The sequence below is a fragment of the Enterococcus sp. FZMF genome (assembly GCF_030263915.1).
GTDB lineage: Bacteria > Bacillota > Bacilli > Lactobacillales > Enterococcaceae > Enterococcus_D > Enterococcus_D casseliflavus.
This window is the reverse complement of record NZ_CP127160.1, coordinates 1153430-1268772: the sequence shown is the minus strand read 5'-3', so window position 1 is coordinate 1268772 and position 115343 is coordinate 1153430. Positions and strand designations below refer to the sequence as shown.

Genomic DNA, 115343 nt, shown 5'->3' with positions numbered 1-115343 from the left:
CTGCTAGCGTGGTGGCTTTGCCGTTAGCGTAAAAGCCTAACCCTGCATTTAAGACCACCGTTTCTAGATAAACGGAGGGTTGATTTTTCAACACCGCAGTTAAGATCGCTGCATTTTGAGCGGCATCCCCGCCGACGATCGCCTCGATCGGCGCTGGCGTAAAGCCGTACGCTTGTGGATCCAAAGAAAAATTGGCTACCTCTCCTCCTTGATAAAAGCTGATCGCAGTTTCACCTGCCAAATTGGCTTCATCCATTCCATTGCATCCATGGATCACCATTGCTCTTTGCCGACCAAGACTGCCTAACGCCTGAGCGGTGTCGGCCAAGCTCTCGCCTGCGTAAGTCCCAATCAGTTGCGTAGTCAACGGAACAGGATTGATCAAGGGGCCTAATAGATTAAAAATCGTTGGCGTTGCTAATTCTTGCCGTATCTTCATCACTGCTTTCATGCCGGGATGCAACGAGGGAGCGAAGAGAAACGCGATGCCGACAGTCGTTAATAGCTCAGCGATTTTTTCTGGTGATGCTTGGATCGATACCCCCAAGCAGGCTAAGACATCGGCACTGCCTGAACGACTAGAGATACTGTGATTGCCGTGTTTTGCCATCGTGATTCCCCCAGCTGCTAACACGAAAGCAGACGTAGTGGAGACATTAAAACTATTGGAGTGGTCGCCGCCAGTACCGCAATTGTCCATGGCGTCTCCTCCTTCATAAGGAATGGTCACGGCATGCTCTAACATGATTTCCGCTAAAGCGGTCAATTCGGCGGCTGTGATGCCGTTGATCTTCATCGCAACTAACGCTGCCCCCAATTGACTTTCTGAAAACATCCCGCTTAAAATTCCTTGAGCAAAGTGGCGCATCTCCTGATAACTTAAATGACTGCCATTAAAAAGCTGCTGGGTGATTTGCTGCGGCTGCTGTATTTTGACTGCTTCCATAAATGTTCCTCCTTTTTCATTTGCTGCTTTTTGCTGATTTCTCTGAAATGAGTTCAAGAAACCGTTGGATAAAAAACGCCCCTTCGTTTGTCCCCATTGATTCAGGGTGGAATTGAAGGCCTACGATCGGCTTTTGTCGATGCTGGATCGCCATGATGATCCCTTTTGTTTCAGCCAATACCTCAAATTGTGCAGGAAGGGTCGCTGGCTCAATGACCAGCGAGTGATAGCGCATGACAGTCATGTCTCCTAGGTAGGTTTGGAATACGCCTTTTTTCTGATACGTAAGGCTCGATTGCTTGCCGTGCATAATGGCTGGTGCTTGGACCACTTTGGCACCAAACGCTTCTCCAATGGCTTGATGACCTAAGCAGATCCCTAAAAGCGGCTTGCTATCATGGTGTGCTTTGATCAAAGGAATCATGAATCCTGCCTCTGCGGGACGTCCTGGTCCTGGAGAAAAAATGATGGCATCTGCTTCTTCAGCAACAAGGAAAAGGTCTGGATCATCATTTCGCAAGACGACTGTTTCTTCTGGACAGAGCTGGAGAAGATTGTAAGTAAACGAATCATAGTTATCGACGAGTAAGATCATTGGCTGACACCTCCAATAGTGCTTTGGCTTTGTGTAAGGTTTCGTGGTATTCAGATGAGGGATCAGAATCATAAACGACACCCGCCCCTGCCTGGACATAAGCGATCGCGTCTTTCAAAACCATTGTCCGAATCCCGATGGCAAAATCCGCTTGATCGTTTCGAGAAAAATACCCAACGGCTCCCGCATAGACCCCTCTTCGAACAGCTTCCCATTGATAGATGCGAGTCATGGCACGAATCTTTGGTGCCCCGCTGACCGTGCCTGCTGGCAGTGTTGCTTTCAAGGCATCCATTGCCGTCACACCTGCTCTGCGCTTGGCAGCCACCACCGAAACGATATGCATGACATAGCGGTATTTCTCGATCACCATGTATAAAGGAACATGAACCGTGCCATGTTCAGCGATTCGGCCCAAATCATTGCGCCCCAGATCGATCAGCATTTGGTGCTCTGCACGTTCTTTTTCATCTGCTAATAGTTCTGCCGCCAAAGCTTCGTCTTCTGCTTTGGTTGCCCCTCGTTTGCGGGTACCAGCGATTGGATTTGTGGTGATCGTTGTTCCTTGAACCCGAATCAAGCTTTCAGGTGAACTGCCGATCACTTTGAATCCGTGATCGAAATCAAGATAATAGAGGTAGGCAGACGGATTCGTCACTCGCAGTTTTCGGTAATAGTCAAAAGGATCTTGCGTAAATGCTGCTTGCAGACGTTGGGAAGGAACAACTTGAAACATATCCCATGCCGTAATTCGGGCTTTTGCCTCACGAACGATCGTTTCATAGGCATGTTGAGTAACATTACTTATAAAATGCAGCTTTTCATTCGATAACCCACGGGTCTCAGCTGCGACCGGTGTCCTTAATTGCTGCTGCACCGCTTGGAGTACCTGCTCCATCTCGGCGGCCCCCCTTTGGCTGTAGCAATTTTCAAGGATGATCGTCAAGGTTTCCCTTTGATGGTCCAGAACGAGAAAGGTTTCAAAAAGCCAAAAGGCCATATCAGGCACCTGCAATTCATCTGCGGGCAGTTGTCCAATATCTTCATAGCAAGCTGCGATATCATAGCCCGCATACCCGATCGCCCCACTTTGCAACGGCAGATTCGGTAAAGCGGTGGTTTCTTTTTTGACTACATACCGTTCCATTTCTTTTAAAGGGTCCTGACAGGGATACTTGTTGACCGTTTTTTCCAAAAGATCCTCCACTTGAAAAACACCATCCTTAAAGGTCAGTTTCTGAACAGGATCAAAGGTGAGGATCGAATAGCGTCCCGTATCTTCTTCTCTGGGAATACTTTCCAGTAAACATTTATGCGCCCCTTGAATCCGTAAAAACACTGAGACAGGTGTCAAACAATCGCTGTTGATTCGTTCCATTCGATACATAAGCTGCTCCTTTCTTTGTAAACAAAAAGCCCTCAAGCAAACATCATAAAAACGTCTGCTTGAGGGCGAATGACCGCGGTACCACCTCAATTGAAAGTTGCCCCAAAAAAACAACTTCTTCTCTATCAACCGTCTAACAACGGTCTTCCTCTATAACGGGAGTTCCCGCATTTTCCTACTGCCAAAAAAAGGGTTCAAAAAATGATCGGCTAAGGCCATTTCCTTGATTTCTTGGTATCGGACTCTCATCACCGCCGACTTTCTGTAACCAAAAAAGACTCAAGTACTTCTCTTAGTTTGATTTTACGTTTATTTTTTTTATTGGTTGAAGGGCAAGAAAAACAAAAAAGCCCTCATGCAAACAAACTCGTCTGCATGAGGGCGATTACTCACGGTGCCACCTCAATTGGTTCTCTAGATCGTCTATCAACGATCGTTCTCTGTAACGGGAGATCCCGAAAAAAGCCTACTGATTTCAGCCTTTCGACACAAAAGTCCATTTCTGAAGCGTCAATCTGCTGATTTACACCACCATCAGCTCTCTGCAAGACGAACGTCCTCATACTTCTCTTTTGTTTGGTCTTTACTAGTTATTGGTAGCTATATTACGTGGCTTTTGCTGATCTGTCAACAAGAAAATTCTAAATTTTCTTTTATTTCTTAAATATTTGTAAATTGATCTGCGCTCATATATAGAACATTCGAAAAAACAAATGCTCATTTTACAAAATCATATATAAAGTTTTTTAATCACTTTTCCCATTTAATTTCACATATTTCGCCAATATATGAAAAATATGATTTGATTTCAAAAAGGAAACTCTATATCATTTCCTATGAATAAACAAGAAAGGAAGGTTATATGATATTAGATAAAAAAGACTTTTCTGCCTTTGTATATAAAATGAGCTGCTTGGAATATACTTATTCAATAATAAAAAATGGTTCTAAAAACATTACTTTGACAAAGCAAGAACAAGATGAAATCGAGTCTATTATTAATCACTCACTTCATAGGAAACTCTTGGCTTCTACCAAAAAAAAACGCTTTGGCTCTAAAGTAAAACTGACAAAAGAATCTCAAACTCTTTATCGCAAACTTAAAGCATATGAGTACCTGATAGAGATATAACAAATTTAATTGTAAACAATACTTAGAGATTCTCTTTATAATTAGTATGTTTATTCCTTAATTTTTGAAAGAGAGTATCCACAAACGGGCAATCAAAACCATTGTCCGTTTTTATACTATATTCATCTACCTATTCCTCTCGCAATTATTGTTACTATAATTTCTTCCTTCAAAGAATTTTTTAAATACAAGGAATCTTTTTCTTCTGACTTTCCATCCTGGTAATACTTTCATCTTGATATATTTTATTAAACTTCCCAAAAAGATCAATTATTTCACATAGCGAAGTACATAACTTTAAGCTAAAATCAATATGAACAACAGCTCAATATTATGTATCGTATGTTTTCTTAATTAAAGATTTGAAAGGAAGTTTTTGTCATGGATGGGATGATGAAAAAAATCATTACGGAGAAGGATTTATTACGTCAGATCCTTCTCTTGGAACAACTGGCGAATCACAAAATGATCACTGCCAAGCAACTAGCAAAATTGATCGATACGACGGAGCGAACCGTTTTTTCCGATCTAACCTATATTCGCCAACAATTGCCTGATGGTTGGCAGATCGATGCTGCTAGTAGCGGCTTTGCTCTGACCCATGATGGGCCATTGTTGATGAGTCAGCTCTGGGAAACGTTTTTCCCTCAATCGATCGGTGTTTCTTTGATGAAAGCATTGCTTTTTTCCAGCGAACTCCGTACGCAAGATATTCTTAGCCAAACAGGGACATCCTATGAGACCTTGCGACGACATGTGACAAAATTAAACAAAAGTCTCACTGATTTTTCGTTGCGGATTCGGATCACCAATCGCATGATCCGCTTTGAAGGAAGTGAGATCAACATCCGTGTTTTTTTTCATCGCCTGTTACTGCCATACACCCATAACAATTACTTTTTTGAGGAATATACGATTCATGAGTCCCACTATTATCATTTCTTGGATCGCTTAGCAAAAGCCAAGCTGCAGATCGAAGTGGAACAAATCTACGGTACCTGCTGGTTTTTTATCAATACGATTCGCATCAAAGCCAATTGCCGTATCGATTCCTTTGAATTTCAGGGGGACGATCCCCTTTATAGCCTTTTCCAACAGCCATTAAGCCAGCTGTATCAAAAAGAAGGCGTTTATTTAGAACGCAGCGAACACTTCTTTAGCTTCTACTGCTTCTTAGAAAGTTGGAACTACAATAACGACTGGTCTGCAACGATCCAAGCAACCCTTGAATCCTACCAAACCATTTATCAGAAAACGACCCATTTTGTTGGAAAACTAGACCGCTTGTTGCAGTTGTCTTTAGCTAGTGATACACAACTGATTGAGAATCTACTGTTGCTTTTGATCAAATCGCAAGAGTCAGCCAAGCTCTCAGAACTGTTCGGGCTAGAATTTCACGAGATCCAACGGTTAAATCAACCCTATTCGCTACCGATCGAAGCGACGATCCATGACTTTTTAGAAGAGCAAACAGCCAGTCAATCGGAAATGAGTTTTCCATTATGGTCAACCACCACATTACTGATCCAACAAGCGATTTTACAGATCAATCCCATTCGCGCAAAAGGGTATTTTGTTTTCCAAGGTGAGCCTGCCTGGAAAGCTTATCTCCTGCAAGAATTGAATGACTTCCTCGGTGCCCGCATCCTTTTATCGGCGATCGAGCCTGGTCAACTAGAAGCGTTGGCGGAAATCGAGGTTGATTTTATTCTCTCAAATTTCCCTTTAGAGGAAGTATCTGTTCCAGTTTTTTACTTATCGATGGTACCAACGCAAAATGAGCTCAATCAAGTGACTGAGCTCATCCAAACCTATTATTTAAGCTATCGCTAGAATCATCAAGCTGCCGCTACTGCTTCACTGGAGCGGCTTTTTGCCGTCCTTGCAGCTTATTCGTAATAAATTTCTCACCCTCAACGACTGCGAAAAGGAGTGCGCCGTTAGCAACGATACTCAACTGCTGCATCAAGGTCAAAGAACCGATCCCTAAAAGCTGGTGTCCTAGAGGGGTTAGGAAAATCGCTGCCTGTAATACGATCAGCAGTGAAAGAGAAAGGAATAGCGCTCGGTTGGCAAACAGTTGGCGATTCAAGGCTGGCTTGACCAGCTCCCGACAGTTCAACAAGTAGACCGCTTGGGCAAAGACGATACTTTGCAGCAGCATGCTTTGCTGAAGGACCGTTCCCTCAAATTGAACCGCTAAGACGTAAGAAGGAATCATGATCAACAGCGAGACGTAGAAGATGCGGAACAAGCTGTACCAAGACAAGATGCCTTCTTTGATTGGCCGTGGTGGTCGATTCATGACATCCGCACTTGCCTTTTCAAAACCGAGTGCGTAAGAAAGCGTGATCGTTGTCACCATATTTACCCATAAAATTTGGACAGGTGTCAGTGGCAGTGGTCGGTTCAACAAGAGTGCCGCAATAACGATCAATCCTTGAGCAACCGCAGTTGGTAAGAAGAAGTTGATGGTTTTCTTCAAATTATCGTAGATTCGACGACCCACTCGGACGGCATTGGCGATCGTATGAAAATTATCGTCTGCCAAAACCATATCGGCTGCTTGCTTGGTTACTTCACTGCCTTTGATCCCCATAGCGATCCCAATATCGGCTTTTTTCAGCACTGGTGCATCGTTTACGCCATCACCGGTCATTCCGACGATCTCTTCATTCGCCTGCAAAGCACTAACGATCCGTAATTTATGCTCAGGGGTCGTTCGAGCAAAGATGTCTGTCTTTTGGACTGCTTGCTGCAATTCTTCCTCCGACAGCAGATCGATTTCTAACCCTTCCAACACGTGATTCGTGTGCTTCAAGCCAATTTGCTTGCCGATGGCTTGAGCAGTCTTGCCATGGTCTCCTGTGATCATTTTGACTTGGATGCCCGCTTGCAAGCACTCTTTTACCGCTTTGATGGCACTGTCTTTCGGAGGATCAATGATACCAGCGATCCCGACAAAGATTAAATTGGTTAGCCCTTCGTGGGACAAGGACTCCTGTGCCGACAGCGTCAAATGCGCAAAGCCGATCAGCCGCTGCCCTTTCGCTGCTAATTTTGCACTTTCATCTAACCACCATTGCTTTTGATCTGAAGTCAGTTGGCTTTTCTCAAGCGACACTTCGGGCGCACCTTTGACAAAAACTACCGAGGCATTCGGCTCTTCTTGATTTTGATGGCGTGTTGCCATGTACTTGTAAGAGGAATTAAAAGGAATCTTATCGACTGTTTTACGCAATGGTTGCTGCGCTGATTCTGCGTATTGTAACAAGGCTTTTTCGGTTGGGTTCCCAACGAGATCCGCAGCCTTTTGTCCTTCGTCTTGCTTCAAGTCTTGACAATTTGCCATGATATCAAGCACCGTTGCTTTATCCACGTTTGACTCAACTAAAACATCGACGACCGTCATTTCATTTTTGGTCAAGGTTCCTGTTTTGTCTGAACAAATCACCGTCATGGCACCTAGTGTCTCCACTGATGGCATCGTTTTGATGATTGCTTGCTCCTCGGACATTTCCTTGACACCCATCGATAAAATCATGGTCAGCACGGCTGGCAAACCCTCAGGAATCATCGCTACCACTAAGGCGATACCTGATGAGAACAAGAGATCAAGATCAAAGCCGTAGCGGAAGGTAGTAAAGAAGATCAAGAAAATCACTAATCCGATAATGCCTTTAAAGATTTGGTGATTCAATTGCTTCATTTTTTTGATCAACGGGGTTTCTTGCGCTTTCACAGACTGAATTGCTTGATTGATCTGGCCGATTTGTGTTTCGTCGCCTGTTTCAACGACGATCCCGCTGGCAGTTCCGCTTTCTACATGGGTACCAGAAAACGCCATGTTCCGCTGGTCGCCAATTGTACTTTCTTGAGTAATAGGCTCGGTCATTTTTTGAACAGGCTCAGATTCGCCAGTTAAAATCGACTCTTCAATCACAAGATCATGGGTTTCGATCAAGCGCATATCTGCTGGTACAACATCTCCTGGTCCTAAAACGACTAAATCTCCATTTACTAAGGAAGAAACAGCAATTTTCTTCTTGCGGCCGTGAACATAAATCGTTGCTTCTTGCCCCATGAACTGCTTCAATCCATCCAGTGATTCTTGGGCTTTACGCTCTTGCCAGTAGCCGACGAATCCATTGATGACGACGACCGCCATAATAATGCCGCTTTCGATATAATCACCAGAAATCCCTTTTAAGACGGCTGCGACGATCAAGACCAACATCAGTAAGTCGGTAAAGTGCTTGCCGACTTTCTTCCATGTGGGGATCTGCGCTGCCTCAGTAATTTTATTTTCACCTTGCTTTGCTAAACGCTGGTTGCGTTCTTCGGAGGAAAGGCCCTGCCGTGTTGTTTGCAACGTGTGTAATAGTTCTTCTGTTGTGTTTTTGTACCAATTCATATTTTTTTCCTCCTTGTTTATTTATTTGATCTGAACATAGTATAAGACATTGAAACCATAAAATTCTGGCGATAATTTCAGCGGGGCCTGAAAAAAATGAGTGCTTTTCTTAAAGGGGAAGAGCGGCTTGGTCGCGTGGCTTCACACAACCAACTGAAAACGTCCGTTGATAGTTTTTGCAGGTGGAATCAAGTAAACTAGGACACACCCAATCAATTTCTATCTGTCCCATCATCCAAAGGCAAGATAGACGAAAGGAGCCAAAGAAATGGCAATCTATACCGATACAAAAATCGATCAAGGACCTTTTCTTTTCATTTCTGGTCAAACGCCGTCGCAAGACGGAGCCACACCTGAGGCCCCGCAAGAGCAAACAACCATCGTTTTGAAAAAGATCGAACAGCTTCTATCAGCCAATCAACTGTCCTGGTCATCAGTGGTCAAAATGACCGTCTTTTTAACAGATGCTGCCTACTTAGCTGCTGTCCGTACGGCGTTTACAACTATTTTGGCAGAAAACAAACCAGCCATGAGTCTCGTCATCGTTGCCGGCTTGGTTTCCCCTGAATTTAAAGTAGAGATTGATGCACAAGCTACCTTGGCTTAAGCACAGAGAAAAACACCAAAAAAACTTCGTACAAAAGGCAGTAGCCAATACGAAGTTTTTTGGTGTTATCTTCTTATTCAGTCCTATCTGAAGTGTCTGATTCAGTCTTTTTTTGCCACTTTTCCACAAAACCAGCGATGGCTTGAGCAGTCTGTTGAGCATTCACTAAGGTTCGCTTTTTCTCCATCGCTTCTGTCAACGAAATCGGACCTTGCTGGATACAAAAGACGGCAGATAGTAGTTGCGGCAGTTTTCCTAGATCGTCGCTTCGGGAGCCGCAGATGGCAACAACCGGTACCTGATGTTTGTGGGCGAGCAACGCGACGCCATAGGGTACTTTTCCTCCAGCGGTTTGCCCATCGATGCGTCCTTCACCCGTGATCAACAAATCTGCTCCTTTGATTTTTTCCTCAAACCCAATCAATGAAGCGATCGTCGCAAATCCTGGAACCAGTTGACCACCTGCCAAACGAACAGCACCACCAAGCCCACCTGCCGCACCAGCACCAGGGACTTCCAGATCGATCCCCGTGGTCCGCTTGATGTGCTCAGCCAAACGCTTTGCCTGCTGATCCAACTGCTGGATCGTTTCTTGGGATGCCCCTTTTTGCGGACCAAAAACCTGCGCAAATCCCTGATTGCCAAAATAGGGATTCGTTACATCGGCTAATGCAAATAGGTCAATTTGTGCAAGCAGAGGGTTCAACTGGCTGAGCGCCAGAGATTCTGCTTGCAGCAAAGGATTGTTTTCCATCCGCTCGTTTCTTTGAATGGTTGCTCCTAGCGCAAGTAAAAAGCCTACGCCCCCATCAGAAGTGCCGCTACCGCCAAGGGTCAGGTAAATTTTTTTCACTCCTTGCCTGCAAGCTGCTAAGACCATTTGGCCTAAACCAAAAGAAGAGCTATTGCGGGTGGTCTCGTCACTAGGTTCCACGAGTTGCAACCCAATCACTTCTGCAGATTCAATCAGGGCAATTTTTTCTTCCTTGATTTTGGTGACCAACATACGGGCTTGCAACTTACCGCCTAATGGAGCGGTAACTGAAACCGTTTCGTAATTGCCTCCCAGCGCAGCAATGACTGCTGCCATTGACCCTTCTCCCCCATCAGCGATTGGGATACTGCGTGTTTCCCACTGGTCTGAAAACCCGCTTAAGACCGCCTGATTTAGTTCTGCGGAAGTGGTACTTCCTTTGAAGGAATCGATCGCTGCTACAACTTTCAATTTTCTACCTCTCATTTACGATCATCTCTTTCCCAAAGATTGGAATACTTCGCCTTATAATCAACTTGTAGTTAATTAAATCAACCAAAAATTAACTAGCAATCCATTGTAAGTCATCTCTTATCCTCTTATGATAGAAGTATACCAAACAAACCTATCGGAGGTGCACTATGGACTTACCAATTGGCGAGGAAATCGCTCGGAGAAGAAAACAACGAGGTATTACCCAGCAAGAATTAGCAGTGTTTATGAATGTGTCCAAAGCATCCGTTTCGAAATGGGAAACGGGACAGTCTTATCCAGATATCACCTCGCTGCCCTTATTAGCAGCGTATTTTGATTGCAGCGTCGATGAATTATTGATTTTGGACTCGCAGCTATCCACTAAAGAGATCCAACGAATCTACCAATTACTAAAAGACGCCTTTCAAACAAAAACACCAAGCGAAGTCCTCGCGCTGGCACAAAGTTTTATCAAACGGTATTACTCTTGTTACCCGTTCTTGTTACAGATGGGCTCCTTTTACTTAAATCATTGGGATCTTTTGCCAGATGTCCCTGTAGCAGATAGCACAGAAGGGCACCCCTCTGAAGAAGCCTTGATGGAAGCAAAGAAAACTACCTATTTGAAAGAAGCAGAAATCCTTTATCAACGGATCATTGCGCATGGTGACAATGCGTTGGCACAACAAGCGCAACAAATCGAAGCCTATTGTCTGCTGATGAGAAACAAACCCGATGAGGTCTTGGCGATCCTTGGAACGAAAACGCTCTCTTTTTTACCTAGCGAACCGTTGATTGCCGCCGCATTTCAGCAAAAAAATCAGTTGCAGCAAGCTGAGATTGTGACGCAAAGTGCGATTTATCAATACTTGATCCTTTTTATGAGCTTACTGACAAATTATTTGGCAATGCTCACACAAGACGAGGAGCAGCTGGAAAAAACCTTTGCACGTGGGCTGGCACTCAGCGAGAGCTTCCAACTGGCCCAGCTGCATCCCCTTTCTTTACTGAACTTTTTATCTGCTGGAATGGTTTCTTTTGCCGCTTTAGAAAAAGAAAGCTTATTGCTGCAAGCATTAACGCTGTATGTCAAAACATTAGCAGACACGCCTGAGGAAATCGTTTTGAAAGGAGACGATTATTTCAACAGCATCGATGAGTGGATCAGCGAATTAGAATTAGGCAGTCAGATCCCGCGGAACTCAGACAATGTCAAAAAACAATTTCTCGAAATCGCGCAGTTCACACCATTATTTGAACCTTATCTGAAGCAACCACTATTTGAAGAATTATTTCAGCAGCTGCAAAAACTGTCCGAACAAGAAAATGAGCCACAAAGGAGGGCTTCACATGAATAGTGTTTCACTAAATATACCAGAAAATATGTCTGATTATTTGCCCGTACTGATCCCCTTGATTGTTTTGCAATTGGTCTTGATCATCTTGGCGGTTCGCGATATTTTAAAACAAGAACAGTTTAAATTCGGCTCCCGCATTCTTTGGCTTTTCATCGCCTGTTTTGTTAGCCTGATCGGTCCTATCCTTTATTTTGCTTTCGGAAAAGAGGACCAACAATGAAGATGATCGAGATCAACCATTTATCCAAGCGTTTTGGGCGCAAACAAGTGCTGCAAGACCTAACCTTTTCGGTTCCAAAGGGCAGCGTTGTGGGGTTTGTCGGGGAAAACGGCGCTGGCAAAACAACGACCATGAAGGCGATTTTAGGATTGCTCCCCATTGATGAAGGAGAAATCACCGTTTGCGGCGAAGTGGTGCAATTCGGCTCAGCCAAGACCAATCGTTGGATCGGCTATTTACCGGATGTACCGCAGTTTTACTCGTTTATGACAGCTGTAGAATATTTGACTTTTTGCGGAAAGATCCAGCCCAATCAAGAACCTTTTCAGCCTCAGCGGGTGATGGAGGTCTTAGAATTGGTAGGCCTGGAAGCTTCGAAACAAAAAATCGCTGGCTTTTCTCGCGGCATGAAGCAGCGTCTTGGATTAGCTCAAGCATTGATCAACCGACCAGCTATCTTGATTTGTGATGAGCCGACCTCTGCACTCGATCCTTTAGGTCGCAAGGCCTTTCTTGATGTATTGGCTAAAATCAAAGAAGAAACGACAGTTCTTTTTTCATCCCATATTCTCGCAGATGTCGAGCAACTGTCAGATTACATTGCGATTTTGCACAAAGGTCAGATCCAGGCGTTTGAACCGATGGATTCCTTAAAAAAACGTTATCGAAAAACCGCCTTTGGGATTGTCTTTACCAACGAAGGTTACCATTCGAAATTTGCCAATCTGTTAGCATCCCACGGCATTGCGGCAGAAAGAAAGAACAATCAATTACTGATCGACGAAACTGCCGACACGAATGTTGGAAAGCAGTTGCTGCGATTGCTCAATGAACAACAGATAGTACCTGAATCCTTTCAACGGATCGAACCGACTTTAGAGGCGATTTATTTGGAGGTGATCAAATGAAGGTGTTTCTTGTTTTCTTAAAGAAAGAATTTCTCGGTGGTCTTCGCAACAAAAAACTGCTGATTTGTTTGATCCTGTTTGCTCTGATTGGTATGCTTTCTCCCTTTACTGCCAAAATTATGCCAGATCTGATGGCCAGTATGATGCCGGAATCGATTGAAATCACGATTGCTGATCCGACTGCGATCGATGCATGGCTGCAGTTTTACAGCAACATTGGAACGATTGGTCTGTTGGTATTTGTAGTTCTTTTTACGGATACGCTCTCTGCCGAAATAGCCCAAGGGACCTTTATTCAGCTGATTACGAAAGGATTACCGAAAACGACGATCGTCTGTGCCAAAGCTGGCTATTTAACGATTCTGTGGTCTTTGAGCTACCTCCTAAGTGCCAGTGTCAGTGCTTTTTATACCTTGATCTATTTCGATGATTCTAGCGCTGTTCAAGTCCCTAGCGCATTGTTCAGCTATTGGCTTTTTGGTTTACTAGCAATCAGCATCCTGCTGCTAGGTTCTAGCTTTGCTAAAAGTATCTATCAAGGTTTGTTGTTTATTGGCGTCTGTTATCTGATGGGCATGTTAGGCAACCTATGGAGTCAAGTAACAAAATGGAATCCTTATTCACTTTCCAGCCAATTTCCTAACTACTTAACCGACCAAATCAAACTAGGGGAACTGCTGCCAGCGCTGCTGCTGAGTTGCTTATTGATCATCAGCTGCCTAGCGGGGGCTATTGCTGTTTTGAGAAAAAGAAACTATTAAAAAACCATCGGTGCAAATGTTGTACTGACCCCCAAGAGTTAGACGTTTCGTCTAACTCTTGGGGGTCACTACCTGTTGCACCGATGGTTTGCTTCTGCTAGTTTATTCTAGTTCTGCTGTTTCTTGAACGTTCACTGCTTTTTTTGCCTGTGTTTTTTGCTCGATCCGCATAAAGAAGCGCATGAAAAAGGCAATCAAATAGATAGAGAAAGCGGAAATGAGGGCTTCTTGCCAAGAAAAAATCAGGAGATTCAACAAGATGATGATCAGATTGGTTAAGAAGACACCACTAGACTTTCGAATGCCATAGTATTTTTCCAAAATCAGCGGCGGAATCGTGACCCCACCATTGGAAGCACCGATTTTGTAAAGTGAAAAAATACCGAAGCTAAAGAAGAAACTACCTAAAATCAAGGAAACGGAATAAAAACGCAAGAGCATGATCTCTGGTAAAAGCGCCAGAAGAACGGGAAATGCCAGACTGCCGATAACCGTATTGACAAAGACCTCTCGCTTTAAAAGCAAAAATGCCAACGCCAGCATCAATAAATTAATCCCCCAGACAACGATATGACGATTGATCGACCAGCCGGTTTCGATCAGATAGCCGATCGACCCGACACCAGCAGAAGCAATACTGTGAGGCAAAAGGAAAAAGTTTAATGCGATGCAGATCCACAGCACCCCAAGCAATAAAGCAAGATTTTTTTTGATAAGTGATTCCATCAACGTTCTCCTTTCAATATGGCAACTAATTTTATGGATAAAAGCTTCTGTCTATTCTATCAAAAAAAGCTCAAAAGAAAGAACCATTTTTTTCATGAAAACATGAAAAAAATGATTCTGAACTTCAAGAAAGTATGTTGGTTTTCATCACAAATGCACAGGCTTTAGGCTGTATAGCAGTGATACATCGCAAGCATTTCTTCTGCGACTGCTTCTTGCCATCCCCCTGGCTGTAACATGCATTCTTCCATTGATGGCAAATGAACAAAGCGAACAGCCAACTCTGAGCCTACAATCAATTGGTAGGACATCAAGCGATTTTTTTCTGCAAGAGCAGCTGATGCTCTTCAGGGGCAAGAAAAGGCGCTGTTAAGTCTGCCAATTGCTTCAATGCCGCCGATGTACAAAGTCTTTTTTCGGGTGCGACACTGATCAATTGGTTGACCTGTGCTAATTTCATTGCCTCGATCACCCGCAGCGTTGCCCGAGGATCATGGATATCCGTCAAAAAAACCGACTGGCAGCCTTGCAATGCCCGAACGAGTCGTCCTAAATCGAGAAAGTCACCATCAATGATCGTCTCACGCGCAGCATCGATCTCATGCAAACGCTCCGTTGCACGGCGGGCATAGAGTACGAGTGGTCGATTGGTTCTTTCCAAAAGTTTTTGCCGTGATCGCTGACCGATCGTGCCAGCAGCACCTAAAATCGCAAGTCGTTTCATAAGCTCCCTTTCATTTTTGAAAAATTCAAGCCTCGTTCTTTGAGTAGAAAAAATGGCTTGTCATAAAGTCTGGTTGACGAGATTGGCTTTGCGTTGACGCAGTCGTTCTTCAGTCGGCAGAACATGCTCGTCGTAATGTTCCAATTTGTATTCTAAACGTTCAACAGCTTCCGTCATATCTGAGATTTTCTCCCGCAAAACAGCAATTTGTTCGGCTAACAGCTGCTTGCGCTCAGGAACCGTCCCTCGACCTTCTTCAAATAAAGCCAGGTAATGACTCAGCCCATCAATCGATAGTCCAGCGTTGCGCATTTGTCTGGCAAAGATGATCCATTGTAAATCATCTTCATCGAATTCACGAACACCATTTTTGTTGCGTTTGACTGCCGGGATCAGCCCAATTTTTTCATAATAACGGATGGTATCAGCGGAAGCACCGCTCAATTCACTAACTTTTTTGATATTCATGGCTTCACTCCCTTTGTTTCGCGTTTTTTCTTCCTCATTCGTGGTGTATTCCCTCTTTAATCAAGGAGCCGCTTTTGACTGTGTCTGATTATTCCGCTCCTACCACTGCATGAGGCAAGTAAGGTTCTTCCAAATACGCAATCTCTTCGACTGTCAGCTTCAAGTCAAGGGCTGGTAATGCATCCAATAAGTGGCTTTCTTTTGTTGCGCCGATAATTGGTGCGACCACTTGTTCTTTTTGCAATAACCAAGCCAAGGCGATTTGCGCCCGTTTGCTTTGGTGTTTGTCAGCAATCTGAGCGACCCGTGCCACGATCTCCCGGTCTTGTTCCATCGTTTTGTCGTACTTTTGATTGGCGGTTTTATCCGTTAAATACCGTTTGGTCTCTGCGCCCCAATCTCTTGTTAAACGTCCAGCAGCCAATGGACTATACGGCGTAACGGCAATTTTTTGATCGGCACACAAGGGCATCATTTCTCGCTCTTCTTCTCGATAAAGCAAATTCAAGTGATTTTGCATCGAAACAAATTTGGTCCAGCCATTTTTTTCGGCGACTGCTTGTGCTTTGGCAAATTGCCAAGCGTACATCGCAGATGCGCCGATATAGCGTACTTTTCCAGAAACTACCAAATCATGTAAGGCCTTCATGGTTTCTTCTATTGGCGTGTGGTAATCCCAACGATGGATGATATACAAATCAATGTAGTCCATTTGCAGGCGTTTTAAGCTTTGTTCGACTTGATAAAAAATCGCTTTTCGAGACAAGCCTTCACTGTTAGGTCGCTGTTTCATTTTAGAATATAGTTTTGTGGCAACCACGATCTCATCCCGGGGCGCAAAATCATTCAATGCTCGACCGACGATTTCTTCGCTCGCTCCATAAGAATAGACATTTGCCGTATCAAAAAAGTTGATGCCCAGATCCAAGGCTTTTTTGATGACTTCACGACTGTCGTCTTCTTCTAACACCCACTCATGAAACCCGCTGTTGGGATCGCCAAATCCCATTGTTCCTAAACACAAAGGTGACACATCAAGTCCTGTATTGCCAAATTTTACATAGTCCATTTGTACGTCCTCCTGTTTTTTAAGTTACACTAAGCATACAGGTTGAAGTGCACTCTAAGTCAAGCGAATCTATAAACTTTTTTTTATTTTACTGTCAATTGACTCAAAAGGACATGCTTTTTGTCGTGCGTTTCATTTCAAATCAGCTTTTGGTACACTAAAGATAAGTATTGATACGCTATCTAGCCGAGAAAAAGGAGCGAAAGATTTTGACTTGTATTTTTTGTACTGCCTCAAAACATGCGATCATTGAAAACGAACGCTTTTATGCGATCCCTGATAAGTACCCCGTCACCCCTGGCCACTTGCTATTGATCCCCAAAGCGCATCGCAGGGATTATTTTGCTCTCACCCAAGAGGAATTACAAGACTTGCAGGCTTTGTTGCAGGAAGGCAAAGCTTATTTATTGGAAACCTATCGACCAGACGGCTTCAACATCGGCTTCAATTGCGGGGAGGCTGCTGGACAGACGGTCTTTCATTGCCATTGTCATTTGATCCCACGCTATCAAGGCGACGTGGAGCAGCCAAAAGGCGGCGTTCGAGGCGTGATTCCTAACAAGCAAGCCTACTAAACACAAACAAGCCGTTTCTCCAGCAAAGGGAAACGGCTTGTTTATGTTTGTTAAAATGAGGACGCTTAGGAATTGATCGCTGAATGATTCATCAATCGATTGATATGAACGCCTAGATAGACGATTTCATTGACAGGGATCTTCGTTTGGTATTCTTTATCGATATAGGCTTTGACTTTTGTCGCGATCTCCATAGCATTCGGATAAAGAGCCCACATTTGACGGTATAGTCCTTCATCTTCTTCTTGCAGCAGCCCATCCAAAAAGAATCGGTCAACGAAGAAACGCACGTGGGTGATAAAGCGATTGTAATGGATCGAATTGGTGTTGACGTCTTGCTGGATCGAGTAGCGCACCATATTGACGATCAATCCGATCAATTTGGCCTTTTTCAACCCATCTTGATTTTCCTCGGTGTTCGACTGGGCATTGATCAAATGAAACGCGATATTGGAGGCTTCTTCTTCTGGCAGCTCAATTTGATACTTCTCTTTCAACAAGCGTAGTGCCTGTTCGGCGGCTCGAAATTCATCTGTATAGTAATTCTTGATTTCCCAATAGAGCCGATTCGTCACACTCAAGCCTTTTTGCTGACGTTCTACAGCAAAGTGCAAGTGATCCGATAAGGTGAGGTAGATCGTTGAATTTAGCGGATATGGCAGCATTTTTTGCGCCAGCTGGACGATTTCTTTGGTCATTTCAAAATAGTACAACGGAATCTCATCCACCAAATCGGCAAACTGACCCGATTTTTTTTCATCGATTGGCAGAAAAACTTGATCGATCTGGGTATCGGCTATGCTGTCGCCGACTTTCTTTCCATAGCCGATCCCCTTCCCAAGTGCAATCATTTCCTGGCCTTCCTTATCAACAAGTACGACACTTGAATTTAAGACTTTCTTGATGTAAATCATGCACTCTCGCTCCTCACTGTTTATTCTGCCAAACTTGCGCCATTGGTAGCGATCACTTCTTTGTACCAATCGAAGGAATCTTTTTTCAAACGGTCATAACTGCCGTTTCCTTCATCATCGGCATCCACATAAATGAAGCCGTAGCGTTTCGTCACTTGTGACGTCCCCGCACTGACCAGATCGATCGGTGCCCATGAAGTATAACCAATCAAATCGACTCCTTCATCGATGGCTTCCTTCATTTGTTTGAAGTGTGCCTTGAAATAATCGACCCGATACGGATCATGCACTTGACCGTCTTCAAGGACATCCACGGCACCCATACCATTTTCAACGATCATCAATGGCACTTGATACCGATCATACAATGAAAGCAAGGAGATTTTCAAGCCTTTAGGATCGATCTGCCAGCCCCATTCAGTTGACGGCAGCTTGGGATTTTTTACCCCTAAAACCGTATTGCCCGGTGTCCGTTCCGCATGTGGGTCGCCTGATTCAGCCATAGACATATAATAACTGAAAGAAAGAAAATCAACGGTGTGATCTTTTAAGATTTGGCGGTCTTCTGGTGCCATTTCAATCTTGATGCCCCGTTTTTCGAGATCTTTTTCAATCATTCGCGGATAAGCACCTTTGACTTGAACGTCCGCATAAAAATCATTTTCCAAGTTTTTCTTTAAAGTTAATTCAACATCCAATGGGTCACAAGTCAATGGATACGTCATCAACTTCGTGATCATACAGCCGACTTTGTTGTCGGGATTTATTTCATGGGCGATTTTTGTCACTAATGAGCTGGCCACAAATTGGTGATGGAGGGCTTGATATACGTCTTGCTCTTCCTTACCAGCTTCTGATTGCTCAGGAATGAGACCTGCTGTTGTAAAGGGATGACGATGGATACTGTCGATTTCGTTAAAGGTCAGCCAATACTCCACATACTCCCCAAATTCTTCAAAGCAGACGGTCGCAAAACGGACAAAGTCATCGATCACTTTACGTTCCACCCAGCCATTGTACTTCAAGCTCAGCGCTAACGGCATCTCATAGTGAGACAACGTTACGATCGGTTTGATTCCCAAACGCTGCATTTCTTGGAAGACATTGCGGTAAAAAGCGATCCCTTCTGGATTGGGTGTCGTTTCTTCCCCAGTTGGGAACAATCGGGTCCATGCAATCGATAAACGCAATACTTTAAAACCTATCTCCGCAAATAAAGCCAAATCTTCTGGATAGCGATGATAGAAGTCGATCCCTCGGCGTTTTGGATAGATGGTATCCGTTGAATCCGCCATTGCTTCTTTGACGGCTTCAACAGTCACACTCATATGTGCTGCAAAGTTTTTCACGTCGACATGAGGTTTGTAAGTAGCCACATCCGCTACCGACAAGCCTTTGCCGCCAAGATTCCATCCCCCTTCTACTTGATTTGCGGCGATAGCGCCACCCCATAAGAAGTCCTTTGGAAAAGTTGTTTCAGTCATTTTTTCAATCCCCTTTTACATTGTTTTTGTTGCATTGCTCATTGGTTTAGACGATCGGTGCAATCGATAAAACACCTTGTTCGTTGCGCTCATCGGTTGATTCGATCGGTTTGACAGTAAAGTTCTCTTGATTGGTGACCACACAGATCACGATTGGATCAAACCCAGCTGCTTTGATGGCATCTAGATCAAATTGAATCAGCGGTTGCCCTTGTTTCACTTGATCCCCCGCTTTCACGTATGGGGTAAAGTGTTTGCCTTCTAATTGAACGGTATCCAAGCCGATATGAAAGAGCAATTCTGCGCCATTACGAGTTTTTAACCCGATCGCATGGTTGGTTTCAAACAACATCGTGATTTCGCCATCTTCTGGTGCGATCAATTCGCCAGACGTCGGGATGATCCCGAAACCTTCTCCGATCATACCGCTTGAAAAGACTTCATCGTTGACTTCAGATAGGGCTACCACTTGGCCTTCTACTGGTTTACTCAATACTTCGGCTTTCGGATCGGCAACTGTCGTCTTATTTTCCACTGTTTTGTCTTTGAATAAGAAAAGGACAAGGACGAAGGAAACAGCAAAGGATACCCCTAACGTGACTAATGCCCACACAAGATTCATCGGGTTGGCTTCATCGACGAACATAGTGATACTTGCTAGACCGGGGCCAACTAATGCGAAGGCCTTGATGGCAAACAAACCAGCCACCGCACCACCAACTAGGCTGGAAGCCATCACGCCGTAAAGCACTCGTTTATGCAGGATCGTCACCCCATACAAAGCAGGCTCGGTGATGCCAAAAAGGGCGGAGATGCCTGCAGAAACAGCGGTTGAACGAAGTTTTTGGTCTTTGGTCCGAAAACTCACCGCAAAACAAGCACCAGCTTCTGCAATGTTATGTGCCAATGAGGCAGGCAAGTATAACAGCTCTGCCCCCATCTCACTCATGGACGAAACAGCATAGGGAATCATGGCTTTGTGCATACCAGTAACCACCATCAATGGTAAAACAGCGGCTAAGATCCCCGTTGCCACCCAACCTAAATGGGCATGCAGCCAAATGATTGCTGCTGAGAAAATCGTTCCGACTTCAAAGCCTAATGGGCCTAAAATCAATAAAGCAACTGGAACCGTAATAACTAAGCTCATCATCGGAACAAAGAAGATACGGATCGGTTTTGGTGAGATTCGGGTAAACAGCTTTTCAATTTGAGCGTAAAATAAAACCGTTAAAATGGCTGGAAATACTTGTGACGCATAGGCGATATTTTGTAAACCGAAGCCCATGAACGCTGCGCCTTCTGTCAATAGTGTCGTTAGTTCAGGCAAAATCAAGGCACCGACAGCGGAAACCGCCACCAATTGGTTGACCTTTAATTTATTTGCCGTGGTGATCGCCACTAAAATCGGTAAGAAATACAATGGTGCGCCACCGATCAGATTCAAAATTTGATACGTTTGGCTGGTATTGTCCATCAATCCCGTGACAGAAGCAAGTAACAGTAAGGATTTCAAGACGCCCCCACCGGCGACCGCTGGAATCAACGGTTGAAAAATCGAGATAATAAAATCAAGCAGAACCGCACCCCACGATTGTTTTTGTTTGCCTTCACTTCCTCCATCCGCTGTTAGCTCATGACCTAACACGTTCATCACCTCATCATACACTTCGACGACATCATTGCCGATGATGACTTGGCATTGGACGTTTTGTCGCACCCCAATCACGCCATCGACTTTTTCCAAGGCATCTTTTTGTACGAGGCTATTGTCTTTTAAGGTAAAGCGCAAGCGTGTGGAGCAATGTTCCAAATGTGCGATATTTTCTTTTCCGCCAATCAACTCAACGATGGCAGTTGCCGTTTCTTTTACATTCATAATTTTCTTCTCCTTTAATTAGTTTTCCTTTGTTGGCCAAACAAAGAAAAAAGCAGGCAGGACCTACAAAAACATTGAACGGAATCCAACGATCCCTTCCATGTTTTTTATAGGTCCTGCCTGCATTACCAGTCACATGCCTGTTTTATTACTTGCATAATACCATGCTTTATTTGAAAACGCAACCACCGTTTTAAAAATATTTTGCTAAGCCTTTTGCTGAAACGAGAAGTTTGCTACACTTAGTGGATAATCAGTTGTTTCGTCTTCCTTGGCTTGCACCAGAAGCAAGAAGAACATCGCTGGCTAAACGTATCACAAGAAAGGATGAATCGGATGACTTCATTGAATCACTCATTGCATGTTGCCGTCCCAACAGCATTTGATCATGCAGAAAGACTTGACACGAAAAGAACGATCGCTCATATCTTGCAACTGCAAAAGCAAGGGATCAAATCGGTTTTGGTGTGCGGCTCCACCGGTGAACAGCACTCATTGACCTTGACAGAAAAAAACAGCTTCTACATGCCTTAGCGCAAGAAACCAGCTGGGCAGCCGATTTCGAAGTCCTCTTCGGTTTAGCTGGCATCGTATTTCATGAAACGCTCGCGTTGGCAGAAGCAGTCAGCAAAAATCCCCGAATCGATGGTGTGGTTTTAGGCTTTCCCCCTTATCTTTGCCTGACGCAAAAGGAAGCCGTGCTCTATGCTCAGGGATTGATCCATACTTGCGAAAAACCAGTTATTTTATACAACAATCCCCGCCGCACGGGCTTTGATTTATCTGCAGAAAGCCTCTTGACCTTGATCGCTGACCCTCGGGTGATCGGCTTAAAAGAAGCTGGCAGGAAGGAGCGAGTGCCTCAACTAAAAACAAAGACGGCTGCCGATTTTCGCTTTTATGCTGGTGGTGAAGCGGACTTGGCGGAAAAGGTCGCACTAGGGTTTAACGGGCTGTCATCAATGGCAGGAAACCTTTGTCCCAAGGAGATCCAGGTGATTTGGCAGGGCTTATTGAAAGGTGATGCAACGATTTCTACGTCGAATGAATGGCAGAATATGGAACAAGCAGCTGCTGGCGATCCAACCAATACCATCAGTTACCTTCCGTGGCTCAAGCAGCAAATCACCATTGATGGACAGCCCTTTGGCTTTTGTCGTCAGCCGCTAGGTCTAGCAACAATTGATCGGTTTGGCACTGGCTCAATTCCCCCTCATCTAGCACATGAAAGGCAGGAGAACCAGACAAATGAAGATTGATGCACCGATTGATCCACAACTAAAGCACTATATTGAAAGCTCCATCATCCCGCAATACAACCAATTGGATAGCAGTCACTCCCCAGCGCACGTCCACCAAGTGATCCAAAATAGTTTTGAAATTGCTGAAACATTGCCCGTTGACCTGAATATCGTCTATACGGTAGCTGCCTACCATGATATCGGCTTGCTCTATGGCCGCAAAAACCACGAAAGCAATTCCCGCAAGATCGTTGAACAAGATGCTGTGTTGCCACGCTTTTTCTCTCCTCCAGTCATTTCCATGATCGGCGAAGCTGTAGAAGACCATCGCGCCTCGCTGCCCTATGAGCCTCGCTCGCTTTATGGCAAAATTATTTCCGAAGCCGATCGCGACTTAGATTTTGAGCGAATCCTCAAGCGAACCTTGCTTTTTGCTTATGAGAAAAAGCAGCTCACAGATTTAGAACAATTGCACCAAGAAGCGTATCAGTACATTTCAAAGAAATATGGTCCTCAAAGTGAACTGAAGGTTTGGTTGGATTATCGCAAAAACCAAGACGGTTTAGCGATCATCTATCAAAAATTAGCACAACCTGAAAGCTTCCGTCACTCCTTTGAAAAAATCGTGCCGTTAGTTATCGCTACAAGCAAAGAAACTGACGATTGACACTTTGATCCAGCACCAGACTTCAAATAGGAACCCTCTGATTCAGCGCCGCAGTTGTGTCTGCACTGAATCAGAGGGCTTTTACTGTTATCCTAGTTCTTTCCCCAGCTCCTTCACTGCTCCTATTGAAATCAGGGGGCAGCAACTGGTTTTCTTCAATCAACAGACGCCTCTTCTAAATAACCTTCCTTTTTTCACCGAATTTACTCTTTGTAAGCAAGATAGTTTGCTGAAAATAAAAAAAATGGTATTTTTATTTTATCAAGTGATAAAATAGTAGGAGGAATCGTTATGTTTTTGGCAATCAATGAAATACGCCATTCCAAATTGCGTTACGCCCTAGTCACCGGGGTCATGTTTTTAATCGCCTATTTGGTCTTTTTTTTAACTGGGTTAGCTTATGGGTTGGCTCAAGATAATCGGATGGCGGTCGACAAATGGGAGGCAGATCAAATTTTGTTGACCGAAGAAGCAAATGATAATTTAAACATGTCGATGCTTCCTCGCAGTCTTTATGATGAAGTCGATGCACCAGAAAAAGCAGTTTTGGCGCAAACCGCTGGGGTTGTGACCAAAGAAGACAACGGTGAAAAAGTCGATGTCACCTTTTTCGGCATTGATCCAGATCAATTTTTAGCACCAAATATTACCGATGGCGAGATGTTTACTTCAGATGATGAAGCGGTCGCCGACAGCAGTATTGAGGAAGAATACGGGATTTCCATTGGTGACACCATCAAATTAGCAGGCAGTGACAAAAAATTAAAAATCGTCGGTTTTACAGATAACGCCCGCTTCAGTGTCGCTCCGGTCCTCTACACGTCGATCGGTGCCTATCAAGAAATTCGTTTTGAAAAAGAAGATGATTCTGAAAATGCCCGTATCAACGCGATCGTGACTCGTGGCAAAATCAAAGAAGTGCCAGATGATCTGGTCGCTACGGATATCAGCAAATTTATTAATGAATTGCCTGGTTACAACGCGCAAGTGCTGACCTTTGGCTTTATGATCGGGTTCTTGATCGTGATCGCTGCCATCGTTATCGGAATTTTCATCTATGTGCTAACGATGCAAAAATCAGAAATTTTTGGTGTCATGAAAGCTCAAGGGATCTCTAGCCGCTACATTGCTTTTTCGGTGATCGCCCAAACGTTCTTATTGGCAACCTCGGGTGTTTTGATCGGTGGTTTGGCAACGATCGGTACCGCCCTCGTGTTACCTGCGGCAGTGCCATTCCAAATCAATCTATTATTCTTTGCTAGTATCAGTGTCATGATGATTCTGATCGCGATGCTAGGTGCTTTCTTCTCGGTGCGAACGATTGTAAAAATCGACCCATTGAAAGCAATCGGATAGGAGGAAAAAACATGAGTGCCATTGAATTCAAACAAGTCAAAAAATCATTTAAAGATGGGGATGCGACGATTGAAGCCTTGAAAGAAACCAACTTTTCGGTAGAAAAAGGCGAATTTGTCGCCATCATCGGTCCTTCTGGCTCTGGGAAAAGTACCTTTCTAACGATCGCCGGTGGCCTGCAAGCCCCCTCTGAAGGCGAAGTGTTTATCAATGACGAACCCTTCAGTAAACAAAAAGAAAAGCAACGGGCAAAAACTCGTTTCAAAAAGATCGGCTTTATTTTACAAGCTTCCAACCTTGTCCCTTTTTTGACGGTCAAAAAGCAACTCCAATTAGTGGATAAGGTCAGCAAAGAAACCCAAGAGCAATCAGCAACTGAATTGTTTGAACAACTTGGGATCGAAAAGCTGCAGAACAAATACCCCGATGAACTTTCTGGTGGTGAAAGACAGCGTGTGGCTATTGCCCGAGCGCTCTATCATGATCCCACCATCATATTGGCAGATGAACCAACGGCGAGTCTTGATTCAAAAAAAGCCGTCGAAGTCGTCAAAATCTTAGCAAAAGAAACCAAAGAAAAACAAAAAGCCACCATTATGGTGACCCATGATACCCGTTTAACAGATTATTGTGATCGGGTTCTCGTCATGAAAGATGGCGTTTTAGAAGAAAAAGAACACACGAAAAAAGAAGCCGAATCAGATGATTCGCAGAAGGAGCAAGCATGAAAAAAATTATTGTTGTCGGTGCGGGCGTGTCAGGATTAGCTGCTGCTGTCCGTTTGCAAAAACTTGGCTATGACGTCACCCTCTACGAAAAAGAAGGTCAACCTGGGGGCAAAATGAATCAGATCAAGGAAAACGGCTTTACCTTTGATGTGGGCCCCACCATCGTGATGATGCCTGAAATTTATCGTGAAGTGTTTGAATTTGCTGGCGTTGATCCGAATGACTATATTCCTATGGAGAAAGTCGATCCGATGCTGCAGCTGTATTTTGCCCAAGACGAACCGCTGACCTTCTCAAATGACTTAGTAGAATTGACCAAAACGCTAGAAGCGATCTCAGAAGAAGATGCTCAAGGCTATTTTGCCTTTTTAGCAGATATTTACAAACGCTATGTGATCGCCAAAGAGTCCTTCATCACCAAGTCGTTTCGAACATGGCGAGATTTTTACAATCCCAAATCATTATGGGCAGGGTTAAAGCTGCGAACGTTTAGTGACGCCTACTCTTCCATTTCTAAATTTGTCAAAGATGATCGCCTGCGTAAATCATTGGCGTTTCAAACCTTGTATATCGGTGTCTCCCCTTACCAAGGGCCGTCCCTTTATACGATCATCCCTATGATCGAGTTGATGTATGGGGTCTATTTCATCAAAGGCGGCATGTATACGTTAGCCACTGGTATGGCACGTTTGTTCCAAGAATTAGGCGGTACGATCCATTACAATACGCCGATCGATGAATTATTGATCGAAAACAAGCAAACCAAAGGCGTTCGTGTCAATGGAGAAACGATCACCGCAGATGCCGTGATTTGTGCGGCTGATTTTCCTTATGCCATGGAAAGCTTGATTCCTGATGAATCAAAACGCGGCAAATACACCAATCAAAAAATCGCTTCGATGGATTACTCTTGTTCTTGTTTCTTGCTTTATTTAGGACTGGACAAAAAATATGAAGATAGCGCACTCCACAGTATTTATTTTGCCAATGATTTCAAACGCAATGTAAACGATCTTTTCGAGGCTGGCAAGCTGCCAGAAGATCCTTCCTTCTACTTGTATCGTCCAACCCTGAAAGATGCTTCCTTAGCACCTGATGGTCAAGAAGGTCTTTATGTTTTAGTCCCAGTACCTGAATTATCTAAATTTGATCAATGGACAGATGAAACGATCCAAAGCTACCGCCAGCAGATCATTGGATTATTAAAAGAAAAAACGATCTTTACGGATATCGATGAACACATCGTGTATGAAAAAATGTATACGCCAGATACGTTCAATGATCGGTTCAATGCCTACAACGGTGCGACATTTGGCTTGAAACCGACCTTAGCCCAAAGCAATTACTATCGTCCCCATAATAAATTTGATTATGCAGAAGGCCTATACTTCTGCGGCAGCAGTACGCATCCAGGAGCGGGTGTGCCAATCGTGATGCAAAGTGCCAAGTTAGCTGTGGAGGAGTTGTTAAAAGATGACCGTTAAATCATTAAGCGTCTTTGATGAATACGACAACGATTTTTTATACTGTGAGGCCATCATAAAAAAGCATTCGAAAAATTTTCATACCGCCTTTTCTCAATTGCCAAAAGACAAAGCCCGCGCCGTCTATGCCGTCTACGCCTTTTGCCGACGTGCCGATGATGCCGTCGATGAAAAGCAAGACCCATTGTTGATCGAAGCCATGAAAAAACGCTTGGAAGAAATGCAAAAACAAGTATCAGACGATACGATCGACTTGCCGCAAGCCGTCAAGGAAGAAGATCCTGATGAAGCCATTTGGCGGGCATTGACCCTTTCTTTCCAACAGTTTGATCTGCAATTCCAACCCTTTTTCGACCTATTGGTGGGGCAAAAACAAGACCTTGACTTCCAGCAACCCACCTCTGAAAAAGAGCTTTCTGACTATAGTTACTACGTAGCTGGCAGTGTAGGTCTGATGCTCTTGCCGATTCTCTCGCAAGCAGCCGCTGCGATTCAAGAGCCTGCCATCAAATTGGGTGAAGCGATGCAGCGCACCAATATTTTACGTGATATTGGCGAGGATCTGCGGATGGGCCGCATCTATTTGCCGCAAACGGTCTTGGCGCAATACAACCTTTCGCGAGAGGCTTTAGCAGCTGGCAATCAAAACCCGCAGTTTATCGAGATGTGGGAACACGAGGCGCAACTGGCAGAGACGCTTTATCAAGAATCTTTTGTCATGATGCCGCAAATCGATGAAGATTGCCGTGAAGCTCTATTAGCAGCTGCTTTGATCTATCGGGAAATCTTGACTGTGATTCGCAAAAACAACTATCAAGTATTTGCTGAAAAAACAGCGGTACCGAAACAACGGAAAATCCAACTTTTGTTTACCGCGAAAAAAATGCTTCGTCAGGAACGTTGGGAGGGCTGACTTTGAACTTGCGAGAAAAAATTTTACGAGTCGCAGAGAACCTGTTTATGCAGCAGGGGTATCAAGCAACTTCTACTAGACAGATCGCAGAAGCCGTCGGCATCACCCAACCCAATCTTTATTATCACTTCAAAGGCAAAGAAGCCATCTATTATGAAGTGATGGTTTCTTTGGCACAAGAGGTTTCTGGAAAGCTAAATCAGACCGTTGAAGATACTTCCTTGACGATCTCTGAAAAAATCTTGAACATGTTTCTTTTTTTAAGAAGTCGGCATCGGATCAATTTTTATATGATGATGCACGACATTCAGCATACCGTTTCTGAGGACACTTCTAAAAAACTGTACTTGCTTTGGCGGAAAAATTATAAAGAACCGTTTCTTGACTTGTTTCGTCGCAGTGATTCCAATCTCCGTTCGGATGTCGACCCAGAATTTGTCACCAGTCAATTGTTAGTACTGATGGCGGCTCATTTGGACTCACCAGAAAAAGAAGACAAGATGCCAGAAGCGATCGATTTGTTTTTATTCGGTGCACTAGGCAATGGGCCAATTGCGAAATAGCTGGAACGTTGGCTTTTGTCCCGAGAATAATCATTCGACGAATTTCTGACAATCGCGTACACTGATCCAGTAAACAGAAACTTAAAAGGATGGATGTACATGTCAAAAAATCGAATCGAAGCCTTTACCGATGCGGTCATTGCGATCGTAATGACCTTATTAGTATTGGAATTGCACCAGCCCGAAGGCGATACCTTTGCTTCTTTTTTAGGAGTGGAACAGCAATTTATTATTTATTTGATCAGCTTTGTGATGTTAGCGATCTACTGGAACAATCACCATCATCTATTTCAAGTAGTGTCTAAAATCGACGGTTGGACCTTGTGGGCGAATCATTTGTTGATTCTGGCACTGACCCTCTTTCCTTTTGTAACGTCATGGGTCAGTCGTTATCCAGTCGCTCTTGCCCCACAGCTACTATACGGGGCTGTCATTTTATTGACGGATTTCAGCTATTTCCTAGTTGGAAAATCCTTGGTTCGTGCCAATCCTGACAATCAAGCCATCGTGGAACTGTTTCGCGGATACAAGAAACTCTACTTTACGTTGTTTATCAACGTGCTGGCATTGCTCCTCGGCTGGGTGATCCACCCCCTATTTATCATCACACTGGATAGTCTCGTGCTATTGTTGTGGGTGATCCCTGAGAAAAAAGTAGAAACCTTTTTAAAACAATAAAAACACTTGCGTCCTTCTCCTAAAAGCGGTGAATGATTGCGCACAAGCAGCCGATTGGTCTACTTTTGCACAGTCATCCATCAAGAGAAGGACGCAAGTGTTTTTTCTAGCGAATCAAGTCTTTCCCAGGTGCCCGTAAGACTTGTTCAACTTGTTCTTTGGTGGTTAAGGGGACATCTCCCAGCATCGTATGAGCCAAAACTGCATTGGTGATAGCAAAATCAGCGGTGCGTTGGAGCGACCATTTTTCGGCATAGCCTAATAATACGCCAGCAGCATAGGCATCCCCTGCCCCGATCCGATCCAACACTTGCAGGAGCTGCGGTGCCGTTTCATAGGTATCTTGTGCCGTAATGATCCTTCCGCTGATAAACTGCTTGTCTTCCACGGCTAGACGCCGTGTCCCGCAGAACCATTCTAATTGATACTGGTCAATAAAGGATTGGATCAATGCAAGCTCGGCGCCTTCTGTTTCCTCTAAGGGATAAGCCAATAGCTCCTCCAAGTCACGGACAGACCCGAAAACTAGGTCACAATAGGGTAGGATCGTTTCATACCGTTGTTTCAGTACCTCCCGATTTAATTCTTCATTCAAGCTTGGACGGAAGTTGAAATCAAAGCAGACGCGAATCTGCTTGGCATGGGCCTGTTTCGCCAAAGCCAAAGCTGTTTGCCAGGTTTTCTCAGTCAAACTAAGAGAGATCCCGCAAATATGAATGAGATCGATCGTTTCTAAAAATCCATCGATAGCATATTCTTCTGGACCTGAAACGCCAAAGGAACTATGATGGCGATTTTGATACGTCACATAGGTTGGACGAGCGCCGTAGCCGATCTCGGCGAAATAACTGCCGATATGACTATATTTTTTGCCAACAAATGCCGTTTGAATCCCATAGGAACGCAAGCTGGCTTTTGCCGTATCTCCTAATCGGTTGGCTGGCACCTGCGTCAGCATCGACGTCGTCAAGCCGAAATGCGCCAAATTGCCTAACAGATTGACCCCTGTTCCCGTAAAATCCATTCGCAAAGAGTGGGTCTGTTCCAACGTTCGATATTCTGGTGGCGTCAACCGCATCATTACCTCACCGTAAGCACCGATCCGCATCATTGATCCCCCCCTATTTGGCTGCTGCCAACACCTTTTTCGTCATTTCTGCTAATGTCTGTACATCTCCAGGGCGTGTGTCCCCTGTTTCTCCATCGATGATCGAGCTGTAAATATGTGGAATGATTTTTTTCACGCTTGCATCAACAGCGATCTGCAAGATTTCTTCAAAGTTTTCTAAATCGATACCGCCGGTCGGTTCCAAATAAAAATCATTCGCGGCACAAGCCTCGGCTACCGCTTGATATTCTGCTTTATGAGCCAACCCTTTCATTGGAAAATACTTGATAGAACTAGCGCCCATGTCTTTTAATAAAGCGATCGCTGTTTCAACTGGGACTTCTGCAGCTGGAGTTTGTGAACTCAATGGACCAGTCGCAATATTGACATAGCCGACTTTTCCCGTTGGTGAAACAAGGGCATTGACGATCGTTTCAGATTGTCCTAGCAAACCTCGTGAGGTCCCCGCTCCCGTGAACACTTGGTTAACATGCTGTGGTTGAAGAACAGCGGAAATTCGGGAGACCATTTCACTTTGATTGGGGTCGCCAGCACCAAGCCCTACAGAAAGGGCATTATTTGTTGCCACTTGATAGTTCTTCATGTCAGCGATAGCCGCCTCGTCACTATCATAGTTTTTTGATAAAACACCTAGGACGATGTTGCCCTCTGCTGCTTCGTAACAAGCTTTCGCATTGTCGATGGAGTTTGCTAACACATTTAGACAGACACGGTCAGCGAAATAATTGGGTGAAGTTTTCATTTTTGGGTTGCTCCTAACATAATTTCTTGTAAGCGATCGGTGATCACTGCCATTTCTTGTTCATTGACTGCTCGGATATCAAATTCAATGATGCCGTTATTGGCTTGGTACTCACGGGTATAAATCGCTGGTTCTCCTGCTTTTAGTGCGTCGATCACTGCTTTGGCACTTGGTTCTTTCACTTTGACACTCGCCCGATAAATGTCTCTGCCAGCGCTGTCTTGAACGATTTTTGCTTCGAAACCAGTGATTTCATTGATTGCCGCAATAAATGGTTGCAGACGCTCTTGCATCGAAGCCCCAGATTCTGTTCCCTCCGCTAGATAATCCGTCATGGCTTGGGTAAATCCGAGAATATTGTCTTTACCGATTTTCATTGCTCGACCTATCCCTTTGGATTGCAGGCGTACCCAAGAGACATAGGGCTGCTTGCCGATCACTAAGCCAGCACTCGGTCCTGACAGTGCTTTCGCACCTGAATAGATCACTAAATCAGCACCGGCTTGGGTATAGGCAAACAAATCTTCCTCAGCAGCCGCATCAACGATCAATGGAAGATCGTGTGCCTTGGCAACTTCGGCCGTTTCTGCTACTGTCAACATACTTTTTTGAACGGTGTGATGACTCTTTATGTAGAGGATCGCCGCCGTTTCGGGCGTGATCATCTGTTCAATGTGCTCGGGAGTACACATATTGGCATAACCTGCTTCCACGACCTTCCCACCACCTTGTGTCACCATCACTTCCACTGGTGTGCCATAATCTACGTTGTGGCCTTTGGGCAAAATGATCTCCCGTTTACTGATTTTCTCACTGTAAGGGTGGTACAAATGATAGCTGTCGCCTTGACCGATGAGCGCCGCCACTGATTGGGCGATCCCCGCTGAAGCAGAAGAAACAATCTGTGCATCTTCCGTTTTCAACAATTTTGCCAAATAGGCACCGGTTTTTTCTGCTAGATCTGCCATTTCAAAGAAATGTTCCCCGCCATAGCGCTGGGCTGCAAGTACGCTTTCGCTGACTTTCGAGACACCTAGAATCGTCATTTTGCCAGAAGCATTGATGACTTCTTTCAAGTCTAATTCTTCAATATTCAGTGTCAAAAAGTTCCCCTCCTATCACCGCTTTTTGCGGCACGATCTGTTGTGTCGTGATTCGGCGATTGCCGTTAGAATCCGTCAATTCCTTTTCGCCCGCTTCAAAGCGGAAAATCGTAAAATCAGCATCATATCCCAATGCGATCTCGCCTTTGTTTTGTAAATGAAATTGCTTCGCAGGGGCACTGGTCACCTTCTCGATGATCTCACGCCAATCATACCCTACGACCGCTAATTTTTCCATAGTCGTCGCTAAATCAAAGACTGGTCCATTGGTACGATTGCGAATGTAGATATCTGTACTAATGGAAGAAGCCTTCAGCTGATTGGCAAAGGCTGTCTCCGCCACGTCAAAATTGAAACTGTCTGTCCCATGACCAATATCGAAGACCAAGCCTTTTTCATAGGCGTCAAAGACGAAAGGCTTGATGGTTTGGTTCGTCTGATCCAAAAATCCATTGGCTTTGCCGTTAAAGCAATGGGTCACCACATCGCCTGTTTCCAATTCAGCGAGAATCTCTGCTAAATTCGGTGGTGCTGAACCAATATGGACCATCAAAGGCAGCGGTTGATTTTCAGCTTGGATCGTTTTCGCTAATTTCAACGGCGTGATGCCATTTTCGCCGATCACCGTTTTGCTCATTCGGGCTTTGATCCCGACGATAAAGTCAGGAAACTTCTGCAGTGCTTCTTTGACCAATTCTTTTTTGACTTTTGACAGATCCGCAAGTTCATCCTGCTCTACGATCCCCCATTTGGAAATGTTGACTAAAGCAAAGACATTGGTTTTGGCTTCTTTGGCTAAATCATAAAACCGATGGATATTTTCAGCGCCCGTCGTCCCCGCATCGATAACGGTCGTGACGCCTTGTTTGACACCGATCTCGTCTGGATAATCATAATAGAGCGTCATTTCCTCGAAACAATGGACATGGTCATCGATCCAACCAGCTGACAAGAACTCCCCTTCTGCTAAGGTCAGCTCTTGTTTCGCCTGCTCCTGCAATGTGGGTGCCAGAGCAGTGATTTTGCCGTCTTGAATCCCAATATCAAATACTTCTTCATCGATCGTGCGGGCTTGACGAATAATCAAATCAAACATTTCGTTACACCTTCCTCTCTGTGAAAGTGAATTTCGACCAAGGATGGATAAAGGGCAGCAGAACTAACTCTTGTTCGACGATCGAACCGATTTTATTTTTTCGTGGATCTGAGTGAGGCTCTAGCACGACTTGCAGCTCGTTTTTGTACTTGCCAAAACGATCGTTGCCGATCACAACGTCCCCTCGTTGAAAGACGCCTTCGTGGTCATGGACAGGATTGTCATGGTTCTTATACTTTTTACGAACTTCTGTGGAACGGATCATCCGATCGGTGATGTCGCCTCGACGGTAATGCTGCTCGTTCAGGGCGATTTGGCGTTCAACTTCATTGATTTCAGGCACAAATTCAATAGCAAATGCGGTCTGATAGCGATCAATCGCTCCTAGCGCTGCCAATTCTGCTTCAGAAGCATAAGCATTTCCGATAATGACATCGTCGATCAAGCCTGTGGCAAACAAATGTTTTGCGGCAGTTTCTACAGGCATTTTCCGGTGCATTTCTAAGGTCGGTAAGCCATCATTGATATCCCAAGGTCCGATCGTTCCCGTTTGAGAAGAGATAAATGCGGCAGTTCGAATGCCTTTTTCCTTGAAACGACGACTGCATTTTTCAAAGAAATCATAGGGCAAGGCAGTCCCTTCTTGCGGATAGAAATTGTGGCAGCCATATAAGTAAGGAATGTTGGCTTGATAGGTCAAAATATTGTCTAAATATGCCACATCATTGCTCATATTCAATTCAACAGCTAAGCCAAAGGGATTGTAGGTCAACATCGCTTCTTTATTGCCGTCAAAGCCTAAATCTAAACGAATCCCATCGGCACCTAGTTCATGGAAAAAGGTCAAGTCATCATAGGAGATGCCTAGTTCCGAAAAGATGGCTGGTGCCACGTCTAAAATCGTTTCATAGCCTAATCCTTTGGCAAAATCAATCAACGCTTTAAACTTTTTCTGCACGTTTTCTTTGCCGTCACTCACTTCCAGCATACTCATAAAAATGCGGCTAAAGCCATAATCATGGGCTAATTGCAGATAGGCTTTGTCTGTTTCAAAATCACTGTGATCGGGATACACCGATACTCCTAGTTGTCTTTTCAACTTATCTCATCCTCATTTCTTCATAAAAAGCAGTAAAACGTGTCAGTAAAAGCGAACTGCAAACAATCGTCGCCGTCATCGTCAAAAATGGTCCCCACGGAAACTGACGGCTCAGTAGGATCGCTGCAGCAACGCCAAGAATCCCGAACAAAAGCATCCGCCAAAACGGCACTTCTTGAATTTTTTTCCCTTGTGCTGATTTTGTTAACCAAATTTGACAACCAAAAAATAAACAAATGGCATAAATCCCCATGTTTGCACCTCACTCTTTTTTGTCTTGCTTAAGCGGCTGTTTCTTCTTCTTGTTCGCGGGCAATCTGCTGTTTCTCAAAGACTTTAAAGAATGGGTAGTAGATTGCGAGTGTGATAAAGAAGTTGACGATCACTAAAATCGCTGCTGCGATACTCCAGTCCGTACTCATCCAGGCGGCGATTGGTGCTGGAATGGCAAACCCAAGTCTGGCAGCCATCATCGGTACGACACCCGTAATGGTCGCGAAGTAAGAAATCGTTGTCGTAATCAACGGTGCCACCAAGAACGGAATGCCTAAGATTGGGTTCATTACGATCGGTGCACCGAAAATCACTGGTTCATTGATATTGAATAAGCCTGGCAAGATGGACAAACGGCCCAATTGTTTCAAGTATTTTGATTTGGAGAAGAAGAACAAAACGACCAACGCTAAGGTCGTACCGGCTCCACCGATCCAGACGAACCATTGTAAAAATTGTTCCGTAAAAATATTAGGCAATTCATGCGCATTGCCAGATGCTTGGAACGCTTCCATATTTTCAGCAATGGAAATATCCCAGAATGGACGAATGACAGGACCCATGATGGCTGGTCCATGAATCCCCAGTACCCAGAAGAAACAGATCAAGAAGACAGTCAATAAACCACCAAACAAGCTGTTACCAGCTAGCACGTCTTTTAACGGCATCAACAAGTTACTTAAAAAGCCATTGATATCAAAGCCTAACATATGACGGATCACCCAGAACAATATCAGGATCGCTCCTCCAGGAATCAACGCCATGAATGAATTCGTCACTTCTGGTGGCACGCCATCTGGCATTTTGATGGTAATGTTTTTTACGATAAAGAAACGATAGATTTCAACGGATAAGATTGCCGTGACGATCGCGCCAAACAAAGAGCCTGATCCTAAGTTTGCCACATTGATATAGCGTCCCGCATCAATGATGCCTTCCACAGAATCGAAGACTCGCAACGGTGGTGCAGCGGTTACAAGAAAGGACATCGTTGCTAAGATACCCGCAGTCAATGAATCCAGCTTGTAGCTTTTTGCTAGCGATGAAGCAATCCCATACGTTGCATACAATGCCAATAATCCGACTGTATAACGAAAGGGAATATCCAAAACTTCCCGATACGGTTCGATCACCGCAGCGACTGATTCGATGGGAAAATTCAGTAAGATCGTGAAGAAAGACCCAACGATCGTTAACGGTAACGTAGCGATGATCCCCTTACGAATCGCTACCATGTGCCGTTGCATCCCCACTTTATTTGCAATCGGCATCAACTTCTGTTCAATAAATTCTACAAACCCTTTCATAATTGCCTCCTTAGTTTATAACATTATAATGTTTATACAAGGATAATAGCACAGTGCTTCCTAGGAGTAAATATGTTTTTTACGAATAGACGAAACTATTTTTAACAGTTTAAAAGAACATTTATTCATCGTAATTTTACACTGTAGCACAACTTAAAAATTTATGTGTTGATGAGGAATTTTAAAATTAGCTAGATACAAAAAAACCTATTGGCAATGTTTCCCAATAGGCACGATATTAAATTCAAAAATAAGATTCTTGTTTCATTTAATTTTTTTTGGTTTATCAAATGAATTTCCTGCTTAATTATACTTTCTTCTCATAAATAAAATCATCCATCACAAACCCCGAACCAATCGCAACGGTGCGTTTAGAAACACGCTTAAAGCCGCGATGCTCATAAACAGCGATCGCTTGCTGGTTTTGTTTGTTGACGTTTAAATGCAGTGTTTTGTCTGAGGCGATCTCCTCATACCAATCAAAGACTTGGCTGGCATAGCCTTTGCCTCTAGTGGATTGATGGAGATACAATTTACTTAAATAAATCTGCTGCTGCGTTTCTTCATACGCTGTATATCCTACTGCTCGGTCTCCTTCTAATAACAAAAGATAGACTGCTCCTTGCTGGACTTCGTTTTGAATCGCTGCTGGTGATTGGTAATGAGCCAGCATATACGCGACTTGATCGGACCCAATGATAGGTGTAAACACTTCTGGCCAGATTTCTTTGATCAAACGATCCAACGTTTGGAAATCTTCAGGTGATTGAACGATTTTTTTTGCGATTGCCATAAGAACCCCTTCTTTCTGCTGCACGAAACAAAAACTCGTTTATAAATATCTCTATTATAAGGGATAAGGAAAAAAAAGAAAGGGCACGTGGAACAAAGACCCCAAAATGTCTCAAAAGATGGTAAACTAGAAGTGAAAAAATGGTGACGAAAAGGAGGTAGCAACACCATGCAGCTCTTGCAACTACTTTTACTGGCAATCATTTTTGTTTCGTTCTTCATGGCGTTGATTGGCTGGGTTTTATCGATGACCAATGGCTTGATCTTCTCTCGTTCTCCTCAGCAATTTAAAGCGCATGCCCATGATCCTAACTATGAAAAAGAACGACAAGCAGGCAAGCGCTTGAAAGAGATTATATTTCGACGCATTGTTCCTCTAGGAATAGCCTCTTTGTTCGTCTATGGGTTAATCGCACTATTAAACGTCCTTTAAAAGCTTTTAAAAAGACTCAAACAAATCAAAAAACAACCGGCATCTTTTCCTGTTGATCAATGCGCCTTTCGCTTTCGCTGAGGGGAACATCAATGCATAAGATGCCGGTTTGTTTTTTATTTGCTTACTGCTGCTTTAGAGGCTTGAACTTTTTTCAGTAAAGCGAAGAGGACTTGGCTATCATCAATAGCCGCAATATATTGTTGGCAAAGTGCCATCATTTCTGTTTCATCCATTTTATCTAAAGAAATAACTAACTCATTTTCTACTACCTGCTTATTATTCATAGGGCTCCCTACTTTCTTCCTTTGTTACCTCTAGTTTGCCATGAATGAGCAGGTTCCGTAAGAACTTTTCAGTTTACAAACAGGAAACGGGTGGTTTACATCCTTGTCCTATCAAGGTTTTTCCAGAAAATTTATTCGGTAGCAGGCTCGATGTGGATGTCAGTATCAAACACCTGAAAACGATCAGCTAAGAGATCTTCAATAGCATCTGCTACGTTATGACTCTTTTCAACCGTCAAAGATTTGTCCATCGTCACGACGACATCGAGAAAAACATTGGCGCCATACATTCTTCCTCGAATCGATTTGACAGATTTCACTTCAGAAAAACCAGCGATTGCCGCTTCATACTCCACGACTAGCGATTCATCAAACCCATCAGAAAGTGAAAAGGCACTCTCACGAAAAATATCGACGGCGGTTTTGATAATCAAAAGAGCTACCACGATCGCAGTCAAACTGTCCAGCCAACCGATACCAAATGAGGCGGCAAAAATAGCGATCGCCGTTCCAATACTCGTCCACGCATCGCTGCGGTTGTCTTTAGCAGCTGCTAGCAGAGCGGAGCTTTTTACGCGAGCGGATAATCGCTTATTATAGTAATACATGCCATACATCAAAATAGCTGAAATGATACCGACGACTGCCGCGATCATATCGGGACTTTGCGTTTCTCCGAGTAGAATCGTTTGAATGGAAGACCATAAGACTTGCAGACCGACTGCCAGCATAATCAAGGATGTTACGAGACTCGCCACGTTTTCTGCTTTCCAATGACCATATTTATGGTCTTCATCTGCTGGCTTTTGAGCCAAACGCAAACCAATCAAGACAGCGATCGACGCTACGATATCCGTCGCATTGTTCAACCCATCTGCCCATAGTCCTTCAGAGTTTGCCAAACGACCGATGGCAAGTTTGGCGATGGAAACCAAAATGTAAGCAACGATACTTAAGATGGCGCCTCTTTCTGCTTGTTTTAATTCTGCGTATCTTGTTTGATTCATGTCATCCCCTCCAAATAGTCAACTTGAAAATAATAGCTGAAATTTTCACAGTTTACATCATTTATTTGAGAGATTTTATTTTTTAGGAGCGGCAAACATTCACTTCTAGTGAAACGAATTTCTGTTCTGAGGACACCAAAAAAGCAGGACCCATAAGGGACTCCTGCTTTTTCTACTTTTTCTTTCACAAAGAAGCGTTGCTACTCATTGACCAACAACTGGCGATTTCTTTCACTGAATTTCTCATTGTGGGATGAAACCATCGCCTGTGGGACACTGGTCGGCTCTAAATAGTGCTTGATTTGGTTGACTGCTTGCGCAGCATCTTGAAAGGCTCCCGCCAAAAGATTCACTTTGCCTTTGAAATAATGAATGTCGCCCGCCGCAAAAACACCAGGATGGCTAGTTTTTGTAGGAATCTCGCAATTGAGGTAAAAGTCTTCATGGCGTGCAAGATCAAAGGAGACTTTATCTAACAAGCCACTGTCACGGTCATACCCGTGTTGGATCAGTAGATGATCGCATAAAAAATCGATCGTTTCATGGTTGGCACTGTTTTTTAGTCGTAGAACGATATTGAATGTTTCTGCTTGATTCACCCCATCGATGGTGTGATTCATCAGCACTTGAATCCCTTCTGCTTTCATCTTCTTTACTTGTGCTTCATGAGCTTTCAATTTTTCTCCTCGGTAACACAGGGTGACTTTGGCACCATAAGACACTGCTTCGATCGCATAATCCACTGCCGCATCACCGCCGCCAGAGATCACTAGATGCTTGCCTTGGATCGCTTGCTGGTCAGGAAACTGATAGTGGATATAGTTGTCGACATTATTATGGATGAAACATGGCAATTTTTGGGGAGAAACGACACCGCCGCCGATACAGACTAAAACGGTGCGTCCAACATGGGTCCTCCCTTGGTCATCCACTGCATAAAAAAGGTCGTCTTCCTTGGTCAATGAAATGATTTTCGTTTTCAGATAGATCGTTGGATCAAACAAATTGGCCTGTTCAATCAAGTGTTCTTTGACTTTCTTTCCCTTGGTGGGCGGCAATGCACCCACATCCCAGACCATTTTTTCAGGATAGAAATTGATCTTCCCGCCTAATTCGGCTTGTGCTTCAAACAATACGACCGATAGATCACGTAATCCAGCATAAAAACTCGCATAGAGTCCAGTGGGTCCTCCGCCGATAATCAGAACATCTGCTATAGTGGTCATTGGCTAGCCTCTCTTTCGTAAATGAAAATCATTCTCAATTAGTTAGTTCGATTATAGACAACGATCGTCCGTTTGTAAAGAATTTTCTGAAAACAAATTAATTATGTTTACCAATTATTTTTCTTTACATTGTAAAGAAAAAAGCCTTTTCCTGAACTTCTGGTAAAAAAAAGATGAGCAGATTGTTATTTTTTCTCATTTTATCTAGTGATATATTTGTGATCGTCCCTGACTTCAAGGTATACTCTTAGAAAGTAGGTGAAAAAATGGAAGTTGAAAAATGTTACGCGCCCTTACCGGACGGGTCTGTCCTCTATTACGAGAAAACCGGTTCAGGACGCCCTCTTTTTTTATTGCACGGAAATGGCGGCAGCAGTGCCTATTTCTCAAAGCAGGTCGACGCTTTGCGTCAAAAACATCAACTGTATTTAATCGATAGTCGAGGACATGGCAAATCCACCAATACGCAGAAGAAAATCGATTTTTTTAAAATGGCAACAGATCTCTTAGCAATTATTCAGCAAGAAAAGCTAACGAAAATCGCCTTACAAGGATTTAGCGATGGTGCCAATCTGGCGATGGTCTTTTGCCATCTCTACCCAGAGCATGTCAGCTGCATGATTTTAAACTCTGGCAACACGGAACCGCGAGGTGTGAGGCTCTTTTCTCGAATCGGCAGTGTCTTGCAATATCTGATCGTTTGGCTTTGTTCCCCATTCTCCAAAGGCATGCGGGGCTTTCTGCCTATTTTGGGATTGTTGTTTCGTCCAATCGGTTTATCTACAGCCGATTTGAATCACCTCAGTGTGCCGACATTGATTTTGGTCGGCAAACGTGATTCGATCAAGCTTTCCCATTCTTTTTATATTGCAAACAGTATCCCTCAGTCCAATTTTATCGTTGTCAAAGGACAAGGACATAGTTTTGCACGAAAGAATCCTGAAGTTTTTAACACGAAAGTATTATCTTTTTTAGAAAAGGTCGGTGAATAACTATGAGAATCTTTACTTGGCTCCGTGACCACCGCTCACTTTTTAAAACCCTCTTCTTAATTGCAGTCGCCGTGATCGTGTTCGGCGAGCTGCTTTCGTTAAGCAAGACGATTTCGATTGATCAACTAAAACAATTGTTTGCGCAGCTATCCCTTTGGCGAGTGGCTTTAATGGCTGTCATTGGCTTACTGTGTGTTTTTCCCATGGTCTTATATGATATCGTCTTGAATCGCTTACTAGGGGACAAACCTGAACGCCGCTATTTACTAGAAACCAGCTGGATCATCAATACCATGAACAATTTGATCGGCTTTGGCGGATTCATCAGTATCGGGTTAAGGTCGGAATTCTATGGCAAAGGAAAAAAAGGCAAAGACGTTGCCCAAGCAATATCGAAGATTTTTATCTACTTGATGTCTGGTCTTTCGATTTTATCGCTTGCAGCGCTGGCATTCGTCCTCTTCGGTCCCACGACCGATTATCTCCAACAGTATTGGATCTGGCTTTTAGGCGGCAGTCTTTATTTTCCAATCGTCTATGCGCTTAGTTTTTCCAAAAAAAATGCCTACTTAGGTGGGCTGCAACGACGTGATCGTCTGCAGCTGATCGCCGCTTCCTTATTGGAATGGCTAGGTGTTTTTGCCGCCTTCTTTACGACGGGTCTGTTGATGGGTCTCTCGGTCGATGTGTTTCAACTTTTGCCGCTTTTCATCGCTGCTTCCGTGATTGGGATCGTCTCGATGATTCCTGGCGAACTGGGAACCTTTGATGTCATGATGATTATGGGAATGGGTTCACTACAGATTCCCCGTGAAAGTGTCATTGCCTGGCTCTTGCTGTTCCGTCTGTTTTATTACATCATTCCCTTTTTGATCGGTTTGCTTTTTTTCTCAAAAAATGTCGGTGTCTCCCTCAACCAGCGCTTTTCTGGTATTCCAAAAAGCTTGTTGTTGGAAGTGTTCCACAAGATCGAAGTGTTGCTGCTTTATCTGACTGGAACGATGTTGGTGCTTTCCGCCACGATCCCAGAAGCCTTTGATCAAATCAAATGGTTAGCCCACCTCAATCCGATTCGCTTGAATTTTGTGATGCAGTACCCGAGTATCTTTCTCGGCTATCTCTTTTTGATCGCCGGTCGCGGCATCTCTGCCCGTGTCAGTCGCGCGTATATGCCGACGCTTTTGTTGATTGCAGCAACAATCGCCTATGCTATTTTTGCGGGTTTCCGCTTTTCGACCATGCTGTTTCTTCTATTATTACTGGCGATCATGATTTTTTCAAAAAGCGAGTTATTCCGAAAGCAACTGGTTTTCGCTTGGGAATGGCTAACGATCGATGGTTTGCTGATTGGTTCATTGACGATCCTCTATGTCATTATCGGGGTCTACAATATGCCCCATATCAATCGGCATCCGACGCATCACCATTCGATGGATTTTTTGCTTTTCCCTTCTGAAAAATTATGGCTCCAAGGCTTCGTTGCGATTTTATTCGTCGCCGTTGCGATGCTGCTGTTTGCACGCTACTTGATGGGACCAAAGCACCAACTCGGTGTCAGTGCCGCCACCGATAAAGTGAAGCATATTTTGAACACTTATGGCGGCAATAGCGATAGCCATCTTGTCTATTTAAAAGACAAGCAAGTGTACGTTTATCCAGAAATCGGCGAGCCGACGGTCTTTTTTCAATTTACGACCTTTAATAATAAATGCTTAGTCATGGGGGATCCTTCTGGGAAGCAAGCAGACTTTCCCCAGGCACTGGAAACCTTTTTAACAGAGATGGATCAGTGGAATTACTTGCCAGTCTTTTATGAAAGTAGTGAAGAAATGGTGATGCTACTGCATGAATTCGGGTATGACTTTATCAAATTCGGTGAGAAAGCCTATGTGGATCTGCCTAGCTTCACCCTCTCAGGAAAGAAAATGAAGGGACAGCGGGCATTGAACAACAAGATCACGAAAGAAGGCTTTACCTTTGATGTGCTCACTCCACCCTTTTCAGCCGAAACCTTTGCCACCCTTAAGGAAATTTCTGACAACTGGCTAGATGGACGGAAAGAAAAAGGGTTCTCCCTTGGATTCTTTTCAGAATCCTATCTGAGTACCGCACCAATTGCAGTCGTCCGTAATCAGCAACAAGAGATCGTCGCGTTTGCTTCCTTTATGCCAACCTATCAGACAGGCTTAGCTTCCATTGATCTGATGCGTCACGATCCTGAAAAAGCCCCGAACGGAACGATGGATTTCTTGTTTATTCAGCTGTTTGACTATTTTAAAGAACAAGGCTACCAACAATTCGATTTAGGTATGGCACCATTAGCCAATGTTGGTACTTTCCGCAGTAGTTTCTTACAAGAGCGGATCGCCTATCTCGTTTACACTTTCGGGTCTCGCTTCTATTCTTTTGAAGGATTGCGGGAGTACAAACAGAAATATGCCGCTTCTTGGTCCCCTCGCTACATCTTATATTCTCGGGACAGTTGGATCGGTTATGTCATGATTGCTCTGTTGATCGTCGATAATCAAGCGGCAGACAAAACGAAATAAAAAAGCTCAAATGCGCCGGTTTATTCTCGGAGCATTTGAGCTTTTTTCATTTGTTGCGCTTCAAAGTTATTCTACTGATTTAGATGGTGCGTTTTCCCAAAGTTGTTTGACGACTGGAATATTTCCTAGTTCCGTCATATTGGATGGCAGAATGACCGTGTTGGTATTGCTGTTGACCACGTCTTTAAAGGCTTCGATCCCTAGATAAGATAAGGAGCGCTCGTCTAGCTGGCTTTCTTTGATTGCTTCATTGATAGCTAAAATCCGTTTGCGTTCAGCTTCAGTGATTTTCGCGATTCGTTCCGCTTCTGCCTCAGCATCGATCCGTACACGTTTTGCCCGCGCCTCTGCATCGATTTGGGTTTGTTCTGCCCGAGCTTGCGCGTCGATCGTCATTTGCGAAGCTTTGGCTTCGGCACTTAAGACTGAAGAAGATTTCTCCCCTTGGGCTCTTGTGATCATGGATTCTTTGTCTCTTGAAGCTGTGATCAATTTATTCATCGATTCAATGATTTCTTGGGAAACTTTGATTTCCCCGATATTGATCCGGTCGATCGCTAACCCATAGCCAGCAGTGATGTCTTTGATTGAAGTAAATAGAGCCACGTTGATTTCTTCAGTTCCATTTAGAACCTCGTTCAGATCCATTTTCCCGATGATCCCCCGTAAGTTTGATTGGGCATCTTGAATCATTGAGATAACGGAGTTTTCATTTTCGTAAACAAAAGCACGAACATCAGTGACGTGGTATTTGATTGCTTCATCGATCTGCACGATTACGTTGTCTTTCGTAATTGCACTTTGCGGTTCGATCTCCAAAGGAATCTGTTTCAAGGACACTCTTTCTCTAACTGTATACAAAATCGGAACAAGAAAATGAAGACCTGGCTCCAACGTTCGAACATATTTCCCAAAACTTTCCACAACTTTGACTTCCCCTTGACGAACGATCACAGCAGTGCTTGCGATCAGCCAAATCAGAACCACTAATACGAAGATAACTAAAATAATTTGGATAATGATCATTGTAAAAACCCTCTTCCATTTTCAAATAATGTATTGTTAACACGGGTCAATAAGACACCGTTTTCAACCCCGATAATCTCTAACATGACATTTTCAGCAGGAATCCCTGCAATCACTCGATATTCTGTGTAGGTGCCATAAAGACGGATATAGCCTGAATAATGATCCGTCAGCGATCGAAAATAACGTCCAACCGCTCGTTGTTCCATGTAGTCTACGATGATTTTCCACCCTCTTTGCCTTCGTGCAGGTTATTTTTCGTTTCAATTGATTCGTTCATTCTATGACAAGTGTTACTAACTATAATAGCACGTTTCACCCAAGAGGACAGTATACATTTCATAATTCCCTCCTTTTTAGAAAAAAAGACGAGCTGAAAACAAATCGCTTGCATTTACCAATTAAATTGCATACAATCTAATTGTACAAAATATAAAAATCAGGAGTGAAGAAATGATGAAAAAAATGTATTCAACAAAAATGATCAACACTGGTGGCCGTTCAGGAGAAGTTCATAGTCCCGATCATTCATTTGAACTAAATATTACTGCACCTGGCAAACGTGTTGAAAATGCCACCAATCCAGAACAACTTTTTGCGGCTGGGTTTAGTGCTTGTTTCAATAGTGCCCTTGAATTAGTGAAAAGCAACAAAGGAATCGACGGTGCTTCGACTGTCAGTGCACAAGTGACCCTATATGCAGAAAGTGAATCAAGCTTTGTTTTAGGCGTTGAGATCGAAGGTCAAATCGAAGGTTTATCAACAGAGGAAACACAAGAATTGCTTGAAATCGCTCATACCGTATGTCCTTACTCAAAAGCTACAGCTGGCAACATTGAAGTGACTGTCAAAGCCGTTAGCGAGTAGACTTTCGTTGAAAAAACAGCTATGATAAGAGGCGGATGTTAGAAAAAGGGGTGAAAACATGAATGTCTTAGCGTTAGAAAACCAATTGTGTTTTCCTCTATACGCCGCTTCAAAAGAAATTATCAAACAGTACAAAGACTTACTGGACCCGTTGAATTTGACCTATACCCAATATTTAGTGATGTTGGTGTTATGGGAAGATGAAGCGATCAGTGTCAAAGAATTGGGGAAGCAATTATGTCTAGATTCTGGCACACTGACACCGGTTTTAAAAAAGCTTGAAGCAAAAGGATACCTAGTAAGAAATCGAAATCAAGACGATGAACGTTCCTTGCGGGTCACATTGACTGATTCAGGCAAAAGACTCCATGAACAAGCACTAGAGATCCCCTACAAAGTAACTGAATTCTTGCCTCTTGAACCGGAAGAACTGTCAGTCCTCCACGAATTGACGACCAAAATGGTCCAAAAATTTCAGGAACAAGAAAAATGATCCGCTGTTTTCACAGTGGATCATTTTTTTATCTTTTAAACCTTCACTAACAAACAGCGAAGAAAACCAGATGACCTACGAAGCTTTGGTTTTCAATTCGCCAATAACATTTCGCAACTGAGTTAATTGTTCTGGGTCTTCAATTTTTTTGATCGCAATTTTTACCAGTTCAAAAATTTGTTCCTCCGTCAAACCACTTTGCAAAATCTCCAATTCGGTGACGGCTGGTTGGAAACGACGAGCCAAAACTGACCCACTCATCTTGATACTTGCGATCTCAAGTATCCCTTTATTGACTAACTTACGAATCACTGACAATGACGTGTTGCGATTCAAGCCGAAGCGTTCACTAAATTCGGTACAGCATAGCGGCTCATCCACAGCCCAAAAACAAACTAAGACTTCCCACTCTTTTTTTGAAAAACTCAAGTAATCCATAACTGCTCCTTTCCATGCCAATCAGGCTGGTTCTTATTTTCTAATCAAAACAATCGCAGCTATTGACATAAGCTATCTATCCTCTTCATTTTACGATTGTTTTTTCTTTCACTAAAAGGATTATATACAATAATAATCTATTTTATTCATAATTTCAAAATAATTTTTACTTTAATGATAAATAACACGTTTAATTCTCCTTCTTCTCCATAAAAAAAAAGCGACTAGATGCGCTAGTCGCTTTCTTTTCTATCAAGTGATCCTAAGAAGAACCGCTTATTGGATGTTGAAGATCAGGCTTTCGTGCTCTTTTTCTTTTAAGGAATAGCCACAAAACTCTTTATTCAAATTCGGATAATCGCGTTCGATCATCTGAATAACCTCGATTTCCGTCAAAAATTTGTCTTCTGACAATTGCAACGAGTTCAACAAGACAAAGCGTGAATCATAGCCTAAAATCTCTGGCATCAATTGCCAAAAATTTGAGTGATCAATTTGTTGGATCGTTTCTTCAAAGTTAGCAATCAATTGTTGTACATGATCATAGACTTTGGGATAATCAGATTTTAACAAATCCAACAGTGCTTGATCGACCACCTTATCCAAATAAGCCTTTGTGTCCGTATAGATTATTGAAGAAATCACTTATTTCATCAATCCTTTCATTCAAATGCCATATTCGACATCGTCAAGGATGGCTCCCTGTTCCTATATATAGCATACTATCGGTGATTTTCGTTCTCAGATTAAGGATAGAATCAAGAAAAAAAGGAGAAGTCGTTTTTTGATTCCTCAATCTTACTCCACAATAGCAAAATTTTGCTGAACTGATAAGCAAAGCGAATCAGCAACATCTGAAAATGAGAAATTTGTCAGATTTCCCTCCTTTTTTAGATAGATTGCCTCTCTTCTATACGAAAAATCAGCCGCCAAGGATGGCATCCTTTAGCGTGATCGATTTGAAACAAACAACCAGCAACCCTTATTGCCCTTCACAAAAAACGGAGACAGCATAATCTCAGACAGAACCTTCAGCAACATGTATAATTAAAGTAGAGAAAGTCATCAAAATAAACGAGACGAGGAGTGGAGCAAAGATGAAGAACCATTGTAAATGTGGCAAGAAGTTAACTGGCAATGAAAAAAGCTGTCCGGACTGCAAACGCAAAAAACAGCAAACTTTAGATTCCTTGGAAAAATTCGTTAAATACGGCAGTTTTGCTTTAGCAGGCCTATCATTAGTTTTAAAAATTGCGAAAAGTCGACAAAGTTAGCAGTGATCGACTGAGAACTTTAATAAAAAAAACGCCGTAATGGCGTTTTTTTTATTCGTCTACAATCGTACTCTCCAACTGCCAATTGACCGTACCAGTATACGTCCCCGGTTGAATCAAATCAAAATCAGGAACAAATCGTAAATAGCAGTTGTATTCATTTAAAGCAAGGGTCAAATCAGCCTCGCCGTCGGGAAGCTGCTGAAAAAGGATCGTTTCTTCTTTCGTAACTGTTGCCACCAAGTGATCGTCGAGCGGATCATAGATCACGAATTGGACGTCTTTGGCCAACTGCTGCTGGTCTTGCAAGAAATCAGTCATTTGCCCACTAAGCTGCCAAGTCCCTTCACTGCTGTTGCTGATAGACAGCAGTGCCGAGGTTTGATCAAACGAAACAGGAAGATAGGCAAAGCCATCACTTCGGATCGATCGTGCGAGCTTATTTACATTGATTGTCGGTCCGTTGATCGACTCCGGCGCACTGAGAAATTGTACACTGCCTCGAAAATCAATGCCATAATAATGGGTTTCTGATTGATTTCCTTCTGCATCGATCACAAAAGCAGCAAGATAATAAGTGGTGCCCGGCTCCAGATTCGCGGTATCTCGTTCCAACGTGTATGTAAAGGGATCTGCCAATGTGGCACGCTCTATCTGAGCTGTTTCTAAGAAATCTGCCTCCGTCACCGTCTCTGCTTCCGTAAAAAAATCCGTAACATACAAGCGTGCTTGCGTTGAATTGCGGTCATCGATGGTGATCGGGGTAAAGCACAAACGATTTTCCCGCACAATCTGCTGGGTTTCTTTCGCTTCTGCTAAGGTAGGCACACCCGTTGTCAGCGTGGGCGGAAACACACCGGTCATCGTGTAGGAATGCGTCTCAGGGCTGCCAGATACGAGACTCGATACAAAGGCATTCCCTTGGAAGGTCGTCTGCACAGGCGCCGTTTGATTCAAGTTCTCATTGAGCGGCGCCCCCGTATAGGTAATCGAATAGTGGATCAGATAGTCATTCCCTTTGGCTAATGCAGGTAGGGTCGCGACCAACTCACCAGCTTCAACGCTAAAATCAATCGGCGTGCCGCCTTCTGGCATACCATTTACCATCAAATCAGGACCACCGAAATACACTGTCTCATCGACTAAAGAAAAGCCTTCTGGAAGAAACGAACGCAGCTTGATGCCTGCTTCCAACTCCGTTAAATCACTGGTGTCCTTATAAGAAAGATACGTGGCATAAGTAATTGTTTTTTGCGCATCAACGACTGGTGGTTGACTCAGAGCTGTCTCAGTATCTAGCAACAGCTTGTTGGGGTCACGTTCAAATACGCCTGTACGCAATTCCATATCGACCAAGCCTTCGACATCAATGAATGCCACTGCTTTTTCTTGGACATTTCCACCATTAGCACCAGTAAAACCAAAATAAACTGGCGCATTGTTGACTAAGTTCACGTTCGTTTTGAATGTATCATCCACGGGAACCGTGACATCGACCCCAAAATCTGGGACAGAATAATGTAAGGTTTGATTGGGCTGATCGAAAGTAACGGTAAACGTATGCCACTGGCTATCAGAAATCTTGGTGACAGCGACAGGATCAAGATGGTTGACGACCTTGTATGTCGGCAACCAACCTTCTGTCGTATAGGCGTCGTTTGAACCTGGAAAATTCCATGCGATATGATGACTATTGGGGGCATCACGATCCATGGCACCATGAACACCCAAACTACCAGAATTATAGAAGGTATCAAATTCAATGGCAAAGCTTTGCGGAATCGCACCGGTATTCAATGGATTGGTTCCACCGGTGTTGGACCAGACACCAATCGTTGGACCTGCTTGTTGCGCAAGGGCATTTAAGCCACTGCTTTGCATAACAAAAGCTAAGCCATCGCTATCAGCAGCTGCATTTTCGATGCAAAAAGCCATTTCTAAACGAAATGATCGGGTAAAAGAAACCGCTTTGTTGAACCAAACGCCTCCACTGACATTTGATGTCACGCCATCATTGATCTGAACATAATTATAGCCATCCGATCCTTGCGGAGAACCAGCTTGACCCACCGTAGTGATCAAGGTTTCATCGATCGGTAATGTCGCAAAATCCGGCTCAACGACGGTAGCCTCCACAGATGCGTTTCCTGTATGAAATAAGGCGATACCTAACAAGAAGAAAAGTAAAAAACGTGTCGTAAGAAATTTTTTCATCGTCATCCTCCGCTTTGTTTGAGCAAGTACTTAAATGAAGTCTTCTCATTCCTGCTCTGTTGTTTCCTTTGATTTTTTTCGTCGCAAATACATCAGGAGCAATAGACTGGAAATAAGCAGGAGAATGACCACTGCAACAATATATACCCAACGGTTGCTGTGAAGAGAGCCTGATCCCACGATCGTTTTTCGATTGATCGTTTCAGCTTCTGGGCGAGAAACAGTGACGCTATCCTCAAAAACCCACGTTCCACGTGGGGCACTCAGCTCGATTTGAATGTGGTAGGTTCCCGGCTCTACGATTTCTTCATCAAACGCGCTATAAAGATCCAGTGTAGAGTTTGGGCCAAATTGAAAACTTTCTGCTGTAAATCCCCCCACAACGCTGTCACTGTCTTGCTCACGAATCACAGTCTTAACAGCAATCTTCCCAAAAGCCACTGGCTGATCATTTTCAATGCGGCTTTTTAGGGATGCGATGCCATCTTTTTCTACCGCCTCACTTTCGATCAAGGAAAGTTCAGGATCAGGTAGCGCATCTAACTGCTGGCGAAGGCGGACACCTTGGACGATTTTATAGGTTGACGTAAGACTGGTTTCCTCCGCCTCTTGCCCCTCCTTTTGTTCTTCTTCAAAAGAAAAGGCACCTATGATTTCACCTGTAAAACGCTTGTCATTCATTGAAAGAGGAAATACCACTTGGCGTGTTTCCCCTGGTTCAAGCTGAATCATTTGATTTGGTTTCTTTATCAAGGTCGTGAAAGACACACCGCCAAAATCCTCTGCTGTTTCGGCTGCCTGATAAGCGATGATCCCAGTAGCAGCTGTGTAACTATTCAGTGCGGATGCTTGTATCGTAAGGGTTTCCGAACTCGTGTTATGAAGGGCAACGATCAAATTCTGTTCGGTCTCATGATTTACCAGTAAGTCGAAATAAGTGACGTCACTGACTTGATTTTGGGGAAGTTCAGGGGTTACAGTGAACCGTGTGGTCTGTGCATGACCGGTGACTTTCGTAACGCAACACAAACTGATAAAGAAACTAATGAGTACGAAGCACTTGATTGGTTTTTTCATTGTCGCCCTTTCTTTCCTACTCCGCTTGATACGTGTTCGCTAATGTCCAAGTGATCGTGCCGCTATAAGTGCCGCTGTTCACATTTTGCTTCGGTACGGTTAATGAAGCATTGGAAAAGTTAAAGTCATTGGTTGCTAAGCCAGTTGTGCCATTAGCAGAAGCAATCAGCGTTGGGTCTGTTGCCCCTACCATCAATTCGGTGCCCGCGACTAGCGCTGCATCGCCAGAAGCCGTTGTACCATTTAAAGTGACTTTGGCATTTGCCAGCTCGTTATCGCTCGCATTCGTCATTTTCGATAATTGCGCCGTCAACTGCCAGCCAGCTTGATTCGGCCCACGGTAATCTGTGATCGATGTCACTTCATTCGACGTTGCTTGAATCACTTGTTCATCGGTAGCGATCTCTTGGATACTGCTTGTACCGAAGTTAAAATTAGTCACCTGATCCAGTGACAAGATTCCTTGTTCGATCGTTAGCGTTGCTTGACTCGTCATTGAAGCCGTTGGATTCGCTTCTGCTGCAGCTGCCGCAGTCGGCGCCATTCCTAAACCCATTCCGACCAAACCTAACATTACTGCCTTTTTGTTCATTTTCATCTCTTCCTTCACTTTTTTTAATGAGAAACCGAGGTTAATCGAAAAAAACAGCTTTAAAAAATAATAATTTAATTGGTGTTTTTTCATTCTATTCTCATCTATCATAAGTATAATCCATCATGGTTATCATACGGTTCACAGATTTAGCGTAAAAAAAACGCCAAAAAGGAGAATCCCTTATGTATCGAGAATTCATTTCTCCCGCAGAAGAAAAGAAATTAGAGATTTTCAAAGTTGTCTGTAATTCCAATGGCGTGACATTGGTCCAACTGTCAGAATTTTTGAACATCCCACAAAAAAGTCTGCAAAAATATATTTATTTTTTAAATGAAGATTTGCAGTTGCTTTCCCCTCACCTGCTTCTATCAAAAAATCATTACAATCAGTATTTTGTTGAGCGAGCAGATGATGATGAACCTTTCTATGCAAAATTGATGTACCATTATTTGCTCAACTCCACACAATACACCTTGATTCACTACTTGATTGGGCGCCCGCAAATGACCTTGACGCAATTATGTTTGGATTTGCATGTCAGCCAATCGCATATGTATCGGTTGATCAAGAAAATCAATCAACTATTGGAAAAGTTTCAAATCCAAATTCGAACAGACCTGAATAATCGCATCGTTCTTGCTGGAAAAGAGCTTGATATCCGTATTTTCACCTACAGTTTCTTGACCCAAAGTGCGCCTGCTGATTTGTGGCTATTGCCGAGCGTTTCCCATAAAAATGTCGAAGAGTTTACAGCGTTCTTTGCTGTTTCTCACTTTGATCCGTTGACGAAAAATAAACTCGCTGCATTTTGGCAAGCAGTGGTCAGCCGAACGATCCAGAAAAAATATTTGCCAGCGATCCCTGAAAAATACATGGGATTGATGAATTTTTATTGTTTTTTACCAGAGGAAATCCTCGAATCGCTTTTTTTGAGTGCCGATTATGCCACAGAAAAGACGCTTCAGTCAGAATATCTTTACTTAAATTTCTTTTTGCATGTCTTTTTGCCAGGGGTAATTCCCCAAGAGAAGAATCAAGCGATCATCCAAGAAATCAAACATTCTGATACCGATCTTGTGCGCTTTTTCACTGCAATGATCAAAGACTGGCACGATACCTTTGCTCCAAGTCAAGAAGTCGCCGAATTTGAAAAACTATTAAGCAGCTGTCTGCTGGTCTTCAATCTATCGATCATTATCGGCATCGATCTTCTGGAAGTGTGGCAGCTCGAACACCAACTGTTGACCGAAAACACTCCTTCGAAAGACAAAACCTATGAAGCAATCTGCAAGCTTTTACTGACCCACATTGAAAGGTATCCATTTGCTGATTTGGACAAAAAGTATTTTGAACAGACACAGTTGCCTTATCTTGCGCATCTCTTGTTTTTAGAAACACAGATGAATACGCCCCCGACCGTGTCGATCTATATTCAAACGACGATCCAATACCGCACGAAGCAAATGATCGAGACAAGGATCCGTTCGATTTATTCCAAAGCTTCAGTGACTTTTATTAACCAGATGGAAGCAGCCGATCTTTTGATTACCGATAGTTATGAAGAAGTGATTTTTTCCGAAAAATTAGTCTTACTGTCTAACCTACAAGCCGAACAAGAGTGGGCAGCCGTTTTTGCAAAGATCAATCAATTGATGATGACCAAGATGTTTGCCAAACAAGGAAAGTAAGCTGCCGATTCCATTTCCATCCACAAAAAAAGCCCGAGCATCTTTGCTCGAGCTTTTTTCCTACAAGTTTATCCAGGGTTGTTAAGCGAAGAAGCTACCACCCGTTACACTGTACACTTGACCAGTTACATAGCTTGCTTCATCAGAGGCTAGGAAAACGTAGACTGGTGCTAATTCGACTGGTTGTCCAGCACGTCTCATCAATTCTTTTTGACCAAATTCTGGGATCGCAGATTGTGGTTGGCCACCAGAAATTTGAAGTGGCGTCCAGATTGGACCAGGCGCAACGGTATTGACCCGAATGCCTTTTTCACTTAATTGCGCAGCTAGCCCTTTACTAAAGGAAGTAATGGCACCTTTCGTGGCTGCATAGTCTAAAAGATGGGCGCTTGGTTCCGCACTTTGGATCGAAGTGGTCGTGATGATGCTTCCACCAGCTGGTAAGTAATCCAATGCTTCTTGGACTGTCCAATACATCGAGATGATATTCGTTGTAAAGGTGTCTTGAATTTGTTGCGTAGTCAACTCTTTGATGTCCTTCACCGCTTGTTGCATCCCAGCATTTAGAACCAATGTATCTAACCCGCCTAATTCTTTGGCTGCTTCATGAACCAATTGACGAGCGAAGGTTTCATCTTTCAAGTCTCCTGGGATCAAGACGGCTTTGCGTCCAGCTTTTTCAATGACTGCTTTGACTTCTTGCGCGTCTTCTTCTTCAAAAGGAAGATAGTTGATTGCAACATCGGCGCCTTCTTTGGCAAAAGCGATCGCTGCTGCCCGACCAATACCAGAATCACCACCGGTCACTAATGCTTTGCGTCCAGCTAATTTGTCTGAACCTGAGTAGCTTTCTTCCCCGCAATCAGGTACTGGCTGCATCTTTCCTTGAATTGCCGGTGCTTCTTGCACCTGTTTTTCAAATTTGCCATCATAATACTTCGTTAACGGATTGTTGATTTTTTCTGACATGCTCGTTTCCTCCTTGATTATTTCTACTTCTTATTTGTCATCGTTTGTTATGACCTTACTTAAAAGTGTAAAGGAAGATGGAGGGAATGAGAAACGAAACGCTCACCAGAAAAAAAGCATCTGTAAGAAAACAGATGCTTAATGAAATGAAAAAGCTGTGTGACTCAGTAGTGAAAACGCCCACAGGTATCTCATCATTCTGCTGGGAAATCGTAGTGAAATTTCTGTGTGCAGTGGTTGATTTTGCTACTTTTCTAGCAGTTCGAGGAGTGCCCGACGAAAGGCCTCCATCTCCTTTGCGGTCTGTAGAAAAACATCGGGATGACTGTGGTGGCTGTCGATCATCCAGCGTTTGGTGTCTGTAATATGTGCTGAAACTTTCTAAAGTAATAAAAAGCATGCTCGTTTTCTAAAAAAAATGCTGTTTATTCGCGGTACTAAAAACATTAGCGGGTCTTCACATACCCTTCTGATTATTAACTATTTTTTTCACAACCAATGGATATTATTTTAAAAAAATGAATATTTACGTTATCCTTTTACTCAAATAAGAAAGAATAAGGAGAGATAAAATGATCCAACTTGTTCGCTTGATCTTTTGGGTACCAGTCATCTTTTTTTCGTTAGGTTTGGTCTTCCTAACAAAACGACTGCCGCGTTTCACATGGGTTTCTCTAACGATCACTGTTTCTTTGATCATCTTTGTTTGTAAAATCTTAGAATACTCCTATGTCATGCCAGATATGAAACTAACCGTTTATTTTATGGGTTTCTTGATTTCTGCTAGTCTGCTTGGGTATATTTTTTATTTGCGTAGTAGAAAACGTTGACTGCAGCTGCGCCTTGCTCGCGCCAAAACGCCCTCTTAATGCCTTTTGACTACAACAAAGACGATCTATACCAATGAAGTAGCTCCTTTCATCCCCTTCGTAAGGATTGCGGCTCATGATCCCCTTTCGAGGGGATTTTTTTATTATTCATCCTCACTCATTCTTATTCAGTCTGCTTTGATGAAAAAATCACTTTTCGCCGATTACGGCATGCCAAGCCTTTCTCTCTGATTCCTTTCGTTGCGACTCTTGCGATCCCCAAGAACACATTGCCTTCCTAAACAATTAAATATATAATGAAATTGTAAATTACCACATCATAACAAAGAATCATCAAACCTCTTGAAAGGAGCGTTTCCTATGAGCTGGCTGACCTTTGTCGTCCAACCACTGACCCTGCTATTTTTTCTCACGGTTTTTTCCCTTGTGTATTTGATGCCTGAATCCGTTGTGCCTAAGCCAAAAATGAAGAATTGGACGTTGACTGTATCTTTGATTTTTCTGGCATGGCAGCTTCTGATTCCCTTTTTCTTCTTTGTTCTCTAAACCCAGCAAAAAAAGCGGCTCTCACAAAAGAGAGCCGCTTTGGTTTATTTTTAATCCTGTAACAAACTACCGCCATTGGTGGCAATCACTTCTTTGTACCAGTAGAAACTATCTTTACGGGAACGGTCAAAGCTGCCGTTTCCTTCATCATCCGCGTCTACATAGACAAAGCCGTAGCGTTTCGACATTTCTGACGTGGAAGCCGATACTAAGTCGGTACAACCCCAAGGCGTATAGCCCATCAATTCCACACCATCTTCGATCGCTTCATACATTTGTTCGATATGCGCCTTCAAATAATCGATGCGATAGCTGTCATGGATCGAACCATCCTCTTCCACCGTATCCAAGGCACCTAAGCCGTTTTCAACGATAAACAACGGTACTTGATAGCGGTCGTACAAGTTATTCAAAGTCACACGCAAGCCGATTGGATCGATTTGCCACCCCCAGTCAGAGGCTTCCAAGTAAGGGTTTGATTCACCTAAAGAAAAGTTGCCAGCAGTTGCTTCGCCGCCTTCTTCAGGATTGTGGCGAGCAATAGAACTCATGTAGTAAGAAAAGGACATGAAGTCGACAGGGTATTGCGCAAGAAGGTCTAAATCGCCGTCTTCGAAGGTCACTTCGATGCCGTTTTCTTTAAAGAAGCGCTTCGTATATGCGGGATACTTCCCACGAACTTGGACATCAGAGAAGAAGAGATTCTCGTGGTCACGCTTGATTTCTTCCATCACATCTGCTGGATTTGGTGTAGCTGGGTAAGCTTGCATCCGTGCCAACATCATCCCTACTTTGATGTCAGGATTGATTTCGTGGGCAAATTTTGTTGCTAAACTAGAAGCCACAAATTGATGATGCACGGCTTGATACATGTCAGAAAGGTTTTGTGTGCCGTCTTCGGATAACAAGGCACCACCAACATAGCCAGAGATCCCCATGATATTGATTTCATTGAAGGTCAACCAGTATTTGACTTTGTCTTTGTAGCGGGTCAACACGGTCTCTGCGTATTTGACGAACAAATCGATCACTTGGCGATTTTTCCAGCCGCCATAGTTCAACGCGATCCCGATAGGTGTTTCGTAGTGAGAGAGGGTCACTAAGGGTTCGATCCCGTATTTCGCACACTCATCAAACACATTGTCATAAAATTGCAAGCCCTCTTCATTTGGCTGAGCATCGTCACCATTTGGAAAAATTCTTGACCAAGCGATGGACAGACGGAAGGTTTTGAAGCCCATCTCTGCATACAAGGCGATATCTTCTTTGTAGCGATGGTAAAAATCTGACCCCCAACGTTTTGGATACAAGCCTTCTTTGTCATTTAAGGCAAACAAAACTTTTTCCCGTGTCATTGGTGCAGCAAATTCTGCCATGTTTTTGCGGTCTTCTGGTTTGACAGCGATCGCTGTATCGGATGTCGCTGGACCACGTCCGCCTTCGTTCCATGCTCCTTCAAATTGGTTGGCTGCAGTGGCGCCGCCCCATAAAAAGCCTTTTGGAAATTGTTTTTCTGTCATGATTAGCCTACTTTCTTTTTCTTTAATAATCGACACAGCAGATCAGCAAGAAAGCATTCTTACTGATCCAGCGACGTGCCGTTAAACGCATTTATTTTACGACTTCAATCAAATCGTCCTGCGCTGTTACTTCTTTTGACTGTGTCGTTTGGATGTCACTGTAGTCGTTAGAGTTCGTGACGATGACTGGTGTCAGCAAGGAATAGCCTTCCGCACGAATAGCCTCTGTATCAAAAGAGATCAATTTTTGACCAGCTTTGACTTTGTCTCCTTGGTTGATGTAGGCAGTAAAGTGATTGCCTTCAAGTTCTACCGTATTCATGCCGATGTGGATCAATAGTTCTGTTCCATCTTCTGTCACTAAACCGATGGCATGTTTTGTTGGAAACAAGATTTTGACTTCTGCATCTGCTGGCGCAGTGATTTCACCGATCGCTGGTTCAACGGCAATCCCTTTTCCCATAGCACCTGAAGAAAAGACTTTGTCTTCCACATCTGCTAAAGCAACCACTTGACCAGTTACTGGGCTTTTGACTGTTTCATCTTTGACGCTGGCAGAAACAGTTTTTGCTTCTGGCGCTGGCGCTGCTGGTGTTGCTTGACCGTCGACTGGTGAATCAACAGTTGTATACAATGTTGGTACTTTCAACAACATCATGATGATAAATGACGCTACGATCGCAATCACTGTACCGATCGCCAAGTGGATCACACTATGGAAGCTGCCTGTTGCTGGATCAATATATGCAGGATACAAGAAGATACCCATACCACCCATTGCATAACCAGTGACGTTAAAGATTGACAAGTAGATACCGACGAAACCTGAAACTAAACAAGAAACGATAAATGGTGTTTTCATTGGCAACGTGTACCCATAGATCGCAGGTTCAGTCACACCGAAGATCGATGAGATCAATGCTGGCATTGCGCCTTGTTTGACTTTTGGTTCTTTCGTTTTCAACCAAATCGCTGCTAACACACCCGTTTGCGTGAAGCATGGTAGCACTGCTGCGGTCAAAATAATCGAAGAGCCGTTTTGCGCCATATCCATGATCGCCAATGGCACAAGACCCCAGTGAAGACCAAACATAACTAATACTTGCCATAATGCCCCTAAAGCAAAGCCGTAAATAATTGGGCTGAAATCATACACCGCTTGGAAAGCAACACCGATCCAGCTAGATGCTGTATTTGCGACTGGACCTACCACAAAGAAGGTCAACGGCACGGTGATCAAAATCGTTACAAACGGAACCACAAACATTTTGACTACGTCAGGTGTGACTTTGCGCATAAACTGCTCAATTTTTGAAGCGACAAAAATCGCTAAAATGATTGGCAGTACGCTGTTAAAGTAGCCACCTGCTGGTAAGGTCAAGGTTAGACCGAAGACTTTGCTCGCTTCAGCCACACTTTCTGCTAAGCCAGGATAGACCATCGCCCCTGCGATCGCTAATGCTGTATAGGTGTTCATCTTGAATTTCTTCGCTGCAGTGACGGCTAAGATCATTGGTAAGTATTGGAACAAACCATCGCCTAAAGTATTCATTACTACATAGATACCATTGGTCGCTTCCATCCCAGTTGCTGCCAGCAACGCCGTGATCCCTTTTAAGATACCAGCTGCCGCTAATGGACCTAAGAACGGTTGGAACAGGCTTGAGATAACATCGATAAAGCGGTCAAACAAGCTGCCTTTTTGCCCGTCGCCTTCATCGATATCAAGACTGCCACCATCGGCTAATCCGCCGACTTTCAACACTTCATCATAAACATCTGGCACATGATTGCCAATAACGACTTGGTATTGTCCGCCTGCTTTGACGACGGTCACGACACCGTCACGTTTTTGCAAATAATCAGTGTCCGCTTTGCTTTCGTCTTTTAAGTGGAACCGTAAGCGAGTCACACAGTGTTTTACAGATGAGACATTTTCTTTGCCACCAACGTGGGCCAAAATGTCTTGCGCTAATTCAGTATATTTTGCCATTTTGATTGCTCCTTTTTTATTGGTCATTTAATAAAAATAAAAAGACCAGCCATTTCTACAATAAACAAGCATGAGAGACCCCCTAAAAAAAGAGCGACGGGTTTCCTCATCGAGTATTGTAAGAAAGTGCAGGTCTTGCCAGCCGAACTGTAACGAATCCATTTCCATTCTTAGGTTAATTTTGAGTGAGCGGCTAAGTTACCGATATGCAGAATCAAATACATCAATTCCATATCGTTGACATGCCAGCCCTTTTGTTCAAATAAGTATTCTTTGATCGAATCTGCGGTTTCTTTTTCTTTTGGATAGCTGCTGAAGGCCAAGGCAATCATTGGATTTGCCAATACTGGCTCTTCTTTTTCTTGACTTTGTCGAATTAAATAATAGCGAATGTGGGTCACGAACCGTTGGAAGTAAGAAGAATTCTCATCAAACTCGATGTTCATGCTGTACTTAACGATTCGTAAAATATTGTTCGTCAACTCGGTGTGCTCATAAGCACTTTGATTGGCGCTTTTTTCAATTTGCGCATTGACGAAATGCAAAGTGATAAACGCAGCTTCTTCTTGTGAAAAATCGGGATACAGCTCTTTGCGGATCAATTCGACCGCTTGGACACTGACCGCATATTCCTTGGCATAGATTTTCTTGATTTCCCAATGCATGGGATTGGTCAAAACAATTTCTTGCTTTTGACGACTGATGGCAAACAAGATATGATCCATCAGTGTGAAATAAACATTTGGATTGAAATCGGTTCCAACACTATCCCGAAAAAGACGCACGATTTCATAAATGACGGCCATTTGTTTTTCGTCCGCCTTCGTCATGACTTTCGACATATGTTCCACTGTCAAATCATCTTCTGGATAGTATTTTTTTTCGATTCGCTCAGCTGGAATCGGGTCACCCGGTTTCGTTTGAAAGCCGATCCCTTTTCCCATTAGGATCACTTCAACTTCATCTTCTTTTGAAAGTACAACATTGTTGTTGATCCTCTTGATAATCTTCACGAACGATCCTCCTTGATCAGCATAGCCCATAAAAAACGTTGCATCCTTTGACGTCTATGCAGAAGGTCTTGTATTTTTTTCTTTCTCTGACGTGCCGTTAAGTGACGAGGTGATTGACTGCTCCAGACAGTGCTGCAGGCTATCGTCAAACCTAGCTGGCAGTTCATTGCGTTTTACTTCTCCCCTCCTTTGCTGATCAATGACTGGATCTTACCTTGGAACCGGTTCTTTTTTAGCGAATAGAAATAATGGAGCAAAAAAAGAAGACCAAAGCAAAAAAGTGTACAACCCAAGAAACTTTGGGTAATCAACGCACTTTTTTCCTCTGGTCTTGCCTGCCGAACAGTAACGAATCCAGTAATGAGAACACTCTCATGTTCCGTTGAGATAATAGTACTCATTCTGAGAAAAAATGTCAACACTTTTTTTGCAAACGTTTTTCTTTTTTCGTTTTTGGCTTCGTTTCACTCTGATTTGCTCGTAGTTTTCTTACTGATAGTGAGGGGTTTTTCTGTATAAATCCTCTGTAACAGCTTGGGCATTTTTTATCCAACAGCACACAACACAAAAAAACCGTAATCTTCGTACATTACGGTCATAGCTAGAAGGATGATGCTTTACAAAAAACGATCAATCACAAAGAATTGGGGAAGGTCTGGTGCATGACAGACATTCAATGTGACTGACCGCTTTTAGCGATTCATGCGCTTCATGACTTCCACAAACGAAAAGGTGTCTTTGAGAGGGGGAAGCAATCAAATAACCTTTCGATTCTTCAAGATGTTACTCGATCCTGCGATAAAAACCGCAGAGAGCGAGGAAAATGCTGTTCCTATCATAAAGAAAACAGTCACAAGACTTATCATTGAAAGGTCAACAATAAGGTTTCGCAGAAAAGGCAGTACTAGTTTTTAAATGGGTTGATTTCCCAAGGGCCGAATGGTTCAAATTCCATGAAAAACTACCTCCTTTATTATTTGCTATACCTTATTATATTTGATAACATGTTATTAAAATCACATTGTTCAGAAATGCGTCACAATTAAGGAGGTCCCCCATGAAACAGCAAGGCTCTTTAATCAAAAAACTGCGCACAGATCGCAAAATCTCGCAAGCCAAGCTTGCCGAAGGTATTTCCTCACGCACCACCCTTTCTTCATTCGAAAATCGTAAAACAAACCTCTCTTCACAAACCCTGTTTGACTACTTAGACAAAATGAATATTACGGTTCATGAGTTCAGTCTGTTGATCGACAGCGAAGCCACGGATCAGAAACGTCAGCTGGTGCAAGATTTCTATACCCGTTACTATGAGCGAACACTGACTCTCGACTACTTGACTAACCTGGAAAAACGCTACTTTGAGACACAAAATTTTTTCTATTATTCTTTGTATGTCCAAGGATTGCTGCTGCTCAACCGTGAATCATTTCTGATGAATCAAGGAGCTTACACCCAAGAAGTCGAACTGGTAAAGCAATACTTGTTTGATATCGAAACCTGGGGGCGCTTTGAGTTAAATTTATTCTCAAATTTGTTATTTATTTTTGACCAAGAAACGATCAGTTATTACTTAGATCATGGGATCAAAAAAATCCTTCACTACGCCAATGATCCATTTTATGCAAATCTGTTAAGTGTCGTGATCTTAAACGGCTGTGCCTTCGCCAGTGAAAATAAAGATGCCTATCTGCTTAACAAGTTTCTGCTCTTGTCTGAACCGCTCCCCAATACACCCCTCTATTTTTATTTAAAAATCCATCAAGTACTGTATCAGGAAATATACTCGTATTTGCAATCCGCTCAGTTGAACAAAGAGATTCTAAAAAACACCTTAGTCGTTATTGAACAAGCCGGTTACCAGAACCATAAAGACGATCTCCAACAGTTGCTTGCTGCTGTTACCAATCGTGCGATTTAGCCGCTTATTAAATGGGCATTTATGTAATGTTATCTAACAAAAAAAGCTGATCTTCCAACGGAGCTCAGCTTTTTCGTCAATGTCACTCCAACCCGCCCACGAAACAGCCGCTCGAAATGAAGGGTTCAACATTCGACTTGCTTCTTCCTTCTGCATGGACCAAGAAAAAACCAGTTAGGTTTTAATCCTAACTGGTTTTGTTTGGCAAAAGCAACGAGCATGCTGCTGCCGATTCATTTGTGCAATTTACTAACCGATTAACGAGATTCTGAAGTCACACCGATGGTTGCCCATGGATTATGATCGGCGTCAAATGCCCAGGTAAAGTTTGCGACACGATCAGAGACCGGTAAGATTTGATTCCGATACAACGTTGGGATCGCAAAAGCTTCTTCAATCGCATATTCTTGCCATGCATCAAAAGCAGCCTTCCGTGTTGCTTCATCAAAGGAATCGATTGAATCGATCGCAGCTAACAATTCAGTATTTTCATCTGATTCAAAACGAGTGTAGTTAAATGCTGAATTTGGTCCCCATAAGCTGGTTGGTGATGGATCTGAACCAGTAGACCAAGCAGCTTGGAAGACATCGATATCTGGATCATCGTTTTTCAGCTTGTCATAGAAGGCTTGGAAATCGATCAAACGACCTGTTGAATATTGAACATCTAAACCGATTTCTTGCCATTGTTGAACATAGTAATCCGCCAATGGTTGGGCAACTTCCCCACCAGACATTGACGCAAAGTTGATGGTCAATTTGTTGCCATCTGGATCTTCCCGGAAGCCGTCGCCATCCACGTCGATAAAGCCAGCGTCATCTAGAAGTTGGTTTGCTTTCTCCATATCTAAATGGTATCCTTCGGCATCGCTATTGTGCAACGTACCATAAACAGGTGGGATCAATGTTGAAGCATTTGAACGCAAGCCGTGGTAGAAACGCTCACCGATCGCATCATTGTCAATGGCATAGCCCATTGCTTGACGCAATGCTTTGTTCGCCATTTTTGCATTTGGATCAAAATCAACACTGTTTGTTTCATCATTCCATGAACCTAAATTAAAGCCAAGATACGTGTAAGACTGTTCTGGACGACCTAACATTTGGTAGCCATCCATGTTTTGATACGTATCAAAGGTATCTGTTGGCATTTTTAAGACTAAATCGTATTGCTTCGCGTTTAACGCTTCATTGATTGAAGCCGAAGGGACGTTACGCATCACGATTTTTTCTAAGTTTGGTGTATCGCCATAGTAATGTTCATTCGGTACATATTCCACCGTCTCACCTGGTACGATATTACTCATTTTGTATGGACCAAAACCGATTGGATTGGTTCGAACGGGATCACTTGAAGGCATATCTGCCACTTCAATGCCTTCAAAGGCATGTTTCGCTAGTGCAGAGTTCCAGATCGCTCCACCGGATTGCTGCATACCTGGATGCATTTCTTTAAACTCGATTTCAACGACTTTATCGCTGACTGCTGTGATCCCTGAGATCGTATCAGCTTCGCCGCTGTGGTATTCTTCCATACCAACGATATTCGTAAAATCATTGTTGTAACGAACGCCATCATAGTCTTGATGTCCGATGACTTCATAAGAGAAGATCACGTCTTCAGCCGTTACATCGACCCCGTCAGACCATTTCAAGTCTTCACGCAAAGTGATCGTTGCTTTGTTGTTATCGACATCTAATTCTAAATCAGCTGGTCCACCATTCACAATTCGGAAATCTTCATCTTGTAGGAACAAATATTCATGGCTTGGTAACATGAAGTCACGGTCATAAGCATCTTGATAAAACTCCCATTGAAACAACCCTTGGAATTGCGTATCTGTTACTACCGCAACATCTAAGACGCCCCCATCGATCACTTCATCGTTATTTTCAACTGCAAGCTGCAAATCATTGATATCAAATCCAGCTGCCTCAGTTGATGATTCTTGTGTATCAGTCGAACCTGTTCCACCTTCGTTACTTTGTCCGCAAGCCCCTAAAACAAGCGCTGCCAATAAAGTAATCATGCCAAACTTCGTTTTCTTCATACTCTTCCTCCTTATTTAAATCCCTTCCTCGTGATTCAGTGATCACTCGATCTTCGAATAAAAAAACCAAGCAAACAGTTTTTTTATCTTAAAATGGCTTTTTTATTAGAAAATCTGAACGAGATTAACTAAATTATAACAATTTTCGTAAAATTCTTTCTGTCAATAATTTCACCGATTGATGAAATTATTGAAAAAAGGGCGATTCTCCTTGATACATCGCCGTTATTTTATTCGTATTTTCTTAAATTTTTCTTTTTCTCCCTTTTTTGGTTCTCATTTCTCATGTTCTCCCGCTACTTAAAACTGTCAAAAAATACTTTTTTGTCGCTAAAAGGTGTGATACTATGAAAAAAAGGAGCGTTCAATGAAACTATGGCAGATAAACGAGTTTTCTTACAAACAAAATCGAAACCCTTTGCACCTATCTCACAGCTCTTAACCCAGCGCTTGCTTTTGGCGTATAGCATCGTCTTGATCCTCATTGGCTTGGTTGCTTCCCCTCCTCAAGCTTTGTGGCAAGGCTCGCTGGCAATCTTAAATGCCCCCAGCAATTTGATTTCTGATTATTTTGCGATCGGCAATCTTGGAAGCGCCTTTTTAAACAGTGGCTTATTGACATTGATCAGTATCCTCCTTGCGAAAAAGCAAGGAACGATTATTAGTGGACCAATGATCGCTGCTTTTTTTACCATATCTGGCTTTTCTTTTTTTGGAAAAAACATTTTTAACTCGATTCCCATTCCACTTGGTGTCTATTTATACTCTTACATACAGCAACGCCCCGCTACACAATATTCACTGGTTGCCTTATTTGGCAGTGCCGCCTCGCCGGTTATCAGTTACTTAGCATTCGGTTTAGGGTTGCCTTTACCCGTCGGGATCGCTTTTGGTTATGGCATCGGTCTATTGATCGGTTTGGCGCTCCCTCCTCTAGCAGCTCAATTTTTACAATTCCACCAAGGTTTTTCTTTGTATAATATCGGATTTGCTGCTGGCATCATCACTATGTTTTTCACGAGTTTTTTACGCCTGTTCGACTTAGAAGTCTATTCAAACAAACAATTGACGACGGAGTATCACTATTACCTGACTGGGTTCTTGCTCATTCTTTGTCTTGCTATGTTTCTTATCGGATATCTTCTAAATCAGCGATCCCTCAAAGGCTTGCCTGAGCTTTTTCAAACGTCAGGGAAATTAATGACGGACTATGTCACGATTTTTTCCCTTGGGGTCACGATGATGAACATGGCGATGATGGGGATGTTGATGCTGTTCTTTGTCTTCTTACAAGGGGAACTATCTGGTCCCCTTTTAGGCGCAATATTGACCGTGATAGGCTTCAGTGCATTCGGGAATCACTGGAGAAATAGTTTGCCTGTCATGATAGGGGTAGTTTTAGCAACCAAGGTCGGTTTGACCTCTGACGTATCGACCTTCAGCTTATTGCTGACAGCGATCTTCGGCACCAGTTTAGCCCCCATCAGTGGGTACTATGGTCCGATTGCTGGCGTAATCGCTGGGGTAGTCCATGCAGCCTTGGTCACAAATATCACCTATTTACATGGAGGATTGAACTTATACAATAATGGCTTTTCCAGTGGATTTGTCGCGGCAGCAATGGTACCATTGTTAGATGAATACCAGCAAATCAGAAGGCGGAGAAGAAAATGATTGAAAAAGAACGGGCACGGCGAATCGTCGATGAAGTGGTCACCTACTTTTTGTCCCATGACTGTCAAAAGATAATAAGTGAGATGGCCTTTGAAGCAGAGGGGTTTAAAGCAGTTGTGCAAGGTCAATTTCCAGAGCAACCCTCTGATTTAGAACATTTTATCGACATGCTCAACACACCAAGAGATAGCACGTTAGAAAATTATTATGTGGAGCTTTTAGGCGGTCATCAAACGATCCATGAAGAAAAAGATTACTATCTATTAGGATTAATGATCGACGAAGCCGCCATTATGTACGAGGATGAGCAATTGATCGTTGAATTGTATCGCAAAAAATACAACTGAAAAGCCCTACGCAAAAAACGTTTCTAAGCGGTGACCTTCACCCTTTAGAAACGTTTTTTGTTCGTTTGTCGTGACAAAAATGAAAGTTTATTGATAGATTTTTCACACTACTTTTCAGAAAACCAGCGTTATACTTTCATCATAATAAAAAACGAGGTGACCGATAGATGAAAAAACTTCTGATTGGACTTGCAGCGCTCCTTCTCATAGGGTTCGGCGCATTGCAAGTCGCACAAACCGTCATCATGGGCGGCGACAGCTACTATGTCCAAATCACCACAGATGGTGAAAAGACGACTTCTAAGGATGACAATGGGAATGTCTATACGCAATACCATTACGAATTGCCAGGGTATGATGAGAACGGCAAAAACAAAACCCTTGATTTCAACGGTTTCCAAGAACGACCATTGCGTAAAGAAGCCTATTTGAAGCTTACTTGGAACGAAAAAAAAGGGGTAACTGGCTATGAAGAGGTCAAAGAAAAAGACATCCCAGCCAAAGCATTAACCCAATTAAAAGGAGCGGAACGCAACGATGGAAAAAATTATTCAAGCAAATGAACTGACCAAAGTATACGGAAAAGCCAACGAAAAACAAACCGAAGCCTTAAAAGGTATCAGCTTTGATATTGAAAAAGGCGAATTCATTGGGATCATGGGGGCTTCAGGCTCAGGGAAATCCACCCTACTAAACATTCTTTCAACGTTGGATCATCCGACAAAAGGTGCCATTCGCATCAACAATAGCGATATCACCAAACTAAAAGGCGATGCCTTGGCGGATTTCCGCAGCCGTGAAATCGGCTTTATTTTCCAAGACTTCAATCTATTAGAAAACTTAACGGCTTCAGAAAACATCGCTGTGCCGTTGTCTTTACAAGGAGTCAAACCAAAGATCATCCAACAACGGATCAAACAAGTCGCAGAACGCTTGTCCATCACACATATTCTCGACAAATATCCAGCAGCGATCTCTGGTGGACAAAAGCAACGGGTGGCAGCCGCTCGAGCCTTGATCACGGAACCAACGATCCTTTTTGCGGATGAACCCACAGGTGCCTTGGATTCAAAAAGTGCGAAAGACTTATTGAATATGATGGACGACTTGAATACCAATGACCAAGTATCGATTTTATTGGTCACTCATGATCCCCTTTCTGCCAGCTATTGCCAACGTATTTTATTTATCAAGGACGGAAAGATCCATCAAGAAGTCAAACGTGAGGATCAAAGCCGTGAAGCGTTTTACCGCCAGATCCTTGTCATTCTAGGAAACTTGGAACAATAAGGAGGAAGAACACATGCTTTGGAAACTATCACTTACCGGGATCAAAGCTCGGTTGAAGGATTATATCGTCCTCTTTTCTGGTTTAGTCATGGCTTCAGCCATCTTTTATATGTTCGAATCAATGGCGAGCAATGAAGCCTTTTTAAAAAGCAACTCGATCATCAGTATGGTGGTCTTCGTCTTTCGTTTTGGCTCGGTCCTCTTAGGGATCATTACCTTTGCCTACATCTTATATGCCAATTCTTTCTTGATGGCGATGCGCCAAAAGGATTATGCCATGTTTATGATGTTAGGAGCCAAAGGACGAAAGATCGCCCAAATGATTTTTATCGAAACCTTTATGGTAGGTATCGTTGCCACCGCCGTCGGCTCTATCTTAGGGATCGGCTTAGCAAGTGGTGTCAATACTTTGCTAGTCAATCAATTAAACTTGCAGATCACCCATTATGCAGCATTTAGTCCAGAGGCATTGATCGTAACCGTCGTCTTCTTCTCGGTTCTCTTCTTGATTGCTGCCATCTTCAATGCACGGGCAATTGCCAAAAAATCGATTTTAGCATTATTACGAGAAACAAGCACGCCGGCACAAGTCAAACAACGGCCATTCTTGCTCTTCTTGCAAACCATTTTAGGTCTTTGTTCCTTAGCCATCGGCTATTATATGATGAGCGATTTGAAGACCTTCCAATTGATCGGGATCGGCATCGCCCTTGTCACGATCGTTCTTGGCACATACCTAGTCTTTCGTTCGGTGATCATCGCTCTTTTATCCCTATTAAAGAAGAACGATACGATCGCATTGAAAAAGTTAAACAATTTCACCTTGTCGCAATTAAGCTTTCGGATTCGTGAGTATACCCAGATGCTTTCGATGGTGGCGATGCTTTTTGCTCTAGCATTAGGTGCCTTGACGGTTGGTCTTGGCTTTAAAAACGAGATCCCTATCTTGGCAAAAACTGTTGCCCCTTATGACTTGTATTTGAACAATGCCCAAAACGCCTCTGACGAAAAAGTCAATGCGTTAAACCCGACCCTTGATGTGACCTACAGCATGAAAGAAACGGATGACACCATTTATTACGTGAAGGAACAATTCAACGAAAACAACTTGCTCAGCTCCAGTATGAATCAGTTGAGTGTCGATGTCACTTACAACAAGCTGACTGGCGATCAATTAGCTTCTGATGTGACCGCCCAAGACCAATTGCGTAGCTACCTCTTACCAGAACAACGAGGTAAGGAGATCCAAGTCGTCGATCAAACCGCTCTTGGTGCGGTCAATGCACCGGAAACCAGCTTGCGAATGGTACAAGTCAAAGACTTCCAAGCAAGCTACGATGGGCTGCGTGATTTGGCGCAAGCAAATCAAGACGCAAATTCTTCAGAAACCGCCGATATGAATTTCTCACAACGGGTCTTCGCCTACGACAGCTATAACGGGATGTTCTCTGGTTTTGAATTTATGGGCTTCTTCCTGGGTATCGCCTTCTTGACGATGTTAGCTAGCTGCCTGATGTTCAAAATTCTTTCAGGGGCAAACAGCGACATTCAACGTTACACGATGTTGAAAAAAATCGGTACCCGCACGCGTTTACTGAAAAGCTCGATCCGCAAAGAGATCGGCGTGCTCTTCCTAGTTCCCGGTATCTTAGGAATGATCCATGTCTTGTTCGGTCTAAAAATGTTCACCACCTTGATGATCGATCCGTACCATGACCTATGGCTACCTTTTGGTATCTTTATCGCCCTCTACGCCATTTATTACGTGGTGACTATTGGGTTATACACCAACATTGTTTTAAATCCAAAGAAAAAATAACAATCACTCTCTGAATTGCTCAACGCAAAGAGACCATCAAGCCATAAAGGGCATGATGGTCTCTTTCATTTTCTCGTTTTTTCTCGGACAAAGGAAAGTAATCTTAAGGTTTGACCCCTAGATGCATCGCCGCCGCACCTCCTGCATAGCTTTTGACTTGCAACACATCAAAGCCAGCTGCCTGAAATTCTCGTTTCAATGCCTGCTTGTCAGGAAAATCCCGTGCGGACTCCTGCAGCCAGGAATATTCTTGATAGCTTTTGGCGAACAGTTTGCCAAATAACGGCATGACATGGTGAAAATAAAAAGTAAACAGTTGCCGCCAGCCGATCAGTGTGGGCTGTGATGTTTCGAGACAAACGATTTTCCCGCCTGGGCGCAGCACCCGATGGATCTCTGCCAAGACTTGTTGGCGATCCGCGACATTTCTCAACCCGAACCCGATCGTCACATAATCAAAGTGCTCGTCTGGAAAGCTTAATGCCATCGCATTGCCAGTCTGCCACTGGATCTGCGTTTGTTGCTTTTTCTGGGCCTTTTCTTTGGCAACCGTTAACATTTCTTCGCTAAAATCAACGCCGGTCACTTGCCCCGTCGGACCGACCGCTTCATTCAATGCAAACGCCCAATCCCCGGTACCGCAGCATAAATCTAATATCTCCGCACCCATCGGTACTGCCATTCGTTTCATGGTATCCTTGCGCCACCGTTTGTGCAGCTGAAAGGAGATAATACCGTTCATTCGATCATAACGGGAAGCGATCGATTCAAATACATCATGTACTTTGGTTTCTTTGGCTGTTGTTGCCATTGCGGCACGTCCTTTCTTTTCCTCGTTTTAGACCCTAAATTCTCAACGTTTAGCTGCCAGTTGCTAAAAGCTGCTGATAATTTTAGTCTAGCACGAAAAAACGAGGGGAACAAAGACCATGCTTGCCATCGTTTTTAGTCGATTTGCATTGTTAATAACTTAAAGTATTATCTTTTTGTGCATATACAAGGTTGCCATCCGATAATCATAATGAATCATCGAAAATGCCAATAGTTCGCCATTTTTTAAGTAACTATCATCCCTTACAATCAGTGCGGGCATGCCTTCTTCTAGATGAAAAAACGCTGCTTGTTCCTGTGATAGCGGTTTGCTTTGGATGAACTTGTCGATGAAGGCGGCTGTCAGTTGTTTTTCTTCTGCCAAAGCTTGGAACATCGACCCCTCCATCATTGTTTCGGAGATCTCCCCCACGATTTCAGGTATATAATAGGAACGTTCAATCAAATAGGGTTTGTCATCTAATGTGCGAAAACGTTGGACTTCGATAAAGTGTTGATCTTTCGCAAATTGTTTTTGACTTGGAAGAAACAGCGCCTCTGATACTTTGACCAGCCGCTTTGAGGCTTTGACCGTTCGAATGTTTTTCTCGCCCCGTGTCAAGTCTTCATTGAAGCCAAGATCACCTTGTTCAATGGCCGGTTTTTGGTTGTTTTGAAAGCGAATATACGAGCCGCGGCCTTGCATCTGGTAGATCCAGCCCATCTTGCTCAATTTATTGAGGGCTTGACGTAACGTATAACGAGAAACTGGATAAATCGCCAAAAGCTCTCGTTCACTAGGCATCTTCCCCTGCTCATTTCCTATGTCACCCGCTTCGATCTTTCTGATCAATTCCGCTGCTAAGTCTTCAATACTGAGTTTCGTCATTTGCCTACTCCTTTCCTTCGGATTCTCTACTACTATTATCATCTTTGGCGTAAAAAAAGCCAGCTATTTTTCATAGCCGGCTTATCAAAAAAACAGATTGATTATGCCTTCGTTGCGTTTGCTTGTTCGTCCTTGTATAATTTGCCATCATACATTTTGATGAATGGGAACCAAATCAAGAAAGCAACGACTGCACAGATGATTGCTAAGACAAAGGCACGCCAGTCACCACCTGAACCAATAAAGCCAGATAATCCAATTGGGGTCGGCCACGCTACTTGAGCAATCGGTGGGTTAACAAAGCCTAAGTTGATGCCAAAATAAGCAACGGACATTGAAGCCATTGGTGCTAAGAAGAATGGGATCGCTGTGTACGGGTTGTATACCACTGGCATCCCGAATAAAATCGGTTCATTGATATTGAAGAAGGATGGCACGATCGCTGCTTTTCCTAAAGCACTTAACTGCGCTGATTTTGCAAAGAAGGCGATGAAAATCACCATTCCTAACGTCGCTCCTGAACCACCGATCGTAACAAAACTGTTGTTAAATTCACCCGCAAAGGCAATGTTGGCACCATTTTGGTTTTCCACCATATTTGACAACACGATTGGCGTCAAGAATGAGGTCACGATCGTTGCCCCATGAATACCGACGATCCATAGTGCATGCATGAAGAAGTAGATAACAATCAGTCCGATCCAGGTACTGGTCAATTGCGTCACGAAACTAAACGGAATCGCAATGACTTTGAAAATATCTGTGCCCATTGCGACTAATGCACCATTGATAACGATCACAGCTAATGAAGTCAGTGCCGTTGGAATCAATGCCGTAAAAGAGGAAGATACTCCTGTTGGCACTGTGTCAGGCATTTTAATGACAATATTGCGTTTCACACAGAACGCATAAATTTTTACGGCAATGATCGCCATGATAATCGCTGTAAAGATCCCAGTTGTTCCTAAACGAGTAACGCCGCCAGCCATTTCCCAGCCATCGATGATTTTTTGGTCATCAGAAATCACATTGACTAGTGTTGCCATACCGCCTTCAAAAACTAATTGTGGCAAGCACATAAAGAACGCCATCATAGAAAGTAATGCTCCATTGACTGGGCTAAGAACGATTTTCTCTTCTTGCGCTTGGATTTTCGTGTACTCGTAACCAAACACGACACAGAAGTAAAGTGCTAAAATCCCCATTGTTGCGGTATTACCTAACATGTAAAGATTTTGGATTTTATCGAATGACGCACTCCAAATACCCTCTAATACAGGAAAACTTTGTGGCAAAACGCTGATGATCAAGAACATTGATCCTACGATAGTGAAAGGAATCGACGCCATCCCGGCTGCCATGACCCCACGAACGATCCGTAATTGTGAGATTTTCCCCATTGGACCCATTAAGTAGCGGTCCAAGAAGGCAAACATTTTGTTATTTTCTGAATCCATTGACTGTTCCTCCTTGAGTTTCAAATGTAGTCAAATACGTGAAATATTTGTCGCGGTCATGCTCGATCATCCACGCTTTACGCTGAATGAACAAACACGCCATCATGCCGACAGAAAACAAGGCAAGTAAGATCCCTCTACCCGATTGATTCATAAAAGGAATCAACGTTGCTTGCTGCCCGATCAAAATACCAAAAATTGCAATGAGATTGACGCCGAATTGGAGCCAATAACCGATCTTTGTCACCAGTAAACGATTCGATTGCTGCCAATATTTTTGAGTTTGTTCAATAAGTATAAGTCCATCAACGATCAATAAGGCAATGGGAATCAAACCAGCCCATGTCCATTGAGACAGACTCAATAGGGCCCAATAAAGATTGACAAAGAAAAAGATCGCAGTCATATAACGAAAAAGTAAAAAACGATTAAACCGCATACTTTTGTTTGCATATTCTTTCTTGGCTGCTTGGGTTACCGGTTTCCTTTTGGTCACAAGTCCTCCTCCTTTCGTTTTGCTTTCGCTCAACAACTTGTTCGAACAAGTTATATTCTAGCAGAATTCTTGTTGAATGCAACCGATTTCTTTTAGAAAGTGTTCTCTGAAAATAATCTGCCTTTTCATTCGTTATTTCTGAAAAGTTAAGTGAATCGCAAGGAACCTTGCAGGATAACGAGGGAATGTTCCTGACTCTTGGCTTTTGTTCGAGTAGAAAAAAGTTATTTTTAGCATTCGTTTTTGCAAACAGTGTTTGTTCCTGAAGGCTTTATCCCCCAAACAAGGCAACAGGTTTGTAAACTTGCTAACTTTACAGTACACTCTAAGTAACAAAATGTTTGATTTCGAGCACGCGTTATTTTTAGTGATCGACATTCCCTGTACTCGTTCCTTAAAACGAAAGGAGATCCTCCCAATGGATGTATTAGAAACTTACTTAACCAGCATTGAAGATCCAGTAAAGCAAGAAAAACTGCGTGCCTTATTTGCCGCTATTACCAAGAAATTTCCTGACCTCGTTCCAGTCATCAAGTGGAATCAGCCGATGTTCACCGCCCATGAGACCTTTATTATCGGTTTCAGCGTTTCAAAACCGCATTTTTCTGTCTCCCCTGAAACCAAGTGTCTTGAACAGTTTGCCGATGCCATTGAAAACGCCGGTTACAGCCATACGGATAACATTTTTCGCATCAAGTGGACTGAGCCGATCGATCAAGCATTGATTGAGGACATGATCGCTTTCAACCTGAAAGACAAAGCGGAGATGACCCGTTTTTGGCGCTGAGCCAATCGAGACTTTGTAAAAGAAGAGCAACCAAAAAACCGCAGAAGCCTGTTCGCTTCTGCGGTTTTTCTGACTATTATAAGCCTAATTCTGGCGCCGGATCAAAGAATCCTGACCATAAGCTTGTTGACATCCCTAAATGTAGATGGACGCCAGTTGAATTCCCAGTCGTTCCCATACCGCCAACATATTGTCTAGCTGAGACGCTTTGTCCGACCGAAACAGCTGGCAGCGTACTAAAGTGCATGTAGTAGCTGTAAACGCCATTGGCATGTTTGATGATCACATAGTTACCAGTTGACGGACCATAGCCCGCTTCAACGACTTCGCCTGCTTGGATCGCATAGATCGGCGTTCCTGTCCCCCCAGTAAAGTCGATGCCATTATGTTGATTTCCTGATGCACCTGTTGGATCTGTTCGATACCCAAAACGACTCGAAATATGAACCGAATCGACTGGCATTTGCCATCCACCTGTACTTGCTTGTTCCTTTGGCTCAGCTGCTTGCTGCACAGGTGCAGGCGTAGCTGCAGTTTTTTCTGACGACACCGATGTTTCTGGCGCCACTGCGGCTTCCGTCTTCGGCTGGGCTGCTGCCACTGCTGCTTGTTGAACGGCAGGACTTTCGGCGGTTTCAGCTGACTTGGCTTCTGCTGCTTGCTGACGTTTTGCTGCTTCTTCTGCTTCTTTGCGCGCTTTTGCTTCTTGTGCTTCTTGCTCAGCCAGTTGCTTCAATGCTGCTTCTTTTTGCCGTTGTGCTTCTGCTTTGTCTGCTTCCAATTGGTCTTTTTTCTCTTCTTCGGTGTTCAACGCCAAGGCAAGGTCGGCTAGTGCAACTTCTTGATTCAACTTGACATCAGCTAATTCCGCTTGTTTTCCTTGCAATGCGTTTGACTGCTCTTCGATTGCAACCAATTGTTCCTGCAACTCTTTTTCCAATTTCTGGCTTGTTGCAATATCTTCTTGCTGTTGTTCGACAATGCTATTGCTGGCATTCATGATCGTTACTGAAGCGATCGCCCGTTGAATAGCTTCTCCGATAGACTCCGCATCAACGATTTTTTGGAACAAACGATTGGAAGGTTCCGACGTTTGAATGTCACGCGCTTGATTCGCCAGTACTTCTGTGCGCTTGATGATTTTCTCTTCAAGGACTTGGATTTCTTGTGCCAAGGCATTGACTTCTTCTTCCGTCGTCGTTTTCTTTTGTAGGATTGCTTGGATTTCTCCTTCAATCGATTGAATCTCTGCCTCTGTTGATCGTTTCAGTGATTCTAATGAGGTGGATTCATTTTTTATGTCATTGATTTTTTCATTTTGCTGCTGGATCTTCTGATCAAAGCTGTCTGCGGATACCGTCACGACAGGCAGCGTCAGCAAAACAAGTGAACTTGCAACCAAAAGTGTCTTTTTCATTTTTTCTCCTTAACTAGATGTGTCATATCGCTTTCTCTAGCATACCGAAAGATTTCACTCTTGGGGCTGTTTTCACACAAATAACATCTGGCTGCAAGAAATTGACATCTAGCTGAAACAAAGTTGTTAGAATATTTCAACGAAAAAGATTGCTTTTCTTCGCCATTTAACCTTCGTTACTTATCAATCGGTTCATCTCCTGTCCGATTGCCTATGAAAATGCCGCGATTTGCAGTAATCAGCAGTGAACCTATGCTATACTGGATTAAAAAACGGAGGTTCTCATGATACAACAAGTGACCACATTTACCGATTCTGAATTAGAAACTATCACCCAGATTTGGCTGCAAAGCAATTTGGATGCCCATGACTTTATCTCAGCTGCCCATTGGCAAGATAACTATGACTTTGTGAAAAAAGCCTTTGCTGATGCCCTTATCTACACCTATTCGGTGGATGATCAGCCTGTCGGCTTCATCGGGATGTTGGATGAGTATATCGCTGGTATTTTCGTTTTGAAAGACTATCGTGCCCACGGCATTGGCAAGCAGCTTTTACAAAAAGTATAAGCAGAACACGAGAAGCTGACTCTGAACGTCTACCAAAAAAATACAGCTGCTATTGCGTTTTATCTCAAACATGGCTTTACCATCGTTTCTGAACAAGTGGATTCTGATACCAATGAAATCGAAAACATCATGGAGTGGCATCGTTGATGCTGCTTTTTTTCACCTTCTCTTTGTCCTTTTGATCAATCGTGCGACCATAACCGCTGATCGGCTTACCCGTCGAATCAATGGATACAATAAACGACAAAAAGCATTGCCTTCCATTTGCTGGATCGGCAATGCTTTCTTTATTATTGACTTTAGTCAGTTTCGTACGCTACGCGAACGAAACTGACTAAAGTCAATAATAAAAAAAAGGAAGCGATGATTGCCATCACTTCCTTTTTCAGCTATTAGCTAACACTGCGTTCATCTGTTGCACCAAAGTATTGATACATTGGTTTTTGGCTGCCATTGAGCAATTGATCGACCGTCACAAATTCATAGCCTTGCGCTTTGAGTGCTTTGATGATGCCCGGTACGGCTTGAACAGATTTCGGATGAATATCATGTAGCAAAATAATCGATCCATCGTAAACATTGTTTTGGACGACCTTCAAAATCTTGTTCGGATCTTTTAGCTTCCAATCCTCGGTATCAACACTCCATTGAATGATCGATTTTCCTGCCGCTTGGGCGCTTTGTTGATCGATCGCCCCATATGGCGGGCGCAAATTCTTAGGCAAGACCCCTGTCGCCTGATAGATGGCTTTGTCCGTTTTGGTTATTTCCGCTTTGACCTCCTCTGGCGACAACGTATTTAATTGGGGATGAGAATAGGAGTGACTGGCAATTTCATGCCCTTCCTCATGGACTTTTTTCGCGACCTCAGGGTATCGATCCACCATCTGGCCCAATTCAAAGAACGTTGCCTTCACATCATTATCTTTCAAGATTTTTAAGAGATCCAATGTCGAAGTATCATTTGGTCCATCATCAAAAGTCAACGCAACATATTTTTTGTTTTCGTCTAACATCGCTTGTTGCTCTTTCAATTGATCCGCATTGACAAGCTCTGGATCAATAAAGGGCGCAATCTCTTTGTAAGCCAAAGTGATCTCGGATACACCTGTTTGATTTTGCAGCAACTGGAGCGTTATTTTTTCAGGATCATAAGTAAATTTTGAATCATAGGTGATTCGGTCCATCCCCAAGACGGCATCAATGATTTTAGTCGGTTCTTTGGCTTGATCCAAAAGCTTTTGTTGAATCACTTGCTGGATTCCTAGCAAGCTGCCTTCATCTGGAACCAAGTCTTTCAAGGATAATTCATTGCCGGTTTTCTCGGAAATAAAAATTGGATCGGCAACCACGCTATCCGCATCTTCAAACCGCCCAGTCTCCCGATTCCAAACATAGCTGTCCGCTTTTAAGGAATAGGTTGACACTTTTGATGCAACTGCTTGTGCTTGAATCCGAGCGATCGTAACGGTCTCTTTGTCGGCGTGCTTTTTGCATAGCTTGTTCGCCATGGTCGATAATTTCTGACTTGCATCCTTTACAGGGATGGCACTTTCTTCTTTTGGTCGGAAAATCAATTCTTTTTTGCCCCCATCAGACAATGTTTCAAGTTTTGCGGGAATTCCCTCTTTGGCTTGTTCTTCTTGGATGGATGCTAATAGCTTTTGCGCGGCAGCTTCATATTTTTCGCGTGCCAATGCTTCTTGCTGCTTCAAAGTAAAAGCGATATAGCCGCCAGTGGCGATAATGACGATTGTCAGCAGCGTCATCAATGAAAAGAGATATTTGCGATGAGTTGGCTTCTTTTTAGAAACTTGACGATTGGCGGTTGGCGTGCGTCTTGTCGTTCCCGTTGTTTGCTTTTGATGTGATTCGACCCTCGAAATAGGTGCTTGTTTTTCAGAAGTCGCTTCTCTATGTTGTGAATTATTTGAATCATTGCTTGATTTCTTCATAAACATTCTCCCTCAAACATAATAACGTAAACAAAATGTAACATAAGCGTAATAATATTTCAACAGTGTTACAGAGATTCTTATAAACTTCTCTTTTTGTTCACAAATTTTGGGAATTGTTCTTAGAAATCCTTTATTCTGCTTTTAAGAAAACCACTTCTGCCAAGTATGATATCGTGTTCACTGCTTTTTCTTTTTGTTTAAAAATAATGAGAGATATCTTTTTGTACTTTGATGTTTTTTCTGTTTATAATTCAGCATGTGGCAATTACTATGAAGGATGTGTTCAAAATGAAACACAAATCAGCAGTTTATTTATTCGTTCTTACCTTAATCATTGGGTTAACCTATCAATTACTTCCATATACCCCACTAAACGATTCCGTGTTATCGATCGTCGGTACCATCTGGAATCTGGTCTTCGCATTTAGCGCAGGGTATTTTCTCTTACGAGCAACCTTTTTGGAGCAGTTCAAACATTTTCGGTTTACCGTTTTATTGTGGGGTGTCCCTCTCGTCATTTTGACTGGCGTGTTCTTTTCCTTTGTTTATGCCGCTATTTTTGGACAACCAACAACCAACTCGATCAGCGAAACCATCACTGTCCAAATGGTCTTTTTGCAAGTTCCGTTTATGCTGATGGGAGAAGAATTGCTAAGTACCAACCTCTTGTTGGCGTTGCAGAAAAGAGGCCTTTCATTTGCCTGGTCATCCATCATTTGCAGTGTGCTATTCGCTTTATGGCACATCCCAGCGTACGGCTTTCATCCAGCCCAATTATTGATCACCTTGATGCCTGCCAGATTGGCACTCAACTACGTTTGGAAAAAATCCAATAGCGTATGGGTCAGCTGGATCTGCCATTTTCTCTATGACTCTCTGGGATTCATTTCATTTTTAGGTAAATAAGCAACAAAAAGGACAGCTGAAGCCTAGCTGTCCTTTTTGATAGTTAGTACCGCCTTTCTCCAAAGGCTTACTTAATCACTATTTACGCTTTTTGAAATAAAGCCAGCTTGCCGTGGCGATAAAGAACAAACCAACTACAAACGGGAACAACGTCCCCTGTTCATCGGTTTGCGGCAATCTTTGTGCAGAAGCGCTTTTTTTCGAAACAACAGTCGCCGTTGGTTCTTTTTCTTTTTTATCAGAAATAACGGCCGTTGCTACGTTTTCTTTTGTATAAACATACGTCACAGTTGCCTCTTCCTTACCAAATGTGCCTTTGGCATTTTGCGGCAGCCGACTTTCGTCTACTATGTAGCCGTCGATTTTTTGTGTAAATATAGGTAACGGTTTGCGCTGTTTCTCCAAACACACCCTTACTGTTTTCTGGTAATTGGCTTTCATCTAGTGTATAGCCATCGATTGATAGTTTATATTGATCTGTACTAGCATCGTAAGAGTCGCCAACATTCCCGCTAATCGTTTGGGTAGCGTGAATTTCGTTGCCTTCTGTATCCACGTACTCCACTTTGACATCCGCTGCTGGTACGGGATTTTTTGTGTAGATATAGGTGACGGTTTGTGCTGTTTCGCTAAATATACCTTTAAGATTTTCTGGCAACCGGCTTTCGTCTAAAGTGTAGTCTTCGATTGTTAGTTGGTATTTTTCTGTGCTGGCATCGTAAGAGTCGCCTACGTTTCCACTGATCGTTTGGCTAGCGTGGATTTCGTTGCCTTCTCTATCTACATACTCGATCGTGACATCCGCTGCTGGTATCGGATTTTTTTTATAGATGTAAGTGATTGTTTGTGCTGTTTCACTAAATACGCCTTTACTGTTTTTTGGCAATTGACTTTCGTCTAGGGTGTAACCGTCAATTGATAACTTATACTCATCCGTACTAGCATCATATGAAGCGCCAATGGTACCAGATAAAGTCTTCGTTTCATGGATTTCTTGCCCTTGAGTATCAAGATATCTGACAGTTACCTCTCCCACCTGCTCCGGGTCAACAATGACATTGACTACATGTGTTGTATATACACTATATGAGGCTTGTCTAGCCATAAAAATTGCTAAGTAAGTCCCCGGTTTGCTCGGATCAACATTTGTGTAGTACGGAAAGATCTGTGAGTCAGAAATACTTTTTTCTATGTTGCCGCTAAAATTTAACTTAAACGCCTCGATCCCTAATGCCTGTGTTGAGAAATCGAAGTTACTGTTTACAGGAATATGAATCGTATCGGGGCTATCTCCAAAAGCATACTCGCCTACAATTTGACGCTCATAAAGTGCCAATGTTTTGGTTTCTCCTGCTTGCAAATTGATAGAATTTCCAATCGATGTAAATGCGTAGTTCAATCTTTGATTCGTTGTACCCACTTGCTTAATAAAGTAGCCTCCTGAAGGAACCTGAATCGTTACCTTTCCTGAACTGTCCGTGACTAACAACGTCACTTCACCAGATGTCGAGGAAGTCAATGTGAAATAAGCGCCTTGGATTGGCTGGTTTGAATTACTATCTAAAACTTGAACCGTCAGTTGCGCATTGGCCGCTCTTGCAGAAGACGGATCAACAGAAGAAGGGACATTATTTACAGTGCCTACAACAGATTCTTTTTTATTTTCTGATCCGCTGATGGCTTCTTTACTGTCACTACTTGCTTGTGTTTGTTCGTTCTTAACATCCACACTCGATGAGGTCGTTGTTGTTAGCGTATGATTTTCTACTTGAGAGGTAGCTTGTCTAGCATCCGCAGAAGCATTCGTATCATCAGATTGTACAGTTTTCACTTCTTCCTGATCCACCTGCGGAGATTCTGAAAACACTTGGCTTTCCGCCACTACCTGAAATGCTGGCGTTACCACCGCAGCACTTAATAAGATTACTAAAGATAGAATATATTTAAACTTCTTTTTCACAAACTTTCACCTTAACCTTCTTTTTCAAAATTAAAACCTTTTTATCCAAACTTTTTTTACGCCTAAAAATCATTATAATTTATTAATTTTTAATTTACAAACAATTTTTTATTTAGCGTATCATCCACTCCTATCAAAAATTTTTTATGAGGACACATGAAATACCATTGATCGTTTGTATACTTAATTCACTTGTCATCGCATTGCATCACCTCTTCAGAATTTTATAATTCAAGTACCCTTACCTTCAAGCAAACCCAGTGCAAATCAGCGCAAATCTTCTTTGCATCCTTGTTTTATCAATGGTTTCATTTTCAAAAAAGCAAATTATTTTTTACTTAATCGTGACTTTCTTTTTTCGAATGATTCGAGCAAGTCTATCTTCTACTCTCAATATGTGCCATCTTTGAACATTTATCAGTTCATATATGACAATTGTTACTTATTACAGGTGAAGGATTCACTGAAAAAAAATCGAGTAATTCCAGAAATTTTTTTAGGAATATCTGAAGGAAACTCATTTTAATTTAATCTTATGTAAACAAAGAAAATATCTTGTGCATTTTTTCGTTAACTCGAGCTTTACAATTGTTTCTTTGAACCGCTTTATGATAGGATAGGTCAGAAGGAGCATTGAAATGACTATAGCTGAAAAAATAAAAGAGAGTCGCTTGAAATTAGGACTCACTCAACAAGAAGTTTCCGAAAAATTATTTGTTACTAGACAAACGATCTCAAATTGGGAAAACAACCGAAGTACCCCAGACATCGACACCTTGATCAAATTAAGTGATCTCTACCAAATCGATTTAGAGTCACTGCTAAAACCAGAACAAGCAGCAGACGAACCAGAAAGAATGAGTGACGAAAAGAAACCAACCTTTCACCTTCCTCTATACTTGCTAAATTTGACTGCAATCGTCGCTTGCGTTTTCACCGAGTTCTTAACACCTACAGGAACAATGACCCTATGGACAGCTGCTGCACACTTTTTGTTACTAGTTAACTTTGTCCTTTTATTCGGCTTTTTCCTCACAAAAAAAAGACCCCTCCCTGCAAAAACAATTGTCTTTGCATTAGGAAAAGGTCTGTTGATCTTAGCCATTATATTAGGTTTTACTCTTTGGTCGAATAAAGGAGCTTCCGCTGATGCGTTACATCTGATTGGCCATAATTATGGTCATTTTGTCTATTTGACGTTTAAAGCAATCGGGGTGATTTATTTGTTTGATTGGCGGAAGTTTGAGATGTAAGCCATGAAGGATTATCCAATGAAAGTCATGATCTTATATGCTATTTCAACTTTCCAACCGTTTGTCTTCAGAGTACCACTTTACAGTTTTAATTAAACCTTTTTCTAGGTTTGTTTTTGGTTTCCAGCCAAGTGATTCTATCTTTGATGTTTGCATGGCATAACGATAATCATGACCTAATCGATCTTCAACGAATTCAATCATGCGTTCATCATATGAGCATAAGTGACATAACTTCTTAACTAAAGTAAGATTATCAATTTCTTCATGGGCGCTAACATTATAAATTTCAACCGTTTTTCCGCACTCTAATATGATGAAGATTGCCCTGCAAAAGTCTTCATCATATAGCCATTCACGTTTATTCAAGGGGCTGTGACATAAGTCCTAACATATAGCATTTTTTTCGTTTCTTTTAGCTTAAATTTTCTTCGGTTGAAAGTCCAATCAACAATCGCTACAAAAGGAACGAATTTAATTCTAAGACTTCTTTTTTTGAACGCGAACACTGAAGGTACTTACTAACATTTTTTACATTACTACAAATCCATCCAGATCCCAGTAAAGAGACCTAAAGCGGTCTTTCTTTGTACAGCAAAATAGGAAAAGCGCTTGATCATCGTAAAAATCAAGGTCACATTTTTATGATGAAAGCTGCTAGTCCGTCAATTCCTTTTGTAAGATCTTTTTCCGCATCCAATAAAAATATGTTTAATGCAATTGTATCAATGAACACTGGCATTCAAGTCTTTTAACAAGTTAAACAAAAGATATATATTCATTAAATAAAAAATAAACATCTCTTTATCTTTCAATTCGTTTCGGCAAGCCAGTTTGCGCTCTGTGTAAGTTTGCGGTTATTGCGGCGTACTTGAAAATTGATCCGGTACAATTTCTTTTTTGATTCACGATTTACTTCTCTTTATCTATTTGATAATTCAATTATTAAAGAACGATAATCATTGCACGAGATATTATCCTAAGGCACGCTTACACTTTCCCTAATCGATTTGACTAAAAAAACATCATTTGGCAAATAACCTATAATCTAAGTACCAATAACCTGATTTTGAGTATATCAAATCGGGAAAGTTGTGTTTAGTTACAATTCTATTACATAATTGTAATTTTCCATACGTCCTTATTGACAAACTGACATAAAAGGGAAATTCAAAAAAAATCATATAATTTAAATAAAAAACAATATTGATTTAGAATTAAAGTTTAACGCTAAAATGCAAGGACTTTTTATAGTAGGTGATACTCTCCAAGTGCTCAACTTTTCTTCCCATCTTCAATTAGTGGCTAATCATTAAATACAACTCTTAATTTGGGTATTAAAGCTAAAAATACTATTGTACCAACACAATATGCAAAAGATGACATTAAATCTCCCCGCATGATAAAAATACTATATGAGCAAATTATTAGATATATAAAGTAATGCTTATTATTTAAAAAATTGAGAAATAAAACTAGAATTATTGGTGCTATTAAAATACCAATAATTCCAAAATTTAAAAATATCTCTCCAATAAATGGATTTGAGACATTGGAAAAACCAGCAGCGATGTAATAAAAGTCCGTATATTGATTTAAAAATTGCCCAATCACAGCTCCAGATCCTTCAAATTTACCTGGGAATATACTTCTTGGAACAAAAAATAAGAGTACAGATAAAAATTGTAAACCATAGGAATAACCAAAGGAATCAATATACTTTATATCAGCAAGTAACTGAGAATAACTATCAAAATGGAGCGATACAAATTGAGTCTTAACTAAATCGAAAAAATCATTAAAATTGATTTGATTAAAACCGTGTCTAAAGAAATTCAGTAACGGAAATATAAAAACCAACCCGACAATTAAAAGAATTATCATGTAATTGACTCTAATCTTCTTCTGAAAGAAAACTAAACATAATAATATTAAAACATAGCTTATATAATATCGGCTAACATTAAATGGATTTACGTTATAGACCATAAGTACTGAAGCTATAAAAAGTCTAATAATGTTATTTCGATTTTTTTTGAAATGATCAATCTCCATTATAAAAGATGCTGTCACTATTCCTTTTGATCCACTAAATAAAATAGAGAACAATGAACCATTGGTAATTAATTCAGAGTAGGTTGTTCTTGAGGCAAAATATTCCCATCTAAACATCACAAAAGAAACTAAACTAAATAATATTGCTATAATATAGTATATCTCTCTAATTTTACTTGAGTAACTTAATTGAAATTTTTTAAAACTATTATTTTCTTTGCGCTTAGAGAGCAAAATATCAAAAACTAAATAAAAAAGATAAAATATAATTATTATTGTATTTCCTTTTAATAGAAGAGTATTATCAAAATTAATTAGATTTGGAAATCTACCATGATTTAATTGCATCAATGGTGCTAAAAACATAAAAAAATAACCAAACAAATAAATAAATAAACTTATTCTAATTATATTAGCGTTCATTTCTCGAATTAATCCAATGACAATAATTAGAAGTAAGATTAAAAATGATAAATTTACTCCTACTGATTGACCCGTAATAGTTACTAAAAAGATATTGCATAAAAAGAAGAAGACAATAAACAAATCGATTATTTTTTTCATAAGTATAAGTCGATAACCTTTCAACGTTTTGGTAGAAATCTCAATTAATTCAGATTAAATTGATTGCCTTAATAATACACACAATAAAGAATTTTTGTCGTTTTAACTATATTCAAGTGAAATTGCATGCCATATAAATAATTTCTTAATTGCGACCTGTAAATTTTACTTGATAGTTAAAAAGAACCATCAAGAATAAAAGGTTTAATATATAATATATATATTACCAATATAAAAGACTTATAAAGAAACATTTAATAAAATTTATGCTCATTCAATATTTACAAACTATATTAAGGTTCATCAAAACCATTTTGCGCTCCTAAATTTATAAGTGTTGCTAAAGCAGTTTTTAACTTTGAAGACGATGTTCCTTCAGTATAAGGAAAATATTGAATCTCCGTTCCCACTTTTTTAAAAGATTCTTCTAATGAATTCCATTTTTCAGTCCCTTTCCAATCACTACCAACAAACATTTTATCAAATTTATATTTTTCCCAAGCAACCATTTTATCCATATTGTCTTGTGGTACTGCAAGATCAACGTATTCTATTGATTGGATAATTTGAAACCTTTCCTCAAAAGGTATAATTGCCTTTGTATTTTTATAGCTTACCAAGTCATCAGTTGTGACTCCTACTATAAGAAAATCACAATTTTTCTTTGCATGTTTAATTATATTCAAATGACCAATATGAAACATATCAAAAACACCTGTAGTATATCCAATAATTTTCTTTTCTTTACTTGAATTTAGATTTTCCATATGTCAAATCAACCTTTCATTATAAACTTTAAAAATGGGTTTACTTTTAAAATAAATGTAACAATTAAATAAATTGACAAACCAATAATAATCTGTGAAATAGTTGTAAAAATTGATGCGGAAAGGTTTCTGCTTAGTAATGATGTTACTAAAAACATTATTCCGCCAGAAAAAAAATATGAAAAAATAATTTTTTTATCAAATCTAAAACTAGTCTCTTTATACAATTCAATTATTCTTATAAATGTTACAAAAAATTCTGCTAATATCGTCCCTATAACAGCAGAATAAACACCTAATTGAGAATATGTACAAATAGTAAATCCACAATTAACTACTGCGCCAATAATTACAGAATAGTTATAAGTTTTCATTTTATCTAATGGAATTAAATATTGTCTTAGTATTGCTACACCTAAAGGTTTTACTAATATAATAAGAGAAAAAAGCCTTAGAATATTCGTCATTTCTAAAAAATCATTTCCAAAAAACCATGGTATCAATTTACTAGAAATCGTTAATAAACCAAACATAGAACCTACATATAGAAACATTTCTATATGTAGTGATTTATACAAAATATTTGCCATATCTTTTTCTTTACCATTTATCAACATATTACTCATTTTAGGTAAAAGAACCATGTCGACCGTTCCCAATAAACTAGATATTACAAAAATCAAAGAATATCCATTTGAATAAAACCCAACAGCACTAATACTTACCAGCAACCCTAAAAGGGTTTTATTCATATTGGTGTACAAAGTAATAGCTATTTTTGAAATAAAATAACTTATTGATGGCTTGAAATGAGACAAACAACCTTGAACAGTGACTTTTACAAAAACAATTCTTTTTCTCAAGAAACACCATAATATGATTTGTGAAGAAAGAATAGATACAGATTGAATTATAAAATAAAGGATCAAATCTTTTTCATCCTGAATAAATAGATAAATGAGAAAAAAACTAATTAGTTTAATAAACAAAGTACTCAATGATATGCTCTTAAATTCCTCTAAGCCATTAAAAAACCATGATATATCAAAAATAGTACCAATTATTACTAAAGACTGAATAAAAAATAATTTGGAATTTTCCATAAAAAATGAAAAAAATAAATATATTAATAAAATAAATAATCCAATTAAACCATTAAAAATTTCCAGTTCAAAGAAAACCTTCGATAGCTTCATTTTATTATCTCTTACTCTTGCTATTTCTCTAACACCATAATTTGCTATACCAAAACCAGCTACCAATAAAAAATAGCTCATGACAGAATTAATATAATTATATAAACCTAAGCCTTCTGGTCCGAGAGCCCTTGAAACAATAGGAATTGTTATTACTGGTAAAATAACCAGCACCAATTGATATATTCCTTGATAAAAAACATTATGAATAAATTTCTTCATAATTCTCCTCTTCAACCTTTTCCAAGATTTTCCCAAAATTTTCTCCAAAATCTAATTTAATAAATTCATGATGAGTAACTTGTTTTTCAATTGGAGGTAATGACATATAGTCGTTGAGCATTTGTTTTAAATAGAAATCCCAATCTTTTGGACCAAATAACATTATATTCTCGAATGGTAATTCAGTTAATTCAGAAACAACTTCATACGGAAATAACTTATCTTCATAAGTGTAATTTGTTCCAACTGAAAAAACAAAATTTGTTTTTTTTGCATTATATTTTTGAGAAGAATAATTAAGAAGTTTAATTAAAACCTTTTTACTAAAAATCCTACTGAAGAAAAGAAGCAATTGTCCAAATAAAGAACCTATAATTCCTTTTTTTTCAAAACTAAATTTATATCCACTTTTTTTATAAATTAATATTTTAACGTATTTTGTACAAAATTTTTGAATTTTTCTAGATAATAAATTATTAGGTGCATTATCAAAAGGAAATATATCTATTGATATTTTTTGTTTAAATTCTGAAGGCGTATCTTTTTCTAAAAGAACTGATCCTTTTAATCCAAATTTTCCAAATGCATGAGGATAATTGGAATCATTCTCTAAACTTTGAAAAACAAAAAATTCATTTTCTTCGTTATACTTTTCCAAAAATTTATTATAATCGTTTCTTAACATACCAATATCAATATCATCATCCCAAGGTATAAATCCTTTATGTCTAACAGCTCCTAATAGAGTGCCACCATCCATCCAATAGTTGATGTTATTCTCTCTACAAAATTTGTCAAAGTATTTTATAATCTCAAGATTAATTTGCTTTAATTTTTTCAGGTCATTTTCTTCCAATATTTTTATTCCTCTTCACTATTTTCTTTTTTATTGTAATAAAAGCTATCAATTAGGTCTAGATATTCAGAAAAAGATTTACTTTTTCCAAATTTTTTTGATCTTTCAACACAATTTTTCCTGTCTAATTTTTCACTATCTTTTATCGCCTTGTATATACTTTCTTTATTTTTCTCCCTAATTACTATTCCAGAGAATTCGTCAATTATTTCTGCACTTCCACCCGTATCAAAAGTTACTACAGGAGTACCACATGCCAAAGCTTCAATATTTACAGTTGGAAAATTATCTTGTAATGTTGTATTTAGAAAAACAGTTGCTATTGAGTACCAAGATACTAATTCTTCTATTGAGTTAGTTTTATTAATATACAAAATATTATTTTTCTTCTTTTTCTTTACTTGACCAATTATAACAATCTGATAATCATCTGAGATTATTTCAGAAAGTTCTTCAAAATATTTCAATCCTTTCCTTCTGTCCCAAACACTTGAACATCCTAATATGATTTTCTTATCACTAAGGTTATATTTTTCCCTAAATGTGTTCATTTCTTTAGGATAAAATAGACTTAAGTCAATTCCATTATTAATAACCTTTACGGGATAGTCAAAAAAACTATTTTCAATAGAATTTTTAAGCCATTCTGATGGAGTTACGAGAGTAATATTTTCTAAATTTTTAAATGCTTGTGCTTTTCTTCCTAAATTATCTCTGAATGATATATAAGACAACGGATAGTCTTTTGTTAATAAATTTGTTTCCTCCGTCTCAATATAAGCAGCCCCTTTAGAAAAAGGCCACTGATCGTGAAAAGTCCACACTATATTACCTCTATATTCTTTAAGGGCTTCAGTCAATATATTAATATTAAGGTAATAGCCATGTAAGTTATGCAAATGAATTACATCGGGTTTATAAGATTTAATAAAATTCACTAAGCGCTTTGTCGCCAATTTTGATCCAAATCCATGGTTATCTAAAAATCTTGTTTGAAAAACATGAAAATAGATACTTAATTTATTTCCAATTTTATATGAGTTATATTTAGGTTCAACAGTACCTCTTCCATAAGCTATACAACACTCATACCCTTTTTTTTCGTACTCTTCATATAAATCTTTGCAAATTCTACCTGTACTCCCCTCAACAAACACTGTATTAATCAATAATATCTTCATAACTTCCAAACAACTCGATTCACATAATCAGTATAAGAAATAATAATTCTTAAAACCTTTTCAGATACATTAGGTATATTATAATCAGAAACAAGTTTCAATGTATCTTTATTCTGATCCATTAAGACTTCTAAAGCTCCTAAAATTCTTGTTTTGCTTAAACCTACCATCATAACACTTGCTTCCTCCATTGCTTCAGGTCTTTCATGAGCTTGACGTATATTTAAGGCTTTAATATTTAAAATAGATGCTTCTTCACTAATCGTACCACTATCACTTAAAACAGCTTTAGCATTCATTTGAAGCTTATTGTAATCATTAAATCCCATAGGTTTCATGGTTTGAATCAATTCGTGGAATTGAATACCCTCTGATTCTATCATTTTCATTGTTCGAGGATGAGTACTGATAATAATTGGATATTGATATGCTTCAGCAATTGAGTTTAGTGAATCCACTAGATCATGAAAATTTTCTTTTGAACTAATATTTTCTTCCCTATGTGCGGATACTAAAAAGTACTCATTTTGCTTAAGATTTAGTTTTTCCAAAATAGATGAATTCTCAATATCTTCTTTTCTAGAATTTAGTACTTCAAACATCGGACTACCTGTCTTAATAATTCGATCAGCTGGCAATCCTTCTCTTAGTAAATATTCTCTGGCGATATCACTATAAGTTAAATTAATATCAGCTGTATGGTCAACAATTTTTCGATTTGTTTCTTCTGGTACTCTTTGATCAAAACAGCGATTTCCAGCTTCCATATGAAAAATAGGAATGTGTCTTCGCTTCGCGGCAATAGCACATAAACAACTATTAGTATCTCCCAAGACTAAAAATGCGTCAGGTTTTACTTCATCAAGAATCGGATCAATTTTGATCAATATATTTCCAACGGTTTCAATGGCTGTACCTGTTGCTGCATTCAAAAAATAATCTGGCTTCTTTAATTTAAAGTCTTCAAAGAAAACTTCATTTAGTTCATAATCATAGTTTTGACCAGTATGTACAAGTACATGGTCAATCGCTTCAGAACTCTCTAAACGATTAATAACTGCAGATAAGCGAATGATTTCTGGACGAGTCCCAACGACTGTCATAACTTTTAATTTTTTCAATGCTAGACCTCCACGTAATAAGTATCAGGATTTTCAGGGTCAAACGTTTCGTTCACCCACATAACAGTAACCATGTCAGTATTACCTAAGTTCTCAATATTATGAGTATAGCCAACAGGTATATCGACTACTTCTAATTTCTCACCAGAAACAAAATACTCGATAATTTCTTCAGAACCAATCTTTCTAAAGCGGATAACGCCTTTTCCACTTACTACCAGAAATTTCTCATTTTTGGTATGATGCCAGTGATTTCCTTTAACAATACCCGGCTTTGAAATATTAATTGAGACTTGTCCGCGATCTTCAGTCCTCAAAAATTCGGTGAATGATCCGCGATCATCGATATTCATCTTTAAAGGATATGAAAACTCATCCTCTGGTAAAAAGCTAAGAAATGTACTATACAGATTTTTTTCTATTCTACGATTCAATTGAGGTACAGATAGATTTATTCTACTTTCTTTAAAAGAAAGAATCATATCTCTCAAAGTGCCCACAGTTACTGTATCCGTTTCTCTTACTGAACAAAAGTCGTCGACAATAAATGGTTTTGCTTGAAGGCAATGCAACAATTCCTTAACAACATCATCAATATAGCAAAGTTCAATTTCCGCATTTTTATCATTAACGGTTATTTCTTCACCTCGAGCCACTTTATAACAAAAAGTCGCTACTACCGTATTATAATTTGGTTTCGACCATTTTCCATACAAATTAGAGAATCGGTAAATGTAGACTTTCGCTCCAGTTTCACTTTGATATTTTCGTAAAAGATCTTCTCCAGCTTTCTTACTGCGACCATAAGCATTGTTAAAAGCAGCTTGAATAGATGATGATATCATTACTGGACAGGTATTGTTGTATTCCTTTAGTTTATCTAGAAGAACTGAGGTGAAACCGAAATTTCCTTCCATAAACTCTTCTTCTTCCTTGGGACGATTCACGCCCGCTAAATGGAAAACAAAATCTGCTTTTAAGCAATATTCATCTAATAAATATGGAGGAGTATCTAAATCATATTCAAAAATATTTCCAAAACCTTCATTTCGAAGCTCTGCAATTAAATTTTTACCTACAAATCCATTGGCTCCTGTAACTAAAATATTCATCGACTTTTCCACTCTTTCATCTCTTCTTGAACATAATCTAATGCTAATAATTTTTCCTTGATTTGTTCTACAGATAGTCGTTCTGTGTTATCAGAATTGTATTCACCTTCGTGTGTCAACTCAGTACTGCCTTCACTAAAATATTTTTCGTAGTTAAGATCTCTAGTATCAGCTGGAACACGATAGAAGCCGCCCATATCTTTCGCAACGAGATATTCTTCTTTTGTAAGAAGCGTTTCATATCTCTTCTCACCATGACGTGTGCCTATAATTTGAATCTCATTTTCGACTTTAAAAAGTTCTTTCACTGCTTGTGCTAGATCACCAACCGTTGACGCAGGCGATTTTTGAACCATGATGTCTCCTGCTTTTGCATTTTGAAATGCAAAAACAACTAATTCAACTGCTTCTTCTAAACTCATCAAGAATCTAGTCATGCCCGGGTCCGTTACAGTTAACGGTTTTCCTGCTTTTATTTGCTCAATAAATAATGGAATCACAGAACCTCTGGATGCCATGACATTACCATACCGCGTTCCGCAAATCATTGTATTTTCATCTGCCACAGTCTTCGCTTTTGCTACAAAAACCTTCTCCATCATTGCCTTTGAAATTCCCATTGCGTTGATTGGATAAGCTGCTTTATCCGTTGAAAGACAAATAACTTTTTTTACCCCCATCTCAACAGCAGCTGTCACAACATTATCCGTACCCATGACATTTGTTTTAACAGCTTCCATCGGAAAGAATTCGCATGAAGGAACTTGTTTTAAAGCAGCCGCATGAAATATGTAATCTACTCCGTACATTGCATTTTTAACACTATTTATATCGCGTACATCCCCAATATAAAATTTCAATTTGTCATTGTTGTATTTCTTTCTCATGTCATCTTGTTTCTTTTCATCTCGAGAGAAGATACGGATTTCTTTTATATCGGAGTCTAAAAATCTTTTCATTACTGCATTACCAAATGAACCTGTACCACCTGTTATTAATAACACTTTATTATTAAACACTTTTATTCCTCCAATATTCTTTTGAATAATTTAATGTATTTTTGAATTTGAATATTTCTACAATAGTTTTTGGAAACTTTGTTTGACATATTCTTACTCATAGAGCGAAGTGTTGTTTTATCATTATTTAAAGTCAACAAACTACTTATTAATTCTTCCGAGTCTCCATTATTCACTGCAATCCCTGCATTATTTAATAATAATTCACGAGCAATGTCAGTGTTCGTATCCATGATCGCAATTACTGGTTTTTCGGCTTGATAATAACTGTATGTTTTACTAGGAACTGCTAATCCAGAGAGATCATCTTCAAGTGAAACAATAAATATAGAAGTGATGCTTAAAGCATCATTAAATTCATTCCCACTTAAATAATCAAACATAAAGCAATTCTTTAGACTTTTTTCTGTGATGACTTCTGATATTTCTTTTTTCTTATTGCCGTGACCAGCAAATAAAAAGGCGATTTTTTCTTTAGCAATACGTTCATCAGAAATTGTCTTCAAAATGGTATCCATATCCTGTGCCGTTCCCATATTACCAAAATAAGAAACTATGAGTGGATACTTATTACTTATCTCTATAAACTCCTGTGTCACAAGTTTATTCAATGATTTTTCTTCTGTTGCCCAATTTGGTATTACTATTATTCTTTCTGGATCAATGTTCCTATTTTTTCTAATATACGATTTCATGTCATTTGACAAAGCCACAATATTTGATGCTTCCGGATATAATCGTTCATTTATTTTTTGCATAAATCTAGAAATAAAACTATTCTTCCTAATCGTACCTGTTCTTTCAGCAATTTCAGGATAAAGATCATAAGCAACAAAAACAATTTTACATCCATATAGTCTTTTTGCAATAATGGATATTAAAGGCAAAATAGGTGGGTTTGAATAGACAATGATTGTTTTGTAATTTCTACACATTCGTACATTCAATAGTATTGTGAATGTAAATGAAAAGTAATTTATTAGTCTACTTAAAAAATTCTTTCTGCCAAGTTGGATATATTTTTTTCGATAAACTGTCATATCATCGATTTTTTCGTTAACTGGTATTTTTTCATTTTTTTGTGTATATTCTCGAGGATAACCACATAGGACATCGACTGTTAGACCTGCTTTACTTAATCCTTGAGCAGTCTGATAAGGTAAGAGTGCCGAAGAAACATACTCTGGATAAAAGAATTGGCACATAAATAGTATATCTCTTTTCACTTTTCACTCTCCTCAATACTAGTCTTAAAATCTCTGATTTGATAATCAAATTTCACATTATTAAAAATCGATTCTGGATAACCCTCCAGCGTTGAATCATAGAAGAGCGTGCCAAAAACTTTTTGAAGTAAGTTGCTATGCTCCGAAAGTTTAGAAAGAAGGGTATCAAATCCTTTAATTAAATATATATTTCTGCTATGAAATTTTGCGATTTCATTTACCATTAAAGACGTGTTGACAAGCACTTTGTTCTGGGGATGGAACGTTCCATTTAACTGATTATCTATAATTACTTTGACAAAGCAATGGAGATTATCAATATAAAGCATGCTTCTCTTGTTGTTTACTTTAGGAAATACATTAATTTTTTTTGCCACATTTGATAATCTTTGGTAATTTCCAACACATTGCGGACCGTAAATCATAGGAGGTCTGATTATCGCTACTTTGAAATGATCAGTTGCTAACCTTTCAATCTGTATTTCAGCTTCTCTCTTAGATTTACCATATGGTGTTTTAGGATTTATTTTAGTCTTTGCAGAAATAGCTCCGCTCTCTACTCCAAAAACAGACATCGTACTAAAAAAAATAAAATGCTGTACATGTTCTTTCTTTGCTTTTTCTGCTATCTTAATAGCTAAATCACGATTTACTTTGTAATACAATTCTTCATTCGTTTCTTTGACGTGAACAATAGCTGCAAGATGAATCAAAACATCATATACAGAAAAATCAACATCTTTCCAAGTACTCTCCCTAACACTAATCGTTTCAATTTGATAATATTCTTTATATTGCTCTATCCATGTTTTAAATGACGTACCAATATAGCTATTTTCTCCTGTGATGAGGATACGCTTCATTGCCCATCCTCCTTCTTAATACTACTTGTTCCGCCTTCTATAACACCCTCACTTTTAAAAACAGAAACAATCGTTCCAAGAAAACATTTCAGATCCATGGAAGGTGAAATGTTTTCAGTATAATTCCCATCTAAAAGAGCTTTTTGTTTAATTTCCAATTCGTCTCGACCACTAATCTGAGCCAACCCAGTCAATCCTGGTCGAATATCATTTGCCCCATACTTATCTCGTTCTTCAATCAAATCATATTGATTCCATAGCGCTGGACGAGGCCCAATGACAGCCATATCGCCTTTGATAATATTGAATAATTGAGGCAGCTCATCCAAACTGGTTTTTCTTAAAAATTTCCCGACCTTGGTGATATAAAAATCAGGGTCTTCCAAAAGATGTGTTGGCATTTCTTTTGGTGTATCAATCTTCATTGTTCTGAATTTATAAATATTAAAATAGGTTTTATTCTTTCCAACCCGTTTTTGCTTGAAAATAATTGGTCCCTTAGAATCTAGTTTTATTGCTATGCATAAAAGTAATAAAACTGGTGATAACACAACGATCCCCATTAACGATAAAATAAAATCAATGATTCGTTTCAATCCATCCTTATACAACAAAACCCACTCCTATTTGTTTGAAGCATTTGCAAATTTCACAATTTCATTAGCCAATGTAGCACTCTCTTTTGGAAGTGCTTCTACAAAATAAAGTACCTCTTCCAAGGAATAACCTTTGATATTGCCAACAAAGATTTTCTCGAAGACTGCTTCATCATTCCGTTCTTTATCCAATAATAGTTCTTCGTATAATTTTTCCCCAGGTCGAATCCCAGTTTCAATAATCTCAATATCTTCTTCGCTATAACCACTTAGACGAATCATATTCTTCGCAAGATCAACGATTTTCACCGGTTCGCCCATATCTAAAATAAAGATTTCGCCACCTTTAGCAAGTGCGCCTGACTGAATAACTAAGCGGCTAGCTTCTGGGATCGTCATGAAATAGCGAGTCATGCGAAAATCAGTCACTGTGATCGGTCCGCCTTTTTGTATTTGCTCACGGAATACTGGAATCACACTGCCTCTTGAACCTAAGACATTGCCAAAACGCACAGCAGAAAATTTCGTGCAATCTTTTTCATTTAAGCCAGTAACAATCATTTCAGAGATGCGTTTGGTCGCCCCCATGACGTTTGGCGGATTATTGGCCTTATCTGTAGAGATCATTACAAAGTTTTTCACCTTCGCAGCTTTAGCAGCTTCAGCAGTATTTTTAGTTCCGTAAATATTGTTTTTGACTGCCTCTCTAGGATTGTATTCCATCAACGGCACGTGTTTATGGGCTGCCGCATGATAGACGATATCCGGTTTGACTTCGTTCATGATTTCAAACATCTTTTCACGATCTTGTATATCGGCTATAACGGGAACGATTTCGGTAATATTGTCTTTAAAATTGATGTTCAACTCGCGGTCAATTAAGTAAATCGAGTTTTCTCCGTGTCCTAACAAAACTAGTTTTTTAGGATTGAATTGAATCACTTGGCGACAGATTTCGGAACCAATCGATCCACCAGCACCAGTCACTAATATCGTCTTTCCAGTAATTTGATCTTTGATGGAGTCGATATCCAATTTGACTTCATCTCTGCCTAGCAAATCAACGACATCGATTTTCTTCAAACGTGAAGTGCTGATTTTCCCAGAGGCGATTTCTTCCATTGATGGCATCGTATTGACTTTGACATGCAAAGGTTCAATTAAACCAAAAATACTTCGCAATTTTTTCCGTGACAAGGATGGAATGGCGATCGTGACCATATTGATCTCATATTTTTGGATCAATTCAGGCAAATCGCTGATACATCCCAACACTTTTTTTCCAGAAAGATAAGTGTTTCGTTTATTTGGATCGTCATCGACAAAGCCAATAATATTAATGTCATTTGCCGTTTTCGAACCTACGAAACTATTGTAAAGAATACGGCCGCCTTCTCCTGCGCCGACGATCAGAGTATTCTTGACGACTTCATTAGATGACCCTCTCATGTTTTTTCTTTCAATATAGATCCGCCAAATCAATCGACTAGCAATGATCAAAAAGAGCGAAAGAAAGTACGTAAAAATCACTAACCGCACGCTATAAGTTTCATCACCGAAAAACAAAATCACATTACAAGTAAAGGCACTGCATGATACAGCCAAGAAGATAGCAATCATTTCTTTCAGATTCGTATAGCGATTGATTCGAGAAAAAACACGGAACACGGAACCATAAAAAAGGTAGAAGCCGACAGACAGGCTCACCGACATCAATGTAAATTCTTTTGGAATCGCCACAAAAGGTCTCATAAAATAAACTGCTGCTATATTCGCTGCTATGATCAATAAACTATCTACAACTATCAAAGTTACAATTTTTCTTCTTCTCGTTAATTCAAACAACCCAGTTGCCCCCTAAAATAACCCGAATTTCTTTTTTTTCACTTCTGTAAAAGCTGGAAAATTGATTTGATCCCCATTTATCAAATCTTTTGCCACTTGTTTCATCAATGTTACTTTCTGCAAACCAAAATCTTTTTCAATTTGATCGTAGGATTCTTTTAAATTAAAGGTGCGTTTTGTAACGCCATGGGCATCCGAAGCGACCATCTGAACAAGATTATGTTCAACCATTGTTTTTGCGGTTTTTTGAATCTCTTTTCCAAATACACCGACATAACTTGGTGCAGTTAACTGTGCTAAACAGCCCATATCCAAAAAAGGGATGAGATTGTTAGGGTCTTTCCTAAAATGAGCGTTCCGCTCCGGGTGGACAATGACTGGAATTTTTCCCAGCTGCAGTATATCGAAGAAAATTTGTTCCGTATACGTAGGTACTTCAATCGTAGGAAATTCTATCAAGATATACGTATCATCAAGATCTGTAAAAAGGATGTCATTTTTCTGTATATCCTCAATTAAATCACCTGTTATCCTAACCTCTTGCCCCTCAAGAACTGTCAAGGGCAGGTTCCGTGCGTCTAATTCTTCTTGTAAAGAAGTAACGAGAGAAATGACCTCTGACTTTGGATTGCGGTATTTTCCATTGTTATGATGTGGGGTACAAAGGATATGCGTAATTCCTTGGCTAATCGCTTTTTCAGCCATAGCAATGCTCGCATTGATGTCTTCTGCACCATCATCAATTCCTGGTAAAATGTGGCAATGTAAATCAATCATTTCTCTCGTCTCCTTCAAATTAATTAATTTCCATAATAATAGTAGTAACCTGAATCTTTCGAGTGTTCGGCACCGTTATAGACCACACCAATGATTCTTGCTTGAACCATATTCAAAAGATCTCTCGCTTTTGTTAAGGATTCTTTACGTGCAACATTTTCTCGAACCACTAAGATCGTCCCATCTGCTTTAGAAGCCATGATTTGTGCATCGGTGACTGCTACAACTGGTGGCATATCAAAAATAACCACATCGTAGAGGTTTTTCGCTTCTTCCATCACTTGATTCATTCGTGCTGATCCAAGTAACTCGGAAGGATTTGGTGGTTTTGGTCCACTTGTTAAGACAGATAAATTATCAATCACCGTTTTCTGGGCTGCTTCAAGGACGCTCGTTGAGGTACTTAACACGGTACTCAAACCACTCGCATTGTTTAAACTGAATGTTTTGTATACAGTAGGCTTTCGCATATCGGCATCAACTAGCAATACCCGTTGTCCTGATTTAGCAAAAACAACCGCTAAATTGGCTGAGGTTGTTGATTTCCCTTCTCCTGGACCAGAAGAAGTAACAACAATGGTCTTGATTTGTTTATCTACTGAAGATGCAAATTGAATGTTTGTACGAATCGTTCTGTACTGTTCAGAGATTGGCGAAGACGGATCAATTAACGTGACCAAACTCACTGCATGTGTCTGTGTCCCAGTACGTTCTTGTTTTTTTGCCATCATTGTTCCCTCCTAGACCCGGCTACGACTACGGCGTGATTCTGCCGATTTGTCGCCTTGGGGTTTCTTAATAAATGGAGCACTTGGTTTTTTCTGAATGGTCGCAGCCAGTTCTTTTGGTGACATTTGCGGAACAGTACCTAACACGGTAAAACCTAATGTTTCGGTTACAAATTTATCATCTTTAACGGTTCGATCTAGCAGCTCCAATAAGAAGGCTAAGCCAACACCGACCATGAAGCCTAGTACTAGACCAATGGCTAAATTTAGTTTGTTGTTAGGTGAAACTGGTGTAGTACTAGCTACCGCACTTGAAATGATTGAGATTTTATCAACATTCATAACATCTTGGGCATTTTCTTGAAAGACTAATGCAGTCGTATTAGCAATATTTTGTGCTGACACTGCATTAGTACTAGTTGCCTGAATGGAAAACATTTGTGAGTTCTGTGACTGGCTGATTGAAATGGATTCTTTTAATTCTCCGACAGTCATCTCCAAATTGTTTTCTGATTCAAGACGATCTTTCACCTGTGTCATAACTAAATCACTGACGATCATATCCTTATACGTATTGATCATTTGCAGGTTTGTATTTACATCGTTTGCATTGGTAGTTTCTGATTGAGGCAATGTCACAATCAACTGAGCTTGGGAACTGTATTTTGGTGTAATGACAAAGAAGGTGAATATCCCTGCTAAAGCTAAACCAGCAAACATTGAAATAAAAATAGCAGCTAAGTGTTTCCGTAGAATTGCGAATATTTCTTTTAAGCTAATTGTTTCTTCCATCTTTTCTCCACTTTCCTATTCATTCTCTAGATTTAGTTGAGCTTTCAACTCTTTTTGAACTCTTGCTAGTTCTTCGTCACTCACCCGCTGATATGAGATGCCGTCTTGCATGAATCCTTCCCCTTGCAACTGATCTTGTTTGATTGTTTGAAAGGCACTGCGATAATTAAATGCTAAAGTTCGCATGTCATCGAAACTCATATCTGTCTTCATGTTTTGCTCAACAGCATTTAAGATCGTTTGATATTGGGTGATTCCATCAAGACTCAAGACTTTCTTAACGATTGCTTCAACGATTTTACGTTGACGTTCTTGACGCCCATAATCGCCATTTGGATCTTCATAACGCATTCTTGAATAGGCAAGAGCTTGTTCGCCATTTAGTGACGTACGTCCGATAGCAAAACCAAAGCCATCTTGCGAAAAGGTGATCTCATTATCAACTTCAATGCCGCCAACTGCATCGACTAAATCTTTTAACCCAGCCATATTGATTGATACATAATGATCGATCGGAATATCCAAGAATTTTTCTACGGTGTTCATTGCCATCGCTGGTCCACCAAAAGCATAGGCATGGTTAATTTTATCTGTCGTCCCGTGTCCAACGATATCGACATAGGAATCTCGTCCAATACTCACCATCGTCGTCTGATTGTCTTGTGGGCTGATGGTCGCAACCATCATGGTATCAGAACGGCCTTGTTCGACTCTCCCTAAATCACCAGTATCGATCCCCATCAGTAAAACCGAGAAGGACTCTTGTTGGGATAGATCGACATCATTTTCACGTAAGCGATCTTCTCGATCACGCTCGACTGATTGATAGGTTTCTTGAATTGAGTTTGATACATCAAAATATAGTTTGGCAGCGACACCGATCAATCCGATGACTAACACTGCGACGATTGAAAAGATAATCAAAAAAATCTTTTTTCCTTTTGACATTTGCTTTCCTCCAGTTATCTAAAATTTCCTTCAGCAAGATTCAACTTATTTAATAGTAAGACGCTGAACTCATGTCTGTTCCAGTACCGTCTCCTGTTGATGTATCGTCAGAATAACTTTCAGTTGAAGCTGAGGGTATATAACTGGTATAGCCTGTATACCCCATTTGTGCCGCAATTGAATTAGCGGACTCTGTAAAAGAATCTTTAAGTACTTGATTTCGCACTTGATTGATGCTGTCAATCAGAGCTAAATAGCCATCCAAAGTCACCTCGCTAGTTACAACATTTTCTTGCAGCATAGCATTCAAGCTGGCTTGAATTTGTGTAATGCGATCCAATTGAGTGGTCGCAAACTCTAAATAAGCAGAAACAAGGTCTTTCCATGGACCATCTTCAAGAAAATTTAAATCCTCACGAACATTCCCTAAGTCCGTTTCTTTTAGATCCTCTTTAATAGTGACATTGTTCTCAGCAGCTTGCCAATTCGAAACACCTTCAGTAAACAACGCTGCTGTCTTAGCTTGTACTTTCACTTTTGCCTCGATCTCTTTTAGTTGATCATCCAGCGCTTGTTTCTTTTCTTGAATCTCAACAGATTCGCTCGGCAATGCGCTCTCTTCGATTCCGTAATCATCTGCAGATACTTTTACTGCTGATAGTTTCGCGACAGTTTTCAAAACCTCTTCTTCGCTAAGATCACTTCGTAAAAACGTTTGCTCTTCGTTGCTGTACATACCAGCAATTTCTCCGGACAGTTCATTTAAGCGCTCTCGCTCGCTTGCAATCGCTGTCTGTGCGTATTCGACTCGTTGCTGATATTGTCTTTGGTTATTTTGTCGGTAACCTATCAAACATATTGCGATGGCTCCGATTCCCACAGCTAACACAGTCAAAGTCTTTATTAACGGCTTTCCCATGAACACACTCCCTAATTCAATTGTGCTTGTTTAAGCATGCTGCCTTCGTCTCACATAATAAAGGCAATTCTAGTTTATTATAAGAGAAATGTATCATTAAATAAAGGAAATTCCTGTTTTTTCTTTTTAAAGGTATATTTTTCATCAACAAAAGACTTATATAATGGCAAATATCAGTTATTTTAAATATACATAAATAACGTGTAGCATACTTGACAGTTTTTTTAAACCCTCATTTTAAATAATAAATAATTCAGTGATAATCGTTATTCTCATCGTCTTTGAGAGTTGTCACATCATAGAAAAATAACCATAAGAGATTATATTCATTCATTTTCTCAACATCTTTTCATTATAAATAGAAAAGATAAGAATTTCAGAAAGAAAAGTTAAATGCTTTTGTTGTTATTATAAATCGGTTGGACAAAACTGAATATTTTTCTTGGGGCACATAGGGTTTCCTTCGCAGTTACTATTTATTTACACCAATCGTTCCTGTTAAAATTATAAGTTATCTTCCATAAACTGACTTTCCCCCTCAATTCCGCCCTTTCATCAGCTATCGGTTTGTTTCAAATATAGTTAATCATTCAATTTTTATTTTGTCGTAATAAAATTATCACCTCTCTCATACTATTCAATGCCCATCAATTTCCTTTTTTGCACTGAAAAAACGTGTTTCTACCTATATATATATATATATATATGCCAATCATCAGTTGATTTATAAAAAATGCAAAAAATCTTGCACATACTCAGGTATAGATTTCACCAACCGATGAAATACGTGATTTGTTTTTTCTTCCCTATCTTCATTAAGATGAATAAGTAAGATTTGCGATTTTATTCATGAAAGGAGCCACGTCTTGAGAAATTTTCAAATTAATTTTATTACCAATACTGCAACGATTCGATGGCTGAAAATTTTGATGGCATTCGAGAAAAATTATCAATGTTCGACTCAAGGTTTGGCAAAGATTTCAGGAAGTACCACGCGAACAATCGTTACGGACGTGACGGATCTAAAAGAGTATTTTGGCGACTGTTTATCGATCGACTCTTCTCACAAGGGGTATATTTTTTCAATCAAACATTCCGCTGTGTATTTAACGAAAAAACGTGCGCTGATTGCCGATGAGATTTTGTTCCATATCATCGAAAGTATTTTCCACAATGATCTTTATAGCTCATCAGAATGGGCCGAGAAATACCATATATCAGAAAGCACTGTTCTTCGCTATTTACGGAAAGTGCAACCGATTTTTTCTTTCTATCGTTTAGAGATTCAAACCAATCCTATTTGCTTTCTCGGTGAGGAGATCAATATTCGCAAGTTTTTCCATGATTTCTATTATGAATCAGAAATTACTGCCCATACGATCTTTCCGCCGATCGCCATCCAAAATATCACTGCTAGTGCTTTTTCAAGATGTTATCAACTCGACCAACATGCTTGTTCATTTGGTGAATTCAATTATTACTTGTATATCACCTTTGAGCGCCATTGTGCAGGTCAACGTATCGAGTTGCCTAAGCAAATAAAAAAAATATTCGAGCAGTATAATGATTTTCGGCTATTTTCTGAAATCAACGAGGCAATGAGTGAACAATACCAAAAAGAACTTCCCTATGAGGAAGTCCTTTATTTGTTCTTACTAGTGAAAACCCGTCGCTCAATCAGCAACTTGGCGATCGAACAAACCTTTTGCAGAGAGTATAATCATTGGCCTGAAATTAAGCAGCTTGCGGCAGCCTTTGTCAAAGATTGTTTGCCGGATACACAAGATAGCGCTCGTGACCGGCTCTTAGTGGAGTCCTTTTTTACGGTAGCAAAAATCAAGCAATTATTATCCCCTTTATTAAACCATATGATTTCTGATACCGTTCAATTTGTCGAAGAGGCATATACGGATGATTACCATCTATTTAAAAACTATCTGTTGACGCAACCATTAGCCAGAGAAATTTGGGACAGTAACACACTGGAGCACTTAGGAACGAGTCTTACGATGTACGTTACTTCTATTAAATCGTTGTACTGGCAAGCAAAGAAAAATATCGCTTTTTTATTCGAAGGCCCCTTTTATTTATGCCAATTATTAAAATGCAAATCTGTTCGTTATTTGCGCAGCTCTCGGACATTTTATTTTCCAGACTCCAATGAATTGTCGGCAGGCTATTTGGAAAAAAATCAAATTGATTTGATCGTTACCAACTATACGGAATATATTACCGAATATGCCCAAGACATTGATTATTTGCTATTCAAAACCTTTCCCGATGAGCACGACTGGGAAGCATTAGAAGAGAAATTGAATGCCAATTTCAATCCTTGATAATCGTGCACCCTCTGTTCTCCTCCTTCTGACCAAGCTGTTCAAAAAATGCTCCTGAGAACGATCGTAAGAGCTTGTGAGCAGTTTAACAATAAATCCAGAGCGGTATCGTTCGTGTCAGAACTGACGCAGCGATACGCTCTCTTCTTATGCCTTCCTCCATTAAAAGCAAAAAAAGAAGCAGCCACTTCATTCAGTGAGCTGCTTCTTGCTAGTTAATTGATTAATCAAGAATCGTTACTTTTACTTGACGACGTCCCCATTGTCTACATTGTGCGACGTTATCAAAGTGAACATCAATGATGTTTCCTTTGATTGCACCACCCGTATCAAGCGCTAGTGCTACGCCATAGCCTTCAACATTGACTAAGGTGCCTAACGGAATCACGCTTGGATCAACGGCAACTGCCATTGGATTTTTACGTAAGTCTGTCCCACTTGCTGTAAAGAAACTAGAGCCAGCTTCTTTATACGAGTAAGCAGTTGATTCCATCATCAATGTTCGACCACTACTTGTATTGCTGTTGTTGCTATTGTTATTACTGTTGTTAGTTGTATTGCTTGAGCTGCTGTTCGGGCTATTGTTGTTGCTTGAAGAGCTGCTTGATGATGAGCTGCTGCTTTCAGTCGTATTGCTGCTCGATGAAGCAGACGCTTGGGATTCAGAAGCGCTTGAACGTTCAGCAGCTTGAGCTGCTTCTTTTTCAGCTTTTTCTTTCGCTGCTTGTTCCGCTGCTTCTTTGGCTGCCCGTTCTTCTGCTGCTTTTTCAGCAGCTAAGCGAGCTGTTTCAGCTTCTTTGCTGGAAGCGATTTGTGCCAAGGTTGCTTCGTTTTCTTTCAATTGGGCTTGTAGATTCGCAATTTTTGAATCCAGTGTTTTGGCTTCAGATTCTAATGCGGTTTGATTTTCTTTCAATGATTGCTGTGTTGACTGTGCTTTTTCTTCTAAAGCTTCCAGCTTTTCTTTTTCTGCTGTCAACGAATCGATCTTTTCTTTTTCCAAGTTTTGTAACATCGTCATCGCATAGGCACGATTGATAAAATCTTGGATGTTGGATGATTCTAACAGTACCGTCCAGTCTCTGGTTGCCCCGCCATTGACTTGGATGTCTTTCATACGTTCCGCAACGACTGCTTCACGCTTTTCAATTGTTTCTTGTGCAGTTTTGATTTCTGCTTTGGTTGTTGCTAATGATTCTTCATTTTCAGCGATTTGAGCTTTTAGCTCTTCTACCTCACTGTATTTCGCATTCACATCAGTCAATGCAATCTGTACTTCCGTACTGATTTCCTGACTTTGCTGCATGACGGCACTTTCTTGCTCTTGCAATGATTCAAGTGACTCAGCCTGCGCAAAGATTGGAGAAACGATTCCTGCCGCAAAGACAGCGACAACGATTGTTCGTAGTTTCTTTGCCTTCAAAAAATTCCCTCACTTCTCACTATGGTTTCCAACATATCCTATTATACAAATTCTTAAGAAGAATTTTATTGCAGGACCTTTACAATTTATTACAAATTATCGTAAAAGTGGGTGTTTTCATCGTCTTTTTCAACTGAAATCAGTCAGAAGTGGGAAGAATCAGCATTGATAAGGGTTTATTTTTTGTAATCTAACCGTAACAAACCTATTTTTTCTTACGGATCGCTTCGATAAATCGAGACAATTCCTGACTGCTTTTTATCTGATTGATTTCTAACTTTTGAAAGTTTTTTAAGAGTCTTCTTTGATGGAAATTCAATCTCGGTAGATTTTGTTTTAATACGCGCCATTCTTCTGGAAACGCTGCGAAGCGCCCTTGCCAATCGTTTTTATATTGCTCAATATTTTCAGCCAATTCTTTTTTGTGCTGTTCAAAGGCTTGATTGACTTGTTGCACCGCTTTCTGAAAGGCAACCAAGTTAGCAAGGGTATAGCCCATATCAAAAGAAAGAACCATTAATAAGAAAACGGGCAATAAGAATCCGACCCGAGCAATCAAGGTTTGCACGATCTCCAGCATTTGTGGATGAACAAATCGAACAATCAGCACACAACACACGCCCCAAAAAAGAGAAATCGGCAATGCCACCCGTCCATTGATATTCAGTGGTACTTCTTTGTAATCCCACCATGAGGCATGAAAAAACCGCTCAAGTAAATAACTTGTCATATATTCAAGCACGGTGACCAACAACGCTGCCGCAAAGAACAGTGGAATCACTTGCTCATGCAATGGCCGTAACAAATAGACAACGCCAAGAATTCCAAAGCCGTAGATGGGTGTGATCGGACCAATAAGGAACCCCCGATACACAAAGTGCTTGGCTTTTAGCGAGCAATAAATGGTTTCCCAAAGCCATCCGATAAATGAGTACAAGAAAAACAATAAAATGATCCGTTCAAATTGAACCATACTTCTCCGCTCCTTTTCAAACTATCACAATGATTTGTGCAATCGTACTTGTCATCACAATCATACCACAAATCAATCGGTCTTATTTTGAATCAGTGCAGTAGCTTATTCCTCGTTTGAACGTTCTTTTTTTCGTTGCTTATTGATCACCAAAAATAATTGATGGATGCACTTGTTCTTTCAAACTATAGCCACACAGTTCTTTGTTAAAGGTAAAATGATCTTGTTCCACATTGGCAATGATCTCATCTTCGGAAAATCCATGAAAATCGTAGTCATTGATGTAACTGCGAAGTAATACTAATTTTGCATCGATCAAGAGAACTCTTTGGATATCCATCCAAAAAGCCATGTCTTTGTTTTTCAATATTTTTTTCAATTCTGCTTCCTGTGCTAACCAGTACGCATAGACTGATGGCATTTCATCTTTAATGGTTTCAGCAGATAATCCTTCTCTCATTTTTACTAGATACTCATTTACTGATTGATAAAACAATTTCCTTCCCCCTAGTTCCATTATTTTTAAACGTTGATCATATGTTTCTTCTATTTCTTCGCCACTTTAAGCTATCTTTCTCTATCCAACTGTCGCTGATGTCGCCTTTTTTGTATCGAAAGAAGCCATAGTATTTCGCAACAAAATTCTGACAATTATTCAAAACAAATAGATACATAAAAAACACACTATTATTTTATAGATATAACCGACACAATTTTTAACTTCACTATTCTTTTAATGCTTCCTTTCTTTTCTAAAGCATAGCAAAAGTCGCCCCGTATTTATAATCAACTTTTGCATCAATCTAAGAAAAAAGTGAAAATAAGCGGTAACAGTCCGTTATTTCCGCTTTATTTTTTAAATTTACTATTTAGCAACCCTTTATTTTTTTCGATTCATGCAATAACTGAGAATATTTTATTGCGTTATTTCCTTTCCTATTATACGATTAACTAAATAATGTTGGTTATTTGAAAATAAAAAACAAAGGGGAACGTGAGAATAGGGGAACGTGAGAATAATGAAAAAAAGTGTTGTTTTTAGTTTATTGGGGTTCACACTTCTTTTTGCTGGCTGCACGCCAAAAGAGGAGAAACCAGCTTCAGAAAGTACGGAAAATGCAAGCGCTACAAGCTTATCTATGACATCGTCAACCGAAGTCGCCCAAGAATCGACGGTCTCTTCTAGCGAAGCGGCTTTACCAAGTTCGGAACAGACCATCACAGGCGTGAGTGGAACAAACTATACCATCGATTTGCCTAGCAATTGGCAAGAGGTACCTGATTTCACTTCATTGAACCCTGACAATGATTTCATGTTGTCCGATGCGTTAGAAACGAAATACTTAGCTGCAGTCGTTGAATCGAAACAGGATTTTGCCGATTTAGAAACTTATCTCGGATTGGTTCAAGAAAATTTGGCAACGAGCTTCGATACGACTGCCACCTTTTTACCAATTCCTGACACAAAGGCCTATTTCGTTGATTTCCCTGCGACAGTTGAAGGGCTAAATATCCACTATATTTATTATGTACTTGAAACCGAAAATAATTACGTTCAGTTGTATGGCTGGACGTTAGAAAGCTTATACGACTCTTCAAAAGAGGAATTAACAGCGATCATGAACAGCTTTAAAGAAGAATAAACAAAACATCTGTACCCAGTTTGGCTAATCGCCACAAACATGGGTACAGATGTTTTTTCTTTTTATCTACGGACTACAAGACGTTGCCCTACCAGAATCAATGAGCCAGAAAGGTTATTCCACTGCATCAACTGATTCACAGTTACACCGTAGCGTTGCGAAATCCCCCATAGAGTGTCTCCCGAACGTACAGTATAGGTGGTGCTGTTTGATGAGGAAGCGTTCGTTTCTTGAACGTACGCTGCACTTACCCAGCCACGCCCTTCAATTCGATACCAGACATTGTTGCCATTAACACTGGTTCCCGTCTTTTGCGCAACTGCGCGAAAAGAGGAATTGTTCACCAATAAACCGACAATTCTTGCACTGGTAGACGCATCGGAGCGAATGTTCAGAGTTGCCGTTGTACGAAACTCTTTGTTGATACTTTGTTCAGAGCTATTACTTCCAGCGTTGACTTCTGTTACGTACGCAGCACTCACCCAGCCGCGTCCTTGGATTCGATATCACACATTGTTGCCGTTGACACTCGTTCCCGTCTTTTGAGCGACTGCTCGAAATGTTGCATTGCTTGCCAAGGAGCCGACAACAGAAGCGCTAGTCGATGCGTCGGAACGGATGTTCAAGGCAGCGGTGGTGCGAAACTCTTTGTTGATGCTTTGTTCGGCATTGTTGTTGCCGTTGCTGTTATCATTGTTATCATCATTGTTGTTATCGTTGTTGTTCTCGCTGTTATTACCATTATTGTTGTTATCATCCCCACCCGTATTCGATGAGATCTCCGTCACGTGAGCGGCACTTACCCAGCCACGTCCTTGAATTCGGTACCACGTCGTATTGCCGTTCACACTGGTGCCGCTTTTTTGCGCTACTGCTTCAAATGTTGCATTGGCAGCCAATGAACCCACGATCGAGGCGCTGGTGGAAGCATCCGAACGGATATTGAGTGCTGCATTTGTTCTGAATTGTTTATTGATCGCCTGTTCAGAATTGTTATTATTGTTATTGTTATTATCATTTGAGCCGCCACCACTTGATGTATCATACTGGGTCAAATTGTGCGTTTCAATCAAGTTGTTTAGCTTACTTGCATAAGCCGTGTCGGTGGCATAACGTCCTTGCAGCCATTGTGTCGCGTCACGATAAGAATTCGTATTAGACTTCCATGCCCCATGGTAGAAGAAAACACCCGGCGAGAATGAGGTGGTTCTCAAAACGTGCGCATTGTCTTGAAAAGATTCTTTTAATGAGGGGTATTTACGAAACTTCGCAATAATCGGATAGAGATTGCCATTCCCGTCATCTTCCATGGTTTGCATCTCTACAAACTGTCCATTGTAAGATCCCTTGATACCAAACATATTATTGGCAAGAGTAGTCAGCGTGGATTGCCCCCAACCTGATTCTAAGATCGCTTGCGCAATCATGACTGAAGCGTAGAGGTCATTTGCCCCCGCAACTTCTTGTGCCATTGGTCCTACTTGCTGAATAAATGCTTGCTGATTATTAGATCGTGCCATTGGATTGTTGTAGTTGGGCATGACCTTCGTTTCAATGGCGATCCGCTCTTCTTCTGACAGAACAGGAATGTCACGATCGATTTCTGCTTCATTCTGTTCTGAAGCATAATCTGCTGGTTCATTATCGGGTACGTCTTGAATTTCTACTACATCCGAACTTTCAGCTTCTGATGGATCGGTACTATCTTGCGTTGCTGGTGATCCCTCGTTGACTTCTTGATCTTCTACAATGCTCACGGAATCTTGCGTCGATGTGTCTTGGGTTGACTCTGCTGTTTCAACTACTTGAACACCATTTTGGGTTTCTGCTGACTCAAGTGTATCTGCTAAAACATTCATCGGCAAAATATTCACCGTACTAACAAGTGCAGCGGTTGCCGCCGCACTTTTACGGTAAAGAAGTCCTCTTCTTTGTTTCTTCGCACGATAACGAAGCTGTTTTCTTTCTTCCATTTGTCTCTCCTTAAAACTACAGCTAGCTAGTTCTTACATTCTTACTGCAAAGCTAGGTGTAAAATGAGCGGTACTGCCAACAGAAACATTTGTCCTGGGCGTGGTGCATGAATGTATTGTCCGCCACCTAAAGCAATGGCTACATGATAGGTGCTGCCTGATGAACCCCAGAATAATAGATCTCCTGGTTGTGCTTGGCTAACGGAAATCAATGTAACCGCTGTTTCTTGTGGTACCGTCCATCCACCAATATCTCTTCCTGTTACTTGTAAAAAGACATAGCGAGTAAACCCAGAACAGTCAAAGCTGTCCGGTCCTTTGGCACCCCAAACATAGGGTTTTCCGATATGCTTATAAGCTTCTGCCACGATTGCAGCACCATTTGTTGATGCTGGTGCAGAAGGTGCTGGCGGCGTCACGATCGGCGCTGGTGACGGAGCAGGCGTTGGCGCCGGTGTTGGTGTAACGGGCGTCGGTGCTGGCGTTGGTGCAGGAACTGCAGGTGCACTGTCCGCTGGCGTCTCTGGTGCTGCAGGTGTCACTGGTGTTTCTGGCTCTTGAATTTCTGGTGTATCTACTGGTGCTTCTTCTGGAGCCTCTGGTGTTTCAACTGGTTCAGATTCTTGCGTTTCCTCTGGCTGCGTTTCTGCTGGCGCTTCTGGCTCTTCCACTGGCGCTGGGCTCTCTGCTCCTGCGTCAGATTCGGTGCCCTCTGCTTGAACAGCCGCTTCATTCAAGGCTGCTGCTTCCGCTGCAGCTTGTTCTGCCTGCTGTTGCGCCGCTTGTTCCGCTTGGGCTTGTAAAGCAGCAACACGGGCAGCTTCTTCACGGATTCTTGCTTGCTCCGCTTCATAGGCTTCTTTTTCCGCACGCAGCTGTTCTTTTTCTTCTTCTTTCGTTGCTTCTTCGTAGGCTAACTGACTAACTAAGACATTTAATTCTGCTTGGCTTGCTTCCAAGACACCTTTTTGTGCTTCCAGATGGCTCTGTGCTGCTTGCAATTCTGCCACTTTTTCTTGTGATTCCGCACGCTTTTGTTCAACTGCTTGTTGATCGGCTTTTTGCTGTTCGATCACTTCATTATTCGCTCGAATGATCGTCGTCATGGCATGTACCCGACCCACTAGATCACTGACAGAATCAGCTTCTAGTACGGCTGTTAGAAAATTGTCGCCTTTTCCATTGACTTGTGTTTCTCTGGCTTGCTTTTCGATGTTTTCTGAGCGTTTGGCAATCCGCTCTTCTAACTGACTGATTTCTTGATCCAATCCTTCGATCGCTTGCAACAAATCACTTTGCTGCGCTAAAATGATTGCTGCTTCTTGATTTAATGAATCAATTTCTGCAGACAATCCATCAATTTCCCCTTGTACGCTTTGACGTTGCTGTCTCAACTGATCAATTTCGTTATTTTTTTGTTCGATCAATTGATCGTGATTCGTAGCAAAAACGGTCACAGGTCCGCCGAATGATGACAATACAATGCCACACATACACACTGTTGCAAAGATTTTCCTCTTCATCCGATCCTCCAAATTCAATTTTAAAACTTTTTTTTCATTTATTTGACCATTTTCATTTTACCATAGTTCAGCAGCAAACCCGATCCGTAAGCGATTTACATTTTAGTTACACAGATAAACTCTGTTTTTTTATTGCATGTTCCCCACTCCTCTGCGATCTACACCCCTAGTGAATCCCTATTTACCAGCTGTTCAAGAAAACTTCATAGAAAAAGTCCTTTTTCTTAAGAAAAAATAAATAATGTTGTAGATTTCACTTTTATTACATTAATTTTCTGCAAAATATGCTTGATTCACAAAATATTTACAGACGAAAAAAACTCCTTCCTAGTGTTTTCTAGAAAAGAGCGAGTTTTTTGTCTGGGTTATTCGCGATAAGGGAGTAGTTGTCTCATTACAGCGATTTGGTCATCAATGGTCTGTTCTGTGATGTGACCGGTCAGAGCCAAAATCCCCAATCCTTCAATCACGAACATATAGTTTTCTGCAATCACTGCCAAGTTTTCATCTTTTAACACACCTTGCTGAACGCCGACTTGAAAGATCTCATGGATTGTCCGTTTCGTCTCAGAAAGTTGTGCTTGCTGCAGGGAACTGGAGGCTTCGGTTTTATGCGTATAGTAATACTCGTAGACGGCTCGCAGCATACCGTCAGAAATGCTGTGGAGTAGACGCTTGCGATGGTCGGAAAAATATTTGTTTAAAATCGTTTCAAAGGGCACTTGCTCCATGATCATCTCTCGTACATCATCAAATTTTCGTTTGGAGCGCTGCTCTAACACTGCCAAAAAAATCTCATCCACCGAACGAAAATATAAATAAATGCCACCACGACTAATGCCGCACTCTTCGATAATGTCCTTCATTGTCGCATCGATCAAGCCTTTCTTACTAAAGACGACTTTGGCACTTTCAAGAATCAAATCACGCTTTTGTTGTTTTTTCTTTTCCGCTGTAGTCAATTCGCTCTGTTGCTTCTTTGCCATTTTTTTGGCTCCTTTCATCACATTATCAATGACACTCGTGTCATTTTGTTGTATAATCAACCTAACTTAAAAATGACACGAGTGTCATTATAAAAAAGGAGTTTTTACAATGAATACAAAAAGCAAAACCTATCGCCTTGTCATTCGTGCCATTTTGACTGCTATTATTATTTTACAGACGATGGTGCCTTTCCTTGGATTTATTCCGATCGGTATCACTAGTTTAACGATCATCCATATCACGGTGATCGTCGCTGCCATCGTTTTAGGGACAAAAGACGGGATGTTCATCGGCTTAGTCTGGGGGATTTTTACCATGATCCGTGCGTTTACCTCTCCGACATCACCCTTAGACATTGCCGTTTTCACCAACCCAATCATCTCGGTGGTTCCCCGTGTGTTGGTTGGCTTAGTGGCTGGTCTCTTGTTTACGATCATTTACAAAAAGACCAAAAAGGTCGTCGCTGCTTCGATTGTTGCAGCAATCTTTGGGACCATCACCAATACAGTTTTGGTCTTAACGTTGATGGGAACCTTATATACTGGCTTAGTTGCCACTACCTATGGTGTCGATGCTTCGGCTTTATTCGTGACCCTCGGTGGAATCGCTATAACGAATGGAATCTCTGAGGTGATCACAGCTGCGATCTTAACACCCATTCTAGTAAAAGCCTTATTTGCAGCAACCAGCTTACGTCCAGAAAATCGTTAGTCCCTTCTCTTATCCTATCATTTTTTTCACGTTCTGAGTACTCTTTGCCCAAACATTAAAAGCCCCCGATCGAAGAAAGCTTCTATTGTATAGAAATGCTTTCTTCGATCGGGGGACTTCTTCTTTTATTGGTTAAAAAAAGGTGGATAGCAAGGCAAGGATCGCTAGGCCGCCTTGGGTCAAAATAATTTTCTTGTCGCTAGTCACACTGCCATATGCTGCTACTAAGATAATGTAGATCAACAGCAAGCGACTGATTTCCAATGGCGCTGAAGCAAAGGTAATACTATACAGTAACCCCAAACCAATCAGCCCATTGTAAACTCCTTGGTTTTTGAACAAGGTCACAACAATCGGTCGTTCAAGTTCTGCTTTCGTCACGTTGAAGACCCGCGCTGTTGCTTTGGACGTAGTGGCAAATGTTTCTAAATAGAGAATATAGAAAAATTCTAAGGCAACCAGTACAATCAAAATCGTCGATAAAATCGTCATCTTTATTCTCCTTGATGAGCGACAACGATCTCGCTCGGTTTGGCTGCAAAGTCAGGCATTTGTTGGAATAATTGTTGCAGCAGCGGGGTTTGATTGTGGGCGGTGATCGCTTCTTGATTCGCCCATTTTTCGACCATGACAAACCGATTGTTCTCTTCCAATGATTCATAGAGATGATAGCCGTGGCAGCCTTCCTCAGCTCTCGCCGATGCTAATAATGGCGTAACAGCGGCTAAAAAATCTTCCCGCTTTTCTTCTTTGATGTAAAACGTTGCATTGATGATTTCCATCGTTTTCCCTCCTCTTATAGAAATGTCGTAATTTGTTCTGCGTCTAACCGAACGGATTCATAGCCTAATTCTTTGGCTTTTCCGACTGAAAGGATCATAACAGGAGCATAACGTTCTTTGTCTAAGCCAAAAGCTTCGGCTAATTGATCTGCTTCAAAGCCGCCGATTGGGTTGGTTTCATAGCCATGCGCCCGCGCAACTAACATAAATTGTATCGCTGCTAAACTAGCGTCGATCTTCACCACATCATTCATTTGTTCTTTTGTAAGATTTTCGTAATGCGGAATGATCGCTGCTAATTGTTGGTCACGTACTTCCGCTGGCATTTTGCCTTCTGCTACTGCTTTGTTATAAATTTCTTCCCCAAGTTCATGACAAAGCATATCGCCAAAAATCAAGACCATTGCAGAAGAGGTATCATTTTGACGGACGTTGAAACGAATCAACGGTTTCAATTTTGCTTTTTGCTCATCGCTTTCCACAACGACAAAGCGCCAAGGCTGCATATTGACTGAGGAAGGTGCTGTCGTTGACTCTTGGATCATGGTCAACATTTCTTCATGGGGGATTTTGTAGGTTTCATCATAGACACGAACCGATTTTCGGCCAAAGGTGATCTCTGAAAAATTGTTATTGCTGTATTCTGTCATGGGTTTGCCTTCTTTCATGGAACTAATTTCATAAGTAATGTTAGAAGCTGTGCTTCTTCTTCTTCGGTCAAATTGATGCCTAACGACTCCTCAGAACTGGCATGCTTTGAAGCACAACTAGCCAAATCGGCTTGTGCTTTCGGTGTCAAAGAAACAAAAATCTCGCGGTTATTGTCTTTGTTTCGTTCCCGTGTCACAAATTGTTTTTCTTCGAGAATCTTCAAATGCCGAGTGACCGCTGCACTATCGATCTTCAATTCATTCTGTACTTGATTTTGGGTACAGCGTCCTTGCTCATTCAAAAACTGCAGCAACTGATAACGGGTCAGACTAAAGCCAGTCTCTTTTTCAAAGATCGCCGTTAATTCTTGATTCACGATTTTCATCCGATACAGCAATCCGCTTAGCTCACGTAAATTCATTGCATGAACCGCTCCTTCCATCGTTGACTTGTCAACTGTTGACTAGTCAAGTATAAATCATTTTCTTTTGCTTGTAAAGAGTAAGCAAAAAAGACCCGCAGCTAGGCGAACCTCATCAAGAATCGAAACAGAAATTCTTTGATAAAGGTACACCATCAGGCGGCGGGTCTTCGTGACTCCAGTTTTGAGAAAATACGGTAGAATATATTTTATTTTAATTGGAAGAGTTTCTTCAAGCCCATCACGATCAGTGTAGAGATCGCTGCAGCAGCGAAGATAATGCCCCACGTGCCAGCTTGAATCGGCATCGTATCCAATAGCTCATTCATAAACGGTACATAGACCGCTGAAAGCTGTAAGCCGACGGAAAGGAGCAATGCCCCCATCAATGGTTTGTTTTTCAAGAGGGTTTTGTCTAAACCAAAGCCGCTGCTCTTACGAACGTTGAAAATATGCATTAATTGCGCCACTGCCATAAAGGTAAAGGTTGCTGTTTGTGCATAAAGCAACTCGTGATCCGTCAGCATCAGGAAATTGAAGAAGCCAAACGCCACCAAACCAATCACGACCCCACTTAAAATGATGCGTCCCAAGAAACGCTTGTTAACGAGGCCATCCGCTTTTGTGCGGGGCTGGCGCTTCATAATGTCGTCTTCAGCTGGTTCAAAGGCTAATGCCATGGCTGGAGCAATATCAATGACTAGATTCAAGAATAGGATATGCAGCGGTTGGATCGGCATGGGCATCAAGAAAATGACACTTAGAAAGATCGTCACGATCTCAACCATATTACAAGAGAACAGGAAGGAAACATATTTTTTGATGTTGTCAAAAATGATGCGTCCTTCTTTGATAGCATCGACAATCGTTCCAAAACGGTCATCCGTCAAAATCATATCGGAAGATTCTTTGGCTACTTCTGTCCCCCGAATCCCCATGGCGATCCCGATATCGGCGCCGTTGAGTGCTGGCGCATCGTTGACCCCATCGCCAGTCATTGAAACGATATCGCCTTCTTCACGCAACGCTTCCACAAGCTGTAATTTATTTTTTGGTGAAACTCGAGCAAAGACAGCGACTTCTTCGATTTTTTCGTTAAAGCCTTCTTGCCCTGCCAATTCATCGATCTCACGACCAGTCATGGTTTTTTCATGGTCTTTTAAGCCAATTTCTTTGGCGATCATGGATGCCGTCTTCGGATGGTCCCCCGTGATCATTTTCACTCGGATCCCCGCTTCTTGGGCAACCTTCACTGCTTCTTTGACATCTATTCGCGGCGGGTCGACGATGCCCGCAAAGCCTTGGATCTTGATTTTCTGCAGTGCTGCTTTCAGCTCTGCTTCGTCCGTTCCACCTTGATAATCCTTGATGCAACCGACAGCGATCACCCGCTGCCCATGACTGGCTAACGTGTCATTGTATTCATGAAGCTGTTCTTTTTCTTGGGCATCAGCATCGGCTAAATCAATCAAGACATCTGGTGCCCCTTTGATGATCAATGTCCGTTGCTTTCCTTCATACACAGTCACCATGTATTTGTTGTCGGAATCAAAGGGCATTTCTGCGATTTTCTTCAGCCCGCTGTCCTGCTCTTTTTGGCGATCGATGCCGATTTTTTGACCTAAAACGACGAACGCCCCATCTGTTGGATCACCGAGGATCTCGTATTGCCCTTCGTTTTCACGTAAGGTGGCGGTGGTACATAAAGCACCGTTTTCGATCATCCCTTGCAGCGCATCATGATTGACTGCATCGATCTCGGTTTCATCCTCCGAATCTGCCTTGTAAAATTTTCCGTTGGGTTCATATCCATTTCCTGTCACTTTGAACATTTCTCCGGAACCTAAAATGATCTCAGCAACCGTCATTTGGTTTTCGGTCAGCGTCCCCGTTTTGTCACTGGCAATGATGCTGGTGGCGCCCAGA

Annotated in this window: 106 protein-coding genes, 4 pseudogenes and 2 other annotated features (2 of these 112 running past the window's edge); of the genes and pseudogenes, 37 read left to right on the top strand and 73 right to left on the bottom strand. The window is 41.2% G+C overall.

Translation table 11 applies throughout. From position 1 onward, the window contains the following. The 3 genes in view from trpD to trpE are tightly spaced (at most 16 nt apart) and all read right to left on the bottom strand, a layout consistent with a single transcriptional unit that may run on beyond the window. On the bottom strand, positions 1–946 hold the 5' portion of the coding sequence (gene trpD / locus QN079_RS06085) for an anthranilate phosphoribosyltransferase (RefSeq protein WP_270274012.1). The gene continues 89 nt to the left of window position 1, outside the view; 946 of the gene's 1035 nt are visible here — the first part of the coding sequence; its start codon is at positions 944–946; its stop codon lies off the left edge, out of view. A gap of 16 nt (positions 947–962) precedes the next feature. Next, complete coding sequence (locus QN079_RS06080; RefSeq protein WP_081116515.1) at positions 963–1541, bottom strand: aminodeoxychorismate/anthranilate synthase component II; 579 nt, start codon at positions 1539–1541, stop codon at positions 963–965. Next, positions 1522–2928, bottom strand: a complete 1407-nt coding sequence (gene trpE / locus QN079_RS06075; protein WP_289230524.1) for an anthranilate synthase component I — start codon at positions 2926–2928, stop codon at positions 1522–1524. Before trpE ends, QN079_RS06080 begins: the two co-directional genes overlap by 20 nt. A 58-nt stretch (positions 2929–2986) precedes the next feature. Next, positions 2987–3235, bottom strand: a binding site (T-box leader). 67 nt (positions 3236–3302) lie between these two features. After that, positions 3303–3515: a binding site (T-box leader), on the bottom strand. A gap of 275 nt (positions 3516–3790) precedes the next feature. Here trpE and QN079_RS06070 point away from each other — a divergent pair. Beyond that, a complete protein-coding gene (locus QN079_RS06070) occupies positions 3791–4060 on the top strand; it encodes a hypothetical protein (RefSeq protein ID WP_194186003.1) in 270 nt (89 codons plus the stop codon). Positions 4061–4441: 381 nt separating this feature from the next. Further along, positions 4442–5893, top strand: coding sequence for a global transcriptional activator MafR (gene mafR, locus QN079_RS06065; protein WP_194186004.1), 1452 nt, complete (start codon positions 4442–4444; stop codon positions 5891–5893). A gap of 16 nt (positions 5894–5909) precedes the next feature. Here the strand turns inward: mafR and QN079_RS06060 are convergent, their stop codons facing one another. Next, the gene (locus QN079_RS06060) at positions 5910–8474 is read right to left on the bottom strand and encodes an HAD-IC family P-type ATPase (RefSeq protein WP_289230523.1); all 2565 of its coding nucleotides are present in this window, start codon (positions 8472–8474) and stop codon (positions 5910–5912) included. 268 nt (positions 8475–8742) lie between these two features. On the opposite strand from QN079_RS06060, the gene QN079_RS06055 reads away from it, so the two are divergent. Beyond that, complete coding sequence (locus QN079_RS06055) at positions 8743–9081, top strand: RidA family protein (RefSeq protein ID WP_081116511.1); 339 nt, start codon at positions 8743–8745, stop codon at positions 9079–9081. A 73-nt stretch (positions 9082–9154) separates the two neighbouring features. Here the strand turns inward: QN079_RS06055 and QN079_RS06050 are convergent, their stop codons facing one another. Continuing rightward, positions 9155–10306, bottom strand: a complete 1152-nt coding sequence (locus tag QN079_RS06050) for a glycerate kinase family protein (RefSeq protein ID WP_228074071.1) — start codon at positions 10304–10306, stop codon at positions 9155–9157. 170 nt (positions 10307–10476) lie between these two features. Here QN079_RS06050 and QN079_RS06045 point away from each other — a divergent pair, with 170 nt between their 5' ends. From QN079_RS06045 to QN079_RS06030, 4 genes are read left to right on the top strand one after another with little or no spacing between them, the layout of a single operon-like run. After that, positions 10477–11667 carry a helix-turn-helix domain-containing protein gene (locus QN079_RS06045; RefSeq protein WP_142437083.1) on the top strand — a complete coding sequence of 397 codons (1191 nt, stop codon included), beginning with the start codon at positions 10477–10479 and terminating at the stop codon, positions 11665–11667. Next, positions 11660–11887 (top strand): PLD nuclease N-terminal domain-containing protein, encoded by a 228-nt coding sequence (locus QN079_RS06040; RefSeq protein ID WP_010747962.1) that lies wholly within the window; start codon positions 11660–11662, stop codon positions 11885–11887. Before QN079_RS06045 ends, QN079_RS06040 begins: the two co-directional genes overlap by 8 nt. Then, positions 11884–12795 carry an ABC transporter ATP-binding protein gene (locus QN079_RS06035; protein ID WP_270274009.1) on the top strand — a complete coding sequence of 304 codons (912 nt, stop codon included), beginning with the start codon at positions 11884–11886 and terminating at the stop codon, positions 12793–12795. The genes QN079_RS06040 and QN079_RS06035 overlap by 4 nt, the downstream gene beginning before the upstream one ends. Then, positions 12792–13556 carry an ABC transporter permease subunit gene (locus QN079_RS06030; RefSeq protein WP_289230522.1) on the top strand — a complete coding sequence of 255 codons (765 nt, stop codon included), beginning with the start codon at positions 12792–12794 and terminating at the stop codon, positions 13554–13556. The genes QN079_RS06035 and QN079_RS06030 overlap by 4 nt, the downstream gene beginning before the upstream one ends. 102 nt (positions 13557–13658) lie before the next feature. On the opposite strand, the gene QN079_RS06025 is transcribed toward QN079_RS06030, so the two are convergent. From QN079_RS06025 to QN079_RS06005, 5 genes are all read right to left on the bottom strand, one after another. Then, the gene (locus QN079_RS06025; RefSeq protein WP_016610336.1) at positions 13659–14282 is read right to left on the bottom strand and encodes a YitT family protein; all 624 of its coding nucleotides are present in this window, start codon (positions 14280–14282) and stop codon (positions 13659–13661) included. A 164-nt stretch (positions 14283–14446) separates the two neighbouring features. Beyond that, positions 14447–14593: a hypothetical protein gene (locus QN079_RS06020; protein ID WP_270274008.1), complete on the bottom strand. Its 147-nt coding sequence runs from the start codon at positions 14591–14593 to the stop codon at positions 14447–14449. Further along, on the bottom strand, positions 14593–15006 hold the full coding sequence (locus QN079_RS06015) for an NAD(P)H-binding protein (protein ID WP_270274007.1): 414 nt from the start codon (positions 15004–15006) through the stop codon (positions 14593–14595). Before QN079_RS06015 ends, QN079_RS06020 begins: the two co-directional genes overlap by 1 nt. 60 nt (positions 15007–15066) lie before the next feature. Continuing rightward, complete coding sequence (locus QN079_RS06010) at positions 15067–15474, bottom strand: MerR family transcriptional regulator (RefSeq protein ID WP_086292141.1); 408 nt, start codon at positions 15472–15474, stop codon at positions 15067–15069. 88 nt (positions 15475–15562) lie between these two features. Continuing rightward, a complete protein-coding gene (locus tag QN079_RS06005; RefSeq protein ID WP_142437080.1) occupies positions 15563–16543 on the bottom strand; it encodes an aldo/keto reductase in 981 nt (326 codons plus the stop codon). A 209-nt stretch (positions 16544–16752) separates the two neighbouring features. Here QN079_RS06005 and QN079_RS06000 point away from each other — a divergent pair, with 209 nt between their 5' ends. Then, the gene (locus QN079_RS06000; protein WP_142437079.1) at positions 16753–17118 is read left to right on the top strand and encodes an HIT family protein; all 366 of its coding nucleotides are present in this window, start codon (positions 16753–16755) and stop codon (positions 17116–17118) included. Between the two features lie 65 nt (positions 17119–17183). Here the strand turns inward: QN079_RS06000 and QN079_RS05995 are convergent, their stop codons facing one another. From QN079_RS05995 to QN079_RS05985, 3 genes are read right to left on the bottom strand one after another with little or no spacing between them, the layout of a single operon-like run. Continuing rightward, positions 17184–18032 (bottom strand): PRD domain-containing protein, encoded by an 849-nt coding sequence (locus QN079_RS05995; protein WP_015509473.1) that lies wholly within the window; start codon positions 18030–18032, stop codon positions 17184–17186. Between the two features lie 20 nt (positions 18033–18052). Next, complete coding sequence (locus QN079_RS05990) at positions 18053–19516, bottom strand: glycoside hydrolase family 1 protein (protein ID WP_005235257.1); 1464 nt, start codon at positions 19514–19516, stop codon at positions 18053–18055. 46 nt (positions 19517–19562) lie between these two features. After that, positions 19563–21395: a beta-glucoside-specific PTS transporter subunit IIABC gene (locus tag QN079_RS05985; protein ID WP_142962706.1), complete on the bottom strand. Its 1833-nt coding sequence runs from the start codon at positions 21393–21395 to the stop codon at positions 19563–19565. 336 nt (positions 21396–21731) lie between these two features. Here QN079_RS05985 and QN079_RS05980 point away from each other — a divergent pair. The 8 genes and pseudogenes from QN079_RS05980 to QN079_RS05945 all read left to right on the top strand — a co-directional run bounded on the left by QN079_RS05980 (position 21732) and on the right by QN079_RS05945 (position 29025). Next, positions 21732–22654, top strand: a pseudogene (locus QN079_RS05980) (dihydrodipicolinate synthase family protein). Then, positions 22644–23303 (top strand): HD domain-containing protein, encoded by a 660-nt coding sequence (locus tag QN079_RS05975; RefSeq protein ID WP_142437077.1) that lies wholly within the window; start codon positions 22644–22646, stop codon positions 23301–23303. The pseudogene QN079_RS05980 and the gene QN079_RS05975 overlap by 11 nt, the downstream one beginning before the upstream one ends. 291 nt (positions 23304–23594) lie before the next feature. Then, on the top strand, positions 23595–24659 hold the full coding sequence (locus QN079_RS05970) for an ABC transporter permease (RefSeq protein ID WP_142437075.1): 1065 nt from the start codon (positions 23595–23597) through the stop codon (positions 24657–24659). An 11-nt stretch (positions 24660–24670) separates the two neighbouring features. Beyond that, on the top strand, positions 24671–25387 hold the full coding sequence (locus QN079_RS05965) for an ABC transporter ATP-binding protein (RefSeq protein ID WP_005225713.1): 717 nt from the start codon (positions 24671–24673) through the stop codon (positions 25385–25387). Further along, the gene (locus tag QN079_RS05960; RefSeq protein ID WP_142437074.1) at positions 25384–26871 is read left to right on the top strand and encodes a phytoene desaturase family protein; all 1488 of its coding nucleotides are present in this window, start codon (positions 25384–25386) and stop codon (positions 26869–26871) included. The genes QN079_RS05965 and QN079_RS05960 overlap by 4 nt, the downstream gene beginning before the upstream one ends. Continuing rightward, on the top strand, positions 26861–27784 hold the full coding sequence (locus QN079_RS05955; protein ID WP_010747951.1) for a phytoene/squalene synthase family protein: 924 nt from the start codon (positions 26861–26863) through the stop codon (positions 27782–27784). The genes QN079_RS05960 and QN079_RS05955 overlap by 11 nt, the downstream gene beginning before the upstream one ends. Before the next feature lie 2 nt (positions 27785–27786). Next, complete coding sequence (locus tag QN079_RS05950) at positions 27787–28347, top strand: TetR/AcrR family transcriptional regulator (RefSeq protein ID WP_010747950.1); 561 nt, start codon at positions 27787–27789, stop codon at positions 28345–28347. 99 nt (positions 28348–28446) lie between these two features. Beyond that, the gene (locus tag QN079_RS05945) at positions 28447–29025 is read left to right on the top strand and encodes a TMEM175 family protein (RefSeq protein ID WP_185932198.1); all 579 of its coding nucleotides are present in this window, start codon (positions 28447–28449) and stop codon (positions 29023–29025) included. Between the two features lie 106 nt (positions 29026–29131). On the opposite strand, the gene QN079_RS05940 is transcribed toward QN079_RS05945, so the two are convergent. The 8 genes from QN079_RS05940 to QN079_RS05905 all read right to left on the bottom strand — a co-directional run bounded on the left by QN079_RS05940 (position 29132) and on the right by QN079_RS05905 (position 36567). Next, positions 29132–30136 (bottom strand): sugar kinase, encoded by a 1005-nt coding sequence (locus QN079_RS05940; RefSeq protein WP_086295013.1) that lies wholly within the window; start codon positions 30134–30136, stop codon positions 29132–29134. A 10-nt stretch (positions 30137–30146) separates the two neighbouring features. Continuing rightward, complete coding sequence (dagF, locus tag QN079_RS05935; RefSeq protein ID WP_289230521.1) at positions 30147–30896, bottom strand: 2-dehydro-3-deoxy-phosphogluconate aldolase; 750 nt, start codon at positions 30894–30896, stop codon at positions 30147–30149. Next, the gene (locus tag QN079_RS05930) at positions 30893–31999 is read right to left on the bottom strand and encodes a DgaE family pyridoxal phosphate-dependent ammonia lyase (protein ID WP_142437070.1); all 1107 of its coding nucleotides are present in this window, start codon (positions 31997–31999) and stop codon (positions 30893–30895) included. The genes dagF and QN079_RS05930 overlap by 4 nt, the downstream gene beginning before the upstream one ends. Next, on the bottom strand, positions 31983–33095 hold the full coding sequence (locus tag QN079_RS05925) for an amidohydrolase/deacetylase family metallohydrolase (protein ID WP_142437069.1): 1113 nt from the start codon (positions 33093–33095) through the stop codon (positions 31983–31985). Before QN079_RS05925 ends, QN079_RS05930 begins: the two co-directional genes overlap by 17 nt. 4 nt (positions 33096–33099) lie before the next feature. Beyond that, positions 33100–34194: a DUF871 domain-containing protein gene (locus QN079_RS05920; RefSeq protein WP_142437068.1), complete on the bottom strand. Its 1095-nt coding sequence runs from the start codon at positions 34192–34194 to the stop codon at positions 33100–33102. 1 nt (position 34195) lies between these two features. Next, a complete protein-coding gene (locus QN079_RS05915; RefSeq protein WP_005235223.1) occupies positions 34196–34447 on the bottom strand; it encodes a hypothetical protein in 252 nt (83 codons plus the stop codon). Between the two features lie 28 nt (positions 34448–34475). Further along, positions 34476–35774, bottom strand: coding sequence for a PTS sugar transporter subunit IIC (locus QN079_RS05910; RefSeq protein ID WP_005225702.1), 1299 nt, complete (start codon positions 35772–35774; stop codon positions 34476–34478). Positions 35775–36081: 307 nt separating this feature from the next. Further along, on the bottom strand, positions 36082–36567 hold the full coding sequence (locus tag QN079_RS05905) for a GNAT family N-acetyltransferase (RefSeq protein ID WP_142437067.1): 486 nt from the start codon (positions 36565–36567) through the stop codon (positions 36082–36084). Positions 36568–36735: 168 nt separating this feature from the next. Between QN079_RS05905 and QN079_RS05900 the strand changes: the two genes are divergently transcribed. Continuing rightward, complete coding sequence (locus QN079_RS05900) at positions 36736–36999, top strand: hypothetical protein (protein ID WP_123833853.1); 264 nt, start codon at positions 36736–36738, stop codon at positions 36997–36999. 116 nt (positions 37000–37115) lie between these two features. On the opposite strand, the gene QN079_RS05895 is transcribed toward QN079_RS05900, so the two are convergent. The 3 genes from QN079_RS05895 to QN079_RS05885 all read right to left on the bottom strand — a co-directional run bounded on the left by QN079_RS05895 (position 37116) and on the right by QN079_RS05885 (position 39519). Next, positions 37116–37286, bottom strand: coding sequence for a hypothetical protein (locus QN079_RS05895; RefSeq protein ID WP_005225698.1), 171 nt, complete (start codon positions 37284–37286; stop codon positions 37116–37118). 131 nt (positions 37287–37417) lie between these two features. Further along, a complete protein-coding gene (locus QN079_RS05890) occupies positions 37418–38293 on the bottom strand; it encodes a cation diffusion facilitator family transporter (RefSeq protein WP_005225697.1) in 876 nt (291 codons plus the stop codon). A 200-nt stretch (positions 38294–38493) separates the two neighbouring features. Continuing rightward, the gene (locus QN079_RS05885) at positions 38494–39519 is read right to left on the bottom strand and encodes an NAD(P)/FAD-dependent oxidoreductase (protein WP_144770863.1); all 1026 of its coding nucleotides are present in this window, start codon (positions 39517–39519) and stop codon (positions 38494–38496) included. Between the two features lie 266 nt (positions 39520–39785). On the opposite strand from QN079_RS05885, the gene QN079_RS05880 reads away from it, so the two are divergent. Continuing rightward, positions 39786–40511 (top strand): alpha/beta fold hydrolase, encoded by a 726-nt coding sequence (locus QN079_RS05880; protein ID WP_289230520.1) that lies wholly within the window; start codon positions 39786–39788, stop codon positions 40509–40511. 2 nt (positions 40512–40513) lie between these two features. Beyond that, complete coding sequence (gene mprF / locus QN079_RS05875) at positions 40514–43060, top strand: bifunctional lysylphosphatidylglycerol flippase/synthetase MprF (RefSeq protein WP_081116742.1); 2547 nt, start codon at positions 40514–40516, stop codon at positions 43058–43060. Positions 43061–43126: 66 nt separating this feature from the next. Here the strand turns inward: mprF and QN079_RS05870 are convergent, their stop codons facing one another. Continuing rightward, positions 43127–44086 carry an SPFH domain-containing protein gene (locus tag QN079_RS05870; protein ID WP_081116743.1) on the bottom strand — a complete coding sequence of 320 codons (960 nt, stop codon included), beginning with the start codon at positions 44084–44086 and terminating at the stop codon, positions 43127–43129. Continuing rightward, positions 44083–44295 carry a hypothetical protein gene (locus QN079_RS05865; protein WP_005225691.1) on the bottom strand — a complete coding sequence of 71 codons (213 nt, stop codon included), beginning with the start codon at positions 44293–44295 and terminating at the stop codon, positions 44083–44085. The genes QN079_RS05870 and QN079_RS05865 overlap by 4 nt, the downstream gene beginning before the upstream one ends. Before the next feature lie 247 nt (positions 44296–44542). Here QN079_RS05865 and QN079_RS05860 point away from each other — a divergent pair, with 247 nt between their 5' ends. Beyond that, positions 44543–44953 carry an organic hydroperoxide resistance protein gene (locus tag QN079_RS05860; RefSeq protein WP_026008061.1) on the top strand — a complete coding sequence of 137 codons (411 nt, stop codon included), beginning with the start codon at positions 44543–44545 and terminating at the stop codon, positions 44951–44953. A 58-nt stretch (positions 44954–45011) separates the two neighbouring features. After that, positions 45012–45446: a MarR family winged helix-turn-helix transcriptional regulator gene (locus QN079_RS05855; RefSeq protein ID WP_015509453.1), complete on the top strand. Its 435-nt coding sequence runs from the start codon at positions 45012–45014 to the stop codon at positions 45444–45446. Between the two features lie 75 nt (positions 45447–45521). On the opposite strand, the gene QN079_RS05850 is transcribed toward QN079_RS05855, so the two are convergent. From QN079_RS05850 to QN079_RS05830, 5 genes are all read right to left on the bottom strand, one after another. Continuing rightward, positions 45522–45884: a hypothetical protein gene (locus QN079_RS05850; RefSeq protein WP_005225688.1), complete on the bottom strand. Its 363-nt coding sequence runs from the start codon at positions 45882–45884 to the stop codon at positions 45522–45524. 276 nt (positions 45885–46160) lie between these two features. Beyond that, the gene (locus QN079_RS05845; protein WP_015509452.1) at positions 46161–46529 is read right to left on the bottom strand and encodes a DUF7006 family protein; all 369 of its coding nucleotides are present in this window, start codon (positions 46527–46529) and stop codon (positions 46161–46163) included. Positions 46530–47209: 680 nt separating this feature from the next. After that, entirely contained in the window at positions 47210–49372 is a 2163-nt protein-coding gene (locus tag QN079_RS05840) for an L-type lectin-domain containing protein (protein ID WP_096741347.1), read from the bottom strand. A 45-nt stretch (positions 49373–49417) separates the two neighbouring features. Then, complete coding sequence (locus tag QN079_RS05835) at positions 49418–50449, bottom strand: WxLIP family cell surface protein (protein WP_213355017.1); 1032 nt, start codon at positions 50447–50449, stop codon at positions 49418–49420. Positions 50450–50465: 16 nt separating this feature from the next. Continuing rightward, the gene (locus tag QN079_RS05830) at positions 50466–51134 is read right to left on the bottom strand and encodes a WxL domain-containing protein (protein WP_096741349.1); all 669 of its coding nucleotides are present in this window, start codon (positions 51132–51134) and stop codon (positions 50466–50468) included. 92 nt (positions 51135–51226) lie between these two features. Between QN079_RS05830 and QN079_RS05825 the strand changes: the two genes are divergently transcribed. Then, the gene (locus tag QN079_RS05825) at positions 51227–52732 is read left to right on the top strand and encodes a helix-turn-helix domain-containing protein (protein WP_096741350.1); all 1506 of its coding nucleotides are present in this window, start codon (positions 51227–51229) and stop codon (positions 52730–52732) included. Positions 52733–52813: 81 nt separating this feature from the next. Here the strand turns inward: QN079_RS05825 and QN079_RS05820 are convergent, their stop codons facing one another. After that, the gene (locus tag QN079_RS05820; protein ID WP_096741351.1) at positions 52814–53701 is read right to left on the bottom strand and encodes an SDR family oxidoreductase; all 888 of its coding nucleotides are present in this window, start codon (positions 53699–53701) and stop codon (positions 52814–52816) included. 572 nt (positions 53702–54273) lie between these two features. On the opposite strand from QN079_RS05820, the gene QN079_RS05815 reads away from it, so the two are divergent. Continuing rightward, entirely contained in the window at positions 54274–54531 is a 258-nt protein-coding gene (locus QN079_RS05815; RefSeq protein WP_213335469.1) for a hypothetical protein, read from the top strand. 596 nt (positions 54532–55127) lie between these two features. On the opposite strand, the gene QN079_RS05810 is transcribed toward QN079_RS05815, so the two are convergent. The 3 genes from QN079_RS05810 to QN079_RS05800 form a co-directional block, all read right to left on the bottom strand. Beyond that, positions 55128–56597 (bottom strand): glycoside hydrolase family 1 protein, encoded by a 1470-nt coding sequence (locus tag QN079_RS05810; protein WP_096741354.1) that lies wholly within the window; start codon positions 56595–56597, stop codon positions 55128–55130. A 91-nt stretch (positions 56598–56688) separates the two neighbouring features. Next, a complete protein-coding gene (locus tag QN079_RS05805) occupies positions 56689–58590 on the bottom strand; it encodes a beta-glucoside-specific PTS transporter subunit IIABC (RefSeq protein ID WP_010747921.1) in 1902 nt (633 codons plus the stop codon). A gap of 170 nt (positions 58591–58760) precedes the next feature. Continuing rightward, positions 58761–59603, bottom strand: coding sequence for a PRD domain-containing protein (locus QN079_RS05800; RefSeq protein WP_005225677.1), 843 nt, complete (start codon positions 59601–59603; stop codon positions 58761–58763). 1057 nt (positions 59604–60660) lie between these two features. On the opposite strand from QN079_RS05800, the gene QN079_RS05795 reads away from it, so the two are divergent. Next, on the top strand, positions 60661–61524 hold the full coding sequence (locus QN079_RS05795; RefSeq protein WP_096741356.1) for a helix-turn-helix domain-containing protein: 864 nt from the start codon (positions 60661–60663) through the stop codon (positions 61522–61524). 257 nt (positions 61525–61781) lie between these two features. Here the strand turns inward: QN079_RS05795 and QN079_RS05790 are convergent, their stop codons facing one another. Continuing rightward, complete coding sequence (locus tag QN079_RS05790) at positions 61782–63575, bottom strand: oligopeptide ABC transporter substrate-binding protein (protein WP_096741357.1); 1794 nt, start codon at positions 63573–63575, stop codon at positions 61782–61784. Positions 63576–63950: 375 nt separating this feature from the next. On the opposite strand from QN079_RS05790, the gene QN079_RS05785 reads away from it, so the two are divergent. The 5 genes from QN079_RS05785 to QN079_RS05765 all read left to right on the top strand — a co-directional run bounded on the left by QN079_RS05785 (position 63951) and on the right by QN079_RS05765 (position 68705). Further along, positions 63951–65249 (top strand): DUF1576 domain-containing protein, encoded by a 1299-nt coding sequence (locus QN079_RS05785; RefSeq protein ID WP_289230519.1) that lies wholly within the window; start codon positions 63951–63953, stop codon positions 65247–65249. Beyond that, positions 65246–65596 (top strand): hypothetical protein, encoded by a 351-nt coding sequence (locus tag QN079_RS05780; protein ID WP_074931821.1) that lies wholly within the window; start codon positions 65246–65248, stop codon positions 65594–65596. Before QN079_RS05785 ends, QN079_RS05780 begins: the two co-directional genes overlap by 4 nt. A 167-nt stretch (positions 65597–65763) precedes the next feature. Next, positions 65764–66159, top strand: a complete 396-nt coding sequence (locus QN079_RS05775; protein ID WP_096741358.1) for a YxeA family protein — start codon at positions 65764–65766, stop codon at positions 66157–66159. Beyond that, positions 66134–66886, top strand: a complete 753-nt coding sequence (locus QN079_RS05770; RefSeq protein ID WP_016610385.1) for an ABC transporter ATP-binding protein — start codon at positions 66134–66136, stop codon at positions 66884–66886. Before QN079_RS05775 ends, QN079_RS05770 begins: the two co-directional genes overlap by 26 nt. A 13-nt stretch (positions 66887–66899) precedes the next feature. Next, complete coding sequence (locus QN079_RS05765) at positions 66900–68705, top strand: ABC transporter permease (protein ID WP_289230518.1); 1806 nt, start codon at positions 66900–66902, stop codon at positions 68703–68705. Positions 68706–68808: 103 nt separating this feature from the next. Here the strand turns inward: QN079_RS05765 and QN079_RS05760 are convergent, their stop codons facing one another. The 4 genes from QN079_RS05760 to QN079_RS05745 all read right to left on the bottom strand — a co-directional run bounded on the left by QN079_RS05760 (position 68809) and on the right by QN079_RS05745 (position 72357). Further along, entirely contained in the window at positions 68809–69516 is a 708-nt protein-coding gene (locus QN079_RS05760; protein ID WP_289230517.1) for a demethylmenaquinone methyltransferase, read from the bottom strand. A 159-nt stretch (positions 69517–69675) separates the two neighbouring features. After that, on the bottom strand, positions 69676–70404 hold the full coding sequence (locus tag QN079_RS05755) for a GntR family transcriptional regulator (RefSeq protein WP_289230516.1): 729 nt from the start codon (positions 70402–70404) through the stop codon (positions 69676–69678). A 101-nt stretch (positions 70405–70505) separates the two neighbouring features. Continuing rightward, positions 70506–71861 carry a PTS cellobiose transporter subunit IIC gene (gene celB, locus QN079_RS05750; protein ID WP_289230515.1) on the bottom strand — a complete coding sequence of 452 codons (1356 nt, stop codon included), beginning with the start codon at positions 71859–71861 and terminating at the stop codon, positions 70506–70508. Further along, positions 71845–72357 (bottom strand): hypothetical protein, encoded by a 513-nt coding sequence (locus QN079_RS05745; RefSeq protein WP_289230514.1) that lies wholly within the window; start codon positions 72355–72357, stop codon positions 71845–71847. Before QN079_RS05745 ends, celB begins: the two co-directional genes overlap by 17 nt. Before the next feature lie 418 nt (positions 72358–72775). Between QN079_RS05745 and QN079_RS05740 the strand changes: the two genes are divergently transcribed. Further along, on the top strand, positions 72776–73144 hold the full coding sequence (locus QN079_RS05740; RefSeq protein ID WP_005225664.1) for an iron chaperone: 369 nt from the start codon (positions 72776–72778) through the stop codon (positions 73142–73144). A gap of 76 nt (positions 73145–73220) precedes the next feature. On the opposite strand, the gene QN079_RS05735 is transcribed toward QN079_RS05740, so the two are convergent. Next, positions 73221–74561: a peptidoglycan DD-metalloendopeptidase family protein gene (locus tag QN079_RS05735; RefSeq protein WP_015509418.1), complete on the bottom strand. Its 1341-nt coding sequence runs from the start codon at positions 74559–74561 to the stop codon at positions 73221–73223. 284 nt (positions 74562–74845) lie between these two features. Between QN079_RS05735 and QN079_RS05730 the strand changes: the two are divergent. Then, a pseudogene (locus QN079_RS05730) lies at positions 74846–75277 on the top strand (GNAT family N-acetyltransferase). Then, complete coding sequence (locus QN079_RS05725) at positions 75243–75464, top strand: hypothetical protein (RefSeq protein ID WP_289230512.1); 222 nt, start codon at positions 75243–75245, stop codon at positions 75462–75464. Before QN079_RS05730 ends, QN079_RS05725 begins: the two are co-directional and overlap by 35 nt. A gap of 58 nt (positions 75465–75522) precedes the next feature. Here the strand turns inward: QN079_RS05725 and QN079_RS05720 are convergent, their stop codons facing one another. Further along, the gene (locus QN079_RS05720; protein WP_289230511.1) at positions 75523–77085 is read right to left on the bottom strand and encodes a polysaccharide deacetylase family protein; all 1563 of its coding nucleotides are present in this window, start codon (positions 77083–77085) and stop codon (positions 75523–75525) included. Positions 77086–77319: 234 nt separating this feature from the next. Here QN079_RS05720 and QN079_RS05715 point away from each other — a divergent pair, with 234 nt between their 5' ends. Beyond that, on the top strand, positions 77320–77994 hold the full coding sequence (locus QN079_RS05715) for a CPBP family intramembrane glutamic endopeptidase (RefSeq protein WP_289230510.1): 675 nt from the start codon (positions 77320–77322) through the stop codon (positions 77992–77994). A 78-nt stretch (positions 77995–78072) separates the two neighbouring features. Here the strand turns inward: QN079_RS05715 and QN079_RS16665 are convergent, their stop codons facing one another. Both QN079_RS16665 and QN079_RS05710 read right to left on the bottom strand, forming a co-directional pair. Beyond that, entirely contained in the window at positions 78073–78405 is a 333-nt protein-coding gene (locus QN079_RS16665) for a MucBP domain-containing protein (RefSeq protein ID WP_502875148.1), read from the bottom strand. After that, positions 78296–79825 carry a MucBP domain-containing protein gene (locus QN079_RS05710; RefSeq protein ID WP_502875147.1) on the bottom strand — a complete coding sequence of 510 codons (1530 nt, stop codon included), beginning with the start codon at positions 79823–79825 and terminating at the stop codon, positions 78296–78298. The genes QN079_RS16665 and QN079_RS05710 overlap by 110 nt, the downstream gene beginning before the upstream one ends. A gap of 767 nt (positions 79826–80592) precedes the next feature. On the opposite strand from QN079_RS05710, the gene QN079_RS05705 reads away from it, so the two are divergent. Beyond that, complete coding sequence (locus QN079_RS05705; RefSeq protein ID WP_289230509.1) at positions 80593–81207, top strand: helix-turn-helix domain-containing protein; 615 nt, start codon at positions 80593–80595, stop codon at positions 81205–81207. A 45-nt stretch (positions 81208–81252) separates the two neighbouring features. Here QN079_RS05705 and QN079_RS05700 read toward each other — a convergent pair whose 3' ends face one another. The 18 genes from QN079_RS05700 to QN079_RS05615 all read right to left on the bottom strand — a co-directional run bounded on the left by QN079_RS05700 (position 81253) and on the right by QN079_RS05615 (position 99994). Next, positions 81253–81576 carry a GDP-mannose 4,6-dehydratase gene (locus QN079_RS05700; protein ID WP_289230508.1) on the bottom strand — a complete coding sequence of 108 codons (324 nt, stop codon included), beginning with the start codon at positions 81574–81576 and terminating at the stop codon, positions 81253–81255. 936 nt (positions 81577–82512) lie between these two features. Then, a complete protein-coding gene (locus QN079_RS05695; RefSeq protein ID WP_289230507.1) occupies positions 82513–83826 on the bottom strand; it encodes an O-antigen polysaccharide polymerase Wzy in 1314 nt (437 codons plus the stop codon). A gap of 293 nt (positions 83827–84119) precedes the next feature. Further along, entirely contained in the window at positions 84120–84593 is a 474-nt protein-coding gene (locus tag QN079_RS05690) for an FAD synthase family protein (protein ID WP_289230506.1), read from the bottom strand. 8 nt (positions 84594–84601) lie between these two features. Continuing rightward, positions 84602–86011 (bottom strand): oligosaccharide flippase family protein, encoded by a 1410-nt coding sequence (locus QN079_RS05685; RefSeq protein ID WP_289230505.1) that lies wholly within the window; start codon positions 86009–86011, stop codon positions 84602–84604. Then, on the bottom strand, positions 85992–86867 hold the full coding sequence (locus QN079_RS05680) for a LicD family protein (RefSeq protein ID WP_289230504.1): 876 nt from the start codon (positions 86865–86867) through the stop codon (positions 85992–85994). Before QN079_RS05680 ends, QN079_RS05685 begins: the two co-directional genes overlap by 20 nt. A 5-nt stretch (positions 86868–86872) precedes the next feature. Further along, entirely contained in the window at positions 86873–88048 is a 1176-nt protein-coding gene (locus tag QN079_RS05675; RefSeq protein ID WP_289230503.1) for a glycosyltransferase, read from the bottom strand. Beyond that, positions 88045–89169 (bottom strand): non-hydrolyzing UDP-N-acetylglucosamine 2-epimerase, encoded by a 1125-nt coding sequence (gene wecB, locus QN079_RS05670; RefSeq protein WP_289230502.1) that lies wholly within the window; start codon positions 89167–89169, stop codon positions 88045–88047. The genes QN079_RS05675 and wecB overlap by 4 nt, the downstream gene beginning before the upstream one ends. A gap of 2 nt (positions 89170–89171) precedes the next feature. Beyond that, positions 89172–90281 carry a capsular polysaccharide biosynthesis protein CapF gene (locus QN079_RS05665; protein ID WP_289230501.1) on the bottom strand — a complete coding sequence of 370 codons (1110 nt, stop codon included), beginning with the start codon at positions 90279–90281 and terminating at the stop codon, positions 89172–89174. After that, a complete protein-coding gene (locus QN079_RS05660; protein WP_289230500.1) occupies positions 90278–91300 on the bottom strand; it encodes a polysaccharide biosynthesis protein in 1023 nt (340 codons plus the stop codon). The genes QN079_RS05665 and QN079_RS05660 overlap by 4 nt, the downstream gene beginning before the upstream one ends. Positions 91301–91302: 2 nt before the next feature. Beyond that, on the bottom strand, positions 91303–92526 hold the full coding sequence (locus tag QN079_RS05655) for a glycosyltransferase family 4 protein (protein WP_289230499.1): 1224 nt from the start codon (positions 92524–92526) through the stop codon (positions 91303–91305). Then, complete coding sequence (locus tag QN079_RS05650; RefSeq protein ID WP_289230498.1) at positions 92523–93389, bottom strand: NAD-dependent epimerase/dehydratase family protein; 867 nt, start codon at positions 93387–93389, stop codon at positions 92523–92525. Before QN079_RS05650 ends, QN079_RS05655 begins: the two co-directional genes overlap by 4 nt. Continuing rightward, positions 93386–94003, bottom strand: a complete 618-nt coding sequence (locus QN079_RS05645) for a sugar transferase (RefSeq protein ID WP_289230497.1) — start codon at positions 94001–94003, stop codon at positions 93386–93388. Before QN079_RS05645 ends, QN079_RS05650 begins: the two co-directional genes overlap by 4 nt. 9 nt (positions 94004–94012) lie before the next feature. Beyond that, the gene (locus QN079_RS05640; protein ID WP_289230496.1) at positions 94013–95830 is read right to left on the bottom strand and encodes a polysaccharide biosynthesis protein; all 1818 of its coding nucleotides are present in this window, start codon (positions 95828–95830) and stop codon (positions 94013–94015) included. A gap of 12 nt (positions 95831–95842) precedes the next feature. Beyond that, positions 95843–96607, bottom strand: coding sequence for a tyrosine-protein phosphatase (locus QN079_RS05635; protein ID WP_289230495.1), 765 nt, complete (start codon positions 96605–96607; stop codon positions 95843–95845). 23 nt (positions 96608–96630) lie between these two features. After that, positions 96631–97338 (bottom strand): CpsD/CapB family tyrosine-protein kinase, encoded by a 708-nt coding sequence (locus QN079_RS05630; RefSeq protein WP_413158298.1) that lies wholly within the window; start codon positions 97336–97338, stop codon positions 96631–96633. 9 nt (positions 97339–97347) lie between these two features. Beyond that, positions 97348–98127, bottom strand: coding sequence for a YveK family protein (locus tag QN079_RS05625; RefSeq protein WP_289230493.1), 780 nt, complete (start codon positions 98125–98127; stop codon positions 97348–97350). A 15-nt stretch (positions 98128–98142) separates the two neighbouring features. Continuing rightward, a complete protein-coding gene (locus QN079_RS05620) occupies positions 98143–99075 on the bottom strand; it encodes an LCP family glycopolymer transferase (protein WP_502875146.1) in 933 nt (310 codons plus the stop codon). Positions 99076–99124: 49 nt separating this feature from the next. Continuing rightward, complete coding sequence (locus QN079_RS05615) at positions 99125–99994, bottom strand: hypothetical protein (RefSeq protein ID WP_194186017.1); 870 nt, start codon at positions 99992–99994, stop codon at positions 99125–99127. A gap of 866 nt (positions 99995–100860) precedes the next feature. Here QN079_RS05615 and QN079_RS05610 point away from each other — a divergent pair. Continuing rightward, complete coding sequence (locus QN079_RS05610) at positions 100861–102330, top strand: AcpB/EbpR/MafR family transcriptional regulator (RefSeq protein ID WP_289230492.1); 1470 nt, start codon at positions 100861–100863, stop codon at positions 102328–102330. Positions 102331–102553: 223 nt separating this feature from the next. Here the strand turns inward: QN079_RS05610 and QN079_RS05605 are convergent, their stop codons facing one another. The 3 genes from QN079_RS05605 to QN079_RS05595 all read right to left on the bottom strand — a co-directional run bounded on the left by QN079_RS05605 (position 102554) and on the right by QN079_RS05595 (position 105243). Further along, positions 102554–103753, bottom strand: a complete 1200-nt coding sequence (locus QN079_RS05605) for a 3D domain-containing protein (protein WP_194186019.1) — start codon at positions 103751–103753, stop codon at positions 102554–102556. A 205-nt stretch (positions 103754–103958) separates the two neighbouring features. Continuing rightward, a complete protein-coding gene (locus QN079_RS05600; RefSeq protein WP_142971582.1) occupies positions 103959–104726 on the bottom strand; it encodes a putative ABC transporter permease in 768 nt (255 codons plus the stop codon). 139 nt (positions 104727–104865) lie between these two features. Beyond that, positions 104866–105243 carry a DUF7006 family protein gene (locus QN079_RS05595; protein WP_016608130.1) on the bottom strand — a complete coding sequence of 126 codons (378 nt, stop codon included), beginning with the start codon at positions 105241–105243 and terminating at the stop codon, positions 104866–104868. Between the two features lie 502 nt (positions 105244–105745). On the opposite strand from QN079_RS05595, the gene QN079_RS05590 reads away from it, so the two are divergent. Then, positions 105746–106369, top strand: a complete 624-nt coding sequence (locus QN079_RS05590) for a hypothetical protein (protein ID WP_015509378.1) — start codon at positions 105746–105748, stop codon at positions 106367–106369. Positions 106370–106431: 62 nt separating this feature from the next. Here QN079_RS05590 and QN079_RS05585 read toward each other — a convergent pair. From QN079_RS05585 to QN079_RS05575, 3 genes and pseudogenes are all read right to left on the bottom strand, one after another. After that, positions 106432–108342 (bottom strand): annotated as a pseudogene (locus QN079_RS05585) (glucosaminidase domain-containing protein). A 33-nt stretch (positions 108343–108375) separates the two neighbouring features. Next, a pseudogene (locus tag QN079_RS05580) lies at positions 108376–109865 on the bottom strand (C40 family peptidase). 365 nt (positions 109866–110230) lie between these two features. After that, positions 110231–110851, bottom strand: coding sequence for a TetR/AcrR family transcriptional regulator (locus tag QN079_RS05575; protein ID WP_015509375.1), 621 nt, complete (start codon positions 110849–110851; stop codon positions 110231–110233). Positions 110852–110960: 109 nt separating this feature from the next. On the opposite strand from QN079_RS05575, the gene QN079_RS05570 reads away from it, so the two are divergent. Next, the gene (locus QN079_RS05570) at positions 110961–111563 is read left to right on the top strand and encodes an ECF transporter S component (protein WP_142971580.1); all 603 of its coding nucleotides are present in this window, start codon (positions 110961–110963) and stop codon (positions 111561–111563) included. 132 nt (positions 111564–111695) lie between these two features. Here the strand turns inward: QN079_RS05570 and QN079_RS05565 are convergent, their stop codons facing one another. From QN079_RS05565 to QN079_RS05545, 5 genes are all read right to left on the bottom strand, one after another. Beyond that, positions 111696–112055: a DUF1304 domain-containing protein gene (locus QN079_RS05565; protein ID WP_016613516.1), complete on the bottom strand. Its 360-nt coding sequence runs from the start codon at positions 112053–112055 to the stop codon at positions 111696–111698. A gap of 2 nt (positions 112056–112057) precedes the next feature. Beyond that, a complete protein-coding gene (locus tag QN079_RS05560; protein WP_142971578.1) occupies positions 112058–112345 on the bottom strand; it encodes a putative quinol monooxygenase in 288 nt (95 codons plus the stop codon). A 14-nt stretch (positions 112346–112359) separates the two neighbouring features. Beyond that, the gene (locus QN079_RS05555) at positions 112360–112995 is read right to left on the bottom strand and encodes a nitroreductase family protein (RefSeq protein ID WP_289230491.1); all 636 of its coding nucleotides are present in this window, start codon (positions 112993–112995) and stop codon (positions 112360–112362) included. Between the two features lie 14 nt (positions 112996–113009). Beyond that, positions 113010–113417 carry a MarR family winged helix-turn-helix transcriptional regulator gene (locus QN079_RS05550; protein WP_008378808.1) on the bottom strand — a complete coding sequence of 136 codons (408 nt, stop codon included), beginning with the start codon at positions 113415–113417 and terminating at the stop codon, positions 113010–113012. 209 nt (positions 113418–113626) lie between these two features. After that, on the bottom strand, positions 113627–115343 hold the 3' portion of the coding sequence (locus tag QN079_RS05545) for a cation-translocating P-type ATPase (RefSeq protein WP_142971574.1). It continues 950 nt past the right edge of the window; only the last 1717 of its 2667 coding nucleotides appear in the window; the start codon falls outside the window, past its right edge; it ends in the stop codon at positions 113627–113629.

Bases quoted from the DNA above. Each gene is read 5' to 3' on its own strand.
- QN079_RS05735 (WP_015509418.1), bottom strand. From the start codon at position 74,561: ATGAAAAAGACACTTTTGGTTGCAAGTTCACTTGTTTTGCTGACGCTG.
- QN079_RS06020 (WP_270274008.1), bottom strand. From the start codon at position 14,593: ATGTCCTACCAATTGATTGTAGGCTCAGAGTTGGCTGTTCGCTTTGTT.
- QN079_RS05865 (WP_005225691.1), bottom strand. From the start codon at position 44,295: ATGGAACAACGAGCGGTTGGACGTTATTTTCGATCGCTGACGGATCAT.
- QN079_RS06060 (WP_289230523.1), bottom strand. From the start codon at position 8,474: ATGAATTGGTACAAAAACACAACAGAAGAACTATTACACACGTTGCAA.
- QN079_RS06015 (WP_270274007.1), bottom strand. From the start codon at position 15,006: ATGAAACGACTTGCGATTTTAGGTGCTGCTGGCACGATCGGTCAGCGA.
- QN079_RS05650 (WP_289230498.1), bottom strand. From the start codon at position 93,389: ATGAAGCGTATCCTCATCACAGGAGAAAATAGCTATATTGGTACGTCA.
- QN079_RS05885 (WP_144770863.1), bottom strand. From the start codon at position 39,519: ATGACCACTATAGCAGATGTTCTGATTATCGGCGGAGGACCCACTGGA.
- QN079_RS05860 (WP_026008061.1), top strand. From the start codon at position 44,543: ATGAAAAAAATGTATTCAACAAAAATGATCAACACTGGTGGCCGTTCA.
- QN079_RS05755 (WP_289230516.1), bottom strand. From the start codon at position 70,404: ATGACGAAACTCAGTATTGAAGACTTAGCAGCGGAATTGATCAGAAAG.
- QN079_RS05900 (WP_123833853.1), top strand. From the start codon at position 36,736: ATGCAGCTCTTGCAACTACTTTTACTGGCAATCATTTTTGTTTCGTTC.
- QN079_RS05840 (WP_096741347.1), bottom strand. From the start codon at position 49,372: ATGAAAAAATTTCTTACGACACGTTTTTTACTTTTCTTCTTGTTAGGT.
- QN079_RS05790 (WP_096741357.1), bottom strand. From the start codon at position 63,575: ATGAAGAAAACGAAGTTTGGCATGATTACTTTATTGGCAGCGCTTGTT.
- QN079_RS05965 (WP_005225713.1), top strand. From the start codon at position 24,671: ATGAGTGCCATTGAATTCAAACAAGTCAAAAAATCATTTAAAGATGGG.
- QN079_RS06040 (WP_010747962.1), top strand. From the start codon at position 11,660: ATGAATAGTGTTTCACTAAATATACCAGAAAATATGTCTGATTATTTG.
- QN079_RS05635 (WP_289230495.1), bottom strand. From the start codon at position 96,607: ATGATTGATTTACATTGCCACATTTTACCAGGAATTGATGATGGTGCA.
- QN079_RS05995 (WP_015509473.1), bottom strand. From the start codon at position 18,032: ATGATTTACATCAAGAAAGTCTTAAATTCAAGTGTCGTACTTGTTGAT.
- QN079_RS05820 (WP_096741351.1), bottom strand. From the start codon at position 53,701: ATGTCAGAAAAAATCAACAATCCGTTAACGAAGTATTATGATGGCAAA.
- QN079_RS05615 (WP_194186017.1), bottom strand. From the start codon at position 99,994: ATGGGAAAGCCGTTAATAAAGACTTTGACTGTGTTAGCTGTGGGAATC.
- QN079_RS05690 (WP_289230506.1), bottom strand. From the start codon at position 84,593: ATGGAAAATCTAAATTCAAGTAAAGAAAAGAAAATTATTGGATATACT.
- QN079_RS05895 (WP_005225698.1), bottom strand. From the start codon at position 37,286: ATGAATAATAAGCAGGTAGTAGAAAATGAGTTAGTTATTTCTTTAGAT.
- QN079_RS05565 (WP_016613516.1), bottom strand. From the start codon at position 112,055: ATGACGATTTTATCGACGATTTTGATTGTACTGGTTGCCTTAGAATTT.
- QN079_RS06055 (WP_081116511.1), top strand. From the start codon at position 8,743: ATGGCAATCTATACCGATACAAAAATCGATCAAGGACCTTTTCTTTTC.
- QN079_RS05625 (WP_289230493.1), bottom strand. From the start codon at position 98,127: ATGGAAGAAACAATTAGCTTAAAAGAAATATTCGCAATTCTACGGAAA.
- QN079_RS05810 (WP_096741354.1), bottom strand. From the start codon at position 56,597: ATGACAGAAAAACAATTTCCAAAAGGCTTTTTATGGGGCGGCGCCACT.
- QN079_RS05945 (WP_185932198.1), top strand. From the start codon at position 28,447: ATGTCAAAAAATCGAATCGAAGCCTTTACCGATGCGGTCATTGCGATC.
- QN079_RS06025 (WP_016610336.1), bottom strand. From the start codon at position 14,282: ATGGAATCACTTATCAAAAAAAATCTTGCTTTATTGCTTGGGGTGCTG.
- QN079_RS05960 (WP_142437074.1), top strand. From the start codon at position 25,384: ATGAAAAAAATTATTGTTGTCGGTGCGGGCGTGTCAGGATTAGCTGCT.
- QN079_RS05550 (WP_008378808.1), bottom strand. From the start codon at position 113,417: ATGAATTTACGTGAGCTAAGCGGATTGCTGTATCGGATGAAAATCGTG.
- QN079_RS06005 (WP_142437080.1), bottom strand. From the start codon at position 16,543: ATGGACTATGTAAAATTTGGCAATACAGGACTTGATGTGTCACCTTTG.
- QN079_RS05630 (WP_413158298.1), bottom strand. From the start codon at position 97,338: ATGATGGCAAAAAAACAAGAACGTACTGGGACACAGACACATGCAGTG.
- QN079_RS05940 (WP_086295013.1), bottom strand. From the start codon at position 30,136: ATGATGCGGATCGGTGCTTACGGTGAGGTAATGATGCGGTTGACGCCA.
- QN079_RS06045 (WP_142437083.1), top strand. From the start codon at position 10,477: ATGGACTTACCAATTGGCGAGGAAATCGCTCGGAGAAGAAAACAACGA.
- QN079_RS05815 (WP_213335469.1), top strand. From the start codon at position 54,274: ATGATCCAACTTGTTCGCTTGATCTTTTGGGTACCAGTCATCTTTTTT.
- dagF (WP_289230521.1), bottom strand. From the start codon at position 30,896: ATGAAAACTTCACCCAATTATTTCGCTGACCGTGTCTGTCTAAATGTG.
- QN079_RS05955 (WP_010747951.1), top strand. From the start codon at position 26,861: ATGACCGTTAAATCATTAAGCGTCTTTGATGAATACGACAACGATTTT.
- QN079_RS05785 (WP_289230519.1), top strand. From the start codon at position 63,951: ATGGCAGATAAACGAGTTTTCTTACAAACAAAATCGAAACCCTTTGCA.
- QN079_RS05870 (WP_081116743.1), bottom strand. From the start codon at position 44,086: ATGATCATTATCCAAATTATTTTAGTTATCTTCGTATTAGTGGTTCTG.
- QN079_RS05720 (WP_289230511.1), bottom strand. From the start codon at position 77,085: ATGAAGAAATCAAGCAATGATTCAAATAATTCACAACATAGAGAAGCG.
- QN079_RS05880 (WP_289230520.1), top strand. From the start codon at position 39,786: ATGGAAGTTGAAAAATGTTACGCGCCCTTACCGGACGGGTCTGTCCTC.
- QN079_RS05805 (WP_010747921.1), bottom strand. From the start codon at position 58,590: ATGGCAAAATATACTGAATTAGCGCAAGACATTTTGGCCCACGTTGGT.
- QN079_RS05825 (WP_096741350.1), top strand. From the start codon at position 51,227: ATGTATCGAGAATTCATTTCTCCCGCAGAAGAAAAGAAATTAGAGATT.
- QN079_RS05695 (WP_289230507.1), bottom strand. From the start codon at position 83,826: ATGAAAAAAATAATCGATTTGTTTATTGTCTTCTTCTTTTTATGCAAT.
- QN079_RS06010 (WP_086292141.1), bottom strand. From the start codon at position 15,474: ATGAATATCAAAAAAGTTAGTGAATTGAGCGGTGCTTCCGCTGATACC.
- QN079_RS05990 (WP_005235257.1), bottom strand. From the start codon at position 19,516: ATGACTGAAACAACTTTTCCAAAGGACTTCTTATGGGGTGGCGCTATC.
- mprF (WP_081116742.1), top strand. From the start codon at position 40,514: ATGAGAATCTTTACTTGGCTCCGTGACCACCGCTCACTTTTTAAAACC.
- QN079_RS05985 (WP_142962706.1), bottom strand. From the start codon at position 21,395: ATGAATGTAAAAGAAACGGCAACTGCCATCGTTGAGTTGATTGGCGGA.
- QN079_RS05685 (WP_289230505.1), bottom strand. From the start codon at position 86,011: ATGAAGAAATTTATTCATAATGTTTTTTATCAAGGAATATATCAATTG.
- QN079_RS05590 (WP_015509378.1), top strand. From the start codon at position 105,746: ATGAAAAAAAGTGTTGTTTTTAGTTTATTGGGGTTCACACTTCTTTTT.
- QN079_RS05915 (WP_005235223.1), bottom strand. From the start codon at position 34,447: ATGGGGATTTATGCCATTTGTTTATTTTTTGGTTGTCAAATTTGGTTA.
- QN079_RS06030 (WP_289230522.1), top strand. From the start codon at position 12,792: ATGAAGGTGTTTCTTGTTTTCTTAAAGAAAGAATTTCTCGGTGGTCTT.
- QN079_RS05770 (WP_016610385.1), top strand. From the start codon at position 66,134: ATGGAAAAAATTATTCAAGCAAATGAACTGACCAAAGTATACGGAAAA.
- QN079_RS05905 (WP_142437067.1), bottom strand. From the start codon at position 36,567: ATGGCAATCGCAAAAAAAATCGTTCAATCACCTGAAGATTTCCAAACG.
- QN079_RS05675 (WP_289230503.1), bottom strand. From the start codon at position 88,048: ATGAAGATATTATTGATTAATACAGTGTTTGTTGAGGGGAGTACAGGT.
- QN079_RS05975 (WP_142437077.1), top strand. From the start codon at position 22,644: ATGAAGATTGATGCACCGATTGATCCACAACTAAAGCACTATATTGAA.
- QN079_RS05705 (WP_289230509.1), top strand. From the start codon at position 80,593: ATGACTATAGCTGAAAAAATAAAAGAGAGTCGCTTGAAATTAGGACTC.
- QN079_RS05600 (WP_142971582.1), bottom strand. From the start codon at position 104,726: ATGGTTCAATTTGAACGGATCATTTTATTGTTTTTCTTGTACTCATTT.
- QN079_RS05890 (WP_005225697.1), bottom strand. From the start codon at position 38,293: ATGAATCAAACAAGATACGCAGAATTAAAACAAGCAGAAAGAGGCGCC.
- QN079_RS05795 (WP_096741356.1), top strand. From the start codon at position 60,661: ATGAAACAGCAAGGCTCTTTAATCAAAAAACTGCGCACAGATCGCAAA.
- QN079_RS05835 (WP_213355017.1), bottom strand. From the start codon at position 50,449: ATGAAAAAACCAATCAAGTGCTTCGTACTCATTAGTTTCTTTATCAGT.
- trpE (WP_289230524.1), bottom strand. From the start codon at position 2,928: ATGTATCGAATGGAACGAATCAACAGCGATTGTTTGACACCTGTCTCA.
- QN079_RS05925 (WP_142437069.1), bottom strand. From the start codon at position 33,095: ATGTTTGATTTGATTATTCGTCAAGCCCGCACGATCGATGAAGAAGTA.
- QN079_RS05560 (WP_142971578.1), bottom strand. From the start codon at position 112,345: ATGGAAATCATCAATGCAACGTTTTACATCAAAGAAGAAAAGCGGGAA.
- QN079_RS05775 (WP_096741358.1), top strand. From the start codon at position 65,764: ATGAAAAAACTTCTGATTGGACTTGCAGCGCTCCTTCTCATAGGGTTC.
- QN079_RS05760 (WP_289230517.1), bottom strand. From the start codon at position 69,516: ATGGCAACAACAGCCAAAGAAACCAAAGTACATGATGTATTTGAATCG.
- QN079_RS05970 (WP_142437075.1), top strand. From the start codon at position 23,595: ATGTTTTTGGCAATCAATGAAATACGCCATTCCAAATTGCGTTACGCC.
- celB (WP_289230515.1), bottom strand. From the start codon at position 71,861: ATGGATTCAGAAAATAACAAAATGTTTGCCTTCTTGGACCGCTACTTA.
- QN079_RS05665 (WP_289230501.1), bottom strand. From the start codon at position 90,281: ATGAATATTTTAGTTACAGGAGCCAATGGATTTGTAGGTAAAAATTTA.
- QN079_RS05570 (WP_142971580.1), top strand. From the start codon at position 110,961: ATGAATACAAAAAGCAAAACCTATCGCCTTGTCATTCGTGCCATTTTG.
- QN079_RS06070 (WP_194186003.1), top strand. From the start codon at position 3,791: ATGATATTAGATAAAAAAGACTTTTCTGCCTTTGTATATAAAATGAGC.
- QN079_RS05855 (WP_015509453.1), top strand. From the start codon at position 45,012: ATGAATGTCTTAGCGTTAGAAAACCAATTGTGTTTTCCTCTATACGCC.
- QN079_RS05830 (WP_096741349.1), bottom strand. From the start codon at position 51,134: ATGAAAAAACACCAATTAAATTATTATTTTTTAAAGCTGTTTTTTTCG.
- QN079_RS05780 (WP_074931821.1), top strand. From the start codon at position 65,246: ATGATTGAAAAAGAACGGGCACGGCGAATCGTCGATGAAGTGGTCACC.
- QN079_RS06080 (WP_081116515.1), bottom strand. From the start codon at position 1,541: ATGATCTTACTCGTCGATAACTATGATTCGTTTACTTACAATCTTCTC.
- QN079_RS05765 (WP_289230518.1), top strand. From the start codon at position 66,900: ATGCTTTGGAAACTATCACTTACCGGGATCAAAGCTCGGTTGAAGGAT.
- QN079_RS05595 (WP_016608130.1), bottom strand. From the start codon at position 105,243: ATGGAACTAGGGGGAAGGAAATTGTTTTATCAATCAGTAAATGAGTAT.
- QN079_RS05555 (WP_289230491.1), bottom strand. From the start codon at position 112,995: ATGACAGAATACAGCAATAACAATTTTTCAGAGATCACCTTTGGCCGA.
- QN079_RS05715 (WP_289230510.1), top strand. From the start codon at position 77,320: ATGTTTTTTCTGTTTATAATTCAGCATGTGGCAATTACTATGAAGGAT.
- QN079_RS05725 (WP_289230512.1), top strand. From the start codon at position 75,243: ATGAAATCGAAAACATCATGGAGTGGCATCGTTGATGCTGCTTTTTTT.
- QN079_RS05575 (WP_015509375.1), bottom strand. From the start codon at position 110,851: ATGGCAAAGAAGCAACAGAGCGAATTGACTACAGCGGAAAAGAAAAAA.
- QN079_RS05910 (WP_005225702.1), bottom strand. From the start codon at position 35,774: ATGAAAGGGTTTGTAGAATTTATTGAACAGAAGTTGATGCCGATTGCA.
- QN079_RS06035 (WP_270274009.1), top strand. From the start codon at position 11,884: ATGAAGATGATCGAGATCAACCATTTATCCAAGCGTTTTGGGCGCAAA.
- mafR (WP_194186004.1), top strand. From the start codon at position 4,442: ATGGATGGGATGATGAAAAAAATCATTACGGAGAAGGATTTATTACGT.
- QN079_RS05740 (WP_005225664.1), top strand. From the start codon at position 72,776: ATGGATGTATTAGAAACTTACTTAACCAGCATTGAAGATCCAGTAAAG.
- QN079_RS05620 (WP_502875146.1), bottom strand. From the start codon at position 99,075: ATGTCAAAAGGAAAAAAGATTTTTTTGATTATCTTTTCAATCGTCGCA.
- QN079_RS05850 (WP_005225688.1), bottom strand. From the start codon at position 45,884: ATGGATTACTTGAGTTTTTCAAAAAAAGAGTGGGAAGTCTTAGTTTGT.